Genomic DNA, 115,343 nt, shown 5'->3' with positions numbered 1-115,343 from the left:
TGAGCGGTTCGCTTTTCGACTAATTCTTCCAGATTTTCGTTTAATTCTTTTAACTGTTCATTTTGATTGCTTATCGCAATCTGAAGCTCGGTATTGTACTGTTTGAGGCGATACTTCTCCGCCGCATCTTTGATAACATGAATGAGCGCGTCATTTTGCCAGGGTTTTTGAAGAAAATTATGGATTCCACCTTCATTGATAGCCGCTATAGTGGAGTCCATATCTGCATAGCCAGACAGTAATATACGCTGTGATTGGGGAGAAGCTTTCCTAGCTTTTGTCAAAAACTCCACACCATCCATTTCAGGCATACGCATGTCCGAAATAATAACCTCATAGTCTTTCTCAGTAAGTGCCTGTAACGCTTGTTCGCCACACTCAAACAAAGAGACCTCCATGCCTGCATATCCGAGCGTTCTTCTGAGCACTTTTAATACGCTAGGCTCATCATCGAGGCATAATACTCGTATAGGACCCTCGGGTGGCGTGATTGTTACTTGTTCAAGATTGTGTTCAACCATAAATCAATAAGGTAAAGCAATAGATAATATAAAAATTAGTCTAAACTTTGTTTTATAACAATTGCTGCAGCGAGTTTGCTGTTAAATTACTTCAGCTAAGGAGCAAACAATGAAAGGCATAATATTTCGTAGTTTAGAGGAGCTGGTTATCGAAAATCTGGGTATGGGCGAATGGAATGCGTTATTGGATAAGCATAGTCCGGCGCACCGTAGCTATGTGTCAGCTGTATCCTACCCCGATGAAGAGCTTTTTGCGTTGGCAAATGGTGTTGCAGAGAAAATGGCTGTGCCATTACCGGATGTGCTTGGCGTGTTTGGACGGTTTCTGTTTGGCTCGCTGGCTGCCAAGCACCATGCAGTACTTGAGCCGTTGAATACATTTGAGAAGTTAATCCTTGCCATAGATAGCGTGATTCACGTTGAGGTTGCAAAACTCTACGATGAACCCAACTTACCCAAAATTGATGCCAAGGTCATCGATGAAGGACAAATTCTCGTAGATTATCGTTCTCCAAGAAAATTGTGTTTTTGCGCAGAAGGGCTCATTTACGGAGCTGCGGACCATTACAACAAAAAAATTGAAATATCCCACGCCAGTTGCATGCACGAAGGGCATGATCACTGTCGTTTTGTGATCAGTATATTGTCTTAACCGGCTAATAATGGGAAAGCTCAGAACAAGTGGTGTAACGCAGGCGGCCGCGAGAAAACTATGTGTATATTAGCTCATGAGTGATCCGGAGGGGTTAGTATGTCGAACGAAAGCAACGAGTACTACAAAGCATATCTCAGAGAGAAGCAGGCCCGCGACGAACTTGAAACCCTGCTTGAAGACAAGACTCGCTCTTTATACTTAGCAAATCAAGAGTTGGAAGCAAATCTTGCGCAACTAAAGCGGCAACATGCAGCAATTTTACAAAGTGAAAAAATGGCCACACTTGGCGTAATGTCTGCCGGCGTCGCCCATGAAATCAATAACCCGCTAGCTTACATAAACGGTAACATAGGCACACTTGGACAAGTTGCAAAAGGGGTTGCTGATTTAATCAAGGCCAGTGAGTCTTTCTCGATGAATGCTTCAGATCAGGACGAATTTAAAGAAACATTTACGCGACTGGAATCGCAGTATCAGCTGTGTTTTTTTGCCGAAGATGCACAAGATTTAATTGATGATTGTCGGGATGGTTGCCAGCGAATAGCAACTATAGTTGCCAGCTTGCTTGATTTTGCCAGACCCAAAAACAACGAATTTGTCATGGCTGATATGACTGAGGCCATCGACAGCGCTCTGGGTTTGCTTGCAAATCAGCTTAAACATATAGAGTTGAATGTAAAGAAATCCGATATTCCAATGAGCTACTGCAATTTGGCTGCGCTCAATCAGGTCATTATTAATCTGTTAATGAATGCAAAATACGCCTGTGAACAGGCTAAGTCTGATGGTGTGTGTTCTGCTCCTGCAATTGAGCTGCAGATCAAAGAAGCTAACGAGCAAATTATGATAAATGTGATGGACAACGGTACTGGTATAGGTCAAGACACCTTAGAGCATATTTTCGAACCATTTTTTACTACTAAACCAGTGGGACAGGGCACGGGCATGGGATTGGCTGTTGCATATGGTATCGTTTCTGAACACAGTGGTACTATCAATGTCGAAAGCAAAGAAGGTGAAGGCACGACGGTGACCATTTCTATCCCCATAAAGCATACCACTTAAACTGATTCGTGTTCCCACATCCTGAACTATGACTCTGTGCACGCATTAGTTGTCCCTAAAAAGTGTATATTTGTAAGGCCTTTTAAGGGGTTAACCTTTACGTTAACTAGATGTGTACGAACTGATCTTGTTCGGTTTTCATATAACTAATAAATATAAGATATTCCCTACTGAACTCTGTTTTTTCGAAGTCTTGAGATAAGAAAAACTTATCCGAATACATAAGTTTTTCTTTTTCATGTTTCTATTTTGAGCTTAACTGATTGTTCTTATAGCAATAGAAGTAAATATACGAACTGTCATATATGAATTTAACTCACTTAATATAGATTTAAGGTCGCCCATAAAAAGTCCATTCATTTGAATAATTGCTAGTGAAAAAGGATGGGGTCAACCGTTTGGTAGATTAAAAAGTAGTCATGCTTACGTTGACGTACTCAAATTCTATGTTAGCTTTACTTTAAAAATGTTAATCACTAAAACGGTAAAGGTTGAAGAAAGTATGAAAACGAGAAACAAATTCAAGATGGCAATGCAGCTCAGTGCAATAGCCATTGCGATCGGCTCAACACAGGCTAACGCATACGATTGTACCGGGCTTAATCCATGGGAATCAGGTAAAGCATACACAGGCGGTCAGCAAGTTGAGCAGAACAATAATGCCTATGAGGCAAATTGGTGGACACGCTCGGAGCCAGCGGCTAATTCAGGTGACTGGCAAGAATGGACTTGGTTGGGCCAGTGTGACAGCGTTGTCGAAAATAAGTCGCCTGTCGCCAGTAACTTACAGCCGATTTCTGGTTCTGAATTTGCTGAAAATGACAGCGTTGCCATCAGTGTGAAAGCGGTCGATCCTGATGGCACTGTGAGCAAAGTTGAATTCTTTGTCGATGGTGCTTTGGTTGCCACTGACGTAAGCGGCACCGCAGATATGTTTGACGCACAGTGGAATGCCAGTGTTGGTACCCACGACATTAGTGCAACGGCGTTTGATGATAAGGGGGCTGCGTCTAATGTATTGACTAGCCAAATCCTTGTTAAGCCAGCTGATACAGGTAATAAAGCGCCAGAAGCTCAGTTAGTAATAAAGAGCCAGCCAGCAGAACTGGTTGTCGGTTCACAGGTTGTTTTTGGTCTATCCGGAAGCGATGTAGACGGTCAGGTGACTAAGTTGACGTTTACGGTAGATGGTGTGGACGTTGTTACTACAAATGGCACCGCAATCGATCACACCTGGACCGCACAACAACTTGGTCCGGTGAGCTTTACACTAACTGTGACAGATGACAAAGGGGCAACTTCAAGTGTGTCTCAGACACTGACAGTTGTTGAGCAGGGGCAGGGGGGTCGTGATGACTGTAAACCAGAAGGCTTGTTCCAGACTCCAGGCGTTAATACGCCTTACTGTACTATTTACGACGTAAACGGACGAGAAAAAATGGGCAATGACCATCCTCGTCGCGTGATCGGCTACTTTACCAGCTGGAGAAATGGTGCAAATGGCCAACCGTCATACCTGGTTAATGACATTCCTTGGGACAAGATAACGCATATTAACTACGCCTTCGCGCACGTTGATGCAAACAACAAGGTATCCATTGGCGACCCAACGGCTGCGGGTAATCCGGCAACGAATATGGAATGGCCTGGAGAGGCTGGCGCAGAAATGGATCCCGCACTGCCATACAAAGGTCACTTTAACCTGCTGAACAAATACAAAAAGCAATATCCTGACGTAAAAACACTGATCTCTGTTGGCGGCTGGGCTGAAACTGGTGGCTACTTCGGCAGTGATGGTAAGCGTGTCAACAGTGGTGGTTTTTACACCATGACGACCAATGCCGATGGCAGTGTGAATCAGGCTGGTATTGACGCATTTGCAGCAAGTGCTGTGGAGTTTATCCGTACGTATGGTTTTGACGGTGTTGATATTGATTATGAATACCCAACTTCAATGAACGATGCAGGCCATCCGGATGACTTCCCAATCTCTAACGCATTACGCGCAGGATTGAATGCCTCATATCAGGTGCTGATGAAGCGTTTACGTGAAGAGCTTGATAAAGCAGGTCAACAAGATGGTAAGCACTATATGTTAACTATTGCGTCACCTTCTTCAGGCTACTTGCTACGTGGTATGGAGACATTCCAGGTCACTAAATATCTGGATTACGTCAATATCATGTCTTACGACTTACATGGAGCATGGAACCAGCATGTAGGCCACAATGCTTCTTTGTTTGACACTGGGGAAGACTCTGAGCTCAAAGCATGGAATGTCTATGGCACAGCGGAATTCGAAGGTATTGGTTATCTGAACACAGACTGGGCAGTAAAATACTTCCGAGGAGCTTTGTCTGGTGGTCGTATCAATATCGGTATTCCTTACTACACCCGTGGTTTCCAGAATGTACAAGGTGGTACAAACGGGCTTTGGGGTCAGGCGGCATTCCCGGACCAGGCGAACTGTCCACCTGGTACCGGAAAAGGTGAAAAGAATAAATGTGGTAACGGCGCTGTTGGTATCGACAACCTTTGGCATGACAAAAATGACGTAGGCCTTGAAGTGCCGGCTGGCTCTAACCCGTTGTGGCATGTTAAGAACCTGCAATCAGGTATTGTTGCAAGCTATCTGGCTGATTACGGCCTGACACCGGACACAGATCCTGCAGACCGCTTGACTGGTACCTATGCCCGTCATTATGACTCTGTAGCTGTTGCCCCCTGGTTGTGGAATGCCGAGAAGAAAGTATTTTTGTCGATTGAAGATGAACAGTCTATGGGTACCAAGGTTGATTATGTCATCAACAATGGACTTGGCGGCATCATGTTCTGGGAGCTGGCCGGCGATTTCGATTACGACGCGGCAAAGGGTGAGTACTTTATGGGTTCAAGCCTGACCACGTTAGCCTATAACAAGTTTAACCAATCCGGCGCGCCATACGATATCCACCCAGGTGATGTGAGCTTCCAGGTGCCAGCGGAATCAGTCGACGTTAGTTTTACAGCAAAAGACTTCCCGCTGGGCGATGACAACTATCCAATCGCGCCAACGTTCTCATTTACCAATAACTCGGCCATTGATCTGTCAGGGGCTAAGATCACCTTCGATGTACCAGTTGCTACTTCTGCAATCTTCAAGTCTAACTGGAATGCACAGGAAAAACTTGGTATGGCAGTTGAAGTGAATCGCTCCAACGCTGCTGGTAACAACATCGGTGGATTTGAAAACGAGTTCCATCGCTTTTCAATCACACTGGTAGATGAGTGGGGGAATATTCCTAAGTCCTTTGCACCAGGTGAAACCGTAAATGCACAAGTGATGTACTACATGCCAATCACAGGTCCGGTTAACTTCGTCGCGGAAAAAGATGGTAAGCGTTACGCGTTTAAGTTCGAGTATCCGAAACTGCCGGATGCAAAACCGGGTGACGGTAACGGTGGACCAATCACAAGCTGTGAAGGCGTGCCTATCTCACAGATCAGTGTTTACCCTGAGTTTCCAAAGGGAAGCCACGCAGCTCAGGGAGACCTCATCATCGATGGTAACGGTGTATACAAAGCTAAGTGGTGGAGCAATAAGCAACCATCAGTCAGTGCTGATTACACCAAGGTTTGTAGTTTGTAACCGATTAATTAATAAGGATAAGGGGCTTCGGCCCCTGTGAAAGAGGCAAACTATGAAGACGAGTACATCTTTTTCAAAACAGACCGCCATCAGTGCACTAGCTTTGGCTGCTTTAGGCTACAGCGCGCTGGCTGCAAGTCACGGCTATATGGATTTTCCGATGGCGAGACAAGCTATCTGTGAAGACCAGGGCGGTTATTGGTGGCCAGAAGATGGTTCCAATATTCCCAACGCGGCTTGTCGTGCAGCTTACCTGGAGTCTGGTTATGTCCAGTTTATTCAGGAGCATGAATTCGCGGTTAACACACCCGATTACAACAACCAACAGGCGGTCGAGAAAAACATTCCAGATGGCACCTTATGTGCAGCAGGTTCACACGAAAAACGCGGCATGAACTTGCCTTCTGCAGATTGGCAGACGACTCAAGTCAGGCCAAACGCTGCCGGGGAGCTGGCCATACGATTCCATGCCACTACACCTCACAACCCTAGTTTCTGGAAATTTTATCTTACCAAGCCGGGATTTAATCCCGCGACAGACGTGATGACCTGGGGCAGTCTGGATCTTATCACAGAAGTTGGCAACGTCGATTTCGTCAAAGACCCCGATGGAAAGCGCATATATGAGATGACCATACAGATCCCGCAGGGGCGAAGTGGAAATGCGATTCTGTATACTCGCTGGCAGCGAAATGATGTCGTTGGTGAGGGATTCTATAACTGTAGCGACATTAGTATCGTCACAGATACACAACCGAACGACTGGTTTTCAGCAGGCTACTTTGTTTCCAGAGGTCAGTCAGCCAATGTTGGCGATCTGATCTGGGCAAGGGTGTTCGACCAAAATGGCCAGGAGTTAGTAAAGCATTCTTTGGCTGTGACAGCGCAAAACCAGGCAACTTGGGCGAGCGTTTTGGCAGGTCAGCTTAATACCACGTATGCAAGTGATGTTCAGGTGGGAGTGAAACAAACGAACGGTGACGTGGTATTTGATGAAGCTAATTTACTGGGTAACGAAGTGTTCGTAACAGATGCAGCATTTACCTATAACTTAACAATCGTGCCCAAAGCACCGAATACACCGCCAACGGTTCATCAGCCGGATCCGATTGTAATGGATGAAAATAGCCAAGTTCAGGTTCATGTGCATGCCTTTGATGATGAGCAAACTGAGCTGACCTACAACTGGTCACTGCCATCCGAGCTTACGATGACAGGCAGTGGTGCAACCGTCACGCTGCAAAGTGGTGAGGTATCGGCAGACAGTCAGTACACGGTTTCAATTGCCGTATCTGATGGCGAGCTAACCACATCCAGAGATCTAAGCGTAACGGTTAAAGATATTCCTGTGTCGACGTATCCAAAGTGGCAAGCCTCTGACACCTATGTAGGTGGGGATAAAGTCACGCACAAGGGCAAAAATTATGAAGCTAAGTGGTGGACCCGTGGTGAAGAGCCCGGCAAAGCCCAGGTCTGGAAAGCACTTTAGCCAGACCAGTCAGTTTTAAGCAGTACCAATAAATCACCCTCAGGGGTTTGGATATAACATGTAAATAAGGTTGAGAAAGTAATGAAGATTAAACAGATCAGTACGGCAATAGGCCTTGCACTAATGAGTGGCTCAGTTCTAGCTGCGCCTTCAACACCTAGCTTGAGCTGGGAACCTCAGGTCTATTCTTTTGTAGATGTTTTGCTTGATGGTAATGGGTCATACAAAGACCTGGTAACCGCTAAAGACAAGGTAGATATTCAGATTAAATGGAATGCCTGGAGTGGTACCGGTGGTGACAGCTACAAAGTGTATTTCGACAATCAGCTCGTAAATGAGGGCGTATTGGACGCTGGGACTAAAAGTGGCACAATCACTTTCCCTTACACTCAGTCTGGTCGCCATACTTTGTATGTTGAACTGTGCGATAGTACCGGCTGTGCGAGAAGTGCAGGCAAAGAGATCGTTATAGCAGACACAGACGGTGGTCACTTAGAGCCTTTGCCTATGGATGTTAACCCTAACAACCGTAACAACGGCACTATCCCGGGCAAGGTTACTGGTGCGTACTTTGTGGAATGGGGCATCTATGGCCGCGACTTTGACGTGACTAACATCCCGGCACAGAACCTAAGCCACCTGCTATATGGTTTTATTCCAATTTGTGGTGCCAATGAATCACTGAAAGAAATTGAGAATGGCAACAGCTGGCGTGCTTTGCAAAAAGCGTGTGCAGGAACACCTGATTATGAAGTGGTGATCCACGATCCATGGGCTGCAATTCAAAAAACATTGCCAGGCGTAAGTCAAAATGACCCAATTCGTGGTACATATGCCCAGCTAATGGCACTCAAACAGCGCTACCCGGATCTGAAAATCTTACCATCGGTGGGGGGTTGGACGCTCTCGGACCCATTCCATGGATTCACCAACAAAGCAAATCGTGACGTATTTGTCGCATCGATGAAAAAGTTCTTAAAAACCTGGAAGTTCTACGACGGGGTAGACATCGACTGGGAATTCCCCGGTGGTGACGGTCCAAACCCTGACTTGGGCGACCCTGTTAATGACGGCCCAGCTTATATAGCACTGATGGCAGAGCTACGCGCCATGCTGGATGAGCTTGAAGCCGAAACGGGTCGTACATACGAGCTGACGTCCGCCATTGGTTCTGGCTACGATAAAATTGAAGACGTAGATTATCAGGCTGCACAGCAATATATGGACTACATCTTCGCGATGACCTATGACTTTTATGGCGGCTGGAACAATGTAACAGGCCACCAGACAGGGTTGTATTGTGGTTCACACCTAAGCCAGGATGAGTGTAACGGCACCGGTGTTGACGACAATGGGGAACCACGTAAAGGCCCGGCTTACACGGCGCATAACGCGGTACAGTTGTTATTACAGCAAGGCGTAAACTCGAAGAAAATCGTCATGGGCGCAGCTATGTATGGCCGTGGCTGGGAAGGTGTGATGGATCAGAACACCACGATTCCGGGCAATCCAATGACAGCGCCAGGTAATGGTAAATACTCAGGCTCTACCTCGGAAGGCGTATGGGAGCCGGGTATCATGGATTACAAGGCAATCGCTGCTAATTTGGTGGGACCAAATGGCACAGGCCTCAATGGGTTTGAGGTTGGCTACGACGAGCAGGCAGAAGCCGCTTATGTTTGGAACCGTAGCAATGGTAAATTACTGACCTTTGATAGTGCTCGTTCTGTTGAAGCAAAAGGACGTTACGTAAATCTGCACGACCTGGGCGGCTTATTTGCCTGGGAAATCGATGCTGATAACGGCGACATTCTAAATGCTATGTATGATGGTTTGACAGGAGGCGTACCAGTTAATAAGCCGCCTGTTGTGTCTGTTGAGAGCAATGTTACCGTTCAGTCAGGTGGTTCAGTGAATGTAACAGCAACGGCGTCTGACCCCGACAATCAACCGTTGACGTTCGCCTGGAGCGCGCCAAGTGCACTAACCCTGACAAATACTACCAGTGCGACTGTGGGCGTTGCTGCACCATTAGTAACACAAGACACAGAGTACACATTAACTATTGCCGTATCTGATGGTGAAGCGACAACAACGCGTAATGTAAAAGTGCTTGTTAAGCGCCCGTCGACTGGTAATGATGCGCCAGTGGTAACGCCTGTCTCTGCTGTTACACTTGCTGAGAACACCAGTACATCGGTACAGGTTAATGCCACAGACCCTAACGGCGATGCATTAACTTACAGCTGGACGGCGAGCAACGGTTTGAGCGTAAGTGGTCAGGGTGCCAGTGCGACGATTACTGCGCCAGAAGTCACTCAGGACACGACCTATCAGGTGACTGTTGCGGTGTCGGACGGTGTTGCAACTACAACAGTCTCGTTCGATGTTAACGTCACGGATTCTGCAGTAGGCGCTGATCCTTGGGACCGCAGCAAAGTGTATGTCGGCGGTGACCGTGTTAGCTATCAAGGCAAGTTATATGAAGCTAAGTGGTGGACACGCGGCGAAGAACCTGGAAAAGCGATGGTGTGGAAGGCACTTTAAGGTATGTTGATATCAGAAGTGGGAGTTTTTGCTTCTGATTGACCAAGGGACTGGCCAACAATAACGAACAAAGGCGTTAGCGCGCCTTTGTTTTCTTGCCGATATACTTCATAATCTAGCTAATATCAATGATTGCTAGACGCTGTGCATTTAATACTTCTGTTAATTCTCCTACCCGTTACGGTGTTTGCGAACACCCAGTGTGATACACGCTACAAAGTTGGCGTGGGCACCAGCTGGCCACCTTATGTAATGTATCGGGAGTCCGTTCCCTATGGTCTTGATATTGAAATAACCCGCAGGGTTTTCAGTAAGGCAAAGTTATGTATAGATTTCGTTCAGCTGCCTTCTTCGGCAAGAGGTATCACCGAGCTCTCGAAAGGGTTTATAGATATTCTTCCTTCAGCTAGCTTTAACACACAAAGAGCCGAACTTGCTTATTTTAGCCAAGCTTATCGGCGGGAAAGAATGCGCTTATTTACAAGAAGCAAAGCGCTTAACGATGTGAGAAGCCTGACGGAGCTATTTGCAGCGGAGCGCACATTTGTTGCAAACCCTGGTGCCTATTATGGCAGAGAGCTGGAACAAATTCTTAAGATTGCGTGGTACAGAGAGCGTTTACTTGAAGTGCCCAGTATTAGTCAACGAATGCAGCTGGTGAATCGTGGGCGAGTCGACTTTTTAATTGAAGATGAATTCTCCGGTTATCATTACATTGAGAAGCTGGGGTTTAGCGATATGAAAATACATCCTTATGTTGTTAACGATAACGCCATTCATTTTATGTTAAGTCGTAAATCTTTTAATAAACAAGAAATAGAAGAAATAAACTCAGCCATCGACTCGTTGCGAGACGAGATAGCAGAGTTGGTAAGCCAATATGGAATTGAAACCAGTAGAGGTTAAAACTTTTGGCCTTGCGGTTTTTTTATGGAGTTTAAGTTATGCGAAAAATGAGGCTGGCGATTGTCGCGTTAATCGTTGTTTCTGCATCTGCAGCAGCAAAGGAACAAAAGCCATATCGTTTTGACACCATGCAGATGACACTGGATACGTTTTTATTCGACCGTAACGATAGAATAAGGCCCGCCAAAAGTGACTTTAAAATTAATCGCAGTGTGGCAATGTCGAATGACGATGGTTATAGAGCGGTGCTATTAAGCCTTGAAAACTTGTCATCAGGTAGACGAATTTTGGAGCCCGAGCAACTGATGGTCATTTATGCCGACGGTACTGCGCAACAGGTCAATGCTTTGCCGCACAAAGTAATGTTAGAAGGCTATGAAAAGCGCAATTTTACACTAGAGCTCGGCGCGAATGACTACCCCGTTGTCGCAGTTGTAACTGCCAATAACTCTGGGTATTAGGTAATGGGTATTAAGCAAATAAATCAACTGAGTGCCATTGCGAACAAGCCCTCTCGTATAATTTTGGGTTTGATGAGTGGCACCTCATTAGACGGACTCGATCTGGCCTTGTGTCAGGTGAGTGGGGCAGGCACAAAGACGCGTTGTGAGTTACTCAAATTTACAACCGCGCCTTACGATAGTGAGTTCAAAGAAAAAGTGCGTAAGGTCTTTGCTCAAGACACTGTGGACTTTGAATATCTAACGCTACTGAATCCATGGATTGGCTCCTATCATGCGAAAATCATTAATCAAACATTGACCCATTGGCAGTTAAAATCGCAAGATATAGACTTGATAGCGAGCCATGGGCAAACTGTTTACCATTGTCCGCATCATCAGCATTCACACGCGGAATTTGGAAACGGCACTTTACAACTCGGCGACGGTGATCACGTTGCGACTCACACTCAGATCATTACCATTTCGGATTTCAGACAAAAGCACATTGCCAAAGGTGGTGAAGGTGCGCCCCTTGCTCAATACGGTGACTTTTTATTATATCAAAACTCAGACGTACACCGAATCTTGTTGAATTTAGGCGGCATAGCAAATTTCACTGTGCTAAAAGCGGGGGGAAAAATAGATGACATTCAGTGTACTGACATTGGCCCCGGCAACACTCTGATGGATGCATACTGTCAGCAGTATTTCAATGTACCCTATGATGAGGCTGGTGCGTTTGCTGCTCAGGGGATTGTTTCGGACGAGCTTCTGGGTTTGCTTAAGTCTGTTCCTTTTTTTCATTACGCTCTGCCGAAAACAACTGGACCTGAAGTATTCAGTTTGATGATGCTTGAAGACAAGCTGATGCGCCTTAGCATTGTTCCGTCTCATTACGATGTATTGGCAACATTGAACGAGTTAACTGCCTGGTGTGTTCTTGAACAGATCAACCGTTTGGGGTTACATGGGCCCGCAGAGTTATTGTTAAGTGGCGGAGGTGCGCACAATACCCTGCTGATATCAAAGTTAAAATCCCGTTTATCTGAGCAGTTTGACGTCACCAAACTATCGAGTGATGGAGTAGGAGTAGATTCCAAAGAAGCAGCACTATTTGCGGTCCTGGCAAATGAATGCGTAGCGGGAAATGGACTATTTTCTTTCGGTAAGATAAGCCTGCCGGGATGAACCAAACAAGCTGTTGAACTCGGTACGGATGTATTTTGCAACCGTGTGTAAAACGCCAGATGTTGAACCAGCTGACGCCACGTTTGATTTGTACTGCGTATCTGGACCGCGAACCTCACGAGGCAAATAAGCCATGTAGTCCATACTGTTTTTAACGCGTTCTTTGTGGCCCAGTAAACTCAACTGTAAGTTGTATGAGCCGCATTTACCTGCACCGCTAAGGCGTAACTCTACTGAACCTTTGATAATATCATGCTCTTGTAATCGCAGCTGACCTACAAAATCGACACTGCGGTTATCCTGGTGGTTAGCAGTTGCCCGGATCTGGTTTTCAACTATGGCGTCCTTAGGGAGCTGACAGGAAACAATAAGCTCGTCTTGTTCAATGTAAAACTCAAGCTGATCAAACGGTGAGCCATGCTCAAGAAAAAACAGTTGCTGTGCCTGGTCCTTTATATCAAAAGTCAAAGACCGTTTACGTGTATTCATGATTTTGCCGAAAAATTAAACTGAGCGAATTATGCAGGTTTAATATGTCAAAATTATTAAAAAGGGCTCTTAGCTGAGCCCTTTTTTACCATATTCTGACGTGTTGTGACGTCAGATTTATCTCATCACTTGATGGCTAGCATCAATAGACCTGGCAGGACGAAGAAAGAGCCCAGCACGTAACCAAATGCCGCTGATTTATTACGAGTACCAATTTGAGCTAGCTTTTCAGCAAGTTGCAGTGGGATTTCGCGTAGTAGCGGAAGACCGTATATCAGACCAACTGCGAATACGTTAAACATAACGTGTACCAGGGCAATTGTCAGTGCGACTTCAGCGTTAGGGCCCGTGATTGAGGTAGCTGCAAGTAGCGCAGTGATAGTCGTACCGATGTTAGCACCCAGTGTGAAAGGATAAATCTGACGCGTGTTGAACACGCCGCTACCTGCAAGAGGGATCATCAAACTAGTTGTGGTTGAAGAAGACTGAACCATGACAGTCACCACTGCACCTGAACTGATACCAGCTACAGGGCCACGACCAATTGCACTGTGCAATAGTTCTTTCGCGCGGCCAACCAACGCTTTCTTAAGCAGTTTACCAAGGGTTGTAACCGCGAACAGGATCATGGCAATACCAACGATAACCATAGCGACACCCACAGCTTTACCATCCAGGAAGCTGACCGCATCTTTTACCAATCCTACAGCTGGTTTCACAAGCGGCTTGATGAAATTGTAGCTCTTAAGAGACAGATCAGCATCGCCTACGAACAGGTGAGACAGCGCTGCAGAGAATTTCTCCAGCAAGCCAAACATAATCTCTAGCGGCAGGAAAATAGCCACTGCAAACAGGTTGAAGAAGTCATGAACCGTAGAAGCGGCGAAAGCACGCTGGAATTCTTCTTTATCACGGATATGACCAATCGATACTAAGGTATTGGTAATAGTAGTACCAATGTTTGCACCCATAATCATCGGAATGGCGATACCCAAGGGCAGGCCACCAGCCACAAGGCCGACAATAACTGATGTAACTGTAGATGAAGATTGAACGAGAGCGGTTGCAAATGCACCCAGCATTAATGCGACAAATGGGTTAGTTGCAAATGCGAAAATTTCTTTTGCGCCTTCCGTGCCGCCTGAAGCCAGCTTGAAACCGCCGCTGACTGTACCAACAGCAACTAATACGAGGTAGACCAGTAAAGCAATAGCAGTCCAGTTTAAGATCTTTGCAAAAAGAGAGGTTTGATTTTGTTCACTCATGATTTTACTCAGTTATGTCTTGCCATGTTATGTGGCATTTTAATGACGTTTTTATTTCAGGGCGGATTAAAACAAAGTTATATGACAGAAATATTTCAATGCGATTGTCATTTAACCAGGTATTCAAAGATTAAACGACAAGTTTGGCATTTGGGCCATGAAGGAATTGTGGAAGTTTTTTTAAGTTTCTAATAAATAGTACTATTTTGTAATTCGCAACAGTGTTACATTGGTTTACATACATGAAGTGCGAGAAATTTATTTCGTCCGTAATCCACATTTCCTACACGATTTAGACCTATGATAGTTACAAATGGTTACCGAGTCTTGTTCATGCGTTTTATCTTATTGCTTTTAATGGGGTATTTTTTGTTCGCTGGTAAAGCTGTCAGCGCGAATCAACAGCAAAGTACCCTGCTAGGGGACAGTACAACGCAGCGCTCGCTGAATGATGCCGTTTTTTTCTTTGACTATGACAATCAAATTAACAAAGCTGAAGATGTTCACAGGCATTCAGAGCAGTTTTTACCTTTAGATAGAATAGAGAAACGACCCCAGCACGCACTTTATTCAAAATGGGTGAGATTGACGTTCGACAATAGAAGTAAAAACACTGACTGGGTACTATCGTTTGGGTTTGCAAGACTGCCTAAACTCGCAGTATATCAGCTCGATGAGGATACGCTTCGGCTGGTGCACAGGCAGGATGCGCACGCGAGTTTTAATCAGCGTCCTATTCAGGACCCTCAAATGTACCTGCCCCTAAACATTAAATCTGGCAAAAGTGAATTTCTGATTGAGTACCAGACTTTTGCAAATGCGCCCGCCAATTTACGTTTGCATTCTCATGCAAATTACCTGTCGACCTCACAGCTTAGCATCCTAACAAACGCCAGCCTGGCTGGGGTGGTTGCAGCCATTTTACTTATTGTCATTGTAAACCTGGCTTTTAACCGCAATACAACAAATGTCTTCTATGCTCTGTGGACCTTACTTTTCTTACTTATTGTCATAGATATGGCCGGGTTTTCTTTCCAGTACTTCTGGCCTAATCATGGCTTCTTCAGTGGTCAGTTTTCAATCGCACTGATGGCGATAGTGCCGATATTTCATTTATTATTCGTTCGCGGTTTCTTGCAGCTTAAGCACTATCATCCAACACTTAACTCTGTCTATGTCGCAGCAACCTGGCTTTACATTGTTTTGGTTCCTACCGCGTTGTATCTGGAAAGCGTTTATTACAACTTACTGGCCAGTACTTTCGTGATCCCGCTGTTCGTCTATACCTGTATATGGAGTTTCAGGCAGCGGGGACCGGGTATGAGAACCTTTACTTATAGTCTGATCAACCACCTGGTGTTTCTAAACCTGTTAACCATAGTGGGTGCAAGCTACGGCAATCTTATTGATGTTTTTGATATCACGTCATTTATCAAGATAGGTTACCTCATTGAAGTACTCTTGTTTACCGTTGCACTGGCATTACAGCATAAGTCACTTCAAGGCCAGCTGGTTAAGCACTTAGAGCAACAGGTGAACGCACTCAATCGCACTGTGGATAGCGAACGCCAGGTGGTAAACGACCAGGTTAATCAGCTTAAGGCTAAAGAAGAACGGCTATTTACTGACTTATCTCATGAATTGCGTACACCGCTTACCGTCATGAAGATTCAGGTAGAGTCTTTACAGTGCAACATTGTTGACAACGTTGAAGACTCCTATGCCAAGTTGATGGCTAAAATTGATGAATTACATAAATTCATAGATCAGCTGATGTTGGTAACCGGCGATAAAGAAGTTGCTAATATTTTGAAAAAAGAAGAGGTTAAAGTCGCACATTTTATGAATGAAACCTTCCAAACATGCATGACCTATGTCGATCCAAAGAAGGCCAGGCTCGAAATCATCAATCGCCTGGACCCACATTTTTCGATGCAGTTTGACAAACGGTCTATTGGCAATGCGATTTTGGAAGTGGTGAAAAATGCACTCAAATATGGGGGGGACGGCGTCGACATCAAAATGAGTGCGCTGGTGATTGAGCGGCACTTAGTTTTGCGAATAGAAGATTCCGGTATGCCGTTGTCATACGATGCCCACCGACAATTGTTCCAACCGTTGTTTAGAGAAGAAGCGTCGCGAAGTTCACTCAGTGGCGGTAAAGGAATGGGACTGGCTGTATGCAAGAAAATAATAGAGTGTCACGGCGGAAAAATTGACTCACACAATAGTCTGCTGGGTGGACTGTGTATCGAAATTATCCTGCCAACATCTGAAGTTGATCTGGCATTGGCATAGAAAACAGTTGTAATCTGTTTGATGTCTGTCAGACTGCCTCGGATTATTTAAGAGTAAGGTTACAGACATGATAAGAAAAACAATGATCGCGCTCGTTGTTGGTTTAACAATGACTGGATGTGAAATGACTTCCACAAACGTTCACACCCAACAGGCAAGCGCAGAAAAGGCAGACGCAAACGCACAAATGATGGAACTTGCAGAGGCCTACTTTAATGAGAGCGTTACATTAAGCCCACTGTCAGCAACCTTCTTTGGCATGTCCGAATATAATGATAAATTTGAATCACCACTGGGCTACAAAAGCCGTCAAAAACTGCATGCCTTTACCGCTAAATACCTTGGCATGCTCGATAAAATTGATAGCGCAAGACTTTCCGGGCAGGCGAAGCTGTCTTTTGACATTCTTCAATACGAATTGACACAACAACAAGCTGCGGAGCGGTTCGATGGTCATTTTCTGCCAATCGATCAAATGTATGGCGCACATCACGTATTCGCCTCACTAGGCTCAGGGGAAAGTGCCCAGCCTTTCGAAACGGTAGAAGATTATGGTAATTTTCTTAAACGCGCCGATGGATTTGTGGTTTGGCTGAAATCCGCTCAGGCGATGATGTCTAAGGGCATTGAACATCAGGTAGTTTTACCAAAGTCTATCACGGTTAAAGTTATCCCCCAATTTAAAACACATGTGGTTGAGCAAGCAGAGGACTCTATTTTCTGGGGGCCTGTAAAAAATTTGCCAGAATCTTTTACGGAACAAGAGAAACACCAGATAACTCAGTCTTACAAAAACTACATCGAACGTACCTTGGTCCCCGCTTATAGTGATATGGTGCAGTTCCTTGAAACTAAGTATTTACCAGCATCCAGAGAGACTGTTGGATACAGTGCTCTGCCTAATGGACAAGCCTGGTACCAGCATTACATAAAAGAAAACACGACGCTGGACATGAGTGCAGAAGAGATCCATGGGCTTGGCCTGAGTGAAGTAAAGCGTATTCGCGATGAGATGGACAGGGTAAAGGAAACCGTTGGGTTTAAGGGGGATCTGCAGCAATTCTTCCAACACTTACGTGATAGTGACGAATTTTACTTTTCGTCAGAAGCTGAACTGATTAAAGCTTACGAAGAAGTAAAAAAGAAAATTGACGCGCGTGTGCCCTTACTATTTGATATTCAACCAAAGGCTGATTACGTAGTAAAGCCCGTAGAGGCATTTCGAGCTGCTTCGGCAGCCGGCGCATCGTATGAGAGTCCTGCACCGGATGGATCTCGCCCGGGCGTGTTCTATATCAACAGTCATAACCTAAAGGCACAACCAAAATTCATTGTTGAAACCTTGTCGATACATGAAGCTGCGCCTGGTCACCATTTTCAACTGGCATTGCAACAGGAAATAGAAGATCTGCCAAAGTTCAGAAAGTTTGGCGGTTCAACGGTGTTTGTTGAAGGTTGGGCCCTGTATGCTGAGAGCCTGGGTAAAGAACTTGGTTTGTTTACCGACCCTTATCAATGGTATGGGCGGCTGGCGGATGAACAACTGAGAGCGATGCGTCTGGTTGTTGATACAGGACTGCATGCCAAAGGCTGGAGTCGTGAGCAGGCGATAGAGTTTATGTTGAATAACTCATCAATGGCGAAAAGTGATGTGGAAGCTGAAGTAGAGCGTTATATTGCGTGGCCGGGTCAGGCTGTATCATATAAAGTTGGCCAGTTTAAAATCCGCCAACTACGCGAATATGCTGAACAGGCCTTGGGTGAACGATTTGATATTCGTGCTTTCCACAACCAGGTGTTAATTGACGGCGCCGTACCTATGCCTGTATTACAGGATAAAATTGAGCACTGGGTAAAATCTCAGCAGTAGTACCCTAGGGTTTAAGGCCAGTTTTGCGCTGGTCTTATTCTTTTAGTACAATCTGCGGCCCTTTAGTTTGTGGTAAGTGCGAAGTTATGAGTACAACTCCTTTTTGGATCGAAAAATCACTGGAAGAAATGAACCAGCAGGAGTGGGAAGCCATTTGTGATGGCTGCGCAAAGTGCTGTTTGCATTCCTTTATAGATTCTGACGAAGAAGAGGACGAACAATTTAGTAGCACAGATGTGCTTCGGGAAGGGGAAGAGCTTCTGTATACCGATGTTGTATGTCAATACAGTGATCAACAGACTTGCGTATGTACTCGCTACACAGAAAGACAAACATTAGTTCCTTCATGTGTCCAACTAACCAAAGACAATCTGAAAGACATTTTCTTCATGCCTCAGTCATGCAGTTATCGCAGGTTACATGAAGGTCGTGGCCTTGCTAGTTGGCACCCTCTGCATCATGGCGGTTCGAAACAGGCTATGCATAATGCAGGGATCAGTATTTTGGGCAAAGCGATTAATGAAAACGACGTGGACCTAGAGCATGATTTTGAGGACCACATCGTTACTTGGCCTGAGCTGGATGTCGACTAGACAAGTGCGCATTTAAAAGCTGACACTTTCTCCTTCGTTGAGAATATAGAGTGGTCGTTGTGGTGCAATTGTCTGCTTGACATGTAATAGCCTGAATAAGGCTGAGTGAGATGTCAGATCACCCATTTTCCAGCTCATGTTACCGTATCCCCAAGGCACTACCTGTTTACAGTTTAGGTCGTCAGCGGCTGCGAGCATATCCTCCGGCGTTAAATGTACATTTCGGTACCACTTAGCATATTCTTCATGGTGATAAGAGGCGATTGGTAATAGGCAAACGTCTATGTCGCCGTAACGTTGCTGTATGTCGCGAAAGTGTGGGGAGTAACCTGTATCACCTGCGTAAAACAACGTTTTTCCTTCAAATTCAAAAAGCCAGCCTCCCCAAAGTGTGGCGTCGTTGTCTTCTGTGATGTAAGGCACGATGATTCTGCTACTAAAGTGGTGTGCCGGCACGAAGTGAACAGTAAGCCCTTGGTTTTGCGCACTCGCATACCAGGCCATTTCCTGAATTTTGTAACCGCCATCTGAAAAATAGTCAGCAAATCCCAGCGGTGTATAATAAGTTGGTTTGGTCCCCAGCGTGTCGATGTCTGATTTATTGAAGTGATCATAATGTATATGGGAATAAACAACGGTGCTTAGCTGTGTCAGCTCAGGCTCTGAAGGCCAGTCTGGCTCAGTTCGGTAAAAGCCACCTGTCAGCTTGAATCCTACATCTATGGGCCAGTCAAATTGTTCGCTTACCGGGTCAACTAATACTTGCTGGCCATCGGGCATGGTAAGTAGAAAGCTAGCGTGACCCAGCCATTTTACGTTAAAACCGAGTTGAGACGATATATCCGGACGCTCGCCTATGTACTGACATTGCTCCATGTCTTCCTGGCACTGAATAAGAGGAGTATCCGGGTAACACGTTTCTTCACAGGTATAGGGGTATGTTTCGGGTTGCTTGTAGAGGTTCGCAAATCGGTCAGTGTACCCCTCTGAAGTCTTATATTTAACAACGGTTTGATCAGACTGCTCCACAGCTACCTTATTGGCAGTACATGCACTAAGAAAAATAGTAAATGGAAAGAGTAGGTAGGTTTTGCTCATATTTTGGTTCTTTTTTAGTTCTTCTAATATGTTAGGCTATGTATAGTACAAGTGCTGGGCATAATATCAAACACTCAGATGTAAACAGGTATGTAGTTGACTGAGTGTCGTTTTCAGAGGTGTGTAGTGGATAGAGTAGCGCCAGAGACCTGGTATGCAGTGGGCTTTTTTTTCTCTCTTATTTTAGGGCCATTTATTATTGGCCTGTGTACTATGAAACTTTATCGGTTTTATCGTCCCAAGAATATACCTGAGTCTGATAAGAGCTCAGTGTCAGTTGTATCCCAGATAAGTGCACAGAGAGATGGCTTTTTTAAAATATATCTGCTCGGTCTGGTACTGTGCTCACCCGGGTTTTACTACATTTATATGCGCTATTTGGTACACATTTAATGCTCAGGCGTGTAAAGGCACATCCTTGTACCTTCTCTCACAAAGTCTTATTCAACATCTTCAAAACTGGGTAATGAATCAAATGCGCCGTAGCGTGTGACGGCATAGGCGCCACAGCGACTGGCATAAGAGATGGCACTGCTCACCGCAGATTGGCTTGTCAAAAACGCATCAATGCTTTGCTCATTTTGAGCACGAATAATCGCGGCCAGTAGTCCACCAACGAATGCATCTCCTGCGGCGGTGGTATCAACAGCATTTACGTCTGGGACATTAATGGTGTTGTGATAAGACTGACCATAAAAGTGAATGGGGTTTTTCCCGTCGGTGACGATTAGTAACTTCACATTAGCCGCTATGATGGCTTCAATAGTGTGGGACAGTGAGTGAGCCGAATGGCTTTGTTGGTTGAGGAATAACAGCTCTTCATGGGAGAGTTTAACGATATCTGAGAGTGAAATAACGTGCCAGATGCGTTTAATACAGTGGTTCAGTGACGTCCACAGGTTTTCTCTCAAATTCATATCGAAGCTGGTGTGCATGCCGTGCTCTCGAGCTTGAGTTAACGCATAAGTTGTTGTTTTATAGATACTGTTTTCGGTCAGGCTGTTGCTACAGACGTGTAACAGCGAATGGGCATCAAACATTGCCTCGGCAAAATCTTCGGCTTTAAATAACAAGTCTGCGGCGGGCGGGCGGTAGAAACTAAAGCTTCGCTCCCCCGTGTCGTCTAACGAAACAAACGCCAACGCGGTTTTTGCTTTGTCCGTCATTTTTACGTAATCACAGTTGACATTGTATTGCGCTAAAGCGCTTTTGATAAAATGACCAAACATGTCGTCGCCAACCATACCACAAAAGCTTGCATCGACGCCTTGACGTGCAGCAGCGACCGCTACATTTGCGGGGGCGCCACCAGCATATTTCGTAAAAGATTCAGGCTCTTTGCCATCTGAAAGGAAATCTATCAGGGCTTCGCCAAAACACACCAGACTCATTGTGCCTCCTGTCTGAGTTGTTGGGCTCTGAGTACTTCGTAGCAGGCACCCATTGTATGGTAATCGGTTTTACCGGCCGGGCTTTTTTCATTGCTGTAAGCTTGATTTTTACAGTCCAGGATCCGATACCAGGCGCCGTGTTCATGATCAATCATGTGCTCCCAGCAATACTGCCATATTTTGTCATACCACTGCCAGTAACGAGTTTCGCCCGTTGCATCGGCAAGTAGGGCCGCCGCTGCGAAACTTTCTGCTTGTACCCAGAAATATTTATCAGCGTCACAAATGTTGCCATCCGGCGCAAAACCATAGAATATCCCGCCATTTTCTCCATCCCAGGCGATGTCCAACGCCTTGTCAAATAAAGACCGAGCGCGCTCCAGCATCCAGTCTTGTGGGTTATGGCGATAGAGGATCAGGAGCAACTTACTCCATTCGGTTTGGTGCCCGGGCTGAAAGCCCCATGGACGAAAAAGATGTTTAGGGTTATCCAGATTATACTGCCAGTTAATTTGCCAGTCGGTTGTGTAGTGCTCCCAGATCATACCGTCAGCCAATTCAGCCTGCTGAACCGTTATCGTAAAAGCAAGTGAACGGGCACGCTCCAGAAACTTGTTATCAGATGTTGCTTCAAAGCACATTAATAATGCTTCACACATGTGCATATTGGCGTTTTGGCCTCGATAAGGATCAGCACAGCTAAAATCGCCGTCATACTCATCTAAATAAAGTTGAAATTCAGGCTGATAGTATTTTTCTTCCAGCAATGTCCAGACGGATTCTATGGTCGCCGCAGCCGATGCGATACCCGCTTTGAGCGCGACGGCATTGGCCAGCAAAACAAATGCGAGCCCATAGCAGTGGTTCGTGTCGTCTTCAATCTGATTTTTACTCAGTACCCAGGCGTATCCGCCGTTTGCTTGTCTGTGTGAACGCTCCAGAAAGTCCAGCCCGTGTTTTACTTGTGTCAGATAGTCGGGACTGGGCGTCTGCAAATAAGCCATGGCATAGTTAAAAACAAAACGTGTACTTGAAACTAGATGGCGTACATGCGCATTGTAAACCGTGCCGTCATCCAGAAAATGGTGAAAGAACCCGCCTTGAGGGTCTATGCATCTGGGGTGATAGAACGCCATTGTTCGTTCAATATGTTTACGTAGAAAGTGATCGCTTCTAAAGTTTATTGACATAACCTTTCCAGTCTGTGGTTATTCCGCCAGAGTAAATTGACTCGGCATTGCTTGCTTTTGAACTCACTTTAGCACTATCAAAAATAAATTGGAACGGTCCAATAAAACATTTGTGATTTTTCTGTAACAGTGTGTAGAATCTCTAAATCCTTTAACACGGAGTATTCCAAGTGAGTGAAATCAACACTAACCAAAGTTATGTTGCCAGTGGAGATGCAAAAAACAACAACTATTTGTTGCCATTGACAGCAATGACGACCCTGTTTTTCTTGTGGGGATTTATTACTGTATTAAACGACGTGCTTATTCCGCGTCTCAAAGCAGTGTTCGACCTGAGCTATACCGAAGCAATGCTTGTCCAATTTTGTTTCTTCAGTGCCTATTTTATCGTGTCTTTACCTGCTGGAGCGTTTTTGAAGCGCTTTGGTTATAAAAATGGCGTATTGACGGGTCTTGTGGTCGCAGCCGGCGGATGTTTGTTGTTTTACCCGGCCGTAGTGGTCCATGAATACTGGCTTTTCTTGACGGCGTTGTTTGTGCTGGCGTCAGGTATTACTGTATTGCAAGTATCTGCAAACCCGTACGTGGCAGCCCTGGGGCCAGAAAAAACGGCCTCAAGTCGACTAAATCTGGCACAGGCGCTTAACTCATTGGGTACTACAGTAGGCCCAGCAGTTGGCGGTATGTTATTGTTTGGCGCAGGTGCCAGTATGGCAACGGATGCAGCCAGTGCTGACTCGGTTAAAGTACCTTATCTGATGCTCGCTGGTGCACTACTACTCATCGCGGCTGTATTTGCTTTTCTAAAACTACCTACCATTGAAGCGCACACTGAAGAGGGTGACTGTAAGGCTCGCGGCCACAAGCTGACTGAAGCACCGCACCTGGTGATGGGGGTTGTAGCCATTTTTTGCTACGTCGGCGCTGAAGTGGCAATTGGTAGCTTTTTGGTAAATTACTTTGCAGAGCCTTCAATTGCAGGTATGGAAGAGCATACCGCAGCGAAATACATCTCCTACTACTGGGGTGGCGCTATGGTAGGGCGGTTCATTGGCTCGGCCGCACTTCAGAAGGTTGCACCTTCAAAAGCCCTGATGTTTAATGCAATTGCAATTATTGCACTGTTACTGCTAACTATGTCTACCGATGGTAAGCTGGCCATGTTTGCGGTGCTAGCCGTAGGTCTGTTTAACTCAATTATGTTCCCGACTATCTTTTCCATCGCCATCGAAGGTCTGGGATCTTTGACCAGTAAAGGGTCAGGCTGGTTATGTCTGGCTATTGTTGGTGGCGCGCTAGTTCCTCTGGTGCAGGGTTTTGTAGCAGATAATGCAGGGATCCAGATTAGCTTCATTGTACCTATGGTGTGCTACATTTTTATCGCCTGGTATGGCCTGAATGTCGTGTCGCTTTATAAGCAGTGGCAGCAAAAAGTCGAGAATTAAAATTTATCACGTCAAGCCGGCCCCAGAGCCGGCTTTGTTACTATAGCGTTAGCCATTTCTTTTACCTCTTCTCATAGCTCAATAAACCAGTCTATATTTCTTGCCTTGTTTCTATTGAATACGTATTCATATGCGGTGTAAGATAGTTGTTATTGGAACGGTCCAAATAATAACAATTTAAAATAGGAGAGGTGCATGCTTCGCATCATATCAGCAGCCACCGTGGCTGCCTTGATATCTGTCTCATCGTCAGGGGTGGCGCAGGAGTCTAATACGCAGTGGGTAGATCCATTTATTGGTACTGGCGGAGACGGTCACACGTTTCCCGGCGCGGTTGTGCCTTTTGGCATGGTACAACTCAGCCCGGATACAGATAATCCAATGCGAGGCGTGTCACCGCAGCCTGAAATATACAAGCGCTGCGCCGGATATCATTACGACGACACCACGATAGTCGGTTTCTCTCATACTCATTTTTCAGGCACCGGTCATTCAGACTTAGGGGATCTGCTGGTTATGCCGATCAGTGGAGAGGTAAAAACTAGCCCCGGTACTGCAGAAAACCCGGATTCAGGGTATCGTTCACGGTTTTCTCATCAGCAGGAATGGGCAGAAGCGGGTTACTATGGGGTAGAGTTACAAGATTACAACATAAAGGCTGAGCTCACCGCGAGTCCCAGAGTTGGTATGCATCAGTACACCTTCAAAAACGGCGGCCAGGGCCATGTTTTGTTTGATCTGACCAGTGCTATATACAACTTCGAGAACAAGGTTATCTGGAGTGATATTCGTAAAATCAATGATACTACATTGGTTGCTTATCGAGCCACCAATGGCTGGGCGCGTAACCGTCAAATGTACTTTGCGATAGAGTTCTCTCAACCTATAGACAATTACCGTTTTATCAATGAAGACAACATGCGTTATCGTTGTATGGGATGCCTGGGAAAAGAAAAACACTCTACGATTGAAAATAAAGCGGTGAAAATGACCGCTGGGAAAGCGGTCAAATTCGTTGCAAGCTTCGATGACGTCGAAAACAAACCGTTAAAGATTAAAGTGGCGCTTTCAGCGGTTAGTCGCAGCAATGCACTCGAAAACCTCAAAACCGAGATCCCTCACTGGGACTTCAACAAGGTTCGCGAAGACGCAAACGCTCAATGGGCCAGCTATCTGGACAAGGTTGATGTTGAGGGCACCCGCTCCGAAAAGCGTCAATTTTATACCGCGCTCTACCATGCGTTACAGGCGCCAAGCTTATATCAGGACGTCAATGGACAATATCGCGGCGTAGACGGCGAAATTCATGATGGTAAAGGGTTTGAGCATTATACTTTGTACTCGCTTTGGGATACCTACCGAGCGTTACACCCGCTGTTGACCTATATCGACCCAGACAGAGTGTCAGGCATGATACAGTCTATGCTGGTTCACTATCAGCAAAGCTATGAAAAAATGCTGCCTATCTGGTCATTCCATGCACATGAGACCTGGACCATGATCGGTTATCATGCGGTATCCGTTATCGCCGATGCATATCTTAAAGGGATCCGGGGCTATGATGTAGAGCTGGCTGTAGAAGCCATTATAAATACCGCCAACAACCCAGTTTATGACGCCATTCCTGAGTACAAGAAGTTTGGTTATGTGCCTATGGATGTATTGCCAGAATCCGTGTCTATTACACTGGAATATGCCTATGACGATTTTGCGATTGCCAGAATGTTTGAAGCGATGGGCAAAAGCGAGCAGGCGAAACAATATTATGCACGCGCCATGAGCTATAATAATGTATTCGATCCTCAAAGTGGTTTTATGCGCGGGCGTGACAGCCAGGGTCGTTGGGATCCTGAGTTTAACCCTTTTAAAGCTAAATATATGGGGCCTTTTACAGAAGGAAACGCCATGCAGTACAGTTTTTATGTGCCTCAGGATGTAGCCGGGCTCATTGATTTGATGGGAGGAGATGACGCCTTTACGAAGCGACTTGATGATTTATTTGATACGCCTTTGTCTCAAGAAATGATTAAAGAACATGAAGACATTGCAGGACTGATTGGTAATTATGCTCATGGTAATGAACCAAGCCATCATATCGCCTACTTATATAATTACGCAGGTAAACCCTGGAAGACCCAGGAACGAATTCGTCAGATCATGGATACTCTGAGCTCGGATAAGCCTGACGGACTTGCTGGTAATGATGATGTTGGTCAGATGTCTGCCTGGTATATTTTCTCTGCAATGGGCTTTTATCCCGTAGCACCTGGCGATCTGGCTTACGCAATTGGCGCACCTCAAACGCCAAAAGTCACACTTAAACTGTCAAACGGTAAGCAGTTTACGACTACTGCTGTGGGGCTCAGCGAAACACATAAATACATTCAGTCGGTGACTTTAAACGGTAAAGCTCTGGATCGTAGTTACCTGACACACGATGACATCATGGCTGGTGGTGAGCTTAAATATGTGATGAGCGATAAACCAAATAAAAATTGGGGTAAAGGCCTGACGGCAAGACCGCCAGCTTTATCTGAATATAAGTAGACTCGTATGTCGACCAGATGATCACATAACAAGCCCGGATGAGTTGAATCAGGATGCAGGTAAAAACTGTGCCGGATGAAATAAAGACAAGTTTGTGATGATCATTGTAAGTAATAAAAAAGGTGGGATTTGTCCCGCCTTTTTTCATTTTCAATCGTGAAGCCTGAACAATAACTAATCAGTTGAAAAATAAATCGTGAAAACAAGTGTATAATTAACTTTAGGCAACAAAAGTTTCGCCGATAAGGTAAGACAAACTCGTTAAGATTTGGTAAAACAAATTTGTATTAGTAAAATTAAGACAGGGCTTCCCATGTTCAGTGCGCTCAAATTTACAACTAAAATAACACTGGCCGCTTCATTGGTGCTGGTGATCGTACTTTCCCTCTTTACTGTGAACAACTTTATCCTGATGCGCTCACAAACGCAGGCCCAGTTAACCCTGGTGTTACAGGAAATCTCTGAGTCGGTTTCACAAAATATTGCGAACTGGCTGAATGACAGGCTGGATATAGTAAGCGCTGTTGCCAGTGGCCACCGAGGTAATGACGCTTACTCAGATATACTAAGGCGTGTTCAGACAGCGCATGAAGCCGGTCACTTCAAGAATACCTTTATTGGTACACCCGACGGTCAGTTTGTACTAAATGATACAACAGTGGTGTTGCCGAGCGATTTCGATGCTACGCAAAGGCCTTGGTACAAATTGGCGGAGCGAAAGCAGGACACTGCGTTTACCACGCCTTATATAGACGTGACAAGTAATGAGCTGACCATTACTGCGGTTGTGCCTATTATGAGTAGTGGGCGTTTCTCTGGGGTAGCCGGAGGAGACATTGATATGGCAACCATCACAGACATAGTCAATGAAATCGACTTTCTTGGCTATGGGTATGGTTTCCTGTTAGATGCTGAGGGTCGTATCCTGAGCCATCCAGATACCCAGCTCAACGACAAGCCCATGACAGAATTGTTCGGCACTAAGCTGGCACTATCCGAGACGTTTGCTGATCTGACCATTGACGGTAAAGAAAAGCTGGTGTCATTCGTTAAAATGCGCGGTATTAAAAATGTCGACTGGTACCTCGGCGTGGTGATCGATAAAGAAATAGCCTACAGCTCAGTGGCGTCATTTCGTAATATGGCACTGATCTATATGCTGGTGGGCGTTGTGGTAATTGTTGTAATGCTACAGCTACTACTTAAATATCTGATGAGGCCTATGGCGCATTTAAACGAAGCCATCAAAGATATTGCTCAGGGAGAAGGCGATCTGACCCGCAGACTTGACGTCGAAAACAACGATGAGTTTGGTGAGCTGTCCAACTACTTCAACCTGTTTGTAGACAAAATCCATGAGAGTATCTCGAAAGTGAAAGAAACCACACTGGCACTCGAGCAGGTGATGGAGGGGCTACAATCGCAAACACAGGGGGCACTCGATATCTACACAGAGCAAACCAAACGTACCGACAGTGTCGCGACGGCCATCAATGAACTGTCGTCCAGTGCTGTAGAGATTTCAAATAATGCCAAACACGCCTCTGAGTTGGCGACTGAGGCTAATAGTTTGTCCAGTCAGGGTCAGGTGGCTTTGAATGCCAACATTGAAGAAATCGGCTCTCTGAGCGCCAAAATGCAGGAAGCGCAATCGACGATTGATGGTCTTGATAAACTCACCGCCAGTATAGGTCAGGTATTGGAAGTCATTAAAGGTGTCAGTGAACAAACTAACTTACTGGCTCTAAATGCCGCGATAGAAGCTGCACGTGCAGGCGAAGCCGGACGCGGGTTCGCAGTCGTGGCCGATGAAGTTAGACAACTAGCTCAGCGTACTCAGGAATCGACCCAGGAAATTGAAAATACGATAGGCGAATTGCAGCAAGGCTCGTCATCTGCCGTCGCGGTAATGAAGTCAAGCATTGATGACTCCAGTAATAGCGCCCAGCAAGCACAATCTGCAGGGACTAAAATGCAGGAAGTCACCCATGCCATCGACTCTATCGATGGTGTAAACCATGCCGTAGCCAGCGCAACACAAGAGCAGAATGCGGTGATTCAGTCGTTAGACAGTGATATTCATGGGATCAGTGATTTGTGTGTAGAAGGCAGTGATAGTCTGACAAAAACACTACAAGAATGTCAGACGTTAAAATTGCAATTTGATGAACTCGAAAACATGCTCGCCAAATTTAAAGTGTAATCTTTCTCAAGGCTGCGAATATGCAGCCTTTTTTAATTTATTGCATAAGTATAAATAAACCCCTCCATGACCAATATATGACAGCTGTAACCTAAATGTATTTTTAGCGCAACATGGATGTCATTTAGGCACATTAGACTGCACGCAATTCCAATATAGCAACAAGCAAATATTAAAAGGTGTATGCGATGAAGTGCGTTAACCACTTGCTATTAGCAGGTATGGTCGCCGTTGCGGCTAATGCTCAGGCAAATGATCTGGACAAAGTCATTGATTCAAGTTCGGCTATTAACCAGTCAGCCCTCCAATCTCAAAACAAAATCAATTCTATTGCAGACGACATGCAGTCAAGACTGCAAAAGTTCAGAACACTGAATAAAGAAATTGATGGCCTGGTTGTTTACAACAGCCAGTTAGACAAGCAGATCAAAAATCAACTAGAAGAAATGGCTGCGATTAATGAGTCTATGGATCAGGTGTCTGTGATTGAACGTCAGATCACGCCACTAATGATGCGTATGATCACAGGTCTTGAGCAGTTCGTTGCACTGGATGTTCCTTTCCTAAAAGAAGAGCGTGCAGAGCGTATTGCTAAATTACAAGCAATGATGGACCGCGCCGATGTGTCTTCAAGCGAAAAGTTCCGTCGCGTACTTGAGGCCTACCAGGTAGAAGTTGAGTACGGACGTACTATCGAAGCTTACTCCGCTTTGCTGACGGTAGACGGTCAGGAACGAGAAGTGGATATGCTACGCATTGGTCGCCTTGAACTGCTTTACGTGACTAAAGATGGCAGCAAAGCGGGCAGCTGGAACAAAGACAGCAAGTCATTTGCAGCACTGCCAGACACCAACATCAGTCAAATCAACAAAGGTATCCGCATCGCTCGTAAGCAACTGGCACCGGATATGTTAACTCTGCCAATTCAGGCTGCAGAATAAGAGGTATATGATGAACTTTTTTAAATCTTTCAGCCTAAAAACCGTAATGGCAGCAACGTTTGCATTGTCTAGCTCTGCGTTTGCAGCTGAACAAGCAATGGACCTGGATACTCTGTTAAAGCAACTTGAACAGGGACAGAGCGCACAAAATGCACAAAATGCACAGCGTGAAGCCCAGTTTAAAGCGCAGCAGAGCGAGCAGGTCAGAATGTTACGTGAATTGACCGCTAACCGCGATGGCGAACTCAATCGCTCAGAGCGTCTCGAAACTCAGTTTGAAGAAAACGAAATCAAGCTAGGTAATTTAGGTGACACACTTTCAAAGCGTATGGGTTCACTTAAGGAACTGTTTGGTGTACTTCAGCAAGTAGCTGGCGATTCGAGTAACAAGTTCCGTACCTCAGTCGTATCTGCAGAAATACCAAATCGTAGCGCGTTTATGGATGATATGGCTAAACGCATGGGCTCAAGTACTAAACTGGCGTCTATTGAAGACATCGAAAAAGTATGGGTTGAGCTACAACGTGAAATGACAGAACAGGGTAAAGTGTCTCGCTATACTTCGGATGTGATTGTTGCGGGTGGTGCGAAAGAGCAAAAAGAAGTTTTGCGTGTTGGCGCGTTTAACCTGATTGCTGATGGCAAATACCTGTCTTACAACCCAGAAACCAATACACTGTCTGAGTTGACTCGCCAGCCTACGGCACGCTTCATGGCAAGTGCCGCTGAGCTGCAATCGGCGCAATCTGGTGCCGTTGACTTTGCACTGGACCCGACAGGTGGTTCAATTCTGGGTCTGTTAGTTCAGGCGCCAAACACCAAAGAGCAAGTGGAGCAGGGCGGACCCGTTGGTTACGTTATTCTTGGCGTTGGTCTGATTGCATTATTAATTGCCCTTGAGCGCTTTATTTCTTTGATGATTATGGGGGCGAAAATCAATCGTCAGCTAAAAGATTCAGTTGCACGCGAAGACAACCCACTTGGCCGCGTAATGAAAGTCAAAGAGCAATATCCAGATGTTGCGTATGACACACTAGAGCTTAAGTTAAGTGAAGCAATCTTGCGTGAAATGCCGAAGATTACACGTAACCTGACTCTGATTAAGATTATCTCTGTGGTTGCCCCACTATTAGGTCTACTTGGTACTGTAACCGGTATGATTAATACCTTCCAGGCCATTACCCTGTTTGGTACAGGCGACCCTAAACTGATGGCCGGTGGTATCTCAACAGCACTTGTTACAACCGTACTGGGTCTGGTGGTCGCGATTCCTACGGTATTCCTTTACACCTTACTTAACACGCGCTCTCGTAATTTGTTGCTTATTCTTCAAGAGCAAAGTGCAGGGATCATTGCTGAGCGCAGCGAGAAAGGAGCGTAATTGTGGTTCTTTTAGTAGATGCAATTAATGCGCTACGTGAGTTCCTAGATACAGGTGGCCAGGTTCTCCTGGTCATCGGACTGGTCACATTTGTGATGTGGCTGTTGATCCTCGAACGTTTTATGTTTGTGTTTGGTAAATTCAGAACTTATCGCAAGGATTTACTGAATAGTTGGACAAGCCGCGAGGAAAGAAACAGCTGGAACGCAGAACAGATACGTCAGGCCATGATCTCACGAGCCGGAATTCAGCTTAACTCTAATCTGCCTTATATCAATGTCATGGTCGCCCTGTGTCCCCTACTTGGGCTACTAGGGACGGTAACCGGTATGATTGAAGTATTTAATGTGATGGCAATCACAGGTTCGGGAAGCGCCCGTTCTATGGCTGCCGGTGTTTCTAAAGCAACGATCCCAACCATGGCTGGTATGGTTGGCGCGCTGTCCGGAGTATTTGCCTCTACCTTTTTACAACGTAAGGCAAAGCGCGAAGTAGAACTGTTAGAAGACAAGCTGTTGCTTGATCACTAGAAAAGAATTTGAGGAAACGTAATGAGAGCTCCATTAGCAAAGGTTTTTCAGGAAGAAGAAGCCGAAGAAATTAACATGACGCCCATGTTGGACGTTGTATTCATCATGCTTATATTTTTCATTGTAACTGCATCATTCGTAAAAGAAGCGGGTATTGATGTGAACCGGCCAGAAGCTGCGACAGCAGTTAAAAAGCAGCGCGCAAATATACTCGTTGCCATTTCGGATAAAGGTGAAATTTGGATCAACAAGCGCCAAGTTGATATCCGTGCAGTGCAGGCAAACATTGAGCGCCTTAAAGCCGAAAACCCACAAGGTAGCGTCGTGATTCAAGCCGACAAGAAAGCAACGACTGATACCTTAATCAAGGTAATGGATGCATCTCGTGCCGCAGGCGCATTCGATGTATCAATTGCAGCTCAGGAATCATAGGAATAGAAAAGATGCGTTACTTACTAGCACTCGTTATTGCAGGTATTGTGACTTTTTTCTTGTTTCTTGGTATGCAGGCACTGATCACAGGCGGCGAAGGCAAGATGGATGAGCCTGTTAAGGGCAACGTGCTTGATTTTGTCCGCCTGAAAAAAGAAGAAACTGTTGAGAAAAAAGAACGCAAACCACAAAAACCGCCTACACCAAAAGAGCCGCCCCCGCCAATGGATGCGCCTCAAATGCAAAGCAACAACCTGGATGCTGCCGGAGCTGATTTTAACTTCAGTGCAGATGTAGCTGCTGACGTCGACCTCGCTGGCGGTCTGGCTTTGGAATCCAGTGATGGAGAATATTTGCCTATCGTGAAGGTGGCGCCTGTCTATCCAAGGCGTGCACTTTCAAGAGGAATTGAAGGCTATGTCATCGTAGAGTTTGTCGTAACAAAACAAGGCACAGTTAGAAATCCGGTTGTGGTGAAAGCCGAACCAGAGAATATTTTTGACCGGGCAGCAATGGACGCAGCGTTGAAGTTCAAATACAAGCCGAGAGTTGTGAATGGTGAGGCCGTTGAGGTCGCCGGGGTTCAGAACAAGATCTCATTCCAGATTAACGGCTAGAGTTAAAAGGTGCGATTATGAAAACGTTTAAAAAGCTATTACTTGTTAGTGCGTTGAGTTGTACGGGACTAGTAGCTCCAAGTCTGTTATCCGTTTTGCCTGGCGTTGATCTGGCTGTTGCAAACGCTGAGACTAAAACTAAGCGCGTGCCTGCATTGCGTGAAAAAGTATACAGTCAGCTTGCGAGAGCGCAAAAGCTAGCCGACGAAGGAGATGTTAAAGGTGGTCTTGAAGTACTTGATACCATTAAGAAACGTGCCGGCAGCATGAACTCTTATGAAGTTGCAATGATGTATAACTTCTATGGATTCATCTATTACAACGAAAACCAGCTGGACAAAGCTATTGCCTCTTTTGAGCAGGTGGTGGCTGAAGAGGCTATCCCTGAGTCATTACGATTATCTACTACATTTAGTCTTGCGCAGCTGGCAATGGCTAATGGTGATTATAAAGCAACAGTAGAATATCTGGATAGCTGGAAGAAGATAAATACACAGCCAGTTAAAAGCAATTACTATGTCTTGAAAGCGCAAGCGCTTTATCAGGATAAGAATTATCCAGCGGCCGTAGAAAATATTAATCTGGCAATATCGTTAACTGAAAGTGAAAATAAAGTGCCAAAAGAAAACTGGTTGGTTTTGCAAAGGGCTTTATATTACTCTCTAAATCAGCCAAAAAAAGTTGCTGAAGTATTAGAGAAAATGATTAAGCTGTTTGATAAACCCGAATATTGGGTTCAGCTTGCAGGCATGTTTGGAGAGTTAGGAGCTGAGAAAAAGCAACTTGCTATTCTCGAAACCGCGCAACAGCGTGGGTTTATAAAGAAACGCAGTGATATAATCCAGCTTTCTCAGGTTTATCTATTTAATGGCTTACCTTATAAGGCTGCAGTTGCATTAGAAGAAGGCATAAAAAGTGGAGTGGTTAAAGGGAATGCAAAGAACTATGCATTCATCGCAGAAGCTTATGTCCAGTCTAAAGACGAAGATAAGTCTATCGACTTTTTCGCTAAGGCTGACAAAGAAGTCGAACATGGTAATTATCTGCAGCGTATTGCGGAAGTCTATATCAATCTGGAGAAGTTTGATGAGGCCGCGGATGCTGCCAGGGCCGCGCTGGAAAAAGGCGCTTTAACGTTTGAGTCAAATGCGTATGTTGCACTGGGTATGGCTCAATATAACCTTAAAAATTTCGACGCTTCTATACTCGCATTTGAGCAGGCAGAAAAGCACAAAAAGTCTGCAAATCTTGCGAAGCAATGGATTAAGTACGTGAAGCGAGAAAAAATACACGCTGAAACGTTAAAACAAGCACTGCTATGATTTTATAATCGCAACACCAAAGCCGCCTTCGGGCGGTTTTTTTATTTTTAAAAGTCAAATGTCATCTTTATTTACCAAAACTGTAACCTTATCGTCACGCAGTGGTTCTATTATTTGCCCAAGCTTTTTATTGCGCTTATAACTAATACTTTTTCGGAGATATAAAATGAAACTTGCTGGGTTATTTAAAGTAAGCCTTATCACTTCTGCTTTGGTTCTTGCTGGCTGTGGCGGTGATGTCAATATAACACCAACTACAAATGACAATCGCGTAGATAACTCTCAGGATGTTGTTGCCCCAGATACTGGCAATGGTAATGGAAATGGCGGTGATGTCGATAAAGATGCCGGTGGCGATACTGATACTCTTGTCTGCGCTAGCTACACAATGGGTGGTAAAGAATTTAAGGGTGAGCTAGACGCAGTAAAGAAAAACTGTGTTTACAATACTGAATTTGCAAATAACGCTAAAGACATCACTTCATCTTTCGAAATTAAAGCGCTGTCTTCCGGTGGCGCACACATATTTCAAGGTGCTCTTTTCATTGGTGAAGATGTTGATACCTCAAAAGGTGGAGTAGTTAATACTGACGGCCCAACTTTAACAATCGAAGCGGGTGCAACAATTGCTTTCACTAAAGCTGAAAACTTTGTTCGTATTGCGCGTGGTGCACAAATTAGTGCTGTGGGTGAGGTTGATAAGCCAATTACCTTTACTTCAATCAAGGAAATTGATGGCGATGCGACAACCGTACCTGCAATGCAGGATTGGGGTGGTATCCAGATCAACGGTATGGCTCAGACTGTAGAATGTTCAAAGACTGAAGCAGAGCAAAACCAATGTAACGTAGATGCTGAAGGTGTTGTTTCTTACTACGGTGGTAATAATAATGAAGACAGCAGTGGTTCGCTTCAACATGTTGTCGTTAAATATGCTGGTTTCGGCGTTGAAGGCGACGAATTAAACTCTATTACCCTAAACGCGGTTGGCTCTGGCACAACTGTTGACTATGTACACATCCACAATGGTTACGATGACGGTATCGAGCTATTCGGCGGTACAGTTAATATCAAACATATTGTTGTTACTGAAACAGCAGATGACGGTATCGACTGGGATACAGGCTGGAAAGGTAAAGGACAGTTCATTCTGGTACAAACCCTAACTCAGGGTAACCATGGTTTTGAAACTGACGGCGGTAAAAAGGATCCATCAACTGCAGACGGTCAGGATCGTGCTACGACTGTATCTTACCCAACTATCGCTAACGCAACGGTTGTTAGTAATGGCGTACAAGGTCCTCGTGGTTATGGCGCAGGTATGGAAATGAAAGAGTGGGGTAAAGCTCAGCTTCATAACATGCTGTTTGTTAACGCGGGTACAGAAGCTGGTACAGGGTGTTTTGACCTTTACAATGAAAAAGATAAGTCTACCTCTATGGGTGTCCATGCGAATGCCAATGCCGGCGAAATCGCGTTCAAGAACTCAGTATTCGCTTGCGGCCTGAACTTCGAAGAGGTTGAAGTACCACTCACTGACGACCTAGCTAATTTTGACATTGAAGCATGGTTCACTAAGCCAGAAAACGGTAATAAACTAATCGGCTTTAAAGATTTCGCTAGTGTACTGGGCGACAACGGTGTCGCAACCAAAGGGTCAATGCTTGATAAAGATGGCAACACTGTGGCTGTTGAAAGCAGCAAACTAAGCCAACAAGATTCATTCTTTGAAGATGTTGCTTACATTGGTGCAATCGGTGAAAGTGAAACTGACACTACTTGGGCAAAATTTGTTGCTATGTCTTTAGAGCGTACGAAGTAATCTAATCCATTTCTAGCTTTTAACAGGGCGCATTCATGCGCCCTTTGTGAATCCGGTTTTGGTTTAGAGGAACGACAAATGAAACCAATCAAAAAGTTTAAAACCAATTTGATCACGCTTTCTTTGCTTTCTCTTACTTCCCCTTTGGCTGTACATTCGGTTTCAGCAGAAGAGACAGCGCAAGAGATAGAAGAAGTAGTTGCGGTAGGTAGCCGCCTTAAAGGCAGTGCCAGCGCAGTTATTGAAGAAAGGAAAAATCAAGCTTTCGTAGCTGATATCATGGGTGCAGAGCAGATTTCGCGTACCGGTGATAGTGATGCAGCATCTGCACTTCGCCGTGTAACAGGTCTGAGTTTGGTAAACGATAAGTTTATTTATGTGCGAGGCCTGGGCGAACGATATTCAAGTGTACGATTAAATGGCGCTCAGGTTCCAAGCCCTGACTTAACGCGTAACGTCATTCCATTGGATATCTTTCCGTCCAGCATTATTGAATCTCTCGCTGTACAGAAAGCATATTCGCCAAACATGCCCGCAGCGTTTGGTGGTGGTGATGTAAATATTCGTACCAAAAGTATCCCGAGTGATCGCGTCCTTAAGTTAGAGATTGGTGTTGCACACAAAGACACTAACAGCAATGGCTTTGTTTATAACGGCAGCGATGATGACTGGTTAGGCGAAGATGACGGCTTGCGTAGCATGCCAGTTTCGGTAACTAACGCCCTGAGCAAATATGTAAACGGCATATCGGATATCTCACGTCTAAATATTCGTGCTGTAGAAGCACAAGACCGAGGTGAAGCGGTAACACAACAGCAGGCAATCGAGCTTAACAAAGACATTACCAAAGCACTACATCGTGATTTTGGAATGGTTGAAAAAGACCTAGACCCTGATGTTGGCGGTAAATTTGTCTATGGTGACCGTTTTGACGACTTGTTCGGTTTGGGCGGTCAGTTTGGCTTTTTAGCGTCTTTGGCGTACGATCATGAGTGGTCACACAGCAAAGGCTATACTGCAGTACTCGCTTCGGTAGACAATGCCGATTCTAACTGTGGCGAAAGCCCATTAGCCTGTTATTCTGCTCGTGATGACAAAGAGTCAACTAAGAAAAATGTTAAGTTAAACAGTTCACTGAGCCTCGGATATAAAATCGATGACCATGATCTGACAGCGAGCTTTATGAAGCTTCGCGACACTGAAGATGAAGCGTCCGTGTCCATTTACCAGGAGCCTTCTAAGTCTTTAAGTAAAGAAGACGGTGAAGTTCAGCGCAAGCATTTGACCTCTTTCGAACAACGCGAATTGGAAATAGTTCAACTGCGTGGTACACATAATTTAAATTATGATTTTCTCAAGAGCGTGAACCTGGATGGCCTCGGTTTTGACTGGCATTATACGGACTCTACGGCAACAACTAATATCCCTAGCGAATTGGAAATTACAGCCAGAGACCGTTATCAGGATGGGTCGTACGTCGAGACCTATACCAGCGGCGCATTAGGTGGTGATCCCTTCTTGTATCGCTTTGTTGACATGGAAGATAAAGTCGAGAACTACGGGTGGAACTTATCAAAAGCCTTTTATTTCGACAATTCAGAGCTTGAAGTTAAAGGCGGTGGGTATTTTGTAGAGAAAACACGTGACTATCGTACTGATTTCTTTAAATATCGCTTTGGCCCTAATGAAGTGATCAGCCTCGCAAGTACTAACAGTCAGGCACTGGGTATGGGCAGCTACTTCAAAGATGATGCTGTAGTCGATAGTGTCGATGTAGAGTTGTTATTTCAGGAACCAACTGCAGATGACTATCTTGCTGCACAAAAAATCGATGCTTACTTTGGTGCATTCGACTACGTATTTAACAACGACTGGCGATTCTCAGGCGGTTTGAGATACGAAGATTTCAGACAAGTTGCACTGGCATTTTCACGTTCTGCTTATGACCCATCATTACTGCAAGATAAGTTAGGTGAAGAAGCGGTTAAAGATGCAACTGTGATGGAAGATGAAACATTTGGCTCATTATCCATGACATACAGTCAGGAAGGCTATCAGGTTCGTTTTGGTTGGGGTGAAACCATTGTTCGACCAGATTTGCGTGAACTTACACCTGTTCAGTATCAAGATCCTTTGACGGATTACAGAACGCTGGGTAATCCAACTTTGCAGTCAAGTTATCTTGATAACTTCGACGCGCGAATCGAGTTCTATTTTGACGGTGGTGATAACTTCTCCGTTGGCGCCTTCTATAAAGACATCGATAAGCCGATTGAAGCGCAACTTACTGAGCGTGATGGTCGTTTCACTCTCGAGTTTGAAAATGCTGATAGTGCTTATGTATACGGCCTGGAAGCTGAATGGCTAGTCGAATTGTCTGCGGATATGCTAGGCGGTGCTTTCTTTACGTCGGGTAACCTGACTGTCAGCGATTCAGAAGTTGAAATCTTAGAAAGTGCTCGCGGTGATTTAACTAACATTAAACGCCGGATGAGTGGTCACTCTAAATACGTAGCAAACTTCCAGTTGAACTACGATTCGCATGATGGTAACCACCAGGGCTCGCTAATATACAATGTATTTGGTGACCGTATTCTGGCTGCAGGTGTAAACGGGTTCGATGATGCGTATGAGCAGCCAATCAATTCGTTGGACCTTGTGTATAGTTACTATCCAACATTTAACACAACGATTACTGTAAAAGCAAAGAACCTGCTTGGTCAGGACTTTGAAGTTCAGCAAAACGATGTCGTTATTCGTTCTCGTGAGAATGCACAGCAAATCAGCCTAGATGTATCAGTTGAGTTTTAATAGTTAACATCTGGAATAATAGAAGTCTGGCCAGCGGCCAGGCTTTTTTTATTCCGACATCGAACTATCTTAAGTCGGGTGGTTGGCTTTGGCATCAATTGCTAAAACGGTGTTGCTTTGACTCTTACCTTAGGCATGCGGTTTTACTTTTTCAATAATCATTCTTTGCAAATAGCCCTTAGCGAAAATCAGTATGAACTGCAAATCTACATGTTAAGTAGCCCCTAAAATGGCTGCGATGATCGCTATCTACGAAAGAGTAAACTAGCAGTGTAATGTAAATAAGACGTAAGTCAGTTCTAAGTTACAAATTATTTTCTTAAATTTCAGATTGTTGTAATCAAAATTACTTGAATAACCGATAAACTTAAGCCATACTTTGTTCTAATTTAGTACTGCAATTTTATGATAATTTGACCGGAGCGCAAATTATCAACAACCTGGTTCTAAACTGTTGCTTAGGTGACAGTGTGGGACACAACCTTTACATGTTGTATCCAAACCCCGCTTTCGCGGGGTTTTTTATGATTAATGTTCAATTTTGACGCTAAAAGTATAGTTTCTTGTGGCAATGTTTGCTATTTTTAGACGTCTAGACATACCTCTCACGCAAAATACTCAATGATTCAAAAAAAGGTAATACCATGAAAAAAGTAGGACTAATTGGTTGGCGTGGAATGGTCGGCTCTGTGTTGATGCAACGTATGCACGAAGAAAATGACTTTTCTGACATTGAACCTTATTTCTTTACCACATCACAAGCCGGTCAACCGGGGCCAGAAGTAAAGTCTCAGTCCAAGGCGTTGTTAGATGCATATGATCTCGATAGTCTCTCTGGGATGGACATTATTTTGTCATGCCAGGGCGGCGATTATACAAAAGCAGTGTTTGAAAAATTAAAAGAAACTGGCTGGAATGGTTACTGGATTGACGCGGCTTCAGCACTGCGAATGTCGTCTGACAGCATTATTGTTCTGGATCCGGTGAACAGAGATGTAATAGAGCAGGGTCTTGAACAGGGCGTGAAGACCTTCGTTGGTGGTAACTGCACCGTTTCGCTGATGTTATTGGCCCTGGGTGGGTTGTTTGAACAGGATCTTATCGAATGGGTCAGTCCTATGACATATCAGGCGGCATCGGGAGCTGGCGCCAGAAATATGAAAGAACTGATCACCCAGATGGGCGAAATACATGATTCGGTGAAAACACAACTCAATGATCCGGGTTCAGCAATACTCGAAATTGATAAACTTGTTGCCGAGAAACTTAAGTCACAAAGTTTGCCGACAGATCAGTTTGGTGTACCACTGGCCGGCAGCCTGATCCCCTGGATAGACGTGCCTATGGAAAGTGGCCAGAGTAAGGAAGAATGGAAGGCACAGGTCGAAGCAAATAAGATCCTGGGTTCGAGTAAGCAACCGATCCCGGTTGATGGTATTTGCGTACGTATCGGCGCAATGCGTTGCCATGCGCAGGCCTTAACAATTAAGTTAAGAGAGGATGTTTCCGTTGAGAAAATTGAGGAAATATTGGAAGCGCACAACGAATGGGTAACCGTCATTCCCAATGATAGAAAAGTAACTGAACAGGAACTGACACCCGTTAAAGTGACCGGAACTTTGAATATTCCAATTGGCAGAATACGTAAACTTACCATGGGCCCGGAATATATCAGTGCATTCACTGTAGGAGATCAGCTTCTATGGGGCGCGGCCGAGCCACTGCGCCGTATGCTCAGGATCATTGTTGAGCAATAAGTTTTGCTTTCACGACACACCTCAGAACAAACAAAGCACGTACTCGAAAAGCGTGCTTTGTTTATCTAAAATCCACGTTAAAGCTTGAACTACGAGCGATTACACTGATAATAGTCATACGACCACCCACATAATAGCCCTGCACTATATATCCTATAATATATATTATGTTAAATACGCTGTTTTCTAAATTAGCTTCACCATGAGCCCTATCTATCTTGTATTACGAGCTTGAGACATGCTTAGTTGAGGATACCAGGCAACGCCGGAATTATTAGTTGAACCGTTTTCTATTCAGCAAACGCAAAAAATGATGACCGGCTCTCGATGTTATTTATCATGAGTGAATGCGGCATTTTGGCTTAGCTAATTCTACATCTGTTTTTCGAAAATCTTGAGTAAGATTTTCACTCGACGTTCTGAGATGATAAGCACTTTCGTCAGATGTGAAATTAAAGGATATCTGGCGCACTTTAAAGACCGATACTAAACAGTATCGGTCTTTACTGATTTTTGAATCAGACCAGCTAAATATCATACAAATAAGCGCGCTCAAAAAGATAAATCCAAGCAAAAGCTACGGCGTCTTTTCTTTTGGTGCGGCCAATACTTTTAACGACTTGAGCACGCTGAATGAATAATTGAATTGATTTGATTATGTCGGCTCTGCCATTCGTTTGAATATGATGCTGGCTTGTTTGCCAGATGCTCGGTAGCTTCTGCAAACAACTTCATGCATGAAATCGCGTGTATAGTTTTTGCCGCGAAATCAGCATAGCCCGCTGCTGAAAAGAATTTGGCTGCAGTTGCAGGTGCATTTGCCGAATGTCTGTAAAGACGTTGATATCAGACATGTGGGCTCCGCTGAACCATATAAGATTTCCTGATATATTGAGAATTTAGTTAAAAGGAGTTTAAAGATGTCCTGGAAAGCACTTACAAAAGGTCTTAAAAAAGACCCTTATAGCATGCACTTTATCATTCCTCTCTTATTAGCTGTCGCCATTATCCTTATTGAGTACTTTGATAAGTTTGGGTTCGACCCCAACAACAGAAATATCAAGGACTGGGTAGATGGCGCTGTGTACCTAAACAATATGCTAACTCCTATATTGTTGTTGGCCACCATCTATCTGCTATACCGTACGTGGCTAACAAGCAAACAAGAACTAGCCCAGACTCAGGATATTCTGAGAAAAAAGAAGATTTAGAACTTTTAAGATCAAGGATACAACTGTTGAACAAAAATCTCGATGTAACGCCTTCAGCCTATTTAGACTTTAATGCTAGTGTACAAGTTTTAAAAAACATTCCAATCCCGTGTAATACGTTTTACACCTAAATTCCTGCTCCATAATTTTTACATTCGCTCCCACAGTAACCGACGAGCAATGAAAAACTGTGGAGCAATTATCCCTACCAACCCCACCTAAATCCTGCGTTTTCCGGCTGATACCGAACAGCCTGGTGCATGTCAGCAAGGGCAACAACGCGTCAAAGGTCTGTGACCATGAAGGCGCACACCGGGAATTTGCACTCGAACTAACCAATGTCCGTAAGGGTGACGCATTGGCCCTGGATGCGTTCCTGGCCAAACACCCTGGTCAGATGGGCAAGTTTGTCATACAAGACTTCCAATCTGGGAAAAGCCCTGCTCTTGAGCGAACTTGTTACAACCCAAACCTGTCGTTTGTATCGCTAACATTAGCATTAAAAACAAGCCATTAACCTACTTCCTGACGTGCCCGCCCTGCTTCACTAAAATAACAATTATGCAAAATGTTAAATTATACTGTATACAATATAATATTGTTGGTGTAAGTTACACAAAGCTTTCGTAACGTTCAAAAGTCCACTGTATCTTTATGGGTTTTAGTTAGGTGGCTGATATAAATGCACTTTTATGCAGTTCCAGGAAAATAAAATAGTACCAATAAAGGTACTTGCAACAACACTACAAGTTAACTTATGGCATAAGAAAACAGGTTCTTAAGATCCATATGTTAACAAATAAAAACAACAGGAGAACACTATGCCTTTTTCTAAACGTGTGTTGGCAAAAACACCGACCAGAAAAACACTCAGCCAGGCTACGGCTATTTTGCTGACTACGCTGTCCCCCGTCACTGTATTTGCAGGCGAGCCTGTCAGGGTAAATCAAACTGCACTTGATAATAGGATACAATCCGTATTTGCGAATTCCACCAGCCATAAACATGCAGGACAGATCTGTGGTACTGATCACAATTCACAGGACTGGTCGGCTATCCAAAAAGAGAATGCCAGACAACGGTCTTTGAGTTCTAGTTTTGCAACGCACATTATGTCTGAGCTTACGAGTCAGGACGATCTCGCAGCAGAAAATGGCAATGGTGTTCCCGGGCGTTACTATATTCCTGTGGTTGTGCACATTTACGGTGACAGATACAACTGTGAAACAGGCACCTACTGCTTAACCGAGCAAAAAGTCATAGATGGACTGAACAAATCTAACCAGGATTTTCTTGGTTTGATCACTGATGATGGGCCTATTGCGCCCGAGTTTCAGGCAATCAGACAAAATCTTAACATTGAATTTGTCTTGGCAAAAAAAGATCCAAACGGCCAACCAACAAATGGTATTGTCCGCCACCCAGAAAAAGCAGGATATGGTAAAGGCAGTGGTTTTGACGACCAAATTTCAGCCGATGCCTGGGACAACTTTAAGTATATGAATATCTATATTCAGCAAGACTTATATGATGATGGCTCAACCAATAATTCCGGTGTTGCCTGGTATCCGCAATTGAGTATGTCTCAAAATGGCTTATCACGAGTTGTTTATAATGGTGATTATGTTGGCGCTAACACCAATGAAAACTTCCGCTCTGTTTTGACCCATGAGTTTGGTCACTGGCTAAACCTGCCCCATACCTTTGATGGCGATGTCTGTACAATTCATTCTGAGGCTTTTTGTAATGCGACTGGCGACGGCTCGTGCGATACGCCGCAAATGAGTAGCAGCATATTACAGAACAACGCAAAAAACTGCCTGGGCCAGCCCACAAACACAGAAAACTTTATGCACTACTCTGATAACTATGCCATGTTCACCAGTGATCAGGTAGACAGAATGACCGCTGCTCTTCATGGGCCTGCAAGGGCAACGCTTTGGTCTAATGCAAACCTAATCGCCACTGGCCTTGATGAGTATACCAGCAATGCTGATCATCCATGGGATGGCACGTCCGGCGCGGTTACGCCGCCAAAGGGCGATGTTATTCAGTCGTTTACAGATCTGTCAGGTCAAAAAGGCGAAGTGGATAACTACGAGATCTCGGTGCCGGCTGGTACGCAGGCTGTTGCATTTTATCTGGATGGTTACGATGAAGATCCTGATATGTATGTCTCTAAGGGCAAAGCACCGGTTAAAAATGGCGACAACTGGGACGCTGATTTTATCTCATTCAGAAGTGCAGGCTCTCCGGAGCTGGTGACGATTTCTGCTCCATCCAGTACAGTGCCCTATCACACTGCAATTGACGCTTTTAGTGCCTATTCAAATGCGACGCTCAGTGTCATTTCTGGCACTGACAATACGCTGTGCAATGGCTGTGAGCGCGTATTCTTAGCCGAGATTAATAACCTGGAGTCTGCTAAAGGTGCCGATCCAAAAACCTATCAGTTTGAAATCCCATCTGATGCAGTACGCACGGTTGCGGTAATACCTGGCGGGTATCAGGGTGACCCGGATGCCTATGTTAGTATGAACTCAGTGCCAACGGCTGATAACCATGACTGCGGGCCATTCAGTGCACCAAGACACAGCGAGTACTGTGAATTTGCAGCTGGTGGCGGCCAGTTAAATATCATGATTGACCCTTTCCTTGAGTATAGCGGCGCTTCGTTAGTTGTTTATTATGAACGAGCTGGTGACTCTGACTTACCTATCGCACAAGCGAATGGCCCTTATAGCACCACTATTGGCGAGTCTATTCAGTTTAGCAGTGCGGGCTCAAACGATGCTAACGGGAGTATTGTTAGTTATTACTGGGAATTTGGTGATGGTGAAACCTCTACAGCTGTAAGTCCTGTGCATACCTACCAAAATGCAGGGTTATATACCGTGAAACTGACCGTAACAGATAATGACGGTAACACGGCAACAGATACTGCAACTGCAGAGGTAAAATCAGAACTTGTGGCCCCGACTGCACAAGCCAATGGCCCCTACTCTGCGATGTCAGGACAAGCCGTCGCATTCAGCAGTGAAGGCTCTGAAGATGCGGATGGCAATATTGTTACCTACCTGTGGGAGTTTGGCGACGGTAACTCAAGCAATGAGCTGAATCCCAGCCATACCTACACTCAGGCTGGTGACTATACGGCAACATTAACAGTCACAGATAATGATGGACTGAGCCACAGCGCGCAAGCCGCCGTAAGCATTTCCGGCATTGAATACTGTACAGCCAGTGGCAACACCCGATATGAATGGATCGCAAATGTACAAAACGGATCGTTCAGTAACCCTTCTCAGGCAGACGGATACGGTGATTTTTCTAATCAGACTATTAAGCTTACAGAGGGAGCTAACCTGTTTACCTTCACGCCGGGTGGAAATTACACCGAACATTGGGTTGCTTGGATAGATTTTAATAACAATGGTCAGTTCGAAGAATCTGAGCAGGTTATGTCAGACGTGTCTGGTAAAGGCGAAGTGACAGGCTCAATTAATGTTCCTGAAAATATGGTGGCTTCTAAAGCGAGATTACGTATTGCTATGAAGTACAACGGCGCTGCTGCCAGTGCCTGTGGCTCGCTAGGTGATGGAGAAGTTGAGGACTATACCGTTGAGATCATGCCCAAAGATATCAGTGGCTCGGTACCTGATGCATGTGCGACTCAGCAGCCAGTAACCGGCGGTCGACTGGTGGCGGGCGAAGCGGCCTGTCTGGGAGAAGATGGTACTTTATGGTTATCTATTGGAGATATTACCTCTACACAAAGCCTGGCTATTACAACAGCCCATGGCAGTGGAAGTCTGAACATCTTGTACAAAAATGGTGGCTGGCCAAGTGATAACGATAAGGACGCACAATCTAATTCTGGTGGCACATCGGAATGCATACAAATCGAAGCTGGAAGCGAGTATTGGTCTTACCTAAAGATCTCTGGTAATGCAGAAAACACCAGCATAATTGTCGACTTTGACGCACAGCAATGTCGTAAACATTAGTCGATAATAAGCTTAAGCCAAAAAACAGCACCTGAAAAGTGTGCTGCTTTTTGGCTATTACTCTTTTCTAAGGTGTTTTTGCAGGAACATATCTGCGTTTACAAAGTTAAAAGAAAACTGCCCGCCCATAACTCAAGATAGTCAGAATTTACAAAACCTACTGGAACTTCTTAATGCAGATCATGTGTTTATTAAAGGGTCAAACAGATGTGAATCACTCATAATTTATCACTAGTTGTTTACATTCATTTACATGAAAAATATATCATCACACCCCTTAAAAATATGAATTAAATATTACAAAACAACTAGCTGTGTGAAATCTGTTCAATGCTTATAACCCAAATCACATGTAATATAAGTAAACGGAATTTAAATTAAAAGTAACCTCGTGTTTACATTCAAGTGCCTTCTGTACGCATTGCTGAACGGAAGGAACAACAACTAAATCTAGGGAAAAACTATTATGACAACTAATAATTTAAAAATTGGTGCCGTTGCGCTGGCTATTTCAGGCATGTTCGCTGCAACTCAAGCTGTGGCAAATAACGCTGAAGCGTTCAATAGCGTTGCAAGTATGGCGCAGCTGAGCAAGAAAATTGAAGGCCAAAACACTGCAGGCACGCAGTTTATTATTAAATATAAGGACAATAGCAATCAGCTTATGTCCATCTCTGAGGCCGAGATGTCTCCGGCGATGATGAATTCACGAGCGCAAAGTTTTGTTAAGAGCTTCAAGAGTAAAAAGAAAGCCTCGTTACAAACAAAATATGTCCGTCAAATGGCACTAAGCAACCATCACGTTATGCGCGTTGACCAAACGCTTTCAGCAGCGGATGCGCATAGCCTAATGCAGGAAATGGTAGCGACAGGCAATATTGAATACATTGAAATCGATCAGATGTTGCAACCTTTCGCTACACCAAATGATCCACAGTATTCAAGCCAGTGGCACTACTTTGAGTCTGCCGGTGGTATCAATGCACCTGCGGCATGGAATAAGGCAACAGGTAATGGGGTGGTAGTGGCTGTGCTGGACACTGGTTACCGCCCTCACTCAGATCTGAACGCAAACATCCTGCAAGGTTACGACATGATCTCTAACTTGTCGGTAGCAAACGACGGCGGTGGTCGTGACAGCGATGCTCGTGACCCGGGTGATGCAGTATCTGCGAACGAGTGTGGCTATACACACAGCGCACGCAGTTCGAGCTGGCACGGCACACATGTAGCGGGCACAGTTGCGGCGGTTTCAAACAACGGTCAGGGGGTTGCCGGTGTTGCATATGACGCCAAAGTCGTACCTGTACGTGTACTCGGTAAATGTGGTGGTCTGACTTCAGATATCGCAGACGGTATCATCTGGGCATCAGGTGGTTCAGTATCTGGCGTACCATCTAACGCAAACCCGGCTGACGTAATTAACATGAGCTTAGGTGGCAGCGGTGCTTGTAGCTCAACGACACAGAGCGCTATTAACACGGCGCGTGCTAACGGCACGACCATCGTAATTGCAGCGGGTAACGATAACTCAAATTCTGCCAATTTCAATCCAGGTAACTGCTCTGGCATCATCAATGTTGCTTCTGTAGGTCGTAACGGTGGCCGTGCTTACTACTCAAACTACGGTTCAAACATCGACGTTGCAGCACCCGGTGGCGCGCAAAGTTTTGCCAATGACCCGGAAGGTATTTTGTCTACTTACAACTCTGGCAGTAACGGGCCTTCAAGCGATAGCTATGCATACTCACAAGGTACGTCAATGGCAGCGCCTCACGTTGCGGGTGTGGCTGCGCTCATTAAACAAGCAAAACCTTCAGCAAGTCCGGACGAAGTTGAAAGTATCCTGAAGAGCACGGCTCGTAGCTTCCCTGCCACATGTAGCAGTTGTGGTAGCGGTATCATCGATGCTTCTGCCGCGGTAGATGCAGCTTTAAATGGCACTGGTGGCAACGAGCTGCAAGATGGCGTAACCAAATCTAGCCTGAGTGGAGGTTCGGGCAGTGAAACCTTTTACACATTTAACGTTGGTAACGGGGTAAGCAAAGTGACGTTTACAATGAGCGGCGGCTCAGGCGATGCTGACCTGTATGTACGTGCAAACGCACAGCCTACTCGCACTACTTATGACTGTCGACCTTTTAAGGATGGCAATAACGAAGTGTGTACCGTTAATAACCCATCGGCCGGCACTTTCCACATCATGTTACGAGGCTACTCGTCTTATAGCGGCGTTAGCCTTAAAGCTCAAACAAACTAAGCGTTTGCTGTAAGCCGGTTGACTTTTCTACTGACTTACACAGAGTTTGTCTATAGCCGATTCAGTTAAAGCTGAACTACCAATTGGGCATTGTGTTACCTTTGGCGCACTGCCCTTTCATTTTCCCATGTATGCCAGCGTAGCAACCATACTTCTTTGCATTCGCCATTACTGTACACATACACAGTCTCAGAAATCGCTTTATTTTGGCGATGAACTCATCAAAAATTTAACCGTTAGTGAAATTAAAATGAGCGTGTCCGGTCTTCTTGGTACATTCATTTGCATAGGACCATTATGTCACACTCAACAAATTATAAGGTGATTGCTTTTACCGTCGCCCTAAGCCTGATGTTACTCGGTAGCTCGTTTATTCTTGGGGGGAATCTCGGTTATGTAGAAAAAGCCTTGGGTTTTTATTCGCTCAACGATTTATATTCAATGCAGAGCCTTATTCAAGTATTTGGGCTATTTTTCTTAATGACGGGCATAAGCGTTGGCGCTGCGCTTTTTATAACTCAGTTGCGAAGACCGCAATTTGCTTTGCTCGTTGTATTGAGTGGTATTATGTTACTAACCCTGTTCGATGCTGGTCGCTGGATTGCATCACACGGCGGGTTTCCGGTTATTGGTTCAGGTCAGGGTATTATTAAGTATTTTGCTCTGTTACCTTTGGCGTTTTATTTATGTTTCACTAAGCGGGTCTCAGCACGCCAGCATGCAATATTAAATTATATTCCCGTGGCTATCGTACTTTTCTGGATTGGTGGAATGAAGTTTCTTGAATTGGAAGCCAAGGCCATAGTGCCTTTAGTCGAAACCTCCCCTTTTATGGCATGGCTATATCAGGTTTTTACAATCCAGCAAGCGTCAGATTTAATCGGTATTTATGACCTGGGATTTGCAATATTACTTGGCACTGGCATTTGGCTTGGCCGACGTAATCTTGTTTTGATTGGTATAGCCGGTACAGGTGCCGTGTTTACCATGACACAGACATTTTTGTTTTCAGCCGACGGCGGGTTTTCGCCGACTACCCTGATAGATGGCCTGGGGTTATTCATAATCAAAGATCTCTGGTTCATTTGTAATCTTGCCATCATCTTTGATTACGCGCGTAAATTGCGTACTCCAAAAGTTGAAAATTGAGCTTTCACATTTTTTGTGCTCGCGACTTTAAGCGCGAGCTCGGTTTTCCGTTGCAATCTTGCTGAGCTTAGTTCAGAATAAACCACTGTTTATATAATCAGTGTTACACACCTACAATGACGCCATTAGTTGATACGCTTAAGCAGCTCAGGTACTTAGTCGCACATCTTGAGGACAATACACTCAAGACAGAATATCCAGATATTGCCAACTTCCTGGCCAATGAGGTATTTGATCCACATTGTTGTAAAAGCGATTTGGCTTTTTTATATCAGTTCCTGTATGTATATGGCCGTAAATCAGAAGCCACATTCAACCGATTTCGTAATGAAATAGAGCGCTTTTATCTGTGGTCCTGGACAATCAAGAAAGCCTCTGTATTTTCACTGAAACGTGAAGACATTGAGGCATATGTTGAGTTCGTCGTTGAGACCAGTGATGACTGGGTTGCTCAATCAGTGCAATGGCGTTTTAAGGATAGTAATGGCTTAAGGGTAGTTAATTCAAACTGGCGACCCTTTGTTTACAAGGCTAATGGTGTTAGTCAGCAAACACTTGCATCCATGTTCACCGCATTAAATGTTTTTTATAAGTTCGCTATTTTGGAGGAAAAATCATTCGCTAACTTTGTTCCTGTGGTGAAAAAGAACTGTCCTTATCTTGTTGTGCAGTCACAAATTAAGATGCCAGACACACTGAGCGACCTGCAGTGGGAGTATGTGTTTGGTGTTACAAAAGACCGTTGTGATAAAGACCCAAAGCTTGAAAGAAACCTGTTCACATTAGCCTGTCTAAAAGGCTTATATTTACGGATCTCCGAATTGTCTGACCGCCCGCAATGGGCACCGGTAATGAGCCATTTCTGGCAAGATCAGGATGGTTTTTGGTTTTTGCGTATTATGGGCAAAGGAAACAAGCTTCGTGATGTGACATTAAGCGAAGAATTCATCGAGTATTTAAAGCGTTATCGTATAAGCAGAGGGCTGACTTCCTTACCTCGGGTCGATGAACCCCACCCCATCATTCACAAACTTCGCGGTAATGGGGGGATGAATGTAAGGCAAATTCGCAGAATTGTGCAGGAGAGTTTTGACCTGGCAATTAAAAAGCTGAATGAAGACGGGTTTCATGAGGAAGCTGAAAACTTACAAGCTGCTACATCACATTGGTTACGTCACACTGGTGCCACGCACGATGCGCAGCACCGCCCTCTTAAACATTTATCGGAAGATTTAGGTCACTCAAAAATAGCGACGACCGATCAGATATATATCCAGACCAATATTAAAGAAAGAGCCAAGTCTGGGATCAAGAGAAAACTTTAGGAGTCAATTGAAGTTTTTAAGATGTAAGAACACATCATACCATAAAAGCGAACATCGTCAGTCAGCAATAAAGTATTTTAGTATATAGGCTTGTCAACTAGCAGATGTGCCTGAAATTTTTTATTTGCTACCCTTAAAATATTAAAATCCAAAGTGCGCAAGCTATATTATTTTATTTTCTATGCTTTAGTCTTATGATTAGAATACGGGGACGTAAAGTATAAAGTGGCTGAAGTGATTTCGTTATTCGTAAGTTCACCATCATAATCCACTGTGCCCGGGCGCAGCTGCTCAATGTCTGCCTATGCAGTGTTATCTGATCTCGAAGCAGGTTTTTTGACAAAGTGAAAGCGTTTTTTTCGCCCAAGATCAGTGAGTTGTTTTAGTTCTATACTACTTTGTGTTTTCCTATAACAATTACATGCGCCGAATCAATGCAATATGAATCATTAATCTTAACTCCCAATAAACTATGAAATTATAGGAGATTGCATTTTGTTGATTAACAAAGGTAAAGCAAACGATACAAAGAAATGTCGAAAACTAACGACTTCATCCATCGGGTAATTGCCTATATCTAGTTATTGTGGTACTAAGATGTTATCACTTTTAATAGTTGGCAACCTCTTCTACTTACACTCTTGAATCGTAAAATTAATATTTTAAATCAGTACTTTTCCATAACTTTATGACGTAGTAATAGTTTGTAGAAAAAATAGTCTGAGCAATCTTATTAAAATTTACTACAATAACTAAATAATTTAACTTTTTTGGAGCCGTTATGTTTTCTATTTTGAAATCACTTTTTAAAGTTGATGCAAAAAGTATGGGAGTTAAGCTTAAAAAAAATATTGAAGAAGCTGCAGGCAACGAAAAATGGTTTAGCAACTATTTTCCATCACAAGAGTGTTTATATGACCCAGATCAGTGTAACGAGTATCGTGACTACACTTATATGTTAGGTTGTCAAGTGAGAAACTCGATTATAAAAGGGTTTTTAACAGAAAAAGATTATTTGTCCAAGCTTTGCAGCAAACAGGAGCAGTTAATTTATATGGATGATTACGGTGATCTTGTTTTTGATGATTGGCATCGAGAGTTAAAAAGATTCACTAAGAAACGAGACTGCGAAATAATCAGCGATTTAAAGTCAAAAACGCCACAAGCTTTGGTAGATGCACTCATAAAAACAGAACGTTGGGATAATTATGTATTTGAAGATGAGTTCTTAACAGACGAAATTTGGAGTTGTATCGATCAAATAGTCAATGATGAGATTTATAATACAGAAAACTTCGATGATTAGTTCGAGTTAGACTTTTAAGGGACGATAGGGCCAGAGCATGTTGCTAGCAATCACCTATTCAAAAATTGTATTTAAATATTATTGTCCATTTAAGTTGGCTCTTTCTTACCACTTATTTAGGTATACATATTTCTATAGATGTTTAATGTAAACATATTCGCTAGTTAGTAGGAAAGCACACAGTAAGAACAGTACATAAAGAATACATCTTACATATTTAAAATCTAAAAAACTGCTAAGCACCCGTGAAAACACAAAACAAACTATTATCAGTGGTAGTCCAGAATTAGGACTATAAATAGTTATGTTAAATAAAGTGTTTCTTGGAGATGGTTAGGTGAGTTGGTGTGAATTGTAAAACAGCGACACCTATTTGTGTCGCTGTTTCTTTATCTAAATGTTTTTAGCAATGTACTCTATCGGGTGCATTGGCTTTTTATTTTCATACCGCTTAACCTGGCAGCGACAAGAAAATCCTGTAGCAAGTACCGTTTCATTTTCCATATTGGTCGTATGTGTTTGCCAGGACATTTCATATAGCGAACGGGAGTTTTCTTGATGATCGGTTTCATGGCCATATGTGCCTGCCATTCCACAGCACCCAGTAGCGGGTGTATGTAGTTCCACACCCAATTGTTTAAAAATATTTTTCCAAACAGTTTTACTTTCCGGCATTGCACTAGTTTCTGTACAGTGGCTGAGTAATTTGACAACAGAGTGGCCGTTGGTATTTGATAATTTACCTACAGAATTCCAATCCTGATTTGATAGCCATTCATGTGCCAGGTGAACTTCAAATGCTAGTTTATCCTTATTTAGAATTTTAAGGTACTCGTCTCTGTAACACAGTACTAAAGAAGCATCCAGTCCAACAAGTGGTCTGCCATAACTTGCTATACGTGATAAGAATTCATTAGCAGACTTAGCCGTCGACTTAAACTCTTTCAGGAAACCTTTAACATGCTGAGCTTTTCCGTTCGGAACAAAAGGTAGAAGCACTGGTTTTTTTCCGAGTTTAGTAATTAATTGCATAAATGCTTCTACCAACTCTGCTTCATAGAAACTGGTAAAGGGATCCTGAACGATAAAAATAATATCGGACATTTGCTCTTTCGAAAGTGCTGCAAGTTTTGCCTCGTCGTACTTGAAATCATTTTTAGTGCGACTTGCCAAAGTTGGAACGCTTAATGTTGGCGTATCTACATAACCTACGATATTCTTCAATGCAGATTTGACTGGAGCAAAGTTCACAACAAAGTTAGTAAGCCTGGGCAGTTTGGCCATTAAAGGTGTTGTTTGTTCGACATTTGCAACGAGGTGATCCTTCAATGGGCGGTTGTACTTACTGTAATACAGATTTAAAAAGCGAGCTCTAAAACTAGGGACATCAACTTTAATTGGGCAGGCCGTGGTACATGCCTTACAAGCAAGGCATTCATCCATTGATTCTTTGACTTCATGTGAAAAGTCATAGATGCCCTGTTGTTTCTTTCGGTTGTTTCTAAAGCGCTCCCACCAGGTGGTATCGTTTTCTTTTTCTATCAGGGTTTTCTCTGAAGATAGTAAATCGACCCCCTGCTCTTCTTGTAGGCGGAACCACTCTCTTATTAAAGAAGCCCTACCTTTAGGTGAATGACGGCGATCTTTAGTGACTTTATATGACGGGCACATTGGCGAAGCTTCATCATAATTAAAGCAAAGTCCATTACCGTTACAGTTCATGGCGTTTTCAAAACTTTCTTTGACTTCAATATTAATAGCTCTGTCAAACCATGCGCGTTTTTGCCCGTCAACACTAACCAGACTGTCGTTACTTTCTAGTGGCGTGCAGATCTTCCCCGGGTTGAGGCGGTTATTTTTATCAAACGCAGATTTTATTTTTCTCAGTTCAGTGAAAAGTTTGTCACCGAAAAACTCAGGCCCGTATTCACTTCTATATCCTTTACCATGCTCCCCCCACATAAGACCACGATATTTAGCGGTTAATGCAACAACCTGGTCTGAGATTTCTCGCAGTAATTTTTCTTGCTCAGGGTCACACATGTCCAGGGCGGGTCGAACATGAAGTACGCCTGCGTCAACATGACCAAACATGCCATAGTGCAGGCCTTTGCTATCCAAAAGAGCCCTGAACTCCAAAATAAAATCAGCCAGATTTTCCGGTGGTACTGCAGTATCTTCCGCAAATGCAAGCGGCTTCTGTTTTCCTTTTGTGTTGCCAAGCAAGCCCACTGCTTTTTTTCGCATAGCGTAAATTTTTAATATCTCAGCCTTATCGTTAGTTAGTTGGTAGCCAACAACCCCAGCTTCCTGGTTTGCGATAAGTTGGTCAAGTTGACTGCATAGAGATGAGACTTTCCCTTCAATTTCTCCCGGAGTCTCGCCATTAAACTCGACCATGTTAAGGCCCTGGACATCCACCCCTGGGATATCAGAAATTAAGTCCGATACTGAATGCCAAATAATATCCTGTTTAGCAAGGTTTAGAACTTTGCTATCTACCGTTTCTACAGAAGTCGCGTTAGCCGCAACCAAAAACGGGGAGTTTCTTAACGCAGACTCAAAAGAGTCATATTTGATATTGATGAGAGTTTTAAAGGGTTGTATACGGGTTACATTTAGCTTCGCTTCTGTCACTATCCCTAACGACCCCTCCGATCCTGTAATAACACGACTTAAGTCAAAGGTTTTCATCTCATTATCGAAAACATTTTCAAGGTCATAGCCTGTTAGGAATCGATTTAGCCTCGGAAACTTTTTAAGCACCAGCTCTCTATTTTCCCGGCAGCTGGTTAATACCGTCTTGTATACTTCACCGACTCTATTGGTTTGCTCGGCAAGTAACTCGGCTTTTTCAAGTTCAAGCTTATTGGTATTAAGCTCAGTACCATCTACAAGAATGGTTTTGAGTTCTAAAACGTGGTCACTGGTCTTACCGTAAACCAAAGAACCCTGACCAGAGGCATCTGTATTGATCATACCACCGATAGTTGCGCGATTGCTGGTAGATAGATCAGGCGCAAAAAAGAATCCGTAAGGTCTCAGAAAATCATTTAGTTGATCTTTTATTACACCAGTTTGTACTCTTACCCAGCCTTCTTTTTCATTTATTTCAAGAATTTCACGCATGTAGCGAGACAGGTCGATCACTATTCCGGGTGTGAGAGATTGCCCGTTAGTACCTGTTCCCCCGCCTCTTGGACCAAAGCTTAAAGACAAGAAAGGATCTAAAGATGCCACTTGCATTGCAACTTGTACATCCTTAGAGTTTTTCGGGTAGATTACGGCTTGTGGTATTTCTTGATAGATACTGTTATCTGTAGCGGTAACGATACGGGTCGCATAGCTTGCATCCGTATCTCCGCTAAAGCCTTGGGCACAAATTTTACTAATATAGTCGTTTAATAATGTACTGGCAGAATTCTGTTGGGTAATTTCGGCAATCATGACGGTAATAATTTATTGCTTTGTACTTATTGTACCATGTTGTGTCACGTTAAAAATCGGGAAATTTTTGTTTTGTTACACTTTGAAAAGGATTAATCAGATGATATGGAGTAAATTTAATATTGATATATAAAGAGAGAGAACACTATGAAAAAATTTGCGATGAATTTACTCGCTGGACTGTGCGCTTTGTTGGCGATAGTGTTTATTGTAGTACCCGGCCCGTCTATTTTGTTTCTGTTGGGCGCATTACTTTGTTTGTCTATTAATTATCCATGGGCAAGAGCTTGGTTGAAAAAGGGCCAAATTTGCTTCAAAACGGCTTGTGTTCAACTAGACAAGCGTTTTAGGAAAACTTTTTAAAAAGGCCCGTATGCGGGCCTTTTCAATCTATATCTAAGCTTTGTTCTGCTCAGCAAGATATAGCCAAGTTTCAAGGACTGTATCTGGGTTGAGTGACACTGAGTCGATACCCTGATCAACTAGCCATGCAGCAAAGTCTTCATGATCCGAAGGTCCTTGTCCACAAATGCCTACATATTTACCTTTTGCTTTGGCTGTTTGAATTGCCATTGAAAGCAATTTCTTGATTGCCGGGTTACGCTCATCGAATAAGTGCGCAATTAGACCTGAGTCCCGGTCTAGACCAAGAGTAAGCTGAGTTAGGTCATTCGAACCGATTGAGAAGCCGTCGAAGTATTCAAGGAACTCTTCTGCTAATAAGGCATTAGAAGGCAATTCACACATCATGATAACCTTCAGTCCATTTTCGCCTCGTTTAAGACCGTGCTCCTCAAGCAGCTGTATAACTTTTGCAGCTTCTTCAAGTGTACGAACAAATGGGATCATGATTTCTACGTTATCGAGACCCATTTCGTTACGTACGCGCTTGATTGCTTCACACTCAAGCGCAAAACACTCGCGGAAATCTTCCGAAATGTAACGAGATGCGCCACGGAAACCAATCATTGGGTTTTCTTCTTCCGGCTCATATTGCTGACCGCCAACGAGATTTGCATATTCGTTTGACTTGAAGTCAGACATACGAACGATAACGCGCTCAGGTGCGAACGCTGCACCTAAGGTTGAAATACCTTCAACCAGCTTTGCGATATAGAACTCTACCGGTGAGTCATAGCCCGCAATAATTTCTTTAATTTCAGCTTGTAGATCAGCAGACTGAGTGTCGAAATTAATCAATGCTTTTGGATGTACACCAATCATGCGGTTAATAATAAACTCAAGGCGAGCAAGGCCAATACCGGCATGCGGCAGTTTTGCAAAATCAAATGCGCGATCCGGGTTACCGACATTCATCATGATTTTCATCGGAATGTCAGGCATCGAGTCGATACGTGATGAAATGACTTCAAAGTCTAGCTTGCCCTGGTAGATATAACCTGTGTCACCTTCTGCACAAGACACAGTTACTTCATCACCATGCTTAATGGTGTCAGTTGCATTACCGCAACCAACAACTGCTGGGATACCTAGTTCACGAGCAATAATTGCAGCGTGACAAGTACGACCACCACGGTTAGTGACGATAGCAGCAGCACGCTTCATGATAGGTTCCCAGTCTGGGTCTGTCATGTCGGTAACCAAGATATCGCCCTGCTCAACTTTATCCATCTCATCTATGGAGTTAAGTACGCGTACTACACCGCTTCCAATTTTATGCCCGATTGCACGACCTTCGCATACGATGTCAGACTTTTCTTTAAGCTGATAACGCTCCATAACGTTAGCGTCTTCGTTAGAGCGAACTGTTTCTGGACGAGCTTGTACAATGTACAACTTGCCATCGTTACCATCTTTGGCCCATTCAATATCCATCGGACGACCATAGTGTTTTTCGATGATGACGGCTTGTTTGGCCAGTTCCTGCACTTCGCTGTCTGTGATAGAGAATTTGTTAGACAGCTCAGGGTCCATATCAACAATCTCTACTTGTTTACCGTGAGATTCATCGCTTGAATAGACCATTTGAATAGCTTTGGAGCCAATGTTACGTCTTACAACTGCTGGCAAGCCTTTCGCTAGTGTTGGTTTGTGAACATAGAATTCGTCTGGGTTAACAGCACCCTGAACGACCATTTCACCAAGACCATAGCTTGAGGTGACGAAAACTACATCTTCGAAACCTGATTCTGTATCAATAGTAAACATAACACCAGAAGATGCTTTGTCTGAGCGAACCATACGCTGAATACCAGCAGATAACGCGACGCCGCGATGGTCGTAACCTTGGTGAACACGATAAGAAATTGCGCGGTCGTTGAACAAAGAGGCAAAAACGTGCTTGATAGCGACCATTACTGCGTCAATACCTTTAACGTTAAGGAAAGTCTCTTGTTGTCCTGCAAATGAAGCGTCTGGCATATCTTCGGCTGTTGCTGAGGAACGAACAGCAAAGGAGACATCGTTGCTTTCATCGCCGTGTAGTGAGGCGTATGCGTCGCGGATGGCTTGGTCTAATTCTGGCTGGAAAGGAGTATCAATAACCCATTGGCGGATTTGTGCGCCGACTTTGGCAAGTTCGTTGACGTCGTCAACATCGAGGGAATCGAGAATAGTGTGAATTTTCTCATTCAGGCCTGATTGCTCGAGGAATTCATTAAAGGCGTCTGCCGTTGTTGCGAATCCACCGGGTACTTGTACACCTGCATTGGCAAGATTAGATATCATTTCACCCAGAGAGGCATTTTTACCACCAACCCTAGGTACGTCTTGCATACCTAATTCTTGATACCAGAGAACGTAGTCTTGCACGGAACTGTCTCCAAAAACAAATTGTATTTAATGTGAGAGAAAAATTGACCTTCCTATAGGTCGAAGGCATTCTACAACTTAATGCATAGCGGCGTAAACCGCGACACGAAAAAATACTAAAAAAGTAATTGAAAGGTTAAAATGAGAACTGCATTTTATATATCTGATGGAACAGCGATTACATCAGAGGTATTCGGGCATGCGACGCTGTCGATGTTTCCCGTAGACTTTAATCATAAGACGATCCCTTTTGTTGAGACTGTCGATAAAGCTCAAAAAATCAAAGAACTAATTAATTCTACTGCGCAAACAAGTGGCGAGAAGCCGTTGGTGTTTTTCACCTTCGTAAACCCCGAATTGTCCGATATTATTCTTGCATCAGACGGGGTTTGTTATGATTTCTTGTCTTACTCTAGCGAAATCGTAAAAAGAGAGCTGAAAGTCGCTCCCGTACCAAAAGTTCACCGGACACACAGCATTCATGAAGCCACATATGACTTCAGAATTGATGCAGTCAATTACGCGCTGGCTAACGATGATGGCGCAAATATAAAAGATTACGAAAAAGCTGACATTATTTTGGTTGGCGTTAGTCGCAGCGGCAAAACACCGACGAGTTTGTACCTGGCTCTTCAATACGGGATTAAAGCAGCAAATTATCCAATGACAGAAGATGACCTTGAAAAAGGTGCTTTACCCAAGTGTTTAATGCCTTACAAACAAAAGATATTTGGTCTAACGATTGACCCAGAGCGCTTGTCGGCTATCAGACAGGAGCGTATGGCAAACTCAAGATACGCATCAATACGGCAATGTCGGATTGAGGTCAGAGAGGTAGAAATGTTGTTTAAGAAAAATAAAATTCCTTACCTGAACTCTACTAAATTCTCAGTCGAAGAGATATCAGCCAAGATTATATCAGAGACTGATCTTGAAAGACGAAAATACTAAAAAAGGGCCAAAGGCCCTTTTATCTTCTTCTATACTCGGTTTCGAGCATCTTTAAGCAGGTCTGCAACCAAGAATCCGAGCTCCAACACCTGATCAGCGTTTAAACGCGGATCGCACTGCGTGCGGTAACGCTGAGCAAGGTCTTCATCTGAGAGTCCATATGCCCCGCCAATACACTCAGTGACGTGTTGTCCGGTCATTTCTAAGTGTACACCACCTGGGTATGAACCTTCAGCTTTATGTACGGCGAAAAACTGGCTTATTTCACGCAAAATATTATTAAAGCTACGAGTTTTATAGCCTGTGCTGGCCTTTTCAGTATTACCGTGCATCGGATCAGAACTCCACACGACCTTGCGACCTTCTTCCTGAACTTTTCTGACTAAAGCTGGCAGCTTTTCGGGTAAAACATCAGCCCCCATTCTCGTGATCAGCGTAAGGCGTCCTGGTATATTTTCTGGATTCAAAGCGTCGATCAATTCGATAAGCTCGTCAGGTTTCATGCCTGGACCAACTTTTACACCTATAGGGTTTTTTATGCCCCTGAAGAATTCTATATGTGCATGATCTAGTTGCCTTGTGCGTTCACCGATCCAAACAAAGTGGGCTGAACAATCATACCAGTCACCACTTAAATGGTCTCTTCGAGTCAGGGCTTGCTCATAACCAAGTAGCAGTGCTTCATGTGATGTATATAAGTGAGTTTCTTTAAGGCTTGGCGCGACTGTAGAGTCGATACCGCATACTTCCATAAACTCAAGCGCTTCTTGAATTCGGTTAGCCAGTTGTTGAAACTTTTCTTTCATCGGGTTTGCTGCAACGAAGCTCATATTCCAACGGCTTACTTGGTGAAGGTCTGCTAGTCCCCCTTGAGCAAAAGCTCGAAGTAAGTTGAGTGTTGAAGCGCTGTGATGATAGGCTGTTAGTAACCTTTTCGGGTCTGGTATGCGTGCGTCTTCGGTAAACTCAAAACTATTAACTATGTCACCACGATACGAAGGCAATGCTACTCCGTTGATTGTTTCAAAGTCGGAAGATCTTGGCTTTGCATATTGGCCTGCCATTCTTGCAATTTTTACAACAGGACATTTTCCACCATAGGTCAGTACTACTGCCATTTGTAGAAGTGTTTTAAATGTATCTCTTATACTCGTGGCGCTAAAATCTGCAAATGACTCAGCACAATCACCACCTTGCAGTAAAAAAGCCTTTCCTTCACACACATCTGCCAAACTCTTATACAGACTGCGAGTTTCTTCAGCGAATACCAAAGGCGGTGCCGCATTTATCTGTTTTTCTACGGATTCAAGCTCTAATTTATCCGGATATTCGGGTTGTTGAACTATCGGATGTTCTCTCCAGCTATCTGGGCTCCAAGGTTTCATATTTTCCTCATTCCTCATTAGTTACCTCAAAGGCAAGGTACCTTATAGACGCTACAGCTTCAAGGATATTTCGAAGAATTTAAAGGATTAAATACCATAAAGAACACATCATACAATAAAGAGTTTTTGTACTACGCAGCATCTACGTCTTATAACAGTATGTATCCAGGGAATTAAGTTATATCAGTCAGTCTGTTTAATGTGCTTACGGGTAATTCTTCATATCAAATAATTATGTTAAATTGACTCACTATCAAGAAGTTTGCGTATATTTTCTAAGATAACTTATGATCGCAATGTCCTGCGGCATAGCAATCATAAGATGATGACCCTTGTATCCGCGCAAAATATCGTATCATGGTTATTTCAAGGGGTTATTGCCACAATCTGCATCATGTCTGGAACTAGTCAAAGATTAACGGCGGCGCTCATTTAGCAGCTGTCTAACTCAGCCTTAATACCATGACACACTACAATCTCGAATAAGATACTTGCGATAAACACTTTTGACCCAAAAGCATGTCCTTATTTTAACGCACAGATTGCGAGCCCTTCCATGCCAGGTTTCTGTCTAAATCAATCAATGTGTAAATATGCCCATCACACGTGATGCCTAATTAACCACGACATATTTTAACTGAAGTATCATGCAGCCTGGAAAGCCAACGATCGTTTATTACTAAAGAAATCGGCTAACCATTCACTGAAGTATTAAAAAATTCAACTGCAAGATTTAAGTGGTAGTTAAAGCTACACCGCCTAAAGGGTCATAAAGTGATTAGTTGGATAAGTTATATTGTGAGCGCTCATTATTGTAATATTAGAGAAACAAGCAGTGGCTCTTTGGTGCGACAACGGCGCCGACTTTTAGCTCATCATAAGTTCAACTTCGGGGTTAGCCAGGTAACCGTCTATCGAGAATATTTAGATGAGAAAGTATCAAAGCAGTTAGAGCTAACAACCGCTATCAATCACCGATTTCAGCAAGCCAGATTGATGATAAATTTAGTACCAGAATTCAAGCGCCAAGATAGGTAATCGAGATTTGTTGCCTATAGACAATTAAATTTGATCTATTTGGCACACCATTGATGCATTTTTAGAAGACTAAGATTTGCGGCTCAGTCACACATAAACAAGGTTTCTAAAAAAACTGTTTTCCGCCGAAGTTGACCTTAGCAAATTTGAATATTCTAAGCATTTCAGGCTATCAATTCTTGAGATCTGATTAACGCCCTTATATTGAAATGAAACAATAGATTACCAAGAAAATATATGTTCCAGTATTTTTTGACTACAACAAATGTTCATTTAGACCCACAAAGACCAAGTAACGTAATTTTATTTTAGCCCCTGCTCTTGAAGTTACGTGTAACTCTCTATATTTCAAAATGAGTTTAGCTCCTACAAAATTAACAACGACTCCAGATCCAGTTGTAAAAAAAAGCAAGCTAGTCTAAAATTAAAGGAACACATCATACATTTAATGCATTGAATCTTTATCTCAGCAAAACTGAGCTTGTAACAAATTTTATCAAGAAAATAGAAAGTAAGTGTATAATCACTTCTGTTTTTAAATTGTTTTGATTGGGCATCTAATGAAAAGTAAACTGTCTATAAGGTCACATTTTGATTATCTTTTTGAACAAATATCTTTGTTCTGTGAGGAGATACAAACAGCAGATATTACACAAGCTGTCTATTTTAAGCTTCCTGCTGTTGAAAAAAAGGACGAGACTTCGGCTCCTGAAAGTATTCCTGTAGAAAAATTGACGGGAGATGTAGCTCTTTCACATTGTATTACATCATTTAAAGACCTTTTTCTTGATAAGAAAGAAAGTGGCAAAGTACTTACACGCCATCCAGGATTGCTTTTAGTTAACGACCCAAAAAGTGAAATTCGAAATCGCCTAGTCGAAATTAACTTAGCTAAAGATGCCTTTAAAGAACTAGTTCTAGAAATTGCAAATAATGACGCAAGATTTGAAGCAGTGCATAGTGCAGTGCCAGGGTTAGTAACATTGGCAGCTTATAGAAAGATACACTTTGAACACACAGTGCCATATTCAGTCCGCTTTACCTGGATGACCAAACACTCAACAAAAACATTGTCTAAAAAGGCCGCTTTAGACATACTCCAACGCTCATCTCAATATACTAATCCAAGAGCAATTGACCAAAGTAATTGGCAATCAATTGTAGAACAAGAACGACTTAGGGTTTCAAGTTTATCATCATCAGCAAAGTTACGGATTAGGCGCCCTACCAGAGTTAGCCCAGAGGTGAATGTCCGTTTTAGTGCAAAGAATCGATATCATGTAAGCGGTGCACTTCCATTCGTTCTTTTAAATCCACAAAAAGAAACAAAGATTGGTGAGTTAAAAAATTACATTCGAGAAGATACTGATCCACGAAAGAAGGAATATAATTATTTGATAGAAAGAATTTATCTAGAAAAAATTAGCGAGGATCACAAGTAGAAGCTGAATTAACACATCACACAGTACCTGCAAAGTCGAAAGTACAAACACTGAGTGAGTATCTATTCCTTTTTAGTTATTTCCGCTCGAAAGGTTAGTTTGATGAACTGCTAATACACTTGAGTTAAAAAATTTAGTGTTCATATATTTTTATATTATTTAAGGATCATTAATTTTTTTAACTAGTTTAGGTTATGTGTCTGTTCTTGAAATTATTATCTTCGTTGCTCTTCTCACGTAATCCGTTTCATTATAACGTTGAAGTCAAATCAAAAACATGATAGTAAGCGCTTACATTGCTCACTATTCTTTTAGTGAGCATTGGCTTTGTCGGTAAAGTGATATATAACACCAACACAATATATCCAGCGCCATGTTGAAAACATGAAATTTTATTTTCTTTAATAAAGCGACCAAGTTCAAATCAGGTATATCTAACAACATCAATCCATATTGAACATTTTTCAAAATACACTGAAGTACGTCAGCCTTTATGATCTATATCCGAATACTGTCACTAGATCTATTTTTACAACTAATAAGAGCACTCGTAAGCTGGCTAACCATTATACTCCTCGCCCAAAAAATATGGGAACCCCCAAGTAAAGAACACATCATAGATATTTAATAAAAGTATCACGTTGAAATTACCCAATACTGTATAATTCACCCAGCTATCAATGTACGTCAGAATATGGAGGGTGCTTTATAAAGTCGAAAATCAACGAATATTTCACCACCCGTAAGAACACTTCATTATTAAAGGGTGAAATCACATAATTCATTGCTACTTTACTGACATTTTAACCCAAAACAGACAACTGTACCTAAACCTTGATCCGCATCAGATTTTTAAGTTGGTACCCTCTTTTGAAGAACACTTCATAAAGAAAGTTATAGAACACCGGAATCATCGCGGCCTTGTGCCGATACAGATAACACAATAGTCAGTATCTTACCCTCAAATACCCTCCAAGTCAGAACACCGACCGCAAGCCTGCTTAGTTTTGATCCATATGGGCGCTTGTCCTCGCCATATTTAGAAGCTGAGCCTCCCCTTAAGAACACATCATAAAGTAACTGATAGAACACACATTACATCACTACCTTACTTTTCTATTCTCCTAAAACAACCACCAATACCCAAGCCATACCAGATTTTTAAGTGGAGTACCTACTCATGGAGAACACATCATAAATTAAGTGATAAATCACATAATCATCGCAGCCTTCTGACGATACAGATAACACAATAGTCAGTATCTTACCCTCAAATACCCTCCAAGTCAGAACACCGACCGCAAGCCTGCTTAGTTTTGATCCATATGGGCGCTTGTCCTCGCCATATTTAGAAGCTGAGCCTCCCCTTAAGAACACATCATAAAATAACTGATAGAACACACATTACATCACTACCTTACTTTTCTATTCTCCTAAAACAACCACCAATACCCAAGCCATACCAGATTTTTAAGTGGAGTACCTACTTATGGAGAACACATCATAATTTAGATGATAAATCACATAAATCATCGCAGCCACTACCTCATCCTTTTTATCGGATACGTCGGAACACCGACTGCTAACTGACAAGTTTGAGATTAGTCCACATGACCGCCCAGTCCATCCAGGTTCACGCTAAGTACTATTCCATAAAGAACACATCATAAATTAAGTGATAAATCACATAAATCGTCGCAGCCTTGTGCCCCCGTCATCTAACACCGTAATCAGTATCTTACTCTCCATGTCAGAACACCGACCGCAAACCAGCTTAGTTTTGATCCATATGGATACTTGTCCTCGCCATATGTAGAAGCTAAGCCTCCCCTAAAGAACACATCATAAATTAGCTGATGAATACATAAATCATCGCGGCCTTGTGCCCCCGTCATCTAACACCGCAATCAGTATCTCACCCTCCATGTCGGAACACCGATTGCAAACCAGCTTTGTTTTGATCCATATGAGTGCTCGTCCACACCATATTTTGAAACTGGGCAACCTTTAAGAACACATCATAAATTAGCTAATGAACACATAAATCATCTCGGCCTTGTGCCCCCGTCATCTAACACCGTAATCAGTATCTTACTATCCATGTCAGAACACCGACCGCAAACCAGCTTAGTTTTGATCCATATGGATACTTGTCCTCGCCATATGTAGAAGCTAAGCCTCCCCTAAAGAACACATCATAAATTAGGTGATAGATCATATAAATCATCGCAGCCTTGCGAGCCATTCTGCTAAAACAGTAAGCAGCCACTATCTTATCCTTGATACCGGATACGTCGGAACACCGACTGCTAACTGACAAGTTTGAGATTAGTCCACATGACCGCCCAGTCCATCCAGATTCACGCTAAGTACTATCCCATAAAGAACACATCATTAAGAAGTGATAGATCACACATAGCACTCCTACCTTACTACTCCGCCCTCTTAAAACAGTCATCAATACTTGAGCCGCCCCAGATTTTTAAGTGGAGTGCCTACTCATGGAGAACACATCATAAATTAGCTGATGAATACATAAATCGTCGCAGCCTTGTGCCCCCGTCATCTAACACCTCAATCAGTATCTTACTCTCCATGTCAGAACACCGACCGCAAACCAGCTTAGTTTTGATCCATATGGATATTTGTCCTCGCCATATGTAGAAGCTAAGCCTCCCATAAAGAACACATCATAAATTAAGTAACGAATACATAAATCATCGCGGCCTTGTGCAGATGACACAATAGTCAGTATCTTACCGTCCATGTCAGAACACCGGCAGCAAACCAGCTTAGTTTTGATCCATATGGGCACTTGTCCTCACCATATGTAGAAGCTGAGCCTCCCCTTAGAACACATCATAAATTAAGGTGTGAAAATTCTTCCTTAAAGATTAGCTGTACTGAAACCATTTACCCTGCTATCAATATATGCCTGAACAAAGAGGTTACTTCAAAGGTCGGATATCAGGGAACGTTTTACCATCAAAAGAACACAATATATGTAAATACGAAATATGATTCTATGTGTTATTAAATCTGGTTTTTCTATCAACATTATGCAATTCAGGAAGACACATTGTCCATTTATAAATATCAAAACTCTGCGTTTGACATGTCGAAAATACAATGTCACTTATAATTTAACATAATAATGGTTGGTTCTTCGTATGAAAAAAACCAAACTCAATTGTTACCAATCAAGTTATTTTTTCACGATTTCTTCCAACGTGTCTTCGTCTATCACTTCAACATTTTCAACAATGCGCTTGCCGCCCTGAATTTCAATCCGTTTATTATGTTTATTTAATGCTAATATTTCATCACAGAACTGCGCAGAAGGATGCATTTCGTATACATAGTCTACAATTTTGCCGCTTTTATCATCTTTTACATTAGAAATATGGTATTCCGAGATAGCCCCTTTTTCGATGAGGTCTTTCATTGTCGTAGTCATATCCCGTCGTAATGCTTTTAATTTATTGTCAGTAATCTCATCATCAGGGTAGATAGAACCATATTTTTCCATAATGGATAACAGGCGGAAATGGTAAGTTTTTCCTGGAGCCGCATATCTCCATAGGTGATATAAGCGCAGCATCATCCAACGAGAAAGGCCACGTTTAAGTTCTTGCGCGCTGTTAAAGTAGTATCCTTTATACTCTAAATTGTCGATCATGTTATGAACAAAAGCATTCAGACAGGCTACACACTTAACGTTACCGCCCTGCCCTTTTTTACCACTGAAGTGAAGTGACGATAAAAAGTTCATATTAGACTCATAAAATGAGTCATCTATATCTGTACTCTTTGTGTCTGTTGCACGATATTTGAACGACAGCTTTGAACCTTGTAAAGCCTCTAAAGATTCTTTAATTTGCGGATAAGGCATTGATTGACCAACAGCTTTTAGCTCCTGGGCCAGTTCATTCATAGAGAAAATCACAGCATATTGAATACCGGACTTAAAATTGATTTTTACAATCTTACCTTTTGAAGCCAGACGAATTAGAGCACGCTCAACTTTTTCCTCTCGGTCCGATGGCCATACAAGAAATTCAGCTTCCTCACCGTCTTTTTTACTACTTACAACAGCCGGCGTGATTTTTAACTCTCCGTCGTAAACAATACCGTCAACTTTCTCCGAAATTCTTCTGGAAATAATGGTTTTCTTTGGCGCTTCTTCTAGGGGCAGTTTTTTATAGCCAGAACGTACAAACCGACCCCAAAGGTCGTAATGATTGAAAGTGTTCGAATAAGCTCGCAAACCATGACTAGCACTTTCCAATGACACCCGAACATCTTTGTTATCAGTGAACAACGCTAAACTCTCGTTATCGGTTGCGCTTTCAACACCATGGATCTGACCTCTAAGGGAATCAGGTAAATTATCAACGGAGATGTTTACCTTACGGCTCATTTTATTACTTCCAGAATTTTGCGACGGTTAATGACAACACATTCACGATCAAAAGTTAATTGTTTAAGTTAGTAAAAAAGTGATCTGCACTAAAAAATCAGTTTCGGATCACTTTTTTACTAAGATTCGACATTTTGAGATCCAGTTTATACCAACTGACATAAAAATCATCATCAAAAAAGCCCATAAGCGCTCAAAAGAAGCCCGTAAATCCGGTTTTCTCAGATCAGTTGTGGATAAATTGAGATCGAGATGGTAAGGATCCGATCTATTCTAAGTACAGATCAGATCTATACCTATTAAAACCTTAGCATCCGCTCGATTAAGTGTATAACTTACTGAATTAACTTGGTAAAATATAGATCCGCGACCATAAAACAGTGGACAAGAATGTGCATAAGTTGTGCATATTGGCAAAATCAAAAACCCTGTTAGTAAAAGACCGATCTAGGAGTATAGAAAGATCTGATCTTAACCAAGTATTTTTCTGATCCAGAAGTTTTATATATTCTACATATAAAACAATAGGATAGAATGTAAAAATGAACACTTAGCCTTTAATACCTATAGATCTAACCACTTTTAAACTTATTTATTTATACCTTAGGTGGGTTATAAATATAGATGTCTTTGTTTTTTTATGTTTACTGCAAAAGTAATGGACATTATAATTATAGCTATCATTTGAAGGAAATAACGTATGTCTATCAATAGTAATGCGCTCTCAACGTACAGGCTGCTTAAAGCAACCGCAGAAGTCGCTGAAAAATCCCTCGAAGGTCGAATTCAGCATTATCGCGCACATCTTAAAAGCGAGGATAAAGAACTTCGAACCTATACACAAAAAGCTGCTGCAGATCTGCTGGGTGTTAATAATAGAACACTCAAGCGACGTCATGATCAAGGTGACTTTGATCACTTGGCCATCCAGAAAGGTGCGAACGGCCATTATGCTTATACGTTGGCCAACATCTTCTCAATGGCAGAAATATTAGGTATTGAAGCTGATCATAGAAAGCCAAGCGATAAATTGCAGGTTATTGTTATAAATAGCCTTAAAGGTGGATGTGGTAAAACTACCAGTTTGGTGAATATTGCAGCAGCCCTTGCTACAACAAACATAAAAAGATATCGCATAGGGATCATTGATCTGGATCCTCAAGGATCATCTTCAAGCTTTTTCCCATCGCAGGATCCAGAACCGATCACAGTCGGAGATCTTATGCGTGATTGTATTGAGCTGGACGAAGGTGAAACCTGGCAGCAGTTGGTATCAGACGCATTCAGAGAAACGCATATTCCTAATATACGCGTATTGCCATCTGGAATGGACGATTTCTACTTCGAGCATGAAACCGCGACAGAATTAAAAGAATCATCCAGTTACGCACAAACACGTCACTATCACAAATTGAAAGAGAAGGTCATAGAGCCAGTCTCAGAGCAGTTTGATATTATTTTGATAGATACCGCACCTTCGCTTAACTTTATGTTCTACAACGCCCTGATGGCGTCTACGGCAATGCTAATCCCCGTACACCCAGAAGCTGTAGATTTTGATGCTAACAACAAGTATTTAAAAAGACTTGGGGAGATTTACCATACAGTGGCGGCACTTGGACATGAAGGCTGGGATTTCATGCAGTTTTTGGTTACTAATTACGTTAAAGGTAATCATTCACAACGTGATATTGTTAAAGATGTCCGCAGTGCTTTTGGTCGTCAGGTTATGAGTTATCCTATAAATCACAGTTCTGCGATCACCGCGAGTTCTTCATCATTTAATACTATTTTTGATCAGAAAACCTCTGATTCACTTGCAAGCAGAGAGTCTTTGATTAAATCGCAGGAAAATATAAAAGATGTTGTGGATGAACTAGAAATGTTAGTTCGGTCAAATTGGCCATCAACTCAGTCATCACTCGATCAGTAAGCAGGTAAACAATTTCATGGCTAGAAAACGCAAGAACGACACACGCATAGATCCATTCGCAACACCCGTGGAAGGAAGTAGTTTAGACGATCTATTGGATCAGGCAAAAGTAGGCGATGTGGTGACCATGCCTGCTCCCAGCGATCCTAACAGATTGATCACTTTGATCTGCAAAGTAATAAAGCATGATGAGATCGCTCAGGTCACTCAGGTATATGGCGACAACAGACGCGACCAGACACTGCTAAATGAACGTTCAGTGTCTGATATTTTACCTGCTATTGAAGCTGACAAGCGCAATTTACACCCTGCGTTATGCTGGGATAAAGGCGCAGTGCATGAAGTGTTGTCAGGCTCCAGACGGCGAAAAGCTTGCCTGCTCGGTGGCGCTGACTATGTCATTTTAACTTCTGCTGATTTTACAGATGAAGATGCGAAAGTCCTTTCGGTTTCATCCGACCAATACATCGCACCTAGCTTGTGGGAACAGGGAAAAGCCTTCTCCCAAACCAAGCAGGCACTTATTCAACAAGGTAAAAAAGGCTCTTATCGCGAGATTGCAGCTATTGAGGGGTTATCACATACTGCTATTGCAGATTCGTTAAAAGCATTTGAGCAAATCCCGCTCGAGGTTGTCAGTCTATATCCCACGGCAAACCATTTGGGTCGTGAAGCTGCTAAAAAACTCATCACCGCTATCCAGGAACATAGCGAGGGGTTCAAACAAAAGGTGGCTGAGTATGCACCAGAGAAGCTAACATCTGAGACTGTTAGTGACGAGAAACGAGCAGTATTACTTACCAATTACCTGACCACTTTTTCGAAGGCAGAATCCAGGAACGTTGCATTACTCGAAAACGACTACATTAAAGTTCAAAAGAACATTAAAAGTGGTGCTATCACAGTTAAGATAGATGATCGTGTTATGACTGAGAAGCGCCTGGAGCAACTAGAGAAATTGCTTGCAAGTTTCAATTAATCTTTATCGGCCGGGTTTACCGGCCGTTATTCGTACTTTTTCGACATTGTTGTCATCCAACCAGTCAAATTTTCCCTATTTATCGCCGTTTGCCTCTTTAGCTCAAATACGTAATTTCATATACTGCTCTTTTACGTCTTTTTTATTGTAAACGAATGTCTTCGCAGTTATCTAAAGAGCAACTTCTAGCACTATTTGAGGAAATTAAACAAGAACAGTCGACCCAGTTTCCGCTGTCCGAACGTTTTCTCAAGCAGTATTTCAACGCTGCCTTATTGAGTAAGGCCAAGCAATATTTGCATGATGAACAAATTAGCTTTTTGGAGCACTCTGAGGACTTCACAAAGATAGACGCTCAGGTGATGGGCAACTTTGGCAATACCTTCACTCAACACATCAAAATAGAGCAGATAAAAGGGACGCCTTCTGTCGAAGCCCAATGTACTTGTTCGAACAATCCTAAATGCCGCCACATCGCGGCTGTCTTGTTGAAACTGAAAATAGACCATTCGGGTGGTTTTGGTGAGTCCTATCTGGTCAATGATTGGTTTAATGAGCTCGCGCAATTACAACAAGCGAATGATCTGGATGTGACGAATGTTTTGTTATTTGTGCTTGAGTCTCGTGGTAACGAACTGCTGGTCAATCCAAAAACCACGCCGCAAAAGCCCGATGGTGTTTACCCTCTTGGCCGTGCACTGACTGAGCACCAGCTCAATAGTCAGGTGCCGCCAAAGGATATTCTTGAGAGCGACTTCAGGTTGTTTTCTTGGATCCGCTCGCAAAATACGCCAGGTCACTTTGAGCTATCGGGAAGTTGGGGATTTTCAGCTTTACAACAGCTTGTGCAGAGCAAGCGCTGTTTTTACCAAAATAGCCGCAGACCGCTTGCTTTTGGACATAAGCAACACCTGGAGTTTAGTTGGGAGAAAGAGCGTGATGAATACCGCTTAACCAGTCATTTAAGCGGGGTTGAGCAATGGCAGCTGATCAAAACGGATCCGCCTGTCTATCTCGATACTGAAAATATGCTACTTGGTCGGATCGAATCTGAGCTGAGTGCGCAGGAAATCGCTCACCTGCACACGATGCCTTTGATCAACGCGAGTAAGATTGAAGCGGTGATTAAACGTTTCCAGGATGTGTTTGCCGACAATATAGTTCCGCCACCTCATGGACACGAGCACCTTGTAAATAAGGATAAGCTCGTTGCTAAACTGAGTATCGAGCCCGGTTCCCCCCTGAAATTGGCCTTATCCTTATTAGATAAGGAAGGTCGTTACTCCAAAGCGAAACAACTTAATCGATGCGAGAAGATGCTCAATGGACTTGGCTTCTCAGCTCAGCAAAATCACTTTGTGCTTCCGCACGATGATGATGTTACCTATCACTGGTTTAATTGCGAAGTTCGCCCTTACCTACAAAGTAAACTCTGGCAGGTAGATGAATTACAAGGTGGCCGGGCAGTACTGACGCCAAAGGTGACTTTGGTACTAAAACGAGACAAAAAACACCACGTCATTGGCCGAGTAATGTTTGATGATAAGTTGGTTACGCTCGACTGGGATAAAGTGCCTTCCCATGAAGTCAATTCCCTGGCTAATGTTTATCAGTACATTAATATCGCAGAGCAGTTCTATGCCATACCCAAGGCCGTCTACGACGAGTTGCTCCTGTTAAAAACAAGATTTAGCTATTACCTCTCCAGTTCGCAGTTCAAGTTTCCATTGTCATATGCCAGCAAACTATTTGAGCTGAATGCAGTTGAGAGCGTGTCTGATGACAGGCGCCTGTTGGATTACCTTGATGAATTGAGCAAGCCTGAACAAAACCATGCTTCAGGTGTAACTGATTCTGCTGAGCATTTTACGCTCCGTGATTATCAGGTGCAGGGGGTCGACTGGCTACGTTTTCTGAATCGCCATCAACTTGGTGGTATTCTAGCGGATGATATGGGGTTAGGTAAGACGCTACAGGTTATCGCTTATTTTATTTCTCAACATAACACTTTGGTGACTAAGCCTTCGTTGATTGTTTGTCCGACTAGTCTGGTTGGTAACTGGCAGAACGAATTCCGTCGTTTTGCGCCACACCTTCCGCTGTTGACGGTACATGGCGCACAGCGTGATAAGCAGCTCAGTCAGGTCGCAAATGCTCGCTTTATTATCACCACTTACCCGTTACTAAAACGTGATTTAGCGCACTACTCTGAACTGGAGTTTGATTCAATTGTGCTTGATGAAGCACAGTACATTAAGAATGAAACCGCGCAAATTTCTAAATGTGTAAAGCAGTTATCTGCTGAATTTAAACTATGCCTGAGTGGAACACCGGTCGAAAATAACCTCCTTGAGTTAAAATCTTTGCTCGACTTTGTGATGCCTGATGTACTGGGCACCAAGCAACAATTTAAGCACTACTTTCAGCAACCTATCGAGAAAGAAAGCGATACTCGGCGTGCCAAAGAATTACAGTCTTTAATTGCGCCTTTCATTCTGCGTCGAACTAAGTCTGAAGTTGTGCGCGAGCTCCCGGCAAAAACAGAGTTGGTTAAAAAGCTAGAATTCAGTGGTGCTCAAGCTGATATGTACCATCAGGTACAAGCTAAAATCGAATCTAATTTGGTTGATTTATTTAAAGAGCAAGGCGTAGAGCGCAGCAAGCTGGCTTTTTTAGATGCCCTGCTGAGGCTACGCCAAATCTGTTGTCATCCCAGCTTGGTTGATAAAACTCAGACGTTCAACAGCGCAAAGTTTGATTGGTTAGCTGATCACTTACCTACTTTCCTCGAGGAAGGTCGTAAGGTGATTATTTTCAGTCAGTTCACCAGTGTACTGGACATGATCGCCAGCCATTGTGACGGCTTGAATATCCCTTTCACTATGCTGACAGGTCAAACACGTCAACGGGACAAAGTAATTACCCGCTTCACAGAGGGTGAGGTTGATGTCTTCCTGATCAGTCTCAAAGCAGGCGGAACGGGTCTGAATCTGACTCAGGCTGATACTGTGATCCATTTTGATCCCTGGTGGAACCCGGCAGTTGAAAACCAGGCGACCGACAGGGCTTATCGGATTGGCCAGGATAAGCCTGTGTTTGTTTATAAGCTGATCATCGCCAATTCTATTGAGCAGAAAGTTTATCAGATGCAAAAAGATAAGCAGGCATTGGTAGACGCCTTGTTTGCTGATGCAGGCGTGAATTTGACTCAGTTTAATGAAGCGCAAATGCTCGAAATGATAAAAAACTAATTTTTTTCTGAACTTTTTAGAACAGGAGGGGGTCTATCATTATGCTTGTTGTTAACGCCGAGTTTGTAGTAAGCATATTGTTGATTTCCCCCTATTAAATACAAGTTTTGTATCGAGCCGGTTAACTGTTAACCGGCTTTTTTTTGTGCGTTTTTAAGCTGTTCCATATTTGATCCACATTGTTCGACTTTAATAACCATATTGGCGAATTAGGACGCGATGGACTCAAGGGGCGAGCTATGTTGTGCTACGAAAACGCAATTTCACAGTTAAACTTTATTGAACCTCAGTCACAGTGTGATTATGATCTACTAAACGAGGTTGCCAGTTCAGATGATCTGGCCAGCATTCTGACCATGTTGCTGTTTGATGAAACCTTGTCGGATAAGCTTAAGGGTCAGGTTAAAAAGCAGCTTTCACAACTAAAGGCTAAATCGAGAGGCTAAATGACATCGAAGCACCATATTCTTATCGTTGAGGATGATTACGATATTGCAGAGCAGGTAATGCTGTTTTTTAAAGCTTCTGGATTCGAAATTTCCCACATTGCAGATGGTGCTTTGGTGGTCGACTGGGTGAGAGAAAATAACCCTGAAGCCATTTTAATGGACATCATGCTACCAAATCAGGATGGTGTTGAATGCATGCGCCAGATCCGAGAATTCTCAATGGTGCCTATTGTGATGCTGACGGCAAAGGTATCTGAGGCTGACCGTTTAAAGGGGTTGGAGTTTGGCGCCGATGATTACGTCTGTAAGCCATTTAGTGCCGCCGAACTGGTGATGCGTATCAAAGCGATTTTGCGTCGTTGTCAGGCTGCCCCCAGCGCGCCCCAGGAAGCCGCTGTTGTAGTGGATGTCGATCAGTTAATCGTTTCTATCAAAGGTAACACTTTGTCTTTGACTAAAGTTGAGTTTGACGTATTTGCCATGTTGTATCAGGCGCCTAACCGGGTTTTCTCCCGTCAGCAAATTCTGGATCATATTCAGCCTGATAACTTTGATATTTCCGACCGTGTTATCGACAGTCATATCAAAAACATCCGTAAAAAAATCAAGCAAATCGAGTGCTCGCCCAAAATTGTTGAATCGGTTTATGGTGCTGGTTATCGTTTCAATGAACAGCAGCTTGACGCTTAAATGACGGCGCATATGCGCCGCTTGCTCGCCATAACAAACTTCAAGAAAGTCACAATATAATAGGCATTTAGGCTGTGTAGTTGATATTATCTATACATAGTTACATCAAGAGAATGCCTATGTTTTTGTCCAGTTTAACCACTCTCTCTCCTGCTCAAATTTTGACATTGCTCAGTACTGGTGCCGTGTTATCTTCATGTGTTTTTGCCCCCATGTATTATTTGATTCGGCAAAAGAACCAAACTGCCAGACAACAATTGATGGTACAAAACGAACAGTTACAGAGTCAGCTGGCGCAATTATCTGATGAATTGAAACAGGTACAGAACCAACACTGGCAATTACATGGTGATTGTCAGCAGTTGCAGGCTCGGCTGGATGAAAAGCAACGTCAAAGCAGTGAGTTACAGAATCGCTGGCAAAAAGCAGAAGATATGGCCCAGGATACGCAAGCGTATGCTCACCGTCTGGAGTTGGAGCTGACCGATGTGAAAACCACCTTGGCACAAAAGCAGCAATCTTTTGATGCACAACTGGCCCAGCTTGAGCAGTCAAAGGTCGTGTTAAAGCAAGAGTTTGAAAACCTGGCGACACAAATTTTTGAGGATAAAAGCGAAAAGTTTGCCCGTCACAGTCAGGATAAAATTTCTCAGCTGTTACAACCGGTTCAGGGCGAGCTCAAAGGCTTTCGCGATAAAATGGAGGCCATTCACAGCGAAGAACTCAAACAAAGGGCTGCGCTACGCACTGAACTGCTGCATTTACAGGCCAATAATCAGGCCATTACAGAGCAGGCGCATAAGTTGACAAATGCCTTGCAGGGGCAAAAGAAAACCCAAGGTAACTGGGGGGAACTGATGCTGGAGAATGTGCTCGATAGTGCGGGGTTGCGTCCCGGTAATGATTATCAGCGTGAGGTTAGTTTTTCGACCGAAGAAGGTAAATATCGTCCCGATGTCATTGTGTATCTGCCTCAAGAGCGCCACCTGGTGGTGGATGCAAAAACCTCTTTGAATGCTTATACCCGTTATGTAAACGCCGAGCAGGATAGTGAGGCCAATCAAGCCATTGTGGCGCATGTTGAAGCAGTAAAAGCACGGGTTAAAGAGCTGGGCGATAAATCTTATGAGCGACTACCCGGACTGAACTCTCCGGAAGTGGTGATTATGTTTATTCCGGTGGAATCTGCGTTTGTTGAAGCCATTAAGTATGCACCTGATTTATATCAGTATGCCCTTGAGAACAAAGTATTGATTGCGACGCCTACGACATTACTGACGAGTCTGAATATCGTCAAACAGTTATGGCGTTTTGAGGAACAGAGTAAACACAGCAAAGAGCTGGCGTTGCGTGCTGAAAAGTTCTACAGCAAGTTGAATGCTTTTTTACACAGCCTGGAGGGAGTAGGTAAACAACTTGATAAAGCTCGCGAAGGTTACGACAAAGCAATGGCTCAGCTCTACAGTGGTAAAGGTAATTTGATCAAACAAGCTTCTGAGTTTAAAGAATTGGGTGTTTCTGTGTCTCGTGAGCTACCGAGTGAGTTAACTGAAAAAGCAAAGCTCGAGTTAGAGTGATACTCAACCTCCGACGTAGAATTTAGACATCTTTGGCAGGAAACGTTTTATACGAGTTGTTTGTTACCAACAACTCTGTCTGCGAGTCGCAATACTCACTTCTGAGCTTGCGACTCTTTACTTTGCGACCTAACGATCTTTGTAAATTTCATTGGCCTTGAAGGCTTCAACTTCCAATGGTGAATTATCATAACCATATTCAGCCAGGTCAGAAAAGTGCTGTGTCACGATAGCCTGAAGACCGGAGCGTTCAATCTGCAGAACATGGACAAGTTCATGTGCCAGTTTAGGTGTTGTGAGTTCAAAGCCGTGACGAACGTAGATGGAATAACCAAATACCTGAGCGTTATTAATAATGCCCTCACCTACAAAACCAAGTGCTTCTCCCAGCGCTTTCAAGGCTAAATTGTCATGAGGAAAAGGGACTTCGTCAACATAGACTATCCTCACCTTTTCCGGTGACTGTATACCTATCTCTTTTGCAATTGCTAAGTGTTTTGAATCTAAGGGCTTGCCAATCTGATGACCTTGCTTATCAGTTTCTTCAGCCCAGCTAATATATTGGGGCAAAAGCACTGAGGATATCAGTGTCTTATGAAAGAAAATGATACTCAGGGCTATAGCAAACGTGATGGCTTGGAGCAATTTTATTATTTTCATTGTTGGTTACTCATTTATTATTATTGATTTTCCTTAATTCATAATAACTGGGTGAGCTGGAAAGCAAACTCATAATACGCCAGTCAATAAAGATTATCATTTTTAACAGAAAAGAGATAAGTATTTCGAAAGTGGTGGGGTTATAAGTGTGTCGCAGGTAATAAAAAAGGGCCGTCAGGCCCCTTTACTATTTTTAGTATGATCAGCTATTACACAGGGCATATTTGCCTCTGCGTGGCATGTCGGTATACAGGTAAATATACATGTCGTTATTTTGCACGTCCTGCCAAACGCGGCTACTGGCTGTTGGACACAGAGAGTTACGAATATACTCTTTCACCTCGCTTTCAGACATAGCCAACTTAGTTGGGATCTGAATAAAGACATTGAGCTCGCCGCTTTTAAAGTCAATATTGTTAAACTTCCAGCTGCCCATCATGAACTGCTTAGAAAAGTAGCGTGTAATGCGTTTTTGGGCGCTTGAATCAATCGCTGCAACCTGAACGTCTTCAGATGAGCTATCAACAAAGTAGGTCCATGCAGCTGAAAGTATGATAAAGCCGCCCAACAACATAGACCAGATTGGTAAAGTGGTTTTTACTGTCGTATTTTGCTTTTTCTGACGATGTCTGGATTCAACAATTTTTACCCATTCATTGTGTTTCATAGTTCGCTGTGTCATAGACCATTCCTCCCGTGTATATTGCTTATTAAAACCAATCATTGTGGAAAGAAAATGGAGGGAAACACCCATTACACCTGATCGGATCAGTTATGAGGAGATTTTTATTGAGGTCGGATCTGTGAAGGGGAGAGTGGGTTTAGCTACACGACAAATGTTAATATACGAATGGCTTTATATAACCAGACTTTAGTACTATGCGAGTGTTTTTTTAACCTTACCGGTTTTTAAAAAGAGCGATGAGTATGATTAAATAAAGTGCTAAAAAAATGCCTGATATTATGTCAGGCATGTTGAGTACTAAATCTGTGATGCAGTCTGTGGCACTTTCACTTTTGGTGTGGCTGAGGCTTCATATAGTGTCACCCGCACAGAGAGGCCCCCTAACCTGCTATCTCTTAATTCAATATCTCCCGACATGGATTCTACCAGGCTTTTACATAAGGATAAGCCCAGACCTGACCCCCCTGTTGCCCGGCTACGCGAACTTTCTACCCGGTATAATCGTTCAAATAAGCGCGGTTTTTCATTATCTGACACGCCCGGTGATGAGTCTTCCAGCTGAATGATCAGCCCTTCACAACTTTGCCGGATTTTCAGGCGTACCTGACCTGGTTTATCGGTGTACAGACAGGCGTTTTTCGCCAGATTATCTATTACCCTGTCGAGTTTAGGCTTGTCTATCAACACACTGGCATTGGTAGGTATAGAAACATCGGCACTAAAGTGCAGATCATTGCTTTGCACCATCCGCTTGATGTCGTAGCAATAACTGTCAGCTAAGGTACGGGTGCAGTATGGTTGATTGTTGACTACCATTGCCTGATTATCAGCCTGAGAGAGTTGATAAACATCTGAGATGAGATGATTTAGCTGGGATATTTTTTCATTGATCTTGCTGTATGCCAGAGTGTCGTCTTCCAGCAGATTATATTCTAGTGCCTCAATATGTAGCTTGAGCACGCTCAGCGGCGTTCTCAATTCATGAGAAATATCTGCAAGCATCTGATCCTTTTGCTTGAGGTTTTGCTGATAAAGGTTGGCTTTTAGGCGCGCTGTTCGGTTTTTACTGAACAAAATATAAGTGATCAAAATACCCAGCAACAGGCAAGTCAGGGCAACAAATAGCCACATGCGTTGCATCAATTGTGCATTGCGCAGCTGGCTTTCTGTTAGCTTGCGATGATGCTCTGAGTCATCCAGGCGTTGCTGTTGCATGACGGTATCTATGGTGCGTTTGTGCGTCAGTGCCTGCTCTGAGTTGGCTTTTTCTATATTCTGGGCAAAGAAGGTATTGGCCTTGCTTAGCGCCTCGTACGCTTCCTGGTGGTTGCCTTGCTGAAAGTCGTACTTGGCCTTGAGGTTATAATAGAGCTGAGACAGGTAAGCGTTCTCCTCTTCTTCTGCCATAAAGCGTGTTAGCCACTCGTAGTGGGGCTGCGCTTGCTCGGGGTTATGCTGATACAGATAAGCGCGAGCCATGATAATATGGGCGTGAAAACGCTGTAGCTGGTTGTCAGTTTGAGCGGCGTAGTGCATCGACAACCTGGCATGCTCCTCGGCCTTTACTCCTTTTTCCAGCTTGAGATAGGCCTGGCTGATTAACTGATGGGCACGTGCCAGGCTGACATTAGCCGGAATTTGTTCTAGCAGCTCAATGGCCTCGGTGGTTTTCTCCACTACCTGTAAGTAGTTTTTACGCTTAAATGTGACCTGAGCCAGTCTCAAGGCGGTGCCGGCAATATTGCTCAGCTCACCCGATTTCTTGTCTGCTACCAGGGCTTTGGTAAAAAAGAACTCGGCCTGCTCCAGGTCGTTAAAGCGCATGGCCATATCGCCCAGATTATAAAAGTTGTTGGCGACCACTCCATGAAGCTGGCTGTCTTTTAGCGCATCTCTGGCTTTAAGCTGAAACTGCATGGCCATCGCCATTTCATTTTTGGTGTCATACAAGGTGCCGAGATTAGAATAACTTTGACCAACAAAATCATTATTATTCATTGCTTTAGCGGTTTTTAAAGCGTGTCTGTAGTTGCCTTCAGCGTCATCCAGCTTGCCCATGCGGCGGTAATTTATCCCCAACTCCTTATATAGACGGTACTGTTTATTGGTATCCAGCTGAAATTGCTTGGGTAATCTGCCTAACGCATCAATCGCTTGCTGATGCTTACCTTGCTTACGATAGATTAGTGCTTCGACAAAGCGTGCTTCGAGTTGCTTCTTCAGATCGCTATGGCTATAAAATGGGGTCAGACTACTGAGTGCCTGCTCGTAATTGCCCGACAACTCGAGCTTCTTTATTTCATGTAATGTTAACGTCGAGCTGGTTGCCTGAGCATTAACAGTGACTATACTGAGTAACGCAAAAGCAGATGGAAGCAGTATTTTTTTCATAATTTCTTCGTGGCACATCAGACTTTTTTCAGAGTATGCAATAATTGTGGTGCAATTATGGATCTGTAAAGGGGGTTTACAGGATGATGAGTTGGTAAAATAATGATTTGATGGCCATCTAGTTAGTAAAATTCTGTTTTATCGGGCTGCTGACTTAGTAAAATTTTGGTTTATTGACCCCAGAGTTAGTAAAAATGTGGCCTGGGAAGTGTTTATTATTGCAACTAGTCGAATTTTTAAGCCAATCGCTGGCAGATTTTTCCGAATTTTAAGCCAAAGTCTTGTTGTCGTCCTCTTTTTTTGCCGCTCACGCCCCTTGTCCGTCATCAAAAGCACTTTAGCTGATAAAATCCTGATCTGACACTCGCAGGCGGGTAAAATCGTGATCCAGAACTAATCTGGCTGAGATTAAAGTGGTAGAGTCTGTTAGGGCTTTTAGCAGGCCATCGACTTTGTAGATTGGGTTGTGTGTTGCCGGTATTGTGCTGGTAAAAAACTGATCTAAAAAGGGCCCGCAGGCCCTCGCTTGATTAAGGAATCATATGACAATTAAAACTGGTTCATGGTGTTGGCTTCACCACCTGCTTTTAAAGCGTTTTCACCGCTGAAATATTCTTTATGTGTATCACCAATGTTGGAGCCGGCCAGGTCCTGGTGTTTTACAGAAGCCTGCTCACGGCGGATTTCTTGTCTCTGAACATCTCGTACGTAGGCAAGCATACCCAGGTCGCCAAAGTAACCTTCCGCCAAAATATCAGTGCTCAGCGCAGCAGTGTGATAAGTCGGTAAGGTGATCAGGTGGTGGAAAATACCTGCCTGAGCGGCACCGTCACGCTGGAAGGTACGTACCTTAGCATCGGCTTCTGCTGCCAGTTCCGATTGATCTAGTTCTGGAGACATTAGCGCTTTAGGATCTTGAGTTGGATCAGGGTACGCCGATAGATCTTTGCCTTGTGCCTGCCACTCTGCATATACCTGCTCACGGAACTTCAGCGTCCAGTTAAATGACGGTGAGTTGTTATATACCAGCTTGGCATTGGGCACCTGCTCACGGACTCGGTTTACCAGTTCCGCTATTTGCTCAACATTGGGCTTTTCAGTTTCAATCCACAACAGATCGGCGCCTGATTGCAAGCTGGTGACACAATCAAGTACAACGCGGTCCTTTTCAGTGCCTTCTCTGAACTGATATAGACCATTATCGAGGCGCACTGGCTTACACAGCTCACCATTTTGTTTAATGGCCATGTCACCTTCGTTCAGATCCGCAGCGCCAGAGATAACGGTGGTGTCGAGGAAGGCGTTGTATTGGCTGGCCAAATCACCGGGGGTTTTAGAGACTGGTATTTTCTGCGTCAGGCTGGCACCCAGAGAGTCGGTACGAGCGACAATAATGCCATCTTCTACGCCCAGCTCCAGGAATGCATAACGCACCGCATTGATCTTGGCTAAAAAGTCTTCATGAGGCACGGTGACTTTACCAGCCTGGTGACCACACTGCTTGGCATCCGATACCTGGTTTTCAATCTGAATGGCGCACGCACCCGCCTCAATCATTTGTTTTGCCAGCAGGTAGGTGGCTTCCTCGTTACCAAAGCCGGCATCGATGTCGGCGATGATCGGTACCACATGAGTTTCGAAGTTATCTATCTGTGCAGTGATTGCCTGTACGTCACCACCTTGCGCTTTGGCCTCGTCCAGCGCTTTGTAGAGATGGTCGAGCTCACGTGCATCTGCCTGTTTTAAGAAAGTGTAGATCTCTTCAATCAACTTAGGTACCGCGGTTTTTTCGTGCATACTCTGATCTGGCAGCGGACCAAATTCAGAGCGAAGCGCTGCAACCATCCAGCCGCTCAGGTAAACGTAAGAGCGCTTTGTGGTCTTGTTATGACGCTTAATGGCCATCATCATTTGCTGAGCCGTGAAGCCATGCCAGCAACCCAGCGACTGTGTATACTGGCTGCTGTCGGCATCATACGCGGCCATGTCTTCACGCATTACCTTCGCGGTGTATTTGGCGATATCCAGACCCGTTTTAAAGCGGTTTTGTAAATGCATTCTGGTTGCAAATTCGGGGTTGATCCCCTGCCATGTATCGCCCTGAGACTGGCACAATGTAGTAAAACGGTCAATTTGAGAGGTATAACTGCTCATAACAAAATTCCTTCGAACGGGTTTAAGCTAACTGGTTTATGTTTGTCTGCCAGGTTGCGAGTGTGAGAGTGCTTGCTGGCGTTTAAATAAACACTAGACCGACCAGTTCAATTTTTTAAATTTATAGTTGTTATTGTCAGTATATTTACTGTGAATGGAATAAGGGGTTTGCTTTTACTGAAATTGGCTTATTTTAAAGTGACCCGTTCAAACCCGATCAAGGATCACTCACATGAGTTCTCACATTTTACAGGCCGGATTGCGTATCGATACTCGCCTGTTTGACTTTGTCGATCAGGAGCTGCTGCCTGGCACCCAAATTAATGCAGACGACTTCTGGTCTGGTTTTTCGACTATTATCCACACTCTCACACCCAAAAACCGGGCGCTGCTTGCCAAGCGCGATCTATTACAAAAGCAAATTGATGACTACCATTTAGCTAACCCAAGCTGGGATGCTGATAAGTATCGGACATTTTTAACTGAAATTGGTTATCTGGTGCCTGGCGTTGCTGCGCAGCCTATTACTACCGAGCAGGTTGAGCCCGAAATTGCCCGCATTGCAGGCCCACAGTTAGTGGTGCCGGTTAGTAATGCGCGATTTGCACTCAATGCAGCCAACGCCCGCTGGGGTTCACTCTATGATGCGTTGTATGGCACCGATGTGTTGCCAGAGGAAGACGGCGCTGAGCGTGCTAGCGGCTATAATCCGGTGCGGGGCTTTAAAGTGATGGCCTATGCTCGCCAGCTACTGGACCGTATTTTGCCGCTGGCACATGGCTCTCATATCGAAAGCACTAACTATGCGGTGGTTCAGGGTGAACTGATCATTACGCTTAACGATTCAAGTCAGATGTCACTGGCGGATCCCGCGCAATTTGCCGGATATAACGGGCAGCCACAGAACCCGTCGGCATTATTGTTTAAACACCATGATCTGCATTTTGAGATCCTGATCGATCCCCAGGATCCGATCGGCCAGGCAGATAAGGCCGGGATCAAAGACGTGATCCTGGAATCTGCGCTGACCACCATTATGGATTGTGAAGACTCAGTTGCAGCCGTGGATGCCGAAGATAAAGTACAGGTTTACCGCAACTGGCTGGGTCTGATGCAGGGGACACTCAAAGAGCAGTTTGAAAAAGCGGGTAAAACCGTAACCCGTTCATTGAATGCTGATAAAACTTACCTGACACCTGATGGCCAGCCGCTGAGCCTCAAAGGACGCGCTATGATGTTTGTGCGTAACGTTGGCCATTTGATGACCACACCTGCCATTTTGGATGAGCATGGTGAAGAGGTGTTCGAAGGAATAGTCGATGCGGTGATCACCGCAACCGCCGCGCTGCACGATCTGCAAGGTGATGGTGTGCTTAAAAACTCCACGGCGCAGAGCGTGAATATCGTCAAACCCAAAATGCATGGTCCGGAAGAAGTGGCCTTTACCGGCGAGTTGTTTAGTGCGGTAGAGCAGTTACTAAAAATACCTGAAAACACGCTAAAAATGGGCATTATGGATGAAGAACGCCGTACATCTGTAAACTTACAGGCCTGTATCAATGCGGCACGCGCCCGCGTCGTATTCATTAATACCGGGTTCCTGGACAGAACCGGTGACGAGATCCACACGTCTATGCTGGCAGGCCCGGTATTACCCAAAGGCGAGATAAAAGCACAGCCCTGGATTGCGGCGTATGAGGATCGTAACGTAGACACCGGTCTGGCTTCGGGCTTTGCGGGTAAGGCGCAGATAGGTAAAGGCATGTGGCCGATGCCTGACAAAATGGCGTTAATGATGGAGCAAAAGCTGGCTCATCCTAAGTCAGGTGCCAATACCGCCTGGGTGCCCTCTCCTACCGCGGCCACTTTGCATGCCATGCATTATCACGAAGTTGAAGTGGCGACATTGCAGCAGCAAATTGCCCAGCGGCAGATGGCAAGCCTCGACGACCTGCTGACACCGCCGTTACTGGGCGCACGTCAGTTAAGCGATGATGAAGTTCAAACCGAGCTGGACAATAATGCCCAGGGGATTCTGGGTTATGTGGTGCGCTGGATAGATCAGGGCATTGGTTGCTCGAAAGTACCCGATATCAATCATGTTGGCCTGATGGAAGACAGAGCAACTTTACGCATCTCAAGCCAGCACATTGCTAACTGGTTGCACCATGGTATTTGCACTGAAGAGCAGGTTAAGCGCACTTTTGTGCGTATGGCAAAAATCGTCGATGAGCAAAATCGCCATGACGCGCAATACCAGCCAATGAGTGGTGAAAACATCGAAGACAACCTGGCCTTCTCGGCGGCTTTGGCATTAGTGCTGCAAGGCAAGGCGCAGCCAAATGGCTACACTGAGCCTCTGCTGCATGCGTATCGACGTCAATACAAGGACCATACTCAGTAGTTTCTCCGATTAGTCTGGGCAACAGAGTGTAAAGGGGCTTTACGCTCTGTTGCCCTGCTAAATGTCAGCGGATGTAAGTTTACGTCAGATTTATGTAGTATCCCGTTGTATTCTTTAAGCGCCCAGCATACCCTTATCTAAAGTAATAAATACGGATAATAATGACTATGTTGTCAGGGAAATATACATTACTTGGGAGCAGCACCTTGCTGTTGACGGGGTGTGTTTTTGTGCCGCACACTGAAGTCAGTTTTGATGAATACTGCGGCGTTTACAAAGAATCGACCAGTATCGACATGGCTCCCCGCGCTGCCAGCAACCTGGTGTTTCATGAACTCGAACTGGTTGGTGGCCTGGCACTGGCCTTGTCCAACGGGGTTGTAAAAGCCCAACAACATCAAGCCTACAAAGAAGCCTGTCTGGCGAACGGTATTGATATTGATGCCGAAGCAAAACTAAGTGCCGACAGTGTTAGATCTCAGGTCAAACAGTCACATTACTGCGCCAGCCAGGCGTCTGATCTCTGCGAGATTGAACGGCGCCGTTGATTACCCTTGTTCTTTTGCACACTCAGCTCTCTGAGTAATAGGATGTAATAGGAATTTCTTTTTTTGTGAACTACCTTTTATGAGCACTGCTGCTGTGAAGCAAACCACAGGCAGTAGTTTACCGTCACGAAGGAGCAAGTTCATGAATGAACCAATTAACAAAGACGTATTGAACGGGTTGAAAGAAATCATTAAGCCCGAACTCAGAATTTCAAAGCAACAAGAGCAAGAGATAAAAGCACGTAGCGTTGATTACAAGGCTGCTGATATCTCGTGTGTGAAAGCCATCGCGCAGGCGGCTATCAATGTTGAGCTATTTACCATTCCCCTGTATATGACCGGCCTATACTCCATTTATGGGATGCACCAGATTGGTGACAACTCCGGGTTATATCCGGGACGTTGGTGGCCTGGTTTGGCAGCAACAGCTGGTACGGTGCCAAAGGGGCGATTCGATGAATATGACGCCGTAGTGAAGCCGACACCGACGGATGTCTTAACAGTCAACGAGCAAGTATTCAATGGTGTATACAGTGTGTTTGTTGAAGAAATGCTGCACCTGCAACTGGCTTCTAACATGGCCAGCAAGATCGGACTTACACCGACTTTTACCAGTGAGGCACTGATCGATAAGAAATATGGCTGGCAGTGTTACAACAATCAGACCATGATCCCGCACATTCTGGATTTTAATGACTGCGACAGCGATCTGAATAAGCTTAGTCCTGAAGTCAGGGATTACTTTAAAGCCCACTTTAAGGGTGAAAGTTTGCAGGACCTCAGGGTGAATGCGACGGAGCTTAACAAAGAGCAGGCGCTGCTGTTTTTATTGATTGAAGAAACCGAAGAAGACGCGCAAAAAATTATTGCGCCCCAGTACCTCAAGCCCGGTGCAGATGGTCGTCCCAAGTACTTTGAAAATGCCCCGTTTGACTGGTGGCAACCCAGCTACACTGAAACCGACCTGCCGCTGTTTGGCTCTATCGGCCATATGTACCTGTGCTACTGGAACTATCTGCAAATCCAGTATGACGATGGCACGTCTTTGCTTGATGCGCTGTTAGGGTCAACGCCGGTGCAAAGAGACTACTTTAACGTACGTCCCGGCGATGACGCGTACCAGGCACAATTTCCTGGCGTTGACGGGTCTTTGAATTCACCAGAGCTGGATGATACTCGCCACGACGAGCTCAAAGTTAAACTTATCAACAACATCAATGCCATTACCGATCAGGGCGAAGGTCAGGGCGTGGTTGAAACAATCTGTCAAAAATGGAGTCATGAAGCGTGGGCACAAAAAGCCCTGAGCACTTTATTTGCCCAAAAGGCCGAAGATACGCATACCGTGCAAGAGAAGTATCAGCCTGATGAGAACGCACTTAAAGCGGATTACCCGGGTACACCTATCTCAGGATCGGCGTGTGCACGGATCATGAATAAGCGCAAAGATCATTTCCTGATCTTTAAGCAAACACTGGAATTGATCGTTAAATACAGTGATCCCAGTCGCTCAGAAGAAGAGAGATACCTAACCTGGAAAGACTGGCATGCCGAAGGCAAGCGTTGGAACAGGGAAATGCTGAACCCGGGTGCCTGTGATAAAGCAAAAGAGCAGCACCCAGACTTACCTGGGGTTGATGAGATCGTTGCTGCACTGAACAATCTCAGCAGCACAGAAAAAAGCAAGGTGGAAACCCACCTGCTGTTCAGCCAGTCGGCAGTCGGAACCATTAAAGGCCTGACAACCGCGCTGGACCGCTACTGGTCAGGGAAAACCGATGAGTTCCCCGGGCCTGCAATGGGTGGCTCTGGTGACCGTGTCTCAATTTGCTGGGCCACGACTGGGATGGCACCGGATCTGGTGACTGGCATTGCACCGCAGGAAGAAGGCGTGTTGTACCATGCCTGCCAGGGGATGAGTTACACCTCTGATAATGTTGGTTTGCCGCCGGCTCAGGTATTCCATAGCTGTAAAGGTTCAAATGATTGTAAAGCCCAGGGCGGCTGTGGTTTTGTTCATAGCACCACACCGGGTGGCAGCTGTGGTGCCAGTGGCGCTAAAGGCATAAAGAGTGCGCCGGCCGACAACAAGTGTAATAACCTGGGTGGGTGTGCTGTGCCTATTTCGGCGTCGCAGTTATTCCCATCCTTACCTGCCGACGACAGCGACGGCTATAAAATGCAGCTGTTTAGTTTTGATAAACACAACAACTTTACACCTATCAGCTACATCACGCCTGATGGCGGCGACCCACAGCAGGATTGCGACTCATCTGATGACACTACGCCAATGCCCTATAAAGAAGGGGACGCGGTATACAAGATTGCCTGGCAGGCGTATTGTAATGCCAACAATCTGGTTAATGAGCAGACCGGTGAAATCCCTGCGCCACCAGAAGTGGATGATATTCGTCTGGCACTGCCGCCTTCAACATAAGGAAGCGCCATGTCAGATAACCATACTGAGGAGGCGCGGCGCGATGCTGCGGCCTCTTTTTCTCATACCGGGAACTTAGGATTTGGGGTTGGCTTGCGCAGTCAGCATTATCCTGAGCTGATGAGCATTGACCACAACACGGTAAAAAAGCCGGTGGACTGGTTTGAGATCATCAGCGAAAACTACATAGACAATTTTGGCTATGGCCGTCACGTGCTGGAAACACTCAGAGCACACTACCCTATGGTGATGCATGGCGTGTCGATGAACATTGGCAGCACAGATCCGCTTGATTTTACCTATCTGAATAAGCTCAAAGCACTGAGCGACTTTGTGCAGCCAGCGTGGGTGTCGGATCATCTGTGCTGGACTGGCGTGGCCGGGGTAAATAGCCACGACCTTTTACCTATGCCCCTGACGGACGAAAGTCTCCATCATGTTATCCGCCGGGTTAAGCAAGTGCAGGAAGTGCTGGAGCGCCCGATTGTGCTGGAAAACCCGTCTACCTACCTGGAGTATTGTCATTCCAGCCTGAGCGAACCGGCTTTCTTTACCGAGCTGGTGAATGCCACCGGTTGTGGTATTTTGCTCGACGTCAATAATGTGTTTGTCAGTGCGTTTAATCATGGTTTTGATCCTGAGGCGTATATTCGTGCCCTGCCCCACCAGCAGATCGTGCAGATCCATTTGGCGGGCCCCAGCGATTGCGGCGACTGCCTGATTGATACCCACGACCAGCCTGTACCGCAGCAAGTCTGGACGCTTTATGCGCTGGCGCAACAGCTGACCGGCGGCGTGTCGACTTTACTGGAATGGGACGCCAATATTCCGCCATTTGACACCCTGGTGGCGGAGTTGAATAAGGCAAAGCAGGTTCTCAAGGGCGAGATGCCCGCGCAGGCCGTGCACCAGAGCGATATGGCGAAATTTTCAACGCCTGTGGTACGGGAAATGCATCAAAATACAGACCTGGCACACAGCTTAAAACCGGTAGCAAAATGACGTACTCAACCCCACAACTCAGCCAATTGCAGCACTGGTTGTCTCACGTTTTAATTTCTCGTGGCGACTTACCCGAAAAGTTGCTCACAGCAGGTCAGCGTGATGGCCTGACACTTGAACAGTGTGTTAAATCGACCCCACAGTTGCCTGCCGAGCGTCGGGTGGATATCTATGCCGCTGGCTACGTTATGCGACTGGTAGAGTGCCTTAAAGGGGAATTTGCCCTGCTCTGCGCTTTTATGGGCGATGACGTCTTTGAGGTGTTTGCCAAGGCGTATATCGTGACCTTACCGTCGCGGTCATTCACTTTGCATACGCTGGGTAAATCGTTTGTCAGTTTTCTGGCTAATACCCGGCCGCAGGGGGAGTTCGACGACAAACAGCGCGCTATGTTCGATGTGCCCGTGGAGCTGGCCCGGTTCGAGCGTGCCAAAGCGGAGGTGCTGCTGGCCGAAGGACTGGAAAACACCCCCCCAGCCGAATTGGTATTGAATGAATTTGAACTGCTGGGCGGCGGCGCTTCGCTCAATCTGGTGGTGCCACCGTGCCTGCGTTTGCTGGTCAGTGATTATGATTTGCTGCCCCTGGTTGAGCAGTTAGAAAATGCTCAGCCGCACACTCTGCCTGGCAGAGAAACCCGCTATATCGCCCTGACCCGGCAAAACTACCGGCTGATCACCCAGCCGCTCACCCACTGGCAGGCGGATTTACTCAGTCATTGTGGTCAGGCGATGTCGTTTGAACAGGCACTCATGCACAGCGCCCGCCGTCAGGGCATGGAACCCGCGCTACTCAGAGCCCGGCTGGCCATGTGGCTACCTGCCGCCGTCGCTTGTGGTTTGCTGGTGGTCGAACGTGCCAAACGCCCGACTACAAACACCGAAGATGCCTCGCACTATTTATAAGCGCAGCGCGAGGGGTGAATATCCAGCTTTGTAGAAAATTTACTGGCTAATTGGTGGCGCCAGTACGGTGCCATCATCTCTTTGTTGGGCGCTTTGGGGCCGAGCGTCACGTACTCAATCGGCGCCAGATGATCGTCTCTGTGTAGTTCCAGATATAAGCGTGGCGCAGTGCCGTTGGCAAAGTCGGGGTCTTCGCTCTTAATTTCTTTTGCACCATAGTCCAGATGCGTGACGATTACTCTGTGTTCCTGCTCATCCTTATAATGGGCGTCTTTTAGCAGGTAGGGCAATGGGCCGAGCAGCCAGGCAAGCGTTTGTAATTTTTCAGGTTCGGTTTCTTGCCAACAAATTTATCGACCTCTTTTTTAAGATCTTTGAAGTAAGTTCGCAGCTCTTGGATTCCTTTTAAACTGCTTAACCCCGCAAAAGTCTGGTATGGGGCTTTATGCCCTTATTAAACGGTATTTTATGATGGCTGACAATGGGATGGATTTTACCCAGTGAGTGCCGGATGTTTGTACGAGGGAGAAAGCCCTAAATCAGTATTGGTGTTAGCGAAGTGAAAAGTGATACGGAAAAATGGTCCACCGACTCGTCAGTGGGTGGACCTGTGGGTCACCCTCGCGGGTTATTTAATTGGGGTCTGGAAACCTTTAGGTTTAATGGCCAGTACCGAGCACTGGGTTTGTTCCAGAATGGACTCGGCGGTGTTGCCGATTATCAAACCCGGAATACCGACACGCCCTACGGTGCCCATCACGATTAAGTCAATCTGGTGTTTTTGGGCCAGCAGGGGGATCTCTTTGCTGGCTTTGCCTTTGACCTGGTGTAGTTTGGGTTGAAGGTACTGAACGGCTGACTTGTCAAACAGTGCGTCCATTTTTGTCACCAGCCGGGCCAGCTTAGTGGCACAGTCTCTGCGCCCCTGCTCTACATAGTCATCCACCTGTTCGTCCGACTGATGTGCAAAGGTGCCGTAGCGCAGCCAGTCTTCGGCATAAGCATCCCAGGCGCTGCCCACATGCAGCTCAGACAGCTCAGGCAGGCTTAACGATACGCTGTACTCCATCACGGCCTGATTGAGTTTGTCCTGCACCTGTTCATCATCCAGCTCTCTGAAGCTGTCGTTCACGTCGACCGTAGCCAGAATTTTACCAAAGGCATCGAGCTGGCCGGGTTTAAGCATCAGCACCGGACAGGGGCATTTACGTAGTAAGTGCATGTCTTCACTGCCCAGCATGCGATCCATCCAGTCTGCGTCTTCGGCGCATTTGACCACCAGGTCGTACTGATCATCCACCGCGCGCTTGATGATCTCAATAAAGCCGATCCCGGTGCACACTATGATGGCGGGATCCTGGTTTGAGTCCAGCGCTTTGATCTTGGCTTCAATGGCGGCCCGCTTATTGGCGATCAGCTCTTCTAGCTGGCTGGCGTACTCTTCTTTGCTGGTAAAGAAGGCGCGCCAGTGCTTGGCCTCCTTTAATACCGAGATAAAGGTAACGTCGGCCTGGTTATCGCGCGCCAGCTTGAGGGTTTGCACCACAGCGGTGTCCATGGTTGCTTCCGGGTCCACCACACATAATATCTTGTTAAATCGTCTCATTATTTACCTCTAACTGGGCGCTGGCTGGTGTTGCCGCCTTTACCCGCTCTACCGCCCGCTCGGCGGCATCATGAAATGGCATCAGTACCAGTGTAGCGCCTTTTTCTTCCAGCAGTGGCTGGTCGTGCTGGTGCTGGGTAGAAATGGCAATGCCGCCGCTATAGTGTTGTTGTTTCAGGCCGTCTATCAGTGCCAGGCGCGGATCTTCATGGGTTACGCCCAAATCATGCTGTGGCATGGCCGACACCACCCACTTTACGCCCTGCAGCGGCAGGTCGTTCACAAACGCCGGATCGCTGGCATCGCCATACATCACTAAGTGGCCGTCGTTACGCCAGCGCCTGACTTCGTCGGGGTTAAAGTCTACTGCCAGCAACTTGAAGCCTTCTTTTTGCAGGTAGTGGGCCAGCGCCTTGCCGTAGCGGCCAAGCCCAAACAGGATCACATCATAGGCTTGCTCTGATGATGGCTGGCTTTCGAGCGTTTCTTCTCGGAATGGTTTTTCGCGCTCAAACACGCCCAGCCAGCGCTCCAGCTTGTTATACAATCCATGAGAGTAAGTGATCATATACACCGACATGGCAATGGTAATAAGTCCCACCAGCGTGACCAGCCCCAGAGAGTCGGCCGAAACATGGCCAAGCGTCAATCCCATGGCCATCAAAATAAGAGAAAACTCACTGATCTGCGCCACGGTTAACCCGGCCAGAAAGCCGGTGCGTTTGCGATAGCCCATCAGCCCCATGATCACCATCACAATGATAGGGTTACCAATGAGTACAAACAGCGACAATATCAGCGCCGGGAACACCTGAGAGCCAAGTAGGCTCAGATCCAGTTGGGTGCCCAAGGCAATAAAGAAAAACAGCAGCAGAAAGTCGCGCAGCGAGGCAAGGCGCGCAACAATGGCCTCTCTGAATGGAGTAGATGCCAAAGATATTCCTGCCAGCAAGCCGCCCAGCTCTTTACTAAAGCCCAGCTGGCTGCCAATTGCCGCCAGTAACGTCGCCCAGCCGATGGCAAAGGTGATCAATAATTCCTTAGAGCGGGCGATGCGGCTGACCAGTGGAGTGGCCATATAACGGATAAACACCAGCACGAACGCAAGCATGATCAACCCATACAGCATTACGCTGCCTATTTGCGCCAGCGCCGAGTGTGTGCCACCCGACTGTGCGCCTATGCCCAGGGCTGAGAGCACCATCATCGCCAGCACCACCACTAAGTCCTGGACTATCAAAAAGCCCACGGCGATACGCCCATGGAGAGAGTCTACTTCGCGTTTATCCGACAGCAGTTTGACGATAATAATAGTACTGGAAAAGGTCAGCGCAACGGCAACATACAAGGAGGTAACGGTATCCAGCCCCAGCATTTTACCGAGTAAAAAGCCAATGGCGGAGGTAAATGCAACCTGCCCCAGCCCGGTAGCCAGTGCCACCGGCCCAAGTGTACGAATGAGTTTCAGATCGAGCTTAAGGCCTACCAGGAATAACAATACTGCAATGCCCAGTTCGGCCAGCAGCTCAATGTGTTCATGAGACTGAACGATGTTTAAAGCCGAAGGCCCGGCAACCACCCCCACGGCAATAAAGCTCACAATCATGGGCTGGCGAAGTAACACGCCAATAAACCCCAACGTGGCGGCCAATACCACCAGCGCAGTGAGCTCATAAAAAGCCGACAGATGGATAAAACTTAGGTCGAGCATTGCACCTCCTTCTTCACGTTCAATGGCTTACAGCTTTACCTTAGTGGTCGCCAGCATCACAACTCCCTACGCAAAAATCAATCTAAGTTCTGTGGATCGTCGCTGACCATGTTCTACATCAAAATAGCAGCGAAAAGACGCCGTGGCATGCGTTTTATAGTATGAATTTACCGTATTTATAGGCAGTTATACTCGAAGTGTCGCGTAATTAGCAGACACAAAAAAGCCGCCCTCTCGGGCGGCTGATGGGAAATTAACAATGTAATACAAGGAAAAAAGGGTGAGTAATTACTACTCTTCAGGTGTTAGCCTTCAATTAGTTTTCCGGTGCCAATCTCAATTTTTCTTGGCTTTAACGCTTCCGGTACTTCGCGCTCCAGGTCAATCAGTAACAAGCCATTCTCAAGCTCTGCGCCAATCACTTTGACGTGGTCGCCCAGCTGGAATTTGCGCTCAAAGTTGCGCTCGGCAATGCCCTGGTGAATAAACTTACGGTCGGTTTTGTCTTCTTTGTTTTGCTTCTCGCCTTTAACGGTCAGCGTGTTATTTTCCGACTCAAGCGATAGCTCCTGCTCCGTAAAGCCGGCCACCGCCATGGTAATTTGGTACTTGTCTTCAGCTAACGCTTCGATGTTGTATGGCGGGTAGCTTGGTTGTTTCTCGCTGCTACGCTGCGCCGCATCCATCATAGATGCCAGGTGGTCAAAGCCGATGAATGAACGGTAAAGGGGTGATAAATCTACTGTACGCATAATCGTATCCTCATAAAGCGATAATTAAGCCATTTACTCTTTGCAATAAACCAGTAAACAGCGGGTTTTTAATTCTAATGTTACTTAAATAAAGACTTTTAAAACAAAGTCTTAGTTTGGTTTGAGACCCTTCCGGCGTCCTCACAAACCTATCTATGGCCGGGGTAAACGCTTTTCAAGGAAGTTTTTTGAAAAAAGTTTGAGATCTCTCCTATCTATCTGATTTTAATTGGTTTTGTTTTTTAGCTTTGAACTGGACATGCAACACCTGAGTTGCGCCCATTTGTGCTCGAGATACACACACCGTCACCCCGGTCAGCGAGCCGGGGTCTGATTAAAAGCAACGCGAATGCTTAGGGTTGGTGCAGGCGTGAAGTACGTCCCTGTAGTTGCGTCCATCGCGCATCTCGACAATATGCTCCTGCATTGTTCTACTTCCCTACGTCCATGTAGGTCCATGCGCTCATCTCCTCAAGCGGGGACGCCGAGCCTGCGACGATACTTAATCGTCGGTTTAGGGTAGGTTATGAGTAAAGTACGTCCTTGTAGTGCAGGTCCGGCTCGCCCGTCCGGGGCTCGCGTCCACTGACAAAAGGCGATACTTAATCGCCTTTTGTAGTGGACCCCCAAACATTTGTGCGGGATTTTAGGCCTGCGCCTGTGCTGGCGTCCGGGGTGATGAATAGCTGGCTTGGGCGAGCTGTTGGGTCTTGCCAGTTGTGGTAGAGCGGGATCAGACGCTCCTTGATCATATTTTCCAGCGAATGATTCACAAACAGGTTGTTGCCCGGGAAAGCCGGGAATTCGACTTCGTTTTCATCGTGGCGCAGCGCTGAGGACGAAATGGGGTCATAGTCGGTGCGGAAGTTGATCACATTACGCAGACGCATGGTGTTGGCGAAATAACGGGCGTAAGTGTCGATGATCTTAGTGCCGGGGGAAGCAAAAACCCGGGTCTGAATGCCAGTGCGCACGCCGGAGTCGACTGCCGTATAACCGCCCAGGCTGTGGCCAGTTAAAACTACATTGTGGCTGGTTGACGCTTCGGGTACCTGATAACCAGGCGCAACAGATGCCTGATTGGCTGGATATTGTTCCAAAATGCGCTGGCAAAATTCAAAGGCGGTGCGCTGCCAGGCGATGTCGGTTTCGGCCAGGTTGGCAAAAAACAGTTTAACGTCTTCGTACAGGTCGCCGGTGTTAAAGGGGTTGGTGCCCTTGTAGGCAATGATCACTTCTTCTTCTAGGCCTTCAGAGGCAATGGCGGGTACTTTAACGGCAAAGGCATAGACGCCGTCTACATTCAGTAATGTATCTATGATCTCGAGTTTACCATTGGTAAGCATTAACTTCTGGTATAGCGGTTCATCATTGTAAGCAAAGGTGCCACCGGGTTCCAGACTGTACGCATAAGCTGAGGCAAACGCATAGCGCAGTACCTTGTTGTAGGCTATTACATCCAGGCTGGTGCTGATCTCTTTGGCCTGTGCTGGGGTGAGTATGGGGTATTCCCAGCCGACACTGCGGTCAGAGGCAAAAAAGCTGATGTTATTGCTATACTGCGGGCCAATTTGCTGCGCCAGTGTTACCCGGCTCAACTCCTCAAGTGTAGCCAGTGCCTGGGCATCGCTAACCTCAACGCCGTTAATTTTTTCTACCACAAAATAGTTGCCATAAATGGCAGTAAGCGCGTTATCGTGCCAGTGTCCCTGCAATTTGGCATAGTCATCGCCTGCAAGCATCCAGTTTTTCTTTATCAGTTGAGAGCGTGGTACAAAGCCCGTGTGTATGCCATAGCTTTGCACAAAGGTGGTGTCTTGTTTGGTGGTTTGTGGGGTTGAGTCCAGCATAATTATCCTCCCGGATTATGGTTTCCGAGAGCAAGTATGGAACACATTTCACGGTGTGCCAGTTACACATGCTTACAGAGTGTGGTGCTACTGATACAACATACAAAAAAGCCGCCCTTGCGGGCGGCGAGTGGGAATTCAACAATGTAATACAAGGAAAAGGGAGTGAGTGTTTTATTTGCTCTCTAGCAACTTACCGGTGCCAATCTCAATTTTTCTTGGCTTTAACGCTTCCGGTACTTCGCGCTCCAGGTCAATCAATAACAAGCCGTTCTCAAGCTCTGCGCCTATCACTTTTACGTGGTCGCCCAGCTGGAATTTGCGCTCAAAGTTGCGCTCGGCAATGCCCTGGTGAATAAACTTACGGTCGGTTTTGTCTTCTTTGTTTTGCTTCTCGCCCTTGACGGTCAGCGTGTTATTTTCCGATTCAAGCGACAACTCCTGCTCCGTAAAGCCGGCCACCGCCATGGTAATTTGGTATTTATCTTCAGCTAAGGCTTCGATGTTGTATGGCGGATAGCTTGGTTGTTTCTCGCTGCTACGCTGCGCCGCATCCATCATAGATGCCAGGTGGTCAAAGCCGATGAATGAACGATAAAGGGGTGATAAATCTACTGTACGCATAATCATATCCTCATAAAGCGATAATTAAGCCATTTACTCTTTGCAATAAACCAGTAAACAGCGGATTTTTAATTCTAACATTACTTCAATAAAGACTTTTAAAACAAAGTCTTAGTTTGGTTTGAGACCCTTCCGGCGTCCTCACAAACCTATCTATGGCCGGGGTAAACGCTTTTCAAGGAAGTTTTTTGAAAAAAGTTTGAGGTTTGTTGTATGTCTATGATTTTTAGTTTTTTTTGTTTTTTGTTTTTTGTTTTGGAGCTTTGCTCCGGTCAGTCACCGTTTTGCTGTCGGTGGTTCCCGGCTCAAGGCCGGGATGACGAAGGTGAGACCTGGATGACGAAGGTGAGGCCGGAATGACGGAGATGTGAGTAAAGTTGAGTGAAAATATGAATTTGCCAAAGGTTCAATAAAGCCTTACTTAAGACACAACTGCCATTTATCGTGCATGGGGACTAAGCGAGTAACGCACAAACTAGCAAACACAACCAGTCATCCGCACTTGATGCGGGATCTACTTGAATACACTGCCATACCAGCAAGTGGAACGTGAAGCATGCGTCGCTTGGTAGTATATGACTCAGGCGCAAAGCCGGATAAGGCCACAAAGTGGCACTGATGCTACCTGATAACGCAAAAGTGCCACTTGTGATGCGATTAAACCAGCTTGGCTTTGCCGGCCTTGACGGTAAAGCGCTTGCCAATGTGCGACTGATCATTCTTAAAGCCGACGAACGGCACGTGGTGCCAGCTGGCGTTTAGTTCATCCTGAGTGATGTCCAGGGTTACAAAACCGCGATTGGCCAGGTCGATATAGCGGATGTGGGGATTCTCCGGGATCAGAATTTTACCAACATCGCCTACCAGCTGTTGCAGGCCCGGCACCGGAATTGATGGTGACGTGACCGACGAGGTGACGATCTCTACCGCAATGGCCCCTTCGTGGGTAAAGCGGTTGTATTCGTGCCAGTCATAGGGGTTTTTACAGATGTTTGCGGCCCACGAAGAGTGCACATCTCCGGTTAAGAATACCACGTTATCTATCTGGTTTTGTTCAATAAAATCAAGTAAACGATGACGTGCAGCCGGGTAACCATCCCAGGCGTCGCCATTGATGGGTTTGCCCAGCATCTGAATTTGCATCATCTGTACCTGTTGGCCCAGCAGCTTCCACTGCACGCCGTTTTGCTTGGCCTCAAACAGGTTGTCGTACAGCCACTGTTCCTGTTCGTAGCCCAGCAAAGTGCGTGACTCATCCAGGCGCGCCGGATCTTTGATCTCAACTTGCTGATCGCGGCCGATCAAACGGGTGTCGAGCATATTCAGATCCAGCAAAGATCCAAACTGGAAGCGGCGATACGATCGCTCTCGGTTGTTGTCACTCGGTTCACGGATCGGCATCCACTCATAATAGGCTTTAATTGCGGCGGCTTTACGGGTTTGCCAGTCGCCCTCGTCGTCATTGTGGTTTTCTGCCCCGCCCGACCAGGTGTCGTTGGTAAATTCATGGTCATCCCAGATACAGATCATCGGGTGGGTCTGATGCAGGGTTTGCAGATCTTCGTCGGTTTTATAGCAGGCATGGCGAATCCGGTAGTCGTCCAGCGTCACCATTTCGTGAGCTGGCTGAACTTTGCGGTTCCAAAGGAACGGATTACGGTAGACATCTTTATTACCGTATTCGTACAAGTAGTCACCCAGGTGTAGCACCGCATCCAGGTCGTCAATTTCTGAGATGCGGGCATACACATTAAAATACCCATAGCTAAAGTGCGAGCACGACGTCATGGCCAGTTTTACCTGGCTAACATCGTAGGCCGGCAGAGTTTTGGTGCGCCCTGTCGGCGAGGTGATGGGCTTATCCAGCTCATCGATGATAAAGCGATAATAATAGCGGGTATCGGGTGCAAGTCCGCTGGCATCAACCTTAACGGTGAAATCGCGCTGTCCGTCGGTGATCTCAAAGCCCTCTGCAACAAGTTCAGAAAACTGCGGATCTTCTGAGACCTGCCAGAGCACTTTGACGCTGAGCGTGGCCATATCAACCCGCTCCTGCACCTCGGGCGGAATGGTAATGCGGGTCCATAAGATCACCCGATCATCTAACGGGTCGCCACTGGCTACACCATGGCTGAATGGACTTTGGGAAAAGGTACAGCCACTCAATCCCAGAGTGAGGGGAACGGTGGACAGCATCATACTGGTTTTAAAGAATTCGCGACGGGATAGGCTCATAAGTAAATACTCTAATTATCATTTTTGGGCGGTATTTAAACGCGTTTGTGTTAATTTTATATAACAAAAATATTACATTGAATACGCATTGCGGCCAAACTTGCCCCTTTGATTTAAAACTGCCGCGATAATGGCTATAACTAAAAGACCAAGGTCAGTGAATAAGCAGGCGAGAGTGATTGGTATCAGGTTGTATCTCAGAGTGTGGTGCTTTCTTGTTTTGGGGGGGGTGTTTTATGGGTCGCAGGTTCATGCGCAGCAGTCATGTGCCAGCGAAGTGAAAATTGGTGTTGTTGCAGACTGGCCGCCGCTTACTGCTGTTGATGAGCGCGGTGCATATGGGCTGGATGTAGAGATTGCCCGCAAAGTGTTTGCCGAACTGAATATCTGTCCGCGCTTTTTGCGTCTGCCCACATCTGCCCGTAGTTTAGATCAACTGGGTAAGGGAACCGTCGATGTATTGCTGATGGTTAGCTATGTGCAGGAGCGTGCCGAATTGGGGGTGTTTTCAGCCCCCTATCGGTGGGAAAAAATGCGGCTCTTTTCTCTTCGTCAGCCTCGTATGGCCATAGATTTAAAAGCGCTGTTGCGTCTGGGGTACCGGATAGGTTTAAGTATTGGCTCTTACTATGGCGAAGAGCTTAAAAACCTCGCCGAAAGCCCCAGTTTTGGGCATCTGCTGGTGGGGATTTCTGGCAGCACTCAGCGTGTCGAGATGCTGGCTAAACAGCGCGTCGATTTCATTGTTGAAGACGAGATCCTTGGGCGGTTTATGGCGCGTAAACTTGGCATAAAGAACGTCTATATATGGGACTATCCGGTCCACAACAATCAGGTTCACTTTTTGTTGCGCAAGGGGTTGTTTGATGCGGTACAACTGGCACGTTTTAATGGGGTGATAGAAAGATTGCGCCCTGGTATCGACCAACTGGTGGAGCGCTACACACACCATAATGTACCTCGCTAAACTAACTGAAACAGGCGGTAATATAATTACCGCCTTAATGTGGTCTACACTAAGGGAGCTAACGGAGCCGCAATAAAGGAAAAACAATGCGCAAACATATTCTCCCTTTGTTTGTTTTACTCTCAGGGTGTATGGGCACTGCAGACAGTGCCGCTAATGACCCGCAAGTCTATGCTGCTTATACCATGCTCGCGCCCACGCAAAAAGGTGATGTGCAAATCTATGCCAGAGCCATAGTCGATGGTGCACACATCACAGATCAGCAATGCCCGCAATTGCTGCCCTCAGGTGGGGAGGCGATAAAAGCCCGGGCCAGACGATTAAATCCGGATCCAGATAATTTTCCGGTGACGGTCTGTGAAGCCGTGATCAATCCGGATACTCAGTATCGCCTCTCTTTTGGTGATATTGAACTGGCGCCAGTTACCCTGGCACCAGAGCATGTCCAGGTGTTTGGTGATTCGGGCTGTAAAAGCTCTGTGTGTGAAGGGGCAAGTGCTGCACAGCCTTTTGCTCAACTAGCAGAGCTTGGAGCACAGCAAACTAAGCAGTTAATCCTGCATATGGGAGACTTCAACTATCGCGGTACGTCAGGCAGTATCAGCAAAGACATTTATGCTTATGATGCGGGAGATGGCGGCTATGGTGGCCCTTCATGCGGTCTAACCGAAACCTATTACTCGCAAAATGCCAGCGGCAGTCCAAAGCCAGATACCTGGCAGAGCTGGTATGCCGATTTATTCGCCCCCGCTAAGTCTTTGCTGGCCAGCGCTCCCTGGGTATTTGCCCGAGGCAATCATGAACTATGCAGCCGCGCAGGTCCGGGCTGGTTTTATTTTCTGGGACCAGGTTCAGACTTACCCGGCGGCATTGCACAGCTGTCTTGTCCTTATCAGGGCGAGTTCAGCCAGCCGCCCAGTGAGGCAAGCGAGCATATTGTGATGATAGACCCTTACCTGCTTGAACTGGACTCTCTGGCTTTGTGGGTGATGGATTCGGCCAATGCCTGCGACTCACGCTCGCCGCAAACCCTTACGCGCCAGTATCGCGACCAGTATTCGCAATTACAACACCTCGCGTCGCGGGTCAAAACCCCGTTATGGATGATGACGCACAGACCGCTGTGGGGACAAAGCGGGCCGGTTGGCACACCCTCGATTACGGATATGCTGCAAACAGCATTAAAAACCACCCTGTCACAGCAGTTGCCGCCCGAGGTCAGCTTGTCCCTGTCGGGGCATATGCATATTTACCAGTCTCTGGCTTTTGGCAAGGGTAGCGGCCGTCCGCCTCAGTTGGTGGTCGGTAACAGTGGCGTCAGCCTGAGTTCAACCGGCGCAAATAGCGGGTTCAGTGCTCAGATTGATGGCAAGCGAGCACAAGGCAATACTCAGGGCGAATTCGGTTATATCACGATTAAGCTGGAAAAAGACAACCAATGGCAGGGACAGTTTTATAACACTCAGGGTCAGGTGTTTCTGGATTGTGGCAGCAAGCAGGCTGAGCAAGGTAAAGCGCTTTGTCAGATTGCACGCTAAGATAACAGGTCGCCACGGGATGAAAGCGTGGCGACAAAAAAGCCTTGTTTATCAGAGCAACTGCCAGCTCAGTTGTGAGCGCCTTGTTTTGGTTGATGCTCATCTCTGGTAAGTCAGCTCGGGCGCCAGGTTGATCGGGTCCAGCTGTGCAAAATGCTGGTTGCCCTGACGCCGCACACTGGCCAGATATTAATACTAACCTTGAAATTAAACCTGGTTGTGACTGGGTCATGCTTTCGTAATGTAGAAAGGGAGATTGTACTGGTATTCAAAGGGAACATGTTTTTTTCGATGAAAAAATCCTCCCCTACTTTAGCGCGATTGGTGCTAAAAAATGCTTGGTTACTTAGAAAAATTCACCCACAACCAGCCATCAGCGCCGTTAAAGTGCAAAGTGTGGACCGTGTCCTGTGTTTTGAAGTTGACCATGTTGACCTGTTCTGACCAGACATCCCTAAGCGCATCATGACGCATTTGCAGGCGATTCAACACATCGGGCATGGGTGCACGTTGGGTGACCCAGAAAAACTGTCCGTCTATGCTACCGCTGTACAAGGCAAGGGGTATGGTTCTACCGTTTTCATCTTTAAGCGCCACAGTATTATGCACATACTCGGCAAAGCGGGCTCTGTCTGATGCGTTTTGAAATAGGTTAGCCTTTTCACCAAATAGTTTCTCAACCGCATGTTCTGTATCGTGCAAATAAAATCGATGCATGAGTTCGAGCTGCTCACTATTTGGGTCAATCAGTACTGTTGTCATCGCGGCTTTTATCTGGTGCGCTATTGCGGTGTTTGCCCAAATTAATGCCAGTGCGGCAATCAGCCGATCCTTCATGTGGTCCCCCTTGGTTGTCTTTGGGTTCTATCATATCGCGAATTGGTTCCGATTATTGTTATTTTACTGCTGCCCTTGTTATCCAGATTAAAATAATCAGTATGCAGTGAACGCATTTAGTTTTGCATTGGTTAAGCTTGTGATGCAATTGAATGAAAGTGCTGAGGGCTTTATAAGGTCTGCATTCTTGGCATGTAAAAGTGACATGGTCAGTGTGTCAAAATGACAATAAATTTTCGTGCCAAGTTCCCATTTTGCAAATTTATTGTCTCTATTTTACAAATAAATTAAAAAAGCCAAATTCAATGGTTGAAATCGGAACTAAATTCCCAGTAAAATCGCGGACTTTTCAATCGGCGAGTAAAACTGGCGTTGGTTTTGCTCTGTACTAAGTACCCGTTTAGCTTAAAATGTGGTGAGCAGTATGGATTTCTACATACTAAAAAAACATGAGAAACTCGTTGCCATACCGGCAGACGAACAGAACTGTAAAGAGTATCTAGATAACGGCTATTTTTACGTTGATAAAGTGGCCGCGTGTAACGAAAAATCGGCACTGAAACGATTACATGGCAAACACAATCGTTATCTAAGAGCACTTTGGTTACTGGTGATTCCTGTCGTGATTTACGCCTGGCGTCAACTCAGCCATTAACCTCTTCGCCTAAGCAGTGTATATTAACCGACATTAAGGTTAAGGAACGCTGCATGAAGGTTTTACACACATCCGACTGGCATTTGGGTCAACAGTTTTACGAGCACAGCCGTCACGCTGAACATCAGTTTTTTCTCGACTGGCTGTGCGACACACTCACCTCTTATCAAATCAATGTTTTAATTGTCAGTGGCGATATCTATCATAGTGCTACGCCCTCCGCTATGGCAGAGCAGCAGCTATATACGTTCATAAAGCGTGTAAAAATGAGCAACCCCGGCCTGCATATTGTGATCACTGCAGGCAATCATGATTCTGCTAATCGAATAGAAACAGCCAAGCCGTTACTGAGTCAGTTTGATACCCATGTGGTGGGTCGCTTTGATAAGCATAATCCTCAGGATGTGATCAAAACCCTCGCAACCGAACAGGGCACTTTACAAGTTGTGGCCATGCCTTTTTTGCGCAGTGCCGATCTGGACAGCCAACCCGACGACCCGCTGGCGTATCAGCAGGGCGTAGAGCGTGCTTATCATGCTGCATATCAAAGCCTGGATGACCAACATCCGGTTCTGGCTATGGGCCATTTACATGCAAAAGGGGGCAGTATTTCAGGTGACTCTGAGCGCAACATCACGATAGGTGGATTCGATGCCATAACTGCGAGTGTGTTTGGTGAGCGCCCCGATTATGTGGCGCTGGGGCATTTGCATAAAGCACAAAAAGTTGCGGGCAGTGAATCCATTCGATACTGTGGGACACCCTTACCCATGTCATTTTCGGAGCGCAACTATCGACATCAGGTGTTGCTGGTGGAGTTTTCCGACAATGCCCTCAGTGGTGTAAAGCCCCTTGACGTTCCTCGCCTTAAGCCGGTTATTTTGCTCCCTGAGCGCGGCGGCGCCACCTTGGATGAATTACTTGATTTGCTAAGTGAGCTGGACCTCTCTGATTATCAAGACAAGCCCGAAGCGACGCCTTACCTAAGACTGCGACTTAATGCCAGTGACACGGATAGCCAGTTCCGCATTAAGATTGAGCAGGCGCTGACTGACAAACGTGTCCACTTTTGTGGTATCGAGCGGATCAGTACAACACAACAGTCTATGGATACCCCTTACTTCGAAGACTTGGGTCAGGTCGAGAAGCTTGAGCCTATGCGCTTATTGGAATTGGCGTATGAGGCACACATTGACAGTGAGCAACCGGTTCCTGATGCGTTGCAAAATTGCCTGATGCAGGTACTGGCCAGTGTGCAGGAGCAGGAAGTATGAAGTTATTAGGGATCCAAGTACAGAATCTGGCATCGCTGGCTGATGCTGAAATCGATTTTACTCAACCCCCGCTCAAAGATACCGGCTTGTTTGCCATCACGGGAGACACCGGCGCAGGTAAAAGCACCCTGCTGGATGCCATTTGCCTGGCGCTCTATGGTAAAACGGCGCGCTTAAAAGCAGATGCCAAAAACAAAGTGTTACTTAATGGCGATGAGCTAAAGCTCAATGATCCGCGTAACCTATTGCGTCGTGGTTGTGTCTGTGCCCTGGCTGAAGTGACTTTTTGTGGTCAGGATGGTGAACAATACCGCGCCAGCTGGCGTGTCAGCCGTGCTCGCAATAAGCTCAACGGGCGAGTGAAAGAAGCTGAACACCAGGTTGTACGAGTAAGTGATGACACCATACTTGCCACTAAAACCACCGAAGCCAAACAGCTTCTGGAGCAACTGCTGGGATTGAACTTTGAGCAGTTTTCCCGGGCAGTCTTACTTGCGCAGCATGAGTTTGCCGCCTTTTTAAAAGCGAACAGTGATGAGCGGGCACAGCTGCTGGAGACCCTGACCGGAACGGCCAAGTTCAGTGTGATAGGTAAGGCAATTTTTGAACACCATAAAGCGAAACAGGACGCGCTGGAGCAGCGTAAACAGGCGCTGAATCACGTAACGCTACTCAGTGATGAGGTGCTTGCTGAGCACCAGGCCAAAGCTGCCGGATTGACGACATCTATTGCGGATGCCCGACAGGAAGAAAAAAACCTTGAGCAAGGGATCTCCTGGTATCAAACCTGTGAAAAGCTGACTCAACAGTGCCATCAGGCCGAGCAAGAGCAGGTAAAGTATCAGCAGCGTCTGGCGGAGCAACAGGATGACTACAATAGAGCCAGGCGTGCGCAGACGGTAGAAGTGATAGCGGACAACCGGATTCAGGCCAGAGAAATTGCCGCCCGGTTAACACAGTTAGATGTGGATATCAGCACACTGCAACAGCAAGATTACACGCCGCAGATCCGCGCTGCACAGAGTGCCGAGCAAGATGCTCAGGCTCGACTTACACAGGCAAAACAGCAGGTACAGACTGCCGCGCCGGCCCTGCATGCTTTGCGTGAATTAGATCAACAGCGCGAAGCCAATAAACAGCTGCTGGCACAAAGCACTGCGGCGCTCAATGAACTGCAAGCGCAGTACGATACCTTGATTCAACGCGGTGAAAAATTAAGTGCGCAACTGAAGACTGACCGACAGGAAATGACGCAATTGCAGCTTTGCTGTGAAGCCGAACCTGAGCTTACCCATTTGAGTGCGCATTGGTCGCAGACCAGTAATACGTTGACACACTGGCAGAGCTGTCAGCAGCAACGCCTTAAACTGATGGCTGAACAACAGCAAACTCAGATCAGTGTTGATAAAGACAGAGCGGCACAGCAAGGGCTAACACCCAAACTGGCTGAGTTAAAGCAACAGCTGACAGATGTTCAGGCTAGCTTGAGTGCCACTCAATCTGAGCTAAGCGGACTCGATTATGAGACGTTGCAATTTCAGCGGACTCAATTATTACAGGCGCAACAAAGTCAGCAACAGCGCAAAGAGCTGGAGCAGGAGCAGGGGGAACACCGTGTTCATATTGACCGCCTGAGGCACCAGCATCATAGTCTGCAGCAGCAGCTCAAAGATACAGAGCAGCAGGACGAACTGACCAGACAACGCGTGTTACTGACTCAGGAGAATCTCCAGCAGGTGCGCTTTCGGGCCAGTGACAGTGTCAGCAGCTTAAGAGCTCAGCTGGTTGCTGGTCAGGAATGTATGGTGTGTGGCTCTACAGAGCATCCCTATGGTGTGGATCATATCGACAGTCACTGGCAGACGCTGATAGCCGATTTTGAATCGCAATATCAGGCCGCAGAAAAGGCCCGTGAGCAGACACAGCAGCGGTATCATGATTTGGTAGGCCAGGCTGAAAAGTGTAATGGTCAGCTACAGGCCGCGCTTCAGCATGAAGCGCAACTCAGCAGAAAGCTCGCTCAGGTTGCAGATATTTTAGCGCAACTGCCAGCAGAGTTGCGTGATACAGACGACCCTCAGACATATCTGGCCCGGCTGGACCAAAAGTTACACACCTACAGTCAGCTGAGCAAGAAACAGCAACAGCTGTGGCAACAACAACAGATATGCCAGCGAGAATTACAGCAACAGGAAGAACAGCTGCGATTGTTGCAAAACCAGATCGAACGCGCCGAGCAGTCGCTGGCTTATGCGCAGAGCAGGCTGACAGACATTCAAACTGAACAGCACGATGCCTTAGCAGAGGTAAAACAGTTATATCCAGTGTCGCTATGGTGGCAGCAGTTTGAACAAGCACCTGATGATGCTATAGCAACGCTGGCTGAGCAGGTGCAACAGAGGCTGCGCCAGCAAGCATTACTGGCAGAGCTACAACAAAAAGTCAGTAACGATGAACAACAAGCGAAGCTCCTGGATCAACAGCGTGATGATAAACAGGTGCAACTCGAAAAAGCGGTGCGCTCAGGTCAGCAACTGGCTGAGCAAGGTGATGCTCTGACGCGGGAGCGTACTGCGATACAACCTCTTGAAATCAGTGCAGACAACTGGCACCAGTCATTGCTGGACGCGCAGCAAAGCGCTGAAGCGGCGCTCACTCAGGCTACACAACATGCAGCCGAGTTGCGTCAGGCACAGGAGTCTCAGGCACTGACACTGGCACACAAACAACAGTCGCAACAACAGCAGCACGAAGCGCTCGAAAAAATCCAGGCACGTTATCAAACTTGGTTTACTGAGGTAAAAGCGCAATTTGAGACACTGACTGAGGACGAAGTCGAGGCACTGCTGCAATGGGATAAAACGCAGTGGCAAACTCAGTTGCACACGTATGAAGAGCTGCATAAGGCCTTTCAGAGTGCTCAAAGCAAGCATGCGCACCTGAGTGAAGAGCTTCTGCTACTGCGCGCTCACCCCGCAACTGAGCAAAGTCTGGAGCAGCTTAATGCAAGGCTGGCACAGTTGCAGCAGGAACGAGACGAAAGCCAGGCAAAGTTGGTCAGCATCAATGCTGTGCTAAAACAGCACGAAGACAATAAAACGTATCTGGCCGAACAGTATGAGCAACTTCAGGCTCAGCAAGCTGAGTATGAACACTGGCATTTGCTAAATCGCTTGCTCGGTGATGCCACGGGTAAAACCATGCGTAATCTGGCTCAGGCGCAGACGCTGCGGATCTTATTGCAGTATGCAAACCACCATCTTTGCAGCCTGAGTAATCGCTACCGTCTGACGGTGATAGGTCAGTCTCTGGAGATTGCCATTATTGACCGGGATATGGCTGATGAACAGCGCAGCGTAAACACGCTCTCCGGTGGGGAGTCGTTTTTAGTGTCACTGGCACTGGCGCTGGGCCTGGCTTCCCTGTCATCAAATCAGGTTCAGATTAATTCATTGTTTATCGATGAAGGGTTTGGCACTTTGGATCCACACACCCTCAGTGTGGCGCTGGATGCGCTTGATGCTTTGCAGTCGCAGGGACGTAAAGTGGGTGTGATCTCCCATGTGGCCGAAATGACCGAACGCGTTGCGACGCAGATCAAAGTACAAAAACAGGCCGGCGGTTATTCGTCAGTCACCATCAGCGAACGATAAGGAGGCCTCATGCCCAGTTTTACGCAGGATGAAGCAACTCATTACGACAGTCGTATTGAGCGCCTGGTGCCAGGCTATCAGTTGCTACATGAGCTGGTTCAGGCACAGTTACAGACAGTATTACCCGAGCAGGCTGAGATCCTGATTGTGGGCGCCGGGACCGGAAAAGAAGTACTGCAGCTGGCAGAGAGTAATCCGAGCTGGACATTCATTGTCCAGGATGTATCTGACGATATGCTGGTCATCGCAGATCAAAATTTTACTAACTGCGGATTGTCATCACGTGTGACCATACATGCTGGACCGCTGGTGCCGGGCCAGTATCAGGCTGATGTTGCACTGTGTCTGCTGGTGATGCATTTTGTGGCAGACGATGGTGGTAAGCTGGCACTACTGGAATCGATTCATAGTAACCTCAAGCCGGGAAAACAGCTGTTACTGGCGGATCTGATGAGGCCCGAGACCCAGTTCGAACGCGAGTCTCAGCTGAAACACTGCCGCGCGATGGGTCTGACTCACATCGGCGAAGAACGTATGCGTCATAACCTGGAGCACGAATTTTACCCACTCGATAGGATCAGGCTGGCTGAGCTGCTGGATGAAAGCGGTTTTTCTTCCGCTCACATGTTCTTTAAAGCGCTAGGATTCAGTGGCTTAAGCTGTGTCAGACAATAACTTTGGCATGCTCCGTCAGGATCAGCTCAGCCAGCTTTGAGATCTTTATATTACTAAGCTGGCGATAATCCAAATAAGGGCAGATCAGTAACTTATTGACGGGGTCGATGGCAAATTCTTCATCTATCCAGTGCAAAGAGTTAGTAAAAATATGATCTCGGAGTAAAGCTTTTGCATAAGTGCGCCCCGCTATGATGTGCCAGTCATAGCGATTTGCCGCCAAATCTGGCACAGAAAACAGTAAAGCCTCCTGACATCCCTGCTGTAACAGCCGTTTATCCCGATACTTTTGCCAGCTTGGATAGTGTTTTGATTGGTTAGTAAAATCGTGATCTGGGTGGCTGAGTTCTGCTATAAACTTGGCATACACATTAAACACTTTGCGCCAGCCATTACCACATTGCTGGTTGATGTAGTCGACTTCCCCTTCCTGTAAGGCTATGACTTTATTTAATTTTTGAAACTCAGAAAGTGCTGGCGGATGTTCGATGTAAATGGCCAGTAACCCCTGCTCTGCGCCAAATCCGTAAGTTGGTAAATTCATGATCTCACTAAAAGGTATTTGCTAATCTCTGAGTATTATATCTGTTTTTGTTCTGCTCTTTCGAGTTATCAGCTGTAAACCCCCTTTACACTGAGCTTTCGCTCTAACTTTCCAGGTTGTCTTTTCTTTGACTTATAACTGACTGAAAACCTTAATATTTAAGCAATGTATCTGTAACCGGTTCGGCCCAACCTATTGTGCGCTTTATAACAATAACTGTAGCAATCGTAGCAACTAACTCGGAGTAACTAATGAAGCGCATAGCATATTCGTTGATCGCCGCAGCCGTCACAGTGGCATTAACCGCCTGTGATGGTGATGATGGTAAACAAGGCCCTCAGGGCGAGCAAGGTGTTCAGGGTGAGCAAGGTGTTCAGGGAGAGCAAGGCACTAACGGTACTAATGGCAAAGATGGTGCGAGTGCCGCCAAAGGTAATGATGGTGCAGACGGCACAAATGGTGCTGATGGCCAAGATGGTGCGAATGGACAGGATGGTGCGAATGGACAGGATGGCCAAAATGGTGGCTCTGGTCTAATTCGTATCGCCACTGTGCCGGCTGGCGCTGAGGTAACAGGGTTGTTCCTGACTGAGCAAGGCGATCTGTTCTTTAATGTACAGCACCCGAACGATGCTAACACATTGGTTGATGGTAACGGACGCCCATACAATGGCGGTACTGTGGGTGTATTGACAGGTGTTAACTTCAACGAGTTGCCTCGCAATATTGTGAGCTCACCTGTACCTGCGTCAGATCTCGAGATGCAAACGGTTATGACTGCGATTGGTCAATATCAGATTCTGGGTCAGACTGGTGATATGTATGCAGACCTGGGTGAAAAAGGTCTGGCCGGCGGCTTAGGCGTTCATTACGGAATCACTTCAGGTGACAAGATCATTGAAAACGATAACCCGGACTTCAATGGCTTTATTCCAAGTGCTGGTGAAGAAAATACAGGTTACTTGTTTACTAACTGGGAATCATACCCTGGTGGTATGAGTCGCCTTAAAATGAGTAAGAGCGACGCGGGTACATGGAATATCGAAGAAGCCATGATGCTCGACTTTGATGCTGTTAAAGGTACGGCTGCGAACTGTTTTGGGTCTGTCTCTCCATGGGGGACGCCTTTGACTTCTGAAGAGTGGATTGTATGGTCTGAAGAAGATTCTACTCAGGATCCAGAGTGGAATAATCCAGCTGAAGCGGGTAATGACAATATAGAAGCACTTGTTGCACCTGAATTCCCTAACCCTTATCGCTATGGCTATATTGCTGAAGTTCAGAACCCGCTTTCTGATACACCAGATGTAGTTAAGCATTTCACCATCGGTCGTTACGAGCACGAAAACTCAGTAGTGATGCCGGATGAGCGCACTGTGTACTCCTCTCAGGATGATACCGGCGGCGTACTGTTTAAGTTTATTGCGGATCAGCCTAAAGACCTGAGCTCAGGTACGCTTTATGGCGCGAAATTGACGCAGGATAAAGGCCTGAACGATCCTGCTGTGACTGGCTTTGATGTTGAATGGGTTGAGCTGGCGTCTGGTACCAATGCAGAAATTGAAGCCTGGGTTGCTGAGTACGATGAAATCGGTACTGAAGATTTCGTTGCAGGTCAAACAAGCTACCTGTCTGTGGCTGACGTAAAAGCCTGGGCTGAAGGTAAAGCAACTTACCCAACTCTTGCAGAGGGAGGTGGTCTGGTTACGGCGGGTAAGCCTATGGATAACCGTGCCGCATTCCTTGAGTCTCGCCAGGCGGCAAAACAATTAGGCGCAACGGCAGAATGGCGTAAGCTGGAAGGGATCAGCATCAACTATGACCGTGTAGTTGAAGCGGTAACAGGTCAGGACCGAGTACCAGGCGAAGTGGTTGAGCAGGCTTACATGTATATCGGTGTTGCTGACATTGATAAAACTATGATTGATGGTGAAGGTGATATTCAGCTTTCTGCCCGTGTTAAAGATTGTGGTGGTGTTTACCGTGCGCACATCGACAACAGCTACAACCTGACTCGCATTGAGCCAGTTGTGATGGGTGGTACATATCGTTCAAGCCTGACAGGCGCAGAAAAATGTGATGTGAATCAGCTTTCTCAGCCAGATAACGTGATCGTTATGCAGGACGGCCGCATCATCATTGGTGAAGATGGTATCCAGGAAAACAACACCTTGTGGTTGTACGATCCAAAATCTAAGTAATAACTAGACTCAGCGGTGCCCGTTCGTGGCACCGCATTTTTTTATCTAAAAATGGGCGTCATAAAAATGAAATACCAAGTAATCGGCCTGGCGGTACTCACTGGCCTGGCACTGACCGGCTGCGAAGAATCACAACATCATAATCAAGCCGCTGAATTGATAGCTGCGCAGACAACGCATAGCGCTGCACCTTATAAGCCAGGTGAAGATATTCCGGCAACCGCTTACATGGAACACGATGAAGTCTATAACCCAGAGTCGGTGATACCGCCTCAGTGTTACACTAAAACCGATGGTGTAAATAACCCGTGTTATGCCTGCCATCAATCTTATAAAGAGGAGCCAGAAAGAGCTAATGCGATGCGCGATGGCCATCTGCAGGGCGTGTATGAATTTTCTGATTTGGGCCTGAAAAACCACTGGAAAAACCTCTTTGTTGACAGGACTGACTTGATCGCAGGCGTGCCAGATAAAGAGATCATGGAATGGATCAATCAGGATAATTACACCCCGTTTATAGAAAAGCTGAAACAAGATAAGCAATGGCAAGGTGAGATCACCCCGTTGGAAAACCTGGCCTACCCGGAAAAAGCCTTTGATGAAATGGGTTTTGCCAAAGATGGCAGTGGCTGGGTGGCGTTTAACTACAAACCCTTCCCATCGACGTTTTGGCCTACTAATGGCTCCACGGGTGATGTGATGATCCGTTTGCCCGAAGCGTTTCGCTCAAAAGGCGGCGTGTATAATCAGGACGTGTACCTGGCAAACCTGAGCCTGGTTGAGCTGGCGTTAAAAGGCCTGGATAAGATCTCAACACCAACAATCTCAGAACAACGCATTGGCCAGGATTTAAATGGCGATAATCGGCTTAGTGAAATCAACGAGATCACGAAGCAATCACATTATGTGGGGGATGCCACAGATGCGTTGGCGCATATGCTTTACCCTCAGGAAACCGAATTCCTGCATACCGTACGTTACATTGGTGTGGACGAACAGGGTGGCATTTACAACGCACCGCGCATGAAAGAAGTGCGTTACATGAAAAAGCACAAGTTTAAAACGCGTCAGTCGTTAAACTCCTCATATTACCGTGAGGCTAAAGAAAAAGCGTTTGAGAATTTGCCGCAAACCCTGTATCTGGGCGATCAGGGTATCAACAACACTTTTGGCTGGACCATCAATGGTTACATTGAGGATAAACAAGGTAACCTGAGACCACAGCACAAGCAGGAGCTGGCATTTTGTAATGGTTGCCACAAAACCATAGGTTCAACCTACGATCAGACCTTCTCGTTTGCCCGCAAAGTAGAAGGCGCGCGCGGCTGGGGCTATATCAACCTCAAAGAAATGAAAGATGTCCCCAACAAGGGTGAAACACTCGGCGAATTCCTGACTTATATGAACCGAGTCGGTGGTGGCGACGAGTTCCGTCAGAACCGAGAAATGCTGCAAAAGTGGTTTAAAGCAGATGGGACGGTAGACAAAGAAAAAGTCGAGTCAGCAGATAACCTGTATGAGCTGATCACCCCTTCGAAAGAGCGCGCACTGGCACTCAACAAAGCGTACAGAACCATAGTTAAAGAGCAAAGCTACCTGTTCGGCCGCGACGCAACGCTGGTTGAAGCAACTAATGTACTGCAGCAAGTAGACGACTCCCAGGCTCCGCTAAAAGAGGAAAATCAACACCAATGGGACATGCAACTTGATTGGGTGAGCAGCGACCGATGATTAAGAATCATCGCAGCGCTGCGAACGCGAGGCATGGACGCCGAGCCGGGCGCCCTCCACATGGACGTGTGCCCACTCGTACCTTATGCGACCGATGATTAATTATCATCGCAGCGCTGCGAACGCTTTTCATGGATGAAAAGCCGGAAGCCCTCCACATGGACGTGTGCCCACTCGTACCTTATGAGAACGACGATTGATAATCGTCGCAGACTCGGCGCCCCCGCTCACTTAGCGCTTTTCATGGATGAAAAGCCGGGCGCCCTCCACATGGACGTGTGCCCACTCGTACCTTATGCGACCGATGATTAATTATCATCGCAGCGCTGCGAACGCTTTTCATGGATGAAAAGCCGGAAGCCCCCTACAGGGACGTGTGCCCACTCGTACCTTATGCAACCGATGATTAAGAATCATCGCAGACTCGGCGTCCCCGCACTGCGAACGCGAGGCATGGAGGTGTGCCCATTCGTACCTCATGAGAACGACGATTGATAATCGTCGCAGGCTCGGCGCCCCCGCTCACTTAGCGCTTTTCATGGATGAAAAGCCGGGAGCCCCCTACAGGGACGTATTACCACTCGTATAAGTTATCAATATCTTTAATATACATTGAAAAATTACTGTCGAGCTGGGCTCTGAACTTGCTTTGATGCACCTGTCTGAATATCATCATCCCGTGCTCGACACGGGATCTATTGGCATACAACACGAATTTACATATAGCCTCAAAGTTGAATACGCCTGAGCAACAGTTCTGTGTAATTGAAAGTTGGATGACTGGATTTTTTATTTATCCTGCTCAGCGTGTCCCTAAATACATTGTGACCAGGATAAATAGCACTGCCCATAGTAGCGGCCATAACCCGATATCATCGCTGCTTTTAAGTCTGGCCTGAGAGCTGTTAATGCCACCAATATCTTCAACCTGGTCAAAGTCAAACTGAGCAATTGATAAAGGGCATCCGACATGAATTTTGCTATCGGCAGAGCCAGCCCCAAGTGCTACTTCTCTGAATGCCCTGACTTCAATCATAGTAAGCCCCCCTTCTATTTTTTCCATTGGGTGTATAACTGTTTTCGGCGTTAGTCGCAGAAATTTACCTTTGTAGAATGTGGAAAACGCATGTTGTAAAATTTTTTCTCCAACATGGAAGTCGGAAAATAACAGCCTGGGATGAGAAAATGGGTTAATGACCTGAATGTCAGGTGACGTGAGCTCATTTGCCTCTTTACCAATGGCTGCAATCACTTTTTTGCCTGATTTTGTCGATTGTAATGCCAGTAAGGGAACATCTTCGTAGATTTGCTTCGTTTTGATATCGGTGATTTTTAACTTGTCTTCCCAAATTTGCACATATAAAACCGGTGCAAACTTTTTTTGAGTCCATTTCAACATATTGAAACCCTTGTAGAGCTGGGCTTCTATATTACCATCAAAACAGGTTTTATGGGTTTGGCTTTGAGTGAGCAGTGAATCACTTGAGTCGCCCTTTTAATGAGCGCTTATATAGCGTGTTCATAGAAGGAAAAATAATACATTCATACGAGTCAAAAAGAGGTTTATATACCCTAACCACCACTAAAAATGTAAACAATGATGAATAGCTGATGTCGTAAAATCTCACTGGTTAACTTATAACTACTTATTTTTTAGATGGTTAGAACGAAGATTTAGCCAATCAGACTCGCCAATCTGTCATAAGTTAATACAACTGAAGGCGTCGGTTTGATGAGAAGCAAGGTATTCACATGCTAAGGTATTCGCGGAAGTCGATATGATAAGTAGCTACAGGAGTGTCATATGCAAACAAAGAAAAACATAAAAATTATGATGTTTATTTGGGCTGAACGACTCCCGCTTATCTTGGCGTTGGTTATCGGCTTGTCGTCTGCAGGACTGTATTACCTGGTACTGTTTGCCAGCATGGCTGATACTGAAAGCGCTCTGGTCTGGCTGCTTGGATTTGGGATTGGAGGTGCCAGTGTCGGATATCTGGCTGGCTTAAGTATCGCGAAGCAAGTAGACAGTGAACAGCAGAGTACTCCGGCATCGATAACTGATGGCTATGAACAATCGAATGAGGGTGAATAGCTTTGATTGGAACGCATATACCAGGCGCTAATGGCCTTATAAAACGGCTAACTGAGTTGTGTGGGTAATAGTTGCCTTTGGTAATTGAAGGAAATGAAATGAAAACAACAAGAAAAATAATGGCTTGTGCCTTTTTTAGCTTGGTTTCTCTGGGAGCACAGGCGAAAGCTGACTGCCCTACTGATTGTCAGCTGAGCAAAGTGAACCAGTATTTTGATGCACTGGATACAGTCTCTTATAAAGGCTCTACGGTTGCAGATATTGATGCCCTGATTGGTCTGATGCACGACGAGGTTAAATACGAGCATATTGAATATCAGGCTAATTTTGACAAACTCGCCTGGCGACGCGCATTTCTACGTAACCTAGAAATTGGTCGCTACGATAGTGCAACCAACCGCGAGATCCGGGTATTACGAACTATCCCGGGTAAAAATCACATGGCTGTAGAGTATGCTTATGGTGTTAACCAGGCTGATGGCAGCTGGAAACAGCAGGAGCCGATGCTGGCCGTATTTGGTTTCAAAGAAGGAAAAATCAGTCTGATCAGAGAGCTGTGGTAGTGATAAGCGGCGTATCCGAGTGATGGATACGCCCGTCGTTTGTTACTACTTATAGATAGTTAAAAGTCATAGCTGATACCGACATATGCCGTACGTGGCATACCAGGTTGAATTCGGGTTCGGCCAAAGCGCTCCTCGTTTTGCAACGCATAGGTTTTGTCGGTGAGATTCGCTATCCGGGCGTGGAGTTTCACGCGCTTGTTGAGCCGGTAGTTGGCCTTGAGATTAAACACCGTGTAGCCCGAGTAAGTGTCGGTATTTTCAACGCTCAGGTAATAATCGCCGATGCTTTTGACTTCCGCAGTTAGCCTGAGTCCCTTGATGGTCTGGCTGGTGTAGTTGAGCCTGAAATTAGCGACATATTCCGGTGCCATGTGGAGGCTGTTGCCCGACAAATCTTGTTCCATCGACTCGCCCGTCTCGCGGTGAACCCGCCCTTCATCACGAATGTAATGACGGAATTCATGATCAGACTGGCTGTATGCCAGCGCGGCAGAAAATGCGCGGTTAAACTGGTAGTTCAGCCCAAGCTCAAAACCTTTATGTCTGACACTGGATGCATTTACGCGGTATGAGGCGCCCAGATCGCTGAATGCCGTAACAATGGCGT

79 protein-coding genes (2 of these 79 cut by a window edge) are annotated in these 115,343 nt (G+C 45.3%); 54 read left to right on the top strand and 25 right to left on the bottom strand.

Annotated elements, in window-relative coordinates; translation table 11 throughout:
- Positions 1 to 521 carry the 5' portion of an HD domain-containing phosphohydrolase gene (locus tag CWB98_RS01920; RefSeq protein ID WP_138543293.1) on the bottom strand. The gene continues 814 nt to the left of window position 1, outside the view, so 521 of the gene's 1,335 nt are visible here — the first part of the coding sequence; the start codon lies at positions 519 to 521; its stop codon lies beyond the left edge, outside the window.
- Positions 522 to 630: 109 nt separating this feature from the next.
- On the opposite strand from CWB98_RS01920, the gene CWB98_RS01915 reads away from it, so the two are divergent.
- The 8 genes from CWB98_RS01915 (at position 631) to CWB98_RS01880 (ending at position 12,442) form a co-directional block, all read left to right on the top strand.
- Entirely contained in the window at positions 631 to 1,173 is a 543-nt protein-coding gene (locus CWB98_RS01915; RefSeq protein WP_138543292.1) for a heme NO-binding domain-containing protein, read from the top strand.
- Between the two features lie 99 nt (positions 1,174 to 1,272).
- The gene (locus CWB98_RS01910) at positions 1,273 to 2,241 is read left to right on the top strand and encodes a sensor histidine kinase (RefSeq protein ID WP_138543291.1); all 969 of its coding nucleotides are present in this window, start codon (positions 1,273 to 1,275) and stop codon (positions 2,239 to 2,241) included.
- A gap of 502 nt (positions 2,242 to 2,743) precedes the next feature.
- The gene (locus CWB98_RS01905) at positions 2,744 to 5,869 is read left to right on the top strand and encodes a glycosyl hydrolase family 18 protein (protein ID WP_138543290.1); all 3,126 of its coding nucleotides are present in this window, start codon (positions 2,744 to 2,746) and stop codon (positions 5,867 to 5,869) included.
- Between the two features lie 52 nt (positions 5,870 to 5,921).
- Entirely contained in the window at positions 5,922 to 7,358 is a 1,437-nt protein-coding gene (locus CWB98_RS01900; protein WP_138543289.1) for a lytic polysaccharide monooxygenase, read from the top strand.
- Positions 7,359 to 7,439: 81 nt separating this feature from the next.
- Positions 7,440 to 9,905 (top strand): glycosyl hydrolase family 18 protein, encoded by a 2,466-nt coding sequence (locus CWB98_RS01895; RefSeq protein WP_138543288.1) that lies wholly within the window; start codon positions 7,440 to 7,442, stop codon positions 9,903 to 9,905.
- A 225-nt stretch (positions 9,906 to 10,130) separates the two neighbouring features.
- Complete coding sequence (locus tag CWB98_RS01890; protein WP_249364576.1) at positions 10,131 to 10,811, top strand: substrate-binding periplasmic protein; 681 nt, start codon at positions 10,131 to 10,133, stop codon at positions 10,809 to 10,811.
- 38 nt (positions 10,812 to 10,849) lie between these two features.
- Positions 10,850 to 11,272, top strand: a complete 423-nt coding sequence (locus CWB98_RS01885; RefSeq protein ID WP_138543286.1) for a hypothetical protein — start codon at positions 10,850 to 10,852, stop codon at positions 11,270 to 11,272.
- Positions 11,273 to 11,275: 3 nt separating this feature from the next.
- Positions 11,276 to 12,442 carry an anhydro-N-acetylmuramic acid kinase gene (locus tag CWB98_RS01880; protein ID WP_138543285.1) on the top strand — a complete coding sequence of 389 codons (1,167 nt, stop codon included), beginning with the start codon at positions 11,276 to 11,278 and terminating at the stop codon, positions 12,440 to 12,442.
- On the opposite strand, the gene CWB98_RS01875 is transcribed toward CWB98_RS01880, so the two are convergent.
- Both CWB98_RS01875 and CWB98_RS01870 read right to left on the bottom strand, forming a co-directional pair.
- Positions 12,407 to 12,931 carry a hypothetical protein gene (locus CWB98_RS01875; RefSeq protein WP_138543284.1) on the bottom strand — a complete coding sequence of 175 codons (525 nt, stop codon included), beginning with the start codon at positions 12,929 to 12,931 and terminating at the stop codon, positions 12,407 to 12,409. The two genes, CWB98_RS01880 and CWB98_RS01875, sit on opposite strands and share 36 nt — an antisense overlap.
- Before the next feature lie 125 nt (positions 12,932 to 13,056).
- Positions 13,057 to 14,196, bottom strand: a complete 1,140-nt coding sequence (locus tag CWB98_RS01870) for a Na/Pi symporter (protein WP_138543283.1) — start codon at positions 14,194 to 14,196, stop codon at positions 13,057 to 13,059.
- Positions 14,197 to 14,529: 333 nt separating this feature from the next.
- On the opposite strand from CWB98_RS01870, the gene CWB98_RS01865 reads away from it, so the two are divergent.
- From CWB98_RS01865 to CWB98_RS01855, 3 genes are all read left to right on the top strand, one after another.
- Positions 14,530 to 16,494, top strand: coding sequence for a sensor histidine kinase (locus CWB98_RS01865; protein ID WP_138543282.1), 1,965 nt, complete (start codon positions 14,530 to 14,532; stop codon positions 16,492 to 16,494).
- Positions 16,495 to 16,561: 67 nt separating this feature from the next.
- Positions 16,562 to 18,364: a DUF885 domain-containing protein gene (locus CWB98_RS01860; RefSeq protein WP_138543281.1), complete on the top strand. Its 1,803-nt coding sequence runs from the start codon at positions 16,562 to 16,564 to the stop codon at positions 18,362 to 18,364.
- An 86-nt stretch (positions 18,365 to 18,450) separates the two neighbouring features.
- Positions 18,451 to 18,957: a YcgN family cysteine cluster protein gene (locus CWB98_RS01855; protein ID WP_138543280.1), complete on the top strand. Its 507-nt coding sequence runs from the start codon at positions 18,451 to 18,453 to the stop codon at positions 18,955 to 18,957.
- A 12-nt stretch (positions 18,958 to 18,969) separates the two neighbouring features.
- On the opposite strand, the gene CWB98_RS01850 is transcribed toward CWB98_RS01855, so the two are convergent.
- From CWB98_RS01850 to CWB98_RS01840, 3 genes are all read right to left on the bottom strand, one after another.
- A complete protein-coding gene (locus CWB98_RS01850) occupies positions 18,970 to 20,055 on the bottom strand; it encodes an MBL fold metallo-hydrolase (RefSeq protein WP_138543279.1) in 1,086 nt (361 codons plus the stop codon).
- A 440-nt stretch (positions 20,056 to 20,495) separates the two neighbouring features.
- Positions 20,496 to 21,446, bottom strand: coding sequence for a carbohydrate kinase family protein (locus tag CWB98_RS01845; RefSeq protein ID WP_138543278.1), 951 nt, complete (start codon positions 21,444 to 21,446; stop codon positions 20,496 to 20,498).
- Complete coding sequence (locus CWB98_RS01840; protein ID WP_171045560.1) at positions 21,443 to 22,636, bottom strand: AGE family epimerase/isomerase; 1,194 nt, start codon at positions 22,634 to 22,636, stop codon at positions 21,443 to 21,445. The genes CWB98_RS01845 and CWB98_RS01840 overlap by 4 nt, the downstream gene beginning before the upstream one ends.
- 170 nt (positions 22,637 to 22,806) lie before the next feature.
- Here CWB98_RS01840 and fucP point away from each other — a divergent pair, with 170 nt between their 5' ends.
- The 19 genes from fucP (at position 22,807) to CWB98_RS01740 (ending at position 51,702) form a co-directional block, all read left to right on the top strand.
- On the top strand, positions 22,807 to 24,081 hold the full coding sequence (gene fucP, locus CWB98_RS01835; RefSeq protein ID WP_138543277.1) for an L-fucose:H+ symporter permease: 1,275 nt from the start codon (positions 22,807 to 22,809) through the stop codon (positions 24,079 to 24,081).
- A 195-nt stretch (positions 24,082 to 24,276) separates the two neighbouring features.
- A complete protein-coding gene (locus CWB98_RS01830; protein WP_138543276.1) occupies positions 24,277 to 26,628 on the top strand; it encodes a GH92 family glycosyl hydrolase in 2,352 nt (783 codons plus the stop codon).
- 313 nt (positions 26,629 to 26,941) lie between these two features.
- Positions 26,942 to 28,831 carry a methyl-accepting chemotaxis protein gene (locus CWB98_RS01825; protein WP_138543275.1) on the top strand — a complete coding sequence of 630 codons (1,890 nt, stop codon included), beginning with the start codon at positions 26,942 to 26,944 and terminating at the stop codon, positions 28,829 to 28,831.
- 188 nt (positions 28,832 to 29,019) lie between these two features.
- Complete coding sequence (locus CWB98_RS01820; RefSeq protein WP_138543274.1) at positions 29,020 to 29,772, top strand: DUF3450 domain-containing protein; 753 nt, start codon at positions 29,020 to 29,022, stop codon at positions 29,770 to 29,772.
- 46 nt (positions 29,773 to 29,818) lie between these two features.
- Positions 29,819 to 31,153, top strand: coding sequence for a MotA/TolQ/ExbB proton channel family protein (locus tag CWB98_RS01815; protein ID WP_432765874.1), 1,335 nt, complete (start codon positions 29,819 to 29,821; stop codon positions 31,151 to 31,153).
- Positions 31,154 to 31,155: 2 nt separating this feature from the next.
- Positions 31,156 to 31,683, top strand: coding sequence for a MotA/TolQ/ExbB proton channel family protein (locus CWB98_RS01810; RefSeq protein ID WP_138543273.1), 528 nt, complete (start codon positions 31,156 to 31,158; stop codon positions 31,681 to 31,683).
- 21 nt (positions 31,684 to 31,704) lie between these two features.
- On the top strand, positions 31,705 to 32,115 hold the full coding sequence (locus CWB98_RS01805; RefSeq protein ID WP_010381303.1) for an ExbD/TolR family protein: 411 nt from the start codon (positions 31,705 to 31,707) through the stop codon (positions 32,113 to 32,115).
- Positions 32,116 to 32,126: 11 nt separating this feature from the next.
- On the top strand, positions 32,127 to 32,732 hold the full coding sequence (locus tag CWB98_RS01800) for an energy transducer TonB (protein WP_054016584.1): 606 nt from the start codon (positions 32,127 to 32,129) through the stop codon (positions 32,730 to 32,732).
- Positions 32,733 to 32,749: 17 nt separating this feature from the next.
- Positions 32,750 to 34,054, top strand: a complete 1,305-nt coding sequence (locus CWB98_RS01795; RefSeq protein ID WP_138543272.1) for a tetratricopeptide repeat protein — start codon at positions 32,750 to 32,752, stop codon at positions 34,052 to 34,054.
- A gap of 166 nt (positions 34,055 to 34,220) precedes the next feature.
- The gene (locus tag CWB98_RS01790) at positions 34,221 to 35,876 is read left to right on the top strand and encodes a hypothetical protein (RefSeq protein WP_138543271.1); all 1,656 of its coding nucleotides are present in this window, start codon (positions 34,221 to 34,223) and stop codon (positions 35,874 to 35,876) included.
- A gap of 78 nt (positions 35,877 to 35,954) precedes the next feature.
- The gene (locus CWB98_RS01785; RefSeq protein ID WP_138543270.1) at positions 35,955 to 38,687 is read left to right on the top strand and encodes a TonB-dependent receptor domain-containing protein; all 2,733 of its coding nucleotides are present in this window, start codon (positions 35,955 to 35,957) and stop codon (positions 38,685 to 38,687) included.
- A gap of 644 nt (positions 38,688 to 39,331) precedes the next feature.
- Positions 39,332 to 40,444: an aspartate-semialdehyde dehydrogenase gene (gene asd / locus CWB98_RS01780; protein ID WP_138543269.1), complete on the top strand. Its 1,113-nt coding sequence runs from the start codon at positions 39,332 to 39,334 to the stop codon at positions 40,442 to 40,444.
- A gap of 920 nt (positions 40,445 to 41,364) precedes the next feature.
- Positions 41,365 to 41,655, top strand: coding sequence for a hypothetical protein (locus CWB98_RS01770; RefSeq protein WP_138543268.1), 291 nt, complete (start codon positions 41,365 to 41,367; stop codon positions 41,653 to 41,655).
- Positions 41,656 to 41,845: 190 nt separating this feature from the next.
- Entirely contained in the window at positions 41,846 to 42,172 is a 327-nt protein-coding gene (locus CWB98_RS01765) for a hypothetical protein (protein ID WP_138543267.1), read from the top strand.
- A gap of 304 nt (positions 42,173 to 42,476) precedes the next feature.
- Positions 42,477 to 45,662, top strand: a complete 3,186-nt coding sequence (locus tag CWB98_RS01760; protein WP_138543266.1) for a M43 family zinc metalloprotease — start codon at positions 42,477 to 42,479, stop codon at positions 45,660 to 45,662.
- A gap of 466 nt (positions 45,663 to 46,128) precedes the next feature.
- Positions 46,129 to 47,922 (top strand): S8 family peptidase, encoded by a 1,794-nt coding sequence (locus tag CWB98_RS01755; protein ID WP_138543265.1) that lies wholly within the window; start codon positions 46,129 to 46,131, stop codon positions 47,920 to 47,922.
- A 297-nt stretch (positions 47,923 to 48,219) separates the two neighbouring features.
- Positions 48,220 to 49,071, top strand: a complete 852-nt coding sequence (locus CWB98_RS01750) for a DUF417 family protein (RefSeq protein WP_138543264.1) — start codon at positions 48,220 to 48,222, stop codon at positions 49,069 to 49,071.
- A 116-nt stretch (positions 49,072 to 49,187) separates the two neighbouring features.
- Positions 49,188 to 50,396 carry a tyrosine-type recombinase/integrase gene (locus CWB98_RS01745; RefSeq protein ID WP_138543263.1) on the top strand — a complete coding sequence of 403 codons (1,209 nt, stop codon included), beginning with the start codon at positions 49,188 to 49,190 and terminating at the stop codon, positions 50,394 to 50,396.
- Between the two features lie 781 nt (positions 50,397 to 51,177).
- Entirely contained in the window at positions 51,178 to 51,702 is a 525-nt protein-coding gene (locus CWB98_RS01740; RefSeq protein ID WP_138543262.1) for a hypothetical protein, read from the top strand.
- A gap of 393 nt (positions 51,703 to 52,095) precedes the next feature.
- On the opposite strand, the gene ydiJ is transcribed toward CWB98_RS01740, so the two are convergent.
- The gene (gene ydiJ, locus CWB98_RS01735; protein ID WP_138543261.1) at positions 52,096 to 55,149 is read right to left on the bottom strand and encodes a D-2-hydroxyglutarate dehydrogenase YdiJ; all 3,054 of its coding nucleotides are present in this window, start codon (positions 55,147 to 55,149) and stop codon (positions 52,096 to 52,098) included.
- A gap of 147 nt (positions 55,150 to 55,296) precedes the next feature.
- Here ydiJ and CWB98_RS01730 point away from each other — a divergent pair, with 147 nt between their 5' ends.
- On the top strand, positions 55,297 to 55,512 hold the full coding sequence (locus CWB98_RS01730) for a PGPGW domain-containing protein (protein ID WP_138543260.1): 216 nt from the start codon (positions 55,297 to 55,299) through the stop codon (positions 55,510 to 55,512).
- A 33-nt stretch (positions 55,513 to 55,545) separates the two neighbouring features.
- On the opposite strand, the gene ppsA is transcribed toward CWB98_RS01730, so the two are convergent.
- A complete protein-coding gene (gene ppsA, locus CWB98_RS01725; protein WP_138543259.1) occupies positions 55,546 to 57,921 on the bottom strand; it encodes a phosphoenolpyruvate synthase in 2,376 nt (791 codons plus the stop codon).
- Between the two features lie 141 nt (positions 57,922 to 58,062).
- Between ppsA and ppsR the strand changes: the two genes are divergently transcribed.
- Positions 58,063 to 58,872, top strand: coding sequence for a posphoenolpyruvate synthetase regulatory kinase/phosphorylase PpsR (gene ppsR / locus CWB98_RS01720; RefSeq protein ID WP_138543258.1), 810 nt, complete (start codon positions 58,063 to 58,065; stop codon positions 58,870 to 58,872).
- A gap of 29 nt (positions 58,873 to 58,901) precedes the next feature.
- Here ppsR and CWB98_RS01715 read toward each other — a convergent pair whose 3' ends face one another.
- Entirely contained in the window at positions 58,902 to 60,257 is a 1,356-nt protein-coding gene (locus CWB98_RS01715) for a class II 3-deoxy-7-phosphoheptulonate synthase (protein WP_138543257.1), read from the bottom strand.
- Positions 60,258 to 61,855: 1,598 nt separating this feature from the next.
- On the opposite strand from CWB98_RS01715, the gene CWB98_RS01710 reads away from it, so the two are divergent.
- Positions 61,856 to 62,737 carry a DNA replication terminus site-binding protein gene (locus CWB98_RS01710; protein ID WP_138543256.1) on the top strand — a complete coding sequence of 294 codons (882 nt, stop codon included), beginning with the start codon at positions 61,856 to 61,858 and terminating at the stop codon, positions 62,735 to 62,737.
- Between the two features lie 3,205 nt (positions 62,738 to 65,942).
- Here the strand turns inward: CWB98_RS01710 and CWB98_RS01705 are convergent.
- Entirely contained in the window at positions 65,943 to 67,157 is a 1,215-nt protein-coding gene (locus tag CWB98_RS01705; protein WP_138543255.1) for a replication protein A, read from the bottom strand.
- Positions 67,158 to 67,857: 700 nt separating this feature from the next.
- Here CWB98_RS01705 and CWB98_RS01700 point away from each other — a divergent pair.
- From CWB98_RS01700 to rmuC, 6 genes are all read left to right on the top strand, one after another.
- The gene (locus CWB98_RS01700) at positions 67,858 to 69,090 is read left to right on the top strand and encodes an AAA family ATPase (RefSeq protein ID WP_138543254.1); all 1,233 of its coding nucleotides are present in this window, start codon (positions 67,858 to 67,860) and stop codon (positions 69,088 to 69,090) included.
- Between the two features lie 16 nt (positions 69,091 to 69,106).
- On the top strand, positions 69,107 to 70,069 hold the full coding sequence (locus CWB98_RS01695) for a transcriptional regulator (RefSeq protein ID WP_138543253.1): 963 nt from the start codon (positions 69,107 to 69,109) through the stop codon (positions 70,067 to 70,069).
- A gap of 155 nt (positions 70,070 to 70,224) precedes the next feature.
- A complete protein-coding gene (locus tag CWB98_RS01690; protein WP_138543252.1) occupies positions 70,225 to 73,320 on the top strand; it encodes a DEAD/DEAH box helicase in 3,096 nt (1,031 codons plus the stop codon).
- Between the two features lie 239 nt (positions 73,321 to 73,559).
- On the top strand, positions 73,560 to 73,766 hold the full coding sequence (locus CWB98_RS01685) for a hypothetical protein (RefSeq protein WP_054017687.1): 207 nt from the start codon (positions 73,560 to 73,562) through the stop codon (positions 73,764 to 73,766).
- Positions 73,767 to 74,459, top strand: a complete 693-nt coding sequence (locus CWB98_RS01680; protein ID WP_054017686.1) for a response regulator — start codon at positions 73,767 to 73,769, stop codon at positions 74,457 to 74,459. It begins immediately after the preceding gene.
- Positions 74,460 to 74,578: 119 nt separating this feature from the next.
- Positions 74,579 to 76,036, top strand: coding sequence for a DNA recombination protein RmuC (rmuC, locus tag CWB98_RS01675; protein ID WP_432765872.1), 1,458 nt, complete (start codon positions 74,579 to 74,581; stop codon positions 76,034 to 76,036).
- Positions 76,037 to 76,165: 129 nt separating this feature from the next.
- Here rmuC and CWB98_RS01670 read toward each other — a convergent pair whose 3' ends face one another.
- The 4 genes from CWB98_RS01670 to CWB98_RS01655 form a co-directional block, all read right to left on the bottom strand.
- On the bottom strand, positions 76,166 to 76,696 hold the full coding sequence (locus CWB98_RS01670) for a hypothetical protein (protein WP_138543251.1): 531 nt from the start codon (positions 76,694 to 76,696) through the stop codon (positions 76,166 to 76,168).
- A 202-nt stretch (positions 76,697 to 76,898) separates the two neighbouring features.
- Complete coding sequence (locus CWB98_RS01665) at positions 76,899 to 77,378, bottom strand: hypothetical protein (RefSeq protein WP_138543250.1); 480 nt, start codon at positions 77,376 to 77,378, stop codon at positions 76,899 to 76,901.
- A gap of 300 nt (positions 77,379 to 77,678) precedes the next feature.
- Positions 77,679 to 79,772 (bottom strand): ATP-binding protein, encoded by a 2,094-nt coding sequence (locus CWB98_RS01660; protein ID WP_171045559.1) that lies wholly within the window; start codon positions 79,770 to 79,772, stop codon positions 77,679 to 77,681.
- Positions 79,773 to 80,321: 549 nt separating this feature from the next.
- Positions 80,322 to 81,926, bottom strand: coding sequence for an isocitrate lyase (locus tag CWB98_RS01655; protein WP_138543248.1), 1,605 nt, complete (start codon positions 81,924 to 81,926; stop codon positions 80,322 to 80,324).
- Between the two features lie 232 nt (positions 81,927 to 82,158).
- On the opposite strand from CWB98_RS01655, the gene CWB98_RS01650 reads away from it, so the two are divergent.
- From CWB98_RS01650 to CWB98_RS01630, 5 genes are all read left to right on the top strand, one after another.
- A complete protein-coding gene (locus CWB98_RS01650; protein WP_138543247.1) occupies positions 82,159 to 84,330 on the top strand; it encodes a malate synthase G in 2,172 nt (723 codons plus the stop codon).
- A gap of 161 nt (positions 84,331 to 84,491) precedes the next feature.
- Complete coding sequence (locus CWB98_RS01645; RefSeq protein ID WP_138543246.1) at positions 84,492 to 84,878, top strand: hypothetical protein; 387 nt, start codon at positions 84,492 to 84,494, stop codon at positions 84,876 to 84,878.
- A 142-nt stretch (positions 84,879 to 85,020) separates the two neighbouring features.
- The gene (locus CWB98_RS01640) at positions 85,021 to 87,315 is read left to right on the top strand and encodes a ferritin-like domain-containing protein (protein WP_138543245.1); all 2,295 of its coding nucleotides are present in this window, start codon (positions 85,021 to 85,023) and stop codon (positions 87,313 to 87,315) included.
- A 9-nt stretch (positions 87,316 to 87,324) separates the two neighbouring features.
- On the top strand, positions 87,325 to 88,317 hold the full coding sequence (gene bufB, locus CWB98_RS01635; RefSeq protein ID WP_138543244.1) for an MNIO family bufferin maturase: 993 nt from the start codon (positions 87,325 to 87,327) through the stop codon (positions 88,315 to 88,317).
- Positions 88,314 to 89,222 (top strand): HvfC/BufC N-terminal domain-containing protein, encoded by a 909-nt coding sequence (locus tag CWB98_RS01630; protein WP_138543243.1) that lies wholly within the window; start codon positions 88,314 to 88,316, stop codon positions 89,220 to 89,222. The genes bufB and CWB98_RS01630 overlap by 4 nt, the downstream gene beginning before the upstream one ends.
- On the opposite strand, the gene CWB98_RS01625 is transcribed toward CWB98_RS01630, so the two are convergent.
- The 7 genes from CWB98_RS01625 to CWB98_RS01595 form a co-directional block, all read right to left on the bottom strand.
- Complete coding sequence (locus tag CWB98_RS01625) at positions 89,213 to 89,512, bottom strand: hypothetical protein (protein WP_249364573.1); 300 nt, start codon at positions 89,510 to 89,512, stop codon at positions 89,213 to 89,215. The two genes, CWB98_RS01630 and CWB98_RS01625, sit on opposite strands and share 10 nt — an antisense overlap.
- Positions 89,513 to 89,850: 338 nt before the next feature.
- Positions 89,851 to 90,828 carry a universal stress protein gene (locus tag CWB98_RS01620; protein WP_138543242.1) on the bottom strand — a complete coding sequence of 326 codons (978 nt, stop codon included), beginning with the start codon at positions 90,826 to 90,828 and terminating at the stop codon, positions 89,851 to 89,853.
- Positions 90,815 to 92,539 (bottom strand): cation:proton antiporter, encoded by a 1,725-nt coding sequence (locus CWB98_RS01615; RefSeq protein WP_138543241.1) that lies wholly within the window; start codon positions 92,537 to 92,539, stop codon positions 90,815 to 90,817. Before CWB98_RS01615 ends, CWB98_RS01620 begins: the two co-directional genes overlap by 14 nt.
- Positions 92,540 to 92,844: 305 nt before the next feature.
- Positions 92,845 to 93,291, bottom strand: a complete 447-nt coding sequence (locus tag CWB98_RS01610; protein WP_138543240.1) for an Hsp20 family protein — start codon at positions 93,289 to 93,291, stop codon at positions 92,845 to 92,847.
- A gap of 602 nt (positions 93,292 to 93,893) precedes the next feature.
- Entirely contained in the window at positions 93,894 to 95,141 is a 1,248-nt protein-coding gene (locus CWB98_RS01605; protein WP_138543239.1) for a hypothetical protein, read from the bottom strand.
- Between the two features lie 174 nt (positions 95,142 to 95,315).
- Positions 95,316 to 95,765, bottom strand: coding sequence for an Hsp20 family protein (locus tag CWB98_RS01600; protein ID WP_054017731.1), 450 nt, complete (start codon positions 95,763 to 95,765; stop codon positions 95,316 to 95,318).
- A gap of 657 nt (positions 95,766 to 96,422) precedes the next feature.
- Complete coding sequence (locus CWB98_RS01595; protein WP_138543238.1) at positions 96,423 to 98,000, bottom strand: alkaline phosphatase D family protein; 1,578 nt, start codon at positions 97,998 to 98,000, stop codon at positions 96,423 to 96,425.
- Between the two features lie 157 nt (positions 98,001 to 98,157).
- Here CWB98_RS01595 and CWB98_RS01590 point away from each other — a divergent pair, with 157 nt between their 5' ends.
- Positions 98,158 to 98,967, top strand: coding sequence for a substrate-binding periplasmic protein (locus tag CWB98_RS01590; RefSeq protein WP_171045558.1), 810 nt, complete (start codon positions 98,158 to 98,160; stop codon positions 98,965 to 98,967).
- An 86-nt stretch (positions 98,968 to 99,053) separates the two neighbouring features.
- Positions 99,054 to 100,505, top strand: a complete 1,452-nt coding sequence (locus tag CWB98_RS01585) for a metallophosphoesterase (RefSeq protein ID WP_138543236.1) — start codon at positions 99,054 to 99,056, stop codon at positions 100,503 to 100,505.
- A gap of 342 nt (positions 100,506 to 100,847) precedes the next feature.
- Here CWB98_RS01585 and CWB98_RS01580 read toward each other — a convergent pair whose 3' ends face one another.
- A complete protein-coding gene (locus CWB98_RS01580) occupies positions 100,848 to 101,342 on the bottom strand; it encodes a DUF6702 family protein (RefSeq protein ID WP_138543235.1) in 495 nt (164 codons plus the stop codon).
- Positions 101,343 to 101,766: 424 nt separating this feature from the next.
- On the opposite strand from CWB98_RS01580, the gene CWB98_RS01575 reads away from it, so the two are divergent.
- The 4 genes from CWB98_RS01575 to CWB98_RS01560 are packed head-to-tail and all read left to right on the top strand — an operon-like array spanning position 101,767 to position 107,599.
- The gene (locus tag CWB98_RS01575) at positions 101,767 to 101,997 is read left to right on the top strand and encodes a hypothetical protein (RefSeq protein WP_054016402.1); all 231 of its coding nucleotides are present in this window, start codon (positions 101,767 to 101,769) and stop codon (positions 101,995 to 101,997) included.
- Between the two features lie 53 nt (positions 101,998 to 102,050).
- Positions 102,051 to 103,271, top strand: coding sequence for an exonuclease subunit SbcD (sbcD, locus tag CWB98_RS01570; protein ID WP_138543234.1), 1,221 nt, complete (start codon positions 102,051 to 102,053; stop codon positions 103,269 to 103,271).
- Positions 103,268 to 106,924: an AAA family ATPase gene (locus CWB98_RS01565; protein WP_138543233.1), complete on the top strand. Its 3,657-nt coding sequence runs from the start codon at positions 103,268 to 103,270 to the stop codon at positions 106,922 to 106,924. Before sbcD ends, CWB98_RS01565 begins: the two co-directional genes overlap by 4 nt.
- Positions 106,925 to 106,933: 9 nt before the next feature.
- Complete coding sequence (locus tag CWB98_RS01560) at positions 106,934 to 107,599, top strand: class I SAM-dependent methyltransferase (RefSeq protein ID WP_138543232.1); 666 nt, start codon at positions 106,934 to 106,936, stop codon at positions 107,597 to 107,599.
- Here CWB98_RS01560 and CWB98_RS01555 read toward each other — a convergent pair.
- Positions 107,589 to 108,143, bottom strand: a complete 555-nt coding sequence (locus CWB98_RS01555; RefSeq protein WP_138543231.1) for a DUF6942 family protein — start codon at positions 108,141 to 108,143, stop codon at positions 107,589 to 107,591. The genes CWB98_RS01560 and CWB98_RS01555 overlap by 11 nt on opposite strands.
- Before the next feature lie 251 nt (positions 108,144 to 108,394).
- On the opposite strand from CWB98_RS01555, the gene CWB98_RS01550 reads away from it, so the two are divergent.
- The gene (locus tag CWB98_RS01550) at positions 108,395 to 110,344 is read left to right on the top strand and encodes an alkaline phosphatase PhoX (protein WP_138543230.1); all 1,950 of its coding nucleotides are present in this window, start codon (positions 108,395 to 108,397) and stop codon (positions 110,342 to 110,344) included.
- Between the two features lie 66 nt (positions 110,345 to 110,410).
- A complete protein-coding gene (locus CWB98_RS01545; protein ID WP_138543229.1) occupies positions 110,411 to 112,075 on the top strand; it encodes a hypothetical protein in 1,665 nt (554 codons plus the stop codon).
- 802 nt (positions 112,076 to 112,877) lie between these two features.
- Here CWB98_RS01545 and CWB98_RS01540 read toward each other — a convergent pair.
- The gene (locus CWB98_RS01540; protein WP_138543228.1) at positions 112,878 to 113,474 is read right to left on the bottom strand and encodes a rod shape-determining protein MreB; all 597 of its coding nucleotides are present in this window, start codon (positions 113,472 to 113,474) and stop codon (positions 112,878 to 112,880) included.
- A 405-nt stretch (positions 113,475 to 113,879) separates the two neighbouring features.
- Between CWB98_RS01540 and CWB98_RS01535 the strand changes: the two genes are divergently transcribed.
- Together CWB98_RS01535 and CWB98_RS01530 are read left to right on the top strand one after the other, a co-directional pair.
- Positions 113,880 to 114,170: a hypothetical protein gene (locus CWB98_RS01535; RefSeq protein WP_138543227.1), complete on the top strand. Its 291-nt coding sequence runs from the start codon at positions 113,880 to 113,882 to the stop codon at positions 114,168 to 114,170.
- A 98-nt stretch (positions 114,171 to 114,268) separates the two neighbouring features.
- On the top strand, positions 114,269 to 114,733 hold the full coding sequence (locus CWB98_RS01530; protein ID WP_249364571.1) for a hypothetical protein: 465 nt from the start codon (positions 114,269 to 114,271) through the stop codon (positions 114,731 to 114,733).
- 59 nt (positions 114,734 to 114,792) lie between these two features.
- On the opposite strand, the gene CWB98_RS01525 is transcribed toward CWB98_RS01530, so the two are convergent.
- Positions 114,793 to 115,343, bottom strand: partial view of a TonB-dependent receptor gene (locus tag CWB98_RS01525; RefSeq protein WP_138543226.1) — the 3' portion only. It continues 1,570 nt past the right edge of the window; the window shows 551 of its 2,121 coding nt (coding positions 1,571-2,121); the start codon falls outside the window, past its right edge; its stop codon occupies positions 114,793 to 114,795.

The organism is Pseudoalteromonas rubra, from assembly GCF_005887115.1.
Taxonomy (GTDB): domain Bacteria; phylum Pseudomonadota; class Gammaproteobacteria; order Enterobacterales; family Alteromonadaceae; genus Pseudoalteromonas; species Pseudoalteromonas rubra_F.
Note: the sequence above shows the minus strand (reverse complement) of the source record. Positions and strands in the feature narration are given on the sequence as shown.

Coding starts and splice junctions, on each gene's coding strand:
- CWB98_RS01600 (WP_054017731.1), bottom strand. CDS start 95,765: ATGCGTACAGTAGATTTATCACCCCTTTATCGTTCATTCATCGGCTTT.
- CWB98_RS01630 (WP_138543243.1), top strand. CDS start 88,314: ATGACGTACTCAACCCCACAACTCAGCCAATTGCAGCACTGGTTGTCT.
- CWB98_RS01840 (WP_171045560.1), bottom strand. CDS start 22,636: ATGTCAATAAACTTTAGAAGCGATCACTTTCTACGTAAACATATTGAA.
- CWB98_RS01865 (WP_138543282.1), top strand. CDS start 14,530: ATGCGTTTTATCTTATTGCTTTTAATGGGGTATTTTTTGTTCGCTGGT.
- CWB98_RS01580 (WP_138543235.1), bottom strand. CDS start 101,342: ATGAAGGATCGGCTGATTGCCGCACTGGCATTAATTTGGGCAAACACC.
- CWB98_RS01670 (WP_138543251.1), bottom strand. CDS start 76,696: ATGAAAATAATAAAATTGCTCCAAGCCATCACGTTTGCTATAGCCCTG.
- CWB98_RS01535 (WP_138543227.1), top strand. CDS start 113,880: ATGCAAACAAAGAAAAACATAAAAATTATGATGTTTATTTGGGCTGAA.
- CWB98_RS01800 (WP_054016584.1), top strand. CDS start 32,127: ATGCGTTACTTACTAGCACTCGTTATTGCAGGTATTGTGACTTTTTTC.
- CWB98_RS01755 (WP_138543265.1), top strand. CDS start 46,129: ATGACAACTAATAATTTAAAAATTGGTGCCGTTGCGCTGGCTATTTCA.
- CWB98_RS01680 (WP_054017686.1), top strand. CDS start 73,767: ATGACATCGAAGCACCATATTCTTATCGTTGAGGATGATTACGATATT.
- CWB98_RS01830 (WP_138543276.1), top strand. CDS start 24,277: ATGCTTCGCATCATATCAGCAGCCACCGTGGCTGCCTTGATATCTGTC.
- CWB98_RS01745 (WP_138543263.1), top strand. CDS start 49,188: ATGACGCCATTAGTTGATACGCTTAAGCAGCTCAGGTACTTAGTCGCA.
- CWB98_RS01575 (WP_054016402.1), top strand. CDS start 101,767: ATGGATTTCTACATACTAAAAAAACATGAGAAACTCGTTGCCATACCG.
- CWB98_RS01555 (WP_138543231.1), bottom strand. CDS start 108,143: ATGAATTTACCAACTTACGGATTTGGCGCAGAGCAGGGGTTACTGGCC.
- ydiJ (WP_138543261.1), bottom strand. CDS start 55,149: ATGATTGCCGAAATTACCCAACAGAATTCTGCCAGTACATTATTAAAC.
- CWB98_RS01815 (WP_432765874.1), top strand. CDS start 29,819: ATGGCAGCAACGTTTGCATTGTCTAGCTCTGCGTTTGCAGCTGAACAA.
- CWB98_RS01820 (WP_138543274.1), top strand. CDS start 29,020: ATGAAGTGCGTTAACCACTTGCTATTAGCAGGTATGGTCGCCGTTGCG.
- CWB98_RS01655 (WP_138543248.1), bottom strand. CDS start 81,926: ATGAGCAGTTATACCTCTCAAATTGACCGTTTTACTACATTGTGCCAG.
- CWB98_RS01530 (WP_249364571.1), top strand. CDS start 114,269: ATGAAAACAACAAGAAAAATAATGGCTTGTGCCTTTTTTAGCTTGGTT.
- CWB98_RS01615 (WP_138543241.1), bottom strand. CDS start 92,539: ATGCTCGACCTAAGTTTTATCCATCTGTCGGCTTTTTATGAGCTCACT.
- CWB98_RS01795 (WP_138543272.1), top strand. CDS start 32,750: ATGAAAACGTTTAAAAAGCTATTACTTGTTAGTGCGTTGAGTTGTACG.
- CWB98_RS01740 (WP_138543262.1), top strand. CDS start 51,178: ATGTTTTCTATTTTGAAATCACTTTTTAAAGTTGATGCAAAAAGTATG.
- CWB98_RS01905 (WP_138543290.1), top strand. CDS start 2,744: ATGAAAACGAGAAACAAATTCAAGATGGCAATGCAGCTCAGTGCAATA.
- CWB98_RS01620 (WP_138543242.1), bottom strand. CDS start 90,828: ATGAGACGATTTAACAAGATATTATGTGTGGTGGACCCGGAAGCAACC.
- CWB98_RS01540 (WP_138543228.1), bottom strand. CDS start 113,474: ATGTTGAAATGGACTCAAAAAAAGTTTGCACCGGTTTTATATGTGCAA.
- CWB98_RS01565 (WP_138543233.1), top strand. CDS start 103,268: ATGAAGTTATTAGGGATCCAAGTACAGAATCTGGCATCGCTGGCTGAT.
- CWB98_RS01700 (WP_138543254.1), top strand. CDS start 67,858: ATGTCTATCAATAGTAATGCGCTCTCAACGTACAGGCTGCTTAAAGCA.
- CWB98_RS01850 (WP_138543279.1), bottom strand. CDS start 20,055: ATGAGCAAAACCTACCTACTCTTTCCATTTACTATTTTTCTTAGTGCA.
- bufB (WP_138543244.1), top strand. CDS start 87,325: ATGTCAGATAACCATACTGAGGAGGCGCGGCGCGATGCTGCGGCCTCT.
- CWB98_RS01750 (WP_138543264.1), top strand. CDS start 48,220: ATGTCACACTCAACAAATTATAAGGTGATTGCTTTTACCGTCGCCCTA.
- asd (WP_138543269.1), top strand. CDS start 39,332: ATGAAAAAAGTAGGACTAATTGGTTGGCGTGGAATGGTCGGCTCTGTG.
- CWB98_RS01730 (WP_138543260.1), top strand. CDS start 55,297: ATGAAAAAATTTGCGATGAATTTACTCGCTGGACTGTGCGCTTTGTTG.
- CWB98_RS01825 (WP_138543275.1), top strand. CDS start 26,942: ATGTTCAGTGCGCTCAAATTTACAACTAAAATAACACTGGCCGCTTCA.
- CWB98_RS01645 (WP_138543246.1), top strand. CDS start 84,492: ATGACTATGTTGTCAGGGAAATATACATTACTTGGGAGCAGCACCTTG.
- CWB98_RS01705 (WP_138543255.1), bottom strand. CDS start 67,157: ATGAGCCGTAAGGTAAACATCTCCGTTGATAATTTACCTGATTCCCTT.
- CWB98_RS01660 (WP_171045559.1), bottom strand. CDS start 79,772: ATGAAAAAAATACTGCTTCCATCTGCTTTTGCGTTACTCAGTATAGTC.
- CWB98_RS01695 (WP_138543253.1), top strand. CDS start 69,107: ATGGCTAGAAAACGCAAGAACGACACACGCATAGATCCATTCGCAACA.
- CWB98_RS01805 (WP_010381303.1), top strand. CDS start 31,705: ATGAGAGCTCCATTAGCAAAGGTTTTTCAGGAAGAAGAAGCCGAAGAA.
- CWB98_RS01545 (WP_138543229.1), top strand. CDS start 110,411: ATGAAATACCAAGTAATCGGCCTGGCGGTACTCACTGGCCTGGCACTG.
- CWB98_RS01915 (WP_138543292.1), top strand. CDS start 631: ATGAAAGGCATAATATTTCGTAGTTTAGAGGAGCTGGTTATCGAAAAT.
- rmuC (WP_432765872.1), top strand. CDS start 74,579: ATGTTTTTGTCCAGTTTAACCACTCTCTCTCCTGCTCAAATTTTGACA.
- CWB98_RS01760 (WP_138543266.1), top strand. CDS start 42,477: ATGCCTTTTTCTAAACGTGTGTTGGCAAAAACACCGACCAGAAAAACA.
- CWB98_RS01860 (WP_138543281.1), top strand. CDS start 16,562: ATGATAAGAAAAACAATGATCGCGCTCGTTGTTGGTTTAACAATGACT.
- sbcD (WP_138543234.1), top strand. CDS start 102,051: ATGAAGGTTTTACACACATCCGACTGGCATTTGGGTCAACAGTTTTAC.
- CWB98_RS01880 (WP_138543285.1), top strand. CDS start 11,276: ATGGGTATTAAGCAAATAAATCAACTGAGTGCCATTGCGAACAAGCCC.
- CWB98_RS01895 (WP_138543288.1), top strand. CDS start 7,440: ATGAAGATTAAACAGATCAGTACGGCAATAGGCCTTGCACTAATGAGT.
- CWB98_RS01585 (WP_138543236.1), top strand. CDS start 99,054: ATGCGCAAACATATTCTCCCTTTGTTTGTTTTACTCTCAGGGTGTATG.
- CWB98_RS01610 (WP_138543240.1), bottom strand. CDS start 93,291: ATGCGTACAGTAGATTTATCACCCCTTTACCGTTCATTCATCGGCTTT.
- CWB98_RS01690 (WP_138543252.1), top strand. CDS start 70,225: ATGTCTTCGCAGTTATCTAAAGAGCAACTTCTAGCACTATTTGAGGAA.
- CWB98_RS01650 (WP_138543247.1), top strand. CDS start 82,159: ATGAGTTCTCACATTTTACAGGCCGGATTGCGTATCGATACTCGCCTG.
- CWB98_RS01790 (WP_138543271.1), top strand. CDS start 34,221: ATGAAACTTGCTGGGTTATTTAAAGTAAGCCTTATCACTTCTGCTTTG.
- CWB98_RS01900 (WP_138543289.1), top strand. CDS start 5,922: ATGAAGACGAGTACATCTTTTTCAAAACAGACCGCCATCAGTGCACTA.
- CWB98_RS01785 (WP_138543270.1), top strand. CDS start 35,955: ATGAAACCAATCAAAAAGTTTAAAACCAATTTGATCACGCTTTCTTTG.
- CWB98_RS01560 (WP_138543232.1), top strand. CDS start 106,934: ATGCCCAGTTTTACGCAGGATGAAGCAACTCATTACGACAGTCGTATT.
- CWB98_RS01870 (WP_138543283.1), bottom strand. CDS start 14,196: ATGAGTGAACAAAATCAAACCTCTCTTTTTGCAAAGATCTTAAACTGG.
- CWB98_RS01710 (WP_138543256.1), top strand. CDS start 61,856: ATGAAAAGTAAACTGTCTATAAGGTCACATTTTGATTATCTTTTTGAA.
- CWB98_RS01910 (WP_138543291.1), top strand. CDS start 1,273: ATGTCGAACGAAAGCAACGAGTACTACAAAGCATATCTCAGAGAGAAG.
- ppsR (WP_138543258.1), top strand. CDS start 58,063: ATGAGAACTGCATTTTATATATCTGATGGAACAGCGATTACATCAGAG.
- CWB98_RS01855 (WP_138543280.1), top strand. CDS start 18,451: ATGAGTACAACTCCTTTTTGGATCGAAAAATCACTGGAAGAAATGAAC.
- CWB98_RS01885 (WP_138543286.1), top strand. CDS start 10,850: ATGCGAAAAATGAGGCTGGCGATTGTCGCGTTAATCGTTGTTTCTGCA.
- CWB98_RS01605 (WP_138543239.1), bottom strand. CDS start 95,141: ATGCTGGACTCAACCCCACAAACCACCAAACAAGACACCACCTTTGTG.
- CWB98_RS01715 (WP_138543257.1), bottom strand. CDS start 60,257: ATGAAACCTTGGAGCCCAGATAGCTGGAGAGAACATCCGATAGTTCAA.
- CWB98_RS01875 (WP_138543284.1), bottom strand. CDS start 12,931: ATGAATACACGTAAACGGTCTTTGACTTTTGATATAAAGGACCAGGCA.
- CWB98_RS01640 (WP_138543245.1), top strand. CDS start 85,021: ATGAATGAACCAATTAACAAAGACGTATTGAACGGGTTGAAAGAAATC.
- CWB98_RS01550 (WP_138543230.1), top strand. CDS start 108,395: ATGAAGCGCATAGCATATTCGTTGATCGCCGCAGCCGTCACAGTGGCA.
- CWB98_RS01770 (WP_138543268.1), top strand. CDS start 41,365: ATGTCCTGGAAAGCACTTACAAAAGGTCTTAAAAAAGACCCTTATAGC.
- CWB98_RS01685 (WP_054017687.1), top strand. CDS start 73,560: ATGTTGTGCTACGAAAACGCAATTTCACAGTTAAACTTTATTGAACCT.
- CWB98_RS01845 (WP_138543278.1), bottom strand. CDS start 21,446: ATGAGTCTGGTGTGTTTTGGCGAAGCCCTGATAGATTTCCTTTCAGAT.
- CWB98_RS01665 (WP_138543250.1), bottom strand. CDS start 77,378: ATGACACAGCGAACTATGAAACACAATGAATGGGTAAAAATTGTTGAA.
- CWB98_RS01595 (WP_138543238.1), bottom strand. CDS start 98,000: ATGAGCCTATCCCGTCGCGAATTCTTTAAAACCAGTATGATGCTGTCC.